At 71.4% G+C, this 114,002-nt stretch carries 107 protein-coding genes (1 of these 107 running past the window's edge); 22 read left to right on the forward strand and 85 right to left on the reverse strand.

What is annotated here, in order from left to right:
- Window positions 1-210, forward strand: partial view of a hypothetical protein gene (locus tag OG393_RS11755; RefSeq protein ID WP_327374615.1) — the final stretch only. The gene continues 501 nt to the left of window position 1, outside the view; only the last 210 of its 711 coding nucleotides appear in the window; its start codon lies beyond the left edge, outside the window; its stop codon occupies window positions 208-210.
- Between the two features lie 144 nt (window positions 211-354).
- Here OG393_RS11755 and OG393_RS11760 read toward each other — a convergent pair whose 3' ends face one another.
- Complete coding sequence (locus OG393_RS11760) at window positions 355-1,878, reverse strand: cell division protein PerM (protein WP_327374616.1); 1,524 nt, start codon at window positions 1,876-1,878, stop codon at window positions 355-357.
- Between the two features lie 128 nt (window positions 1,879-2,006).
- On the opposite strand from OG393_RS11760, the gene OG393_RS11765 reads away from it, so the two are divergent.
- Window positions 2,007-3,455 carry a helix-turn-helix domain-containing protein gene (locus OG393_RS11765; RefSeq protein ID WP_327374617.1) on the forward strand — a complete coding sequence of 483 codons (1,449 nt, stop codon included), beginning with the start codon at window positions 2,007-2,009 and terminating at the stop codon, window positions 3,453-3,455.
- A gap of 161 nt (window positions 3,456-3,616) precedes the next feature.
- On the opposite strand, the gene sucD is transcribed toward OG393_RS11765, so the two are convergent.
- The 5 genes from sucD to OG393_RS11790 form a co-directional block, all read right to left on the reverse strand.
- Window positions 3,617-4,501: a succinate--CoA ligase subunit alpha gene (gene sucD, locus OG393_RS11770; RefSeq protein WP_327374618.1), complete on the reverse strand. Its 885-nt coding sequence runs from the start codon at window positions 4,499-4,501 to the stop codon at window positions 3,617-3,619.
- Window positions 4,502-4,522: 21 nt separating this feature from the next.
- A complete protein-coding gene (gene sucC / locus OG393_RS11775; RefSeq protein ID WP_327374619.1) occupies window positions 4,523-5,701 on the reverse strand; it encodes an ADP-forming succinate--CoA ligase subunit beta in 1,179 nt (392 codons plus the stop codon).
- Window positions 5,702-6,164: 463 nt separating this feature from the next.
- The gene (locus tag OG393_RS11780) at window positions 6,165-7,346 is read right to left on the reverse strand and encodes a VWA domain-containing protein (RefSeq protein WP_327374620.1); all 1,182 of its coding nucleotides are present in this window, start codon (window positions 7,344-7,346) and stop codon (window positions 6,165-6,167) included.
- 37 nt (window positions 7,347-7,383) lie between these two features.
- A complete protein-coding gene (locus OG393_RS11785) occupies window positions 7,384-9,711 on the reverse strand; it encodes a DUF5682 family protein (protein ID WP_327374621.1) in 2,328 nt (775 codons plus the stop codon).
- On the reverse strand, window positions 9,708-10,868 hold the full coding sequence (locus OG393_RS11790; protein ID WP_327374622.1) for an ATP-binding protein: 1,161 nt from the start codon (window positions 10,866-10,868) through the stop codon (window positions 9,708-9,710). The genes OG393_RS11785 and OG393_RS11790 overlap by 4 nt, the downstream gene beginning before the upstream one ends.
- A gap of 143 nt (window positions 10,869-11,011) precedes the next feature.
- Between OG393_RS11790 and OG393_RS11795 the strand changes: the two genes are divergently transcribed.
- Both OG393_RS11795 and OG393_RS11800 read left to right on the forward strand, forming a co-directional pair.
- Window positions 11,012-12,343, forward strand: coding sequence for an SWIM zinc finger family protein (locus OG393_RS11795; RefSeq protein WP_327378396.1), 1,332 nt, complete (start codon window positions 11,012-11,014; stop codon window positions 12,341-12,343).
- Between the two features lie 64 nt (window positions 12,344-12,407).
- The gene (locus tag OG393_RS11800) at window positions 12,408-14,069 is read left to right on the forward strand and encodes a DUF5691 domain-containing protein (protein ID WP_327374623.1); all 1,662 of its coding nucleotides are present in this window, start codon (window positions 12,408-12,410) and stop codon (window positions 14,067-14,069) included.
- A gap of 181 nt (window positions 14,070-14,250) precedes the next feature.
- On the opposite strand, the gene OG393_RS11805 is transcribed toward OG393_RS11800, so the two are convergent.
- The gene (locus tag OG393_RS11805; RefSeq protein WP_327374624.1) at window positions 14,251-14,658 is read right to left on the reverse strand and encodes a cobalamin B12-binding domain-containing protein; all 408 of its coding nucleotides are present in this window, start codon (window positions 14,656-14,658) and stop codon (window positions 14,251-14,253) included.
- Window positions 14,659-14,961: 303 nt separating this feature from the next.
- Between OG393_RS11805 and OG393_RS11810 the strand changes: the two genes are divergently transcribed.
- Both OG393_RS11810 and OG393_RS11815 read left to right on the forward strand, forming a co-directional pair.
- Window positions 14,962-15,759, forward strand: coding sequence for an esterase/lipase family protein (locus OG393_RS11810; RefSeq protein WP_327374625.1), 798 nt, complete (start codon window positions 14,962-14,964; stop codon window positions 15,757-15,759).
- A 320-nt stretch (window positions 15,760-16,079) separates the two neighbouring features.
- Complete coding sequence (locus OG393_RS11815) at window positions 16,080-17,636, forward strand: M23 family metallopeptidase (protein ID WP_327374626.1); 1,557 nt, start codon at window positions 16,080-16,082, stop codon at window positions 17,634-17,636.
- Between the two features lie 156 nt (window positions 17,637-17,792).
- Here the strand turns inward: OG393_RS11815 and pcrA are convergent, their stop codons facing one another.
- Window positions 17,793-20,276 carry a DNA helicase PcrA gene (gene pcrA / locus OG393_RS11820; RefSeq protein ID WP_327374627.1) on the reverse strand — a complete coding sequence of 828 codons (2,484 nt, stop codon included), beginning with the start codon at window positions 20,274-20,276 and terminating at the stop codon, window positions 17,793-17,795.
- Between the two features lie 277 nt (window positions 20,277-20,553).
- Between pcrA and OG393_RS11825 the strand changes: the two genes are divergently transcribed.
- Window positions 20,554-21,705 (forward strand): C40 family peptidase, encoded by a 1,152-nt coding sequence (locus tag OG393_RS11825; RefSeq protein ID WP_327374628.1) that lies wholly within the window; start codon window positions 20,554-20,556, stop codon window positions 21,703-21,705.
- Between the two features lie 228 nt (window positions 21,706-21,933).
- Here the strand turns inward: OG393_RS11825 and OG393_RS11830 are convergent, their stop codons facing one another.
- Window positions 21,934-22,287 (reverse strand): hypothetical protein, encoded by a 354-nt coding sequence (locus tag OG393_RS11830; RefSeq protein ID WP_327374629.1) that lies wholly within the window; start codon window positions 22,285-22,287, stop codon window positions 21,934-21,936.
- A 346-nt stretch (window positions 22,288-22,633) separates the two neighbouring features.
- Here OG393_RS11830 and OG393_RS11835 point away from each other — a divergent pair, with 346 nt between their 5' ends.
- A complete protein-coding gene (locus OG393_RS11835) occupies window positions 22,634-23,707 on the forward strand; it encodes a C40 family peptidase (RefSeq protein WP_327374630.1) in 1,074 nt (357 codons plus the stop codon).
- 99 nt (window positions 23,708-23,806) lie between these two features.
- Entirely contained in the window at window positions 23,807-24,220 is a 414-nt protein-coding gene (locus OG393_RS11840; protein ID WP_327374631.1) for a DUF3291 domain-containing protein, read from the forward strand.
- 173 nt (window positions 24,221-24,393) lie between these two features.
- Here OG393_RS11840 and OG393_RS11845 read toward each other — a convergent pair whose 3' ends face one another.
- Both OG393_RS11845 and OG393_RS11850 read right to left on the reverse strand, forming a co-directional pair.
- Window positions 24,394-25,095 carry a response regulator transcription factor gene (locus OG393_RS11845; RefSeq protein ID WP_327374632.1) on the reverse strand — a complete coding sequence of 234 codons (702 nt, stop codon included), beginning with the start codon at window positions 25,093-25,095 and terminating at the stop codon, window positions 24,394-24,396.
- Window positions 25,092-26,360, reverse strand: a complete 1,269-nt coding sequence (locus tag OG393_RS11850) for a PspC domain-containing protein (protein WP_327374633.1) — start codon at window positions 26,358-26,360, stop codon at window positions 25,092-25,094. The genes OG393_RS11845 and OG393_RS11850 overlap by 4 nt, the downstream gene beginning before the upstream one ends.
- Window positions 26,361-26,516: 156 nt before the next feature.
- On the opposite strand from OG393_RS11850, the gene OG393_RS11855 reads away from it, so the two are divergent.
- Together OG393_RS11855 and OG393_RS11860 are read left to right on the forward strand one after the other, a co-directional pair.
- Window positions 26,517-27,866: a PspC domain-containing protein gene (locus OG393_RS11855; RefSeq protein ID WP_327374634.1), complete on the forward strand. Its 1,350-nt coding sequence runs from the start codon at window positions 26,517-26,519 to the stop codon at window positions 27,864-27,866.
- A complete protein-coding gene (locus OG393_RS11860) occupies window positions 27,853-28,113 on the forward strand; it encodes a hypothetical protein (protein ID WP_327374635.1) in 261 nt (86 codons plus the stop codon). The genes OG393_RS11855 and OG393_RS11860 overlap by 14 nt, the downstream gene beginning before the upstream one ends.
- Before the next feature lie 128 nt (window positions 28,114-28,241).
- On the opposite strand, the gene OG393_RS11865 is transcribed toward OG393_RS11860, so the two are convergent.
- From OG393_RS11865 to guaA, 4 genes are all read right to left on the reverse strand, one after another.
- Window positions 28,242-28,790 carry a DoxX family protein gene (locus OG393_RS11865; protein ID WP_327374636.1) on the reverse strand — a complete coding sequence of 183 codons (549 nt, stop codon included), beginning with the start codon at window positions 28,788-28,790 and terminating at the stop codon, window positions 28,242-28,244.
- A 108-nt stretch (window positions 28,791-28,898) separates the two neighbouring features.
- Entirely contained in the window at window positions 28,899-30,149 is a 1,251-nt protein-coding gene (locus OG393_RS11870; RefSeq protein WP_442817293.1) for a hypothetical protein, read from the reverse strand.
- Window positions 30,150-30,259: 110 nt separating this feature from the next.
- A complete protein-coding gene (locus OG393_RS11875; protein ID WP_327374637.1) occupies window positions 30,260-31,048 on the reverse strand; it encodes a class II aldolase/adducin family protein in 789 nt (262 codons plus the stop codon).
- A gap of 104 nt (window positions 31,049-31,152) precedes the next feature.
- Window positions 31,153-32,754 carry a glutamine-hydrolyzing GMP synthase gene (gene guaA, locus OG393_RS11880; RefSeq protein WP_327374638.1) on the reverse strand — a complete coding sequence of 534 codons (1,602 nt, stop codon included), beginning with the start codon at window positions 32,752-32,754 and terminating at the stop codon, window positions 31,153-31,155.
- Window positions 32,755-33,076: 322 nt separating this feature from the next.
- On the opposite strand from guaA, the gene OG393_RS11885 reads away from it, so the two are divergent.
- Entirely contained in the window at window positions 33,077-33,367 is a 291-nt protein-coding gene (locus OG393_RS11885; RefSeq protein WP_327374639.1) for a chorismate mutase, read from the forward strand.
- Window positions 33,368-34,018: 651 nt separating this feature from the next.
- Here OG393_RS11885 and OG393_RS11890 read toward each other — a convergent pair.
- From OG393_RS11890 to OG393_RS11915, 6 genes are all read right to left on the reverse strand, one after another.
- Entirely contained in the window at window positions 34,019-35,842 is a 1,824-nt protein-coding gene (locus OG393_RS11890; protein WP_327374640.1) for a GMC family oxidoreductase, read from the reverse strand.
- Window positions 35,843-35,924: 82 nt separating this feature from the next.
- Window positions 35,925-37,568 (reverse strand): succinic semialdehyde dehydrogenase, encoded by a 1,644-nt coding sequence (locus OG393_RS11895; protein WP_327374641.1) that lies wholly within the window; start codon window positions 37,566-37,568, stop codon window positions 35,925-35,927.
- Window positions 37,569-37,800: 232 nt separating this feature from the next.
- Window positions 37,801-39,444 (reverse strand): serine/threonine-protein kinase, encoded by a 1,644-nt coding sequence (locus tag OG393_RS11900; RefSeq protein ID WP_442817294.1) that lies wholly within the window; start codon window positions 39,442-39,444, stop codon window positions 37,801-37,803.
- A gap of 239 nt (window positions 39,445-39,683) precedes the next feature.
- Complete coding sequence (locus tag OG393_RS11905; protein ID WP_327374642.1) at window positions 39,684-42,560, reverse strand: serine/threonine protein kinase; 2,877 nt, start codon at window positions 42,558-42,560, stop codon at window positions 39,684-39,686.
- A gap of 154 nt (window positions 42,561-42,714) precedes the next feature.
- Entirely contained in the window at window positions 42,715-45,141 is a 2,427-nt protein-coding gene (locus tag OG393_RS11910; RefSeq protein ID WP_327374643.1) for a serine/threonine-protein kinase, read from the reverse strand.
- A 626-nt stretch (window positions 45,142-45,767) separates the two neighbouring features.
- Window positions 45,768-47,474, reverse strand: a complete 1,707-nt coding sequence (locus OG393_RS11915; RefSeq protein WP_327374644.1) for a glycerol-3-phosphate dehydrogenase/oxidase — start codon at window positions 47,472-47,474, stop codon at window positions 45,768-45,770.
- Window positions 47,475-47,698: 224 nt separating this feature from the next.
- Between OG393_RS11915 and OG393_RS11920 the strand changes: the two genes are divergently transcribed.
- Window positions 47,699-48,940, forward strand: a complete 1,242-nt coding sequence (locus OG393_RS11920; protein WP_327374645.1) for a nucleotide sugar dehydrogenase — start codon at window positions 47,699-47,701, stop codon at window positions 48,938-48,940.
- A 173-nt stretch (window positions 48,941-49,113) separates the two neighbouring features.
- On the opposite strand, the gene OG393_RS11925 is transcribed toward OG393_RS11920, so the two are convergent.
- From OG393_RS11925 to OG393_RS11940, 4 genes are all read right to left on the reverse strand, one after another.
- Window positions 49,114-50,238 carry a GuaB3 family IMP dehydrogenase-related protein gene (locus OG393_RS11925; protein ID WP_327374646.1) on the reverse strand — a complete coding sequence of 375 codons (1,125 nt, stop codon included), beginning with the start codon at window positions 50,236-50,238 and terminating at the stop codon, window positions 49,114-49,116.
- A gap of 106 nt (window positions 50,239-50,344) precedes the next feature.
- Window positions 50,345-51,847, reverse strand: coding sequence for an IMP dehydrogenase (gene guaB / locus OG393_RS11930; RefSeq protein ID WP_327374647.1), 1,503 nt, complete (start codon window positions 51,845-51,847; stop codon window positions 50,345-50,347).
- A 184-nt stretch (window positions 51,848-52,031) separates the two neighbouring features.
- A complete protein-coding gene (locus OG393_RS11935) occupies window positions 52,032-52,634 on the reverse strand; it encodes a sigma-70 family RNA polymerase sigma factor (RefSeq protein WP_327374648.1) in 603 nt (200 codons plus the stop codon).
- 657 nt (window positions 52,635-53,291) lie between these two features.
- Entirely contained in the window at window positions 53,292-53,903 is a 612-nt protein-coding gene (locus OG393_RS11940; RefSeq protein ID WP_003948568.1) for a response regulator transcription factor, read from the reverse strand.
- A 449-nt stretch (window positions 53,904-54,352) separates the two neighbouring features.
- Here OG393_RS11940 and OG393_RS11945 point away from each other — a divergent pair, with 449 nt between their 5' ends.
- Window positions 54,353-54,694: a WhiB family transcriptional regulator gene (locus OG393_RS11945; protein ID WP_327374649.1), complete on the forward strand. Its 342-nt coding sequence runs from the start codon at window positions 54,353-54,355 to the stop codon at window positions 54,692-54,694.
- A gap of 111 nt (window positions 54,695-54,805) precedes the next feature.
- Here the strand turns inward: OG393_RS11945 and OG393_RS11950 are convergent, their stop codons facing one another.
- Window positions 54,806-55,699 carry a LysR family transcriptional regulator gene (locus tag OG393_RS11950; RefSeq protein WP_327374650.1) on the reverse strand — a complete coding sequence of 298 codons (894 nt, stop codon included), beginning with the start codon at window positions 55,697-55,699 and terminating at the stop codon, window positions 54,806-54,808.
- Window positions 55,700-55,937: 238 nt separating this feature from the next.
- On the opposite strand from OG393_RS11950, the gene OG393_RS11955 reads away from it, so the two are divergent.
- From OG393_RS11955 to OG393_RS11965, 3 genes are all read left to right on the forward strand, one after another.
- On the forward strand, window positions 55,938-56,618 hold the full coding sequence (locus OG393_RS11955; RefSeq protein ID WP_327374651.1) for an MOSC domain-containing protein: 681 nt from the start codon (window positions 55,938-55,940) through the stop codon (window positions 56,616-56,618).
- 1,022 nt (window positions 56,619-57,640) lie between these two features.
- Window positions 57,641-58,414: an SDR family NAD(P)-dependent oxidoreductase gene (locus OG393_RS11960; RefSeq protein ID WP_327374652.1), complete on the forward strand. Its 774-nt coding sequence runs from the start codon at window positions 57,641-57,643 to the stop codon at window positions 58,412-58,414.
- A gap of 623 nt (window positions 58,415-59,037) precedes the next feature.
- A complete protein-coding gene (locus tag OG393_RS11965; RefSeq protein ID WP_327374653.1) occupies window positions 59,038-59,736 on the forward strand; it encodes an ester cyclase in 699 nt (232 codons plus the stop codon).
- A gap of 225 nt (window positions 59,737-59,961) precedes the next feature.
- Here OG393_RS11965 and groL read toward each other — a convergent pair whose 3' ends face one another.
- The 3 genes from groL to OG393_RS11980 all read right to left on the reverse strand — a co-directional run bounded on the left by groL (window position 59,962) and on the right by OG393_RS11980 (window position 63,625).
- Window positions 59,962-61,584 carry a chaperonin GroEL gene (gene groL, locus OG393_RS11970; RefSeq protein ID WP_327374654.1) on the reverse strand — a complete coding sequence of 541 codons (1,623 nt, stop codon included), beginning with the start codon at window positions 61,582-61,584 and terminating at the stop codon, window positions 59,962-59,964.
- A gap of 119 nt (window positions 61,585-61,703) precedes the next feature.
- On the reverse strand, window positions 61,704-62,012 hold the full coding sequence (gene groES, locus OG393_RS11975) for a co-chaperone GroES (RefSeq protein ID WP_010471835.1): 309 nt from the start codon (window positions 62,010-62,012) through the stop codon (window positions 61,704-61,706).
- Between the two features lie 680 nt (window positions 62,013-62,692).
- On the reverse strand, window positions 62,693-63,625 hold the full coding sequence (locus OG393_RS11980; protein ID WP_327374655.1) for a polysaccharide deacetylase family protein: 933 nt from the start codon (window positions 63,623-63,625) through the stop codon (window positions 62,693-62,695).
- Between the two features lie 127 nt (window positions 63,626-63,752).
- On the opposite strand from OG393_RS11980, the gene OG393_RS11985 reads away from it, so the two are divergent.
- Window positions 63,753-64,937 (forward strand): class I SAM-dependent methyltransferase, encoded by a 1,185-nt coding sequence (locus OG393_RS11985; protein WP_327374656.1) that lies wholly within the window; start codon window positions 63,753-63,755, stop codon window positions 64,935-64,937.
- A 351-nt stretch (window positions 64,938-65,288) separates the two neighbouring features.
- Here OG393_RS11985 and OG393_RS11990 read toward each other — a convergent pair whose 3' ends face one another.
- The 7 genes from OG393_RS11990 to tsaB all read right to left on the reverse strand — a co-directional run bounded on the left by OG393_RS11990 (window position 65,289) and on the right by tsaB (window position 70,731).
- Window positions 65,289-66,509 (reverse strand): RNA polymerase sigma factor, encoded by a 1,221-nt coding sequence (locus OG393_RS11990; protein ID WP_327378399.1) that lies wholly within the window; start codon window positions 66,507-66,509, stop codon window positions 65,289-65,291.
- 143 nt (window positions 66,510-66,652) lie between these two features.
- On the reverse strand, window positions 66,653-67,009 hold the full coding sequence (locus tag OG393_RS11995; protein WP_327374657.1) for a YciI family protein: 357 nt from the start codon (window positions 67,007-67,009) through the stop codon (window positions 66,653-66,655).
- Window positions 67,010-67,108: 99 nt separating this feature from the next.
- Complete coding sequence (locus OG393_RS12000) at window positions 67,109-67,999, reverse strand: polysaccharide deacetylase family protein (RefSeq protein WP_327374658.1); 891 nt, start codon at window positions 67,997-67,999, stop codon at window positions 67,109-67,111.
- Window positions 68,000-68,187: 188 nt separating this feature from the next.
- Window positions 68,188-68,436, reverse strand: coding sequence for a hypothetical protein (locus tag OG393_RS12005; protein ID WP_327378400.1), 249 nt, complete (start codon window positions 68,434-68,436; stop codon window positions 68,188-68,190).
- Window positions 68,437-68,450: 14 nt separating this feature from the next.
- The gene (gene tsaD / locus OG393_RS12010) at window positions 68,451-69,563 is read right to left on the reverse strand and encodes a tRNA (adenosine(37)-N6)-threonylcarbamoyltransferase complex transferase subunit TsaD (RefSeq protein WP_327374659.1); all 1,113 of its coding nucleotides are present in this window, start codon (window positions 69,561-69,563) and stop codon (window positions 68,451-68,453) included.
- Window positions 69,563-70,027 carry a ribosomal protein S18-alanine N-acetyltransferase gene (gene rimI / locus OG393_RS12015; RefSeq protein ID WP_327378401.1) on the reverse strand — a complete coding sequence of 155 codons (465 nt, stop codon included), beginning with the start codon at window positions 70,025-70,027 and terminating at the stop codon, window positions 69,563-69,565. The genes tsaD and rimI overlap by 1 nt, the downstream gene beginning before the upstream one ends.
- Window positions 70,028-70,077: 50 nt before the next feature.
- Entirely contained in the window at window positions 70,078-70,731 is a 654-nt protein-coding gene (gene tsaB, locus OG393_RS12020; protein ID WP_327374660.1) for a tRNA (adenosine(37)-N6)-threonylcarbamoyltransferase complex dimerization subunit type 1 TsaB, read from the reverse strand.
- Between the two features lie 324 nt (window positions 70,732-71,055).
- On the opposite strand from tsaB, the gene OG393_RS12025 reads away from it, so the two are divergent.
- A complete protein-coding gene (locus tag OG393_RS12025) occupies window positions 71,056-71,595 on the forward strand; it encodes a hypothetical protein (protein ID WP_327378402.1) in 540 nt (179 codons plus the stop codon).
- Window positions 71,596-71,745: 150 nt separating this feature from the next.
- Here the strand turns inward: OG393_RS12025 and OG393_RS12030 are convergent, their stop codons facing one another.
- The 8 genes from OG393_RS12030 to OG393_RS12065 form a co-directional block, all read right to left on the reverse strand.
- Entirely contained in the window at window positions 71,746-71,904 is a 159-nt protein-coding gene (locus OG393_RS12030) for a hypothetical protein (protein WP_327374661.1), read from the reverse strand.
- A 121-nt stretch (window positions 71,905-72,025) separates the two neighbouring features.
- Window positions 72,026-72,526 (reverse strand): tRNA (adenosine(37)-N6)-threonylcarbamoyltransferase complex ATPase subunit type 1 TsaE, encoded by a 501-nt coding sequence (gene tsaE, locus OG393_RS12035; protein WP_327374662.1) that lies wholly within the window; start codon window positions 72,524-72,526, stop codon window positions 72,026-72,028.
- Between the two features lie 10 nt (window positions 72,527-72,536).
- On the reverse strand, window positions 72,537-73,769 hold the full coding sequence (locus tag OG393_RS12040; protein WP_327374663.1) for an alpha/beta fold hydrolase: 1,233 nt from the start codon (window positions 73,767-73,769) through the stop codon (window positions 72,537-72,539).
- Window positions 73,770-73,896: 127 nt separating this feature from the next.
- Entirely contained in the window at window positions 73,897-75,087 is a 1,191-nt protein-coding gene (gene alr / locus OG393_RS12045; protein ID WP_327374664.1) for an alanine racemase, read from the reverse strand.
- A 193-nt stretch (window positions 75,088-75,280) separates the two neighbouring features.
- Entirely contained in the window at window positions 75,281-76,714 is a 1,434-nt protein-coding gene (locus tag OG393_RS12050; protein ID WP_327374665.1) for an NAD(P)H-hydrate dehydratase, read from the reverse strand.
- Window positions 76,715-76,806: 92 nt separating this feature from the next.
- A complete protein-coding gene (locus tag OG393_RS12055) occupies window positions 76,807-77,175 on the reverse strand; it encodes a holo-ACP synthase (RefSeq protein ID WP_327374666.1) in 369 nt (122 codons plus the stop codon).
- A 110-nt stretch (window positions 77,176-77,285) separates the two neighbouring features.
- The gene (gene glmS, locus OG393_RS12060; protein ID WP_327374667.1) at window positions 77,286-79,133 is read right to left on the reverse strand and encodes a glutamine--fructose-6-phosphate transaminase (isomerizing); all 1,848 of its coding nucleotides are present in this window, start codon (window positions 79,131-79,133) and stop codon (window positions 77,286-77,288) included.
- A 39-nt stretch (window positions 79,134-79,172) separates the two neighbouring features.
- A complete protein-coding gene (locus OG393_RS12065; protein WP_327374668.1) occupies window positions 79,173-79,919 on the reverse strand; it encodes a hypothetical protein in 747 nt (248 codons plus the stop codon).
- A 283-nt stretch (window positions 79,920-80,202) separates the two neighbouring features.
- On the opposite strand from OG393_RS12065, the gene coaA reads away from it, so the two are divergent.
- On the forward strand, window positions 80,203-81,204 hold the full coding sequence (gene coaA / locus OG393_RS12070; protein ID WP_327374669.1) for a type I pantothenate kinase: 1,002 nt from the start codon (window positions 80,203-80,205) through the stop codon (window positions 81,202-81,204).
- A 135-nt stretch (window positions 81,205-81,339) separates the two neighbouring features.
- Window positions 81,340-82,305: a DUF389 domain-containing protein gene (locus OG393_RS12075; RefSeq protein ID WP_327374670.1), complete on the forward strand. Its 966-nt coding sequence runs from the start codon at window positions 81,340-81,342 to the stop codon at window positions 82,303-82,305.
- A 102-nt stretch (window positions 82,306-82,407) separates the two neighbouring features.
- Here OG393_RS12075 and glmM read toward each other — a convergent pair whose 3' ends face one another.
- The 4 genes from glmM to OG393_RS12095 form a co-directional block, all read right to left on the reverse strand.
- A complete protein-coding gene (gene glmM, locus OG393_RS12080; protein ID WP_327374671.1) occupies window positions 82,408-83,766 on the reverse strand; it encodes a phosphoglucosamine mutase in 1,359 nt (452 codons plus the stop codon).
- Window positions 83,767-83,931: 165 nt separating this feature from the next.
- Window positions 83,932-84,459, reverse strand: coding sequence for a 30S ribosomal protein S9 (rpsI, locus tag OG393_RS12085; RefSeq protein WP_327374672.1), 528 nt, complete (start codon window positions 84,457-84,459; stop codon window positions 83,932-83,934).
- Window positions 84,460-84,501: 42 nt separating this feature from the next.
- Window positions 84,502-84,945 carry a 50S ribosomal protein L13 gene (gene rplM / locus OG393_RS12090; protein WP_327374673.1) on the reverse strand — a complete coding sequence of 148 codons (444 nt, stop codon included), beginning with the start codon at window positions 84,943-84,945 and terminating at the stop codon, window positions 84,502-84,504.
- A 328-nt stretch (window positions 84,946-85,273) separates the two neighbouring features.
- On the reverse strand, window positions 85,274-86,929 hold the full coding sequence (locus tag OG393_RS12095; protein ID WP_442817295.1) for an ATP-binding cassette domain-containing protein: 1,656 nt from the start codon (window positions 86,927-86,929) through the stop codon (window positions 85,274-85,276).
- 56 nt (window positions 86,930-86,985) lie between these two features.
- Here OG393_RS12095 and OG393_RS12100 point away from each other — a divergent pair, with 56 nt between their 5' ends.
- On the forward strand, window positions 86,986-87,876 hold the full coding sequence (locus tag OG393_RS12100; protein WP_327374675.1) for a hypothetical protein: 891 nt from the start codon (window positions 86,986-86,988) through the stop codon (window positions 87,874-87,876).
- Between the two features lie 140 nt (window positions 87,877-88,016).
- Here the strand turns inward: OG393_RS12100 and truA are convergent, their stop codons facing one another.
- The 37 genes from truA to rpsL all read right to left on the reverse strand — a co-directional run bounded on the left by truA (window position 88,017) and on the right by rpsL (window position 113,761).
- Window positions 88,017-88,874, reverse strand: coding sequence for a tRNA pseudouridine(38-40) synthase TruA (gene truA / locus OG393_RS12105; RefSeq protein WP_327374676.1), 858 nt, complete (start codon window positions 88,872-88,874; stop codon window positions 88,017-88,019).
- A 168-nt stretch (window positions 88,875-89,042) separates the two neighbouring features.
- Complete coding sequence (rplQ, locus tag OG393_RS12110; RefSeq protein ID WP_327374677.1) at window positions 89,043-89,537, reverse strand: 50S ribosomal protein L17; 495 nt, start codon at window positions 89,535-89,537, stop codon at window positions 89,043-89,045.
- A 211-nt stretch (window positions 89,538-89,748) separates the two neighbouring features.
- Complete coding sequence (locus OG393_RS12115; protein ID WP_003956430.1) at window positions 89,749-90,771, reverse strand: DNA-directed RNA polymerase subunit alpha; 1,023 nt, start codon at window positions 90,769-90,771, stop codon at window positions 89,749-89,751.
- Window positions 90,772-90,897: 126 nt separating this feature from the next.
- Window positions 90,898-91,302: a 30S ribosomal protein S11 gene (gene rpsK, locus OG393_RS12120; protein ID WP_003956432.1), complete on the reverse strand. Its 405-nt coding sequence runs from the start codon at window positions 91,300-91,302 to the stop codon at window positions 90,898-90,900.
- A gap of 66 nt (window positions 91,303-91,368) precedes the next feature.
- Window positions 91,369-91,749 carry a 30S ribosomal protein S13 gene (gene rpsM / locus OG393_RS12125; protein WP_146481856.1) on the reverse strand — a complete coding sequence of 127 codons (381 nt, stop codon included), beginning with the start codon at window positions 91,747-91,749 and terminating at the stop codon, window positions 91,369-91,371.
- A 187-nt stretch (window positions 91,750-91,936) separates the two neighbouring features.
- Window positions 91,937-92,050, reverse strand: coding sequence for a 50S ribosomal protein L36 (rpmJ, locus tag OG393_RS12130; protein WP_003956441.1), 114 nt, complete (start codon window positions 92,048-92,050; stop codon window positions 91,937-91,939).
- A gap of 62 nt (window positions 92,051-92,112) precedes the next feature.
- The gene (gene infA, locus OG393_RS12135) at window positions 92,113-92,334 is read right to left on the reverse strand and encodes a translation initiation factor IF-1 (protein ID WP_003956442.1); all 222 of its coding nucleotides are present in this window, start codon (window positions 92,332-92,334) and stop codon (window positions 92,113-92,115) included.
- 182 nt (window positions 92,335-92,516) lie between these two features.
- Window positions 92,517-93,353 (reverse strand): type I methionyl aminopeptidase, encoded by an 837-nt coding sequence (gene map / locus OG393_RS12140; protein WP_327374678.1) that lies wholly within the window; start codon window positions 93,351-93,353, stop codon window positions 92,517-92,519.
- Between the two features lie 107 nt (window positions 93,354-93,460).
- On the reverse strand, window positions 93,461-94,111 hold the full coding sequence (locus OG393_RS12145; protein WP_327374679.1) for an adenylate kinase: 651 nt from the start codon (window positions 94,109-94,111) through the stop codon (window positions 93,461-93,463).
- Window positions 94,111-95,430 (reverse strand): preprotein translocase subunit SecY, encoded by a 1,320-nt coding sequence (gene secY / locus OG393_RS12150; protein WP_327374680.1) that lies wholly within the window; start codon window positions 95,428-95,430, stop codon window positions 94,111-94,113. Before secY ends, OG393_RS12145 begins: the two co-directional genes overlap by 1 nt.
- A 212-nt stretch (window positions 95,431-95,642) precedes the next feature.
- Complete coding sequence (gene rplO, locus OG393_RS12155; RefSeq protein WP_128985125.1) at window positions 95,643-96,098, reverse strand: 50S ribosomal protein L15; 456 nt, start codon at window positions 96,096-96,098, stop codon at window positions 95,643-95,645.
- Window position 96,099: 1 nt separating this feature from the next.
- Window positions 96,100-96,282 (reverse strand): 50S ribosomal protein L30, encoded by a 183-nt coding sequence (gene rpmD, locus OG393_RS12160; protein WP_005313525.1) that lies wholly within the window; start codon window positions 96,280-96,282, stop codon window positions 96,100-96,102.
- Entirely contained in the window at window positions 96,282-96,887 is a 606-nt protein-coding gene (gene rpsE, locus OG393_RS12165; RefSeq protein WP_327374681.1) for a 30S ribosomal protein S5, read from the reverse strand. Before rpsE ends, rpmD begins: the two co-directional genes overlap by 1 nt.
- 45 nt (window positions 96,888-96,932) lie before the next feature.
- Window positions 96,933-97,316: a 50S ribosomal protein L18 gene (gene rplR, locus OG393_RS12170; protein WP_056651228.1), complete on the reverse strand. Its 384-nt coding sequence runs from the start codon at window positions 97,314-97,316 to the stop codon at window positions 96,933-96,935.
- A gap of 4 nt (window positions 97,317-97,320) precedes the next feature.
- Entirely contained in the window at window positions 97,321-97,860 is a 540-nt protein-coding gene (gene rplF, locus OG393_RS12175; protein WP_327374682.1) for a 50S ribosomal protein L6, read from the reverse strand.
- A gap of 21 nt (window positions 97,861-97,881) precedes the next feature.
- Window positions 97,882-98,280, reverse strand: coding sequence for a 30S ribosomal protein S8 (rpsH, locus tag OG393_RS12180; RefSeq protein ID WP_006347222.1), 399 nt, complete (start codon window positions 98,278-98,280; stop codon window positions 97,882-97,884).
- 208 nt (window positions 98,281-98,488) lie between these two features.
- Complete coding sequence (locus OG393_RS12185) at window positions 98,489-98,674, reverse strand: type Z 30S ribosomal protein S14 (protein WP_003948630.1); 186 nt, start codon at window positions 98,672-98,674, stop codon at window positions 98,489-98,491.
- Window positions 98,675-98,679: 5 nt separating this feature from the next.
- Window positions 98,680-99,237, reverse strand: coding sequence for a 50S ribosomal protein L5 (gene rplE / locus OG393_RS12190; protein ID WP_019888759.1), 558 nt, complete (start codon window positions 99,235-99,237; stop codon window positions 98,680-98,682).
- Complete coding sequence (rplX, locus tag OG393_RS12195; protein WP_137993932.1) at window positions 99,237-99,548, reverse strand: 50S ribosomal protein L24; 312 nt, start codon at window positions 99,546-99,548, stop codon at window positions 99,237-99,239. The genes rplE and rplX overlap by 1 nt, the downstream gene beginning before the upstream one ends.
- Before the next feature lie 2 nt (window positions 99,549-99,550).
- Complete coding sequence (gene rplN, locus OG393_RS12200) at window positions 99,551-99,919, reverse strand: 50S ribosomal protein L14 (RefSeq protein WP_003956455.1); 369 nt, start codon at window positions 99,917-99,919, stop codon at window positions 99,551-99,553.
- Window positions 99,920-100,016: 97 nt separating this feature from the next.
- Entirely contained in the window at window positions 100,017-100,298 is a 282-nt protein-coding gene (rpsQ, locus tag OG393_RS12205) for a 30S ribosomal protein S17 (protein WP_147980755.1), read from the reverse strand.
- Window positions 100,298-100,522, reverse strand: coding sequence for a 50S ribosomal protein L29 (rpmC, locus tag OG393_RS12210; RefSeq protein WP_017239580.1), 225 nt, complete (start codon window positions 100,520-100,522; stop codon window positions 100,298-100,300). The genes rpsQ and rpmC overlap by 1 nt, the downstream gene beginning before the upstream one ends.
- Window positions 100,522-100,941, reverse strand: a complete 420-nt coding sequence (rplP, locus tag OG393_RS12215) for a 50S ribosomal protein L16 (protein ID WP_015035580.1) — start codon at window positions 100,939-100,941, stop codon at window positions 100,522-100,524. Before rplP ends, rpmC begins: the two co-directional genes overlap by 1 nt.
- Window positions 100,942-100,946: 5 nt before the next feature.
- A complete protein-coding gene (gene rpsC, locus OG393_RS12220) occupies window positions 100,947-101,780 on the reverse strand; it encodes a 30S ribosomal protein S3 (RefSeq protein WP_327374683.1) in 834 nt (277 codons plus the stop codon).
- Entirely contained in the window at window positions 101,780-102,127 is a 348-nt protein-coding gene (rplV, locus tag OG393_RS12225) for a 50S ribosomal protein L22 (protein ID WP_058848120.1), read from the reverse strand. Before rplV ends, rpsC begins: the two co-directional genes overlap by 1 nt.
- A gap of 42 nt (window positions 102,128-102,169) precedes the next feature.
- Window positions 102,170-102,451 carry a 30S ribosomal protein S19 gene (gene rpsS / locus OG393_RS12230; RefSeq protein WP_215069815.1) on the reverse strand — a complete coding sequence of 94 codons (282 nt, stop codon included), beginning with the start codon at window positions 102,449-102,451 and terminating at the stop codon, window positions 102,170-102,172.
- 12 nt (window positions 102,452-102,463) lie between these two features.
- Window positions 102,464-103,300 (reverse strand): 50S ribosomal protein L2, encoded by an 837-nt coding sequence (gene rplB, locus OG393_RS12235; RefSeq protein ID WP_327374684.1) that lies wholly within the window; start codon window positions 103,298-103,300, stop codon window positions 102,464-102,466.
- A 40-nt stretch (window positions 103,301-103,340) separates the two neighbouring features.
- Window positions 103,341-103,664, reverse strand: coding sequence for a 50S ribosomal protein L23 (rplW, locus tag OG393_RS12240; protein ID WP_327374685.1), 324 nt, complete (start codon window positions 103,662-103,664; stop codon window positions 103,341-103,343).
- Window positions 103,664-104,314, reverse strand: coding sequence for a 50S ribosomal protein L4 (gene rplD / locus OG393_RS12245; protein ID WP_327374686.1), 651 nt, complete (start codon window positions 104,312-104,314; stop codon window positions 103,664-103,666). The genes rplW and rplD overlap by 1 nt, the downstream gene beginning before the upstream one ends.
- 7 nt (window positions 104,315-104,321) lie before the next feature.
- A complete protein-coding gene (gene rplC / locus OG393_RS12250) occupies window positions 104,322-104,966 on the reverse strand; it encodes a 50S ribosomal protein L3 (RefSeq protein WP_058942728.1) in 645 nt (214 codons plus the stop codon).
- 13 nt (window positions 104,967-104,979) lie between these two features.
- Window positions 104,980-105,288: a 30S ribosomal protein S10 gene (gene rpsJ, locus OG393_RS12255; protein WP_003948644.1), complete on the reverse strand. Its 309-nt coding sequence runs from the start codon at window positions 105,286-105,288 to the stop codon at window positions 104,980-104,982.
- Between the two features lie 533 nt (window positions 105,289-105,821).
- Window positions 105,822-106,310, reverse strand: coding sequence for a hypothetical protein (locus tag OG393_RS12260; RefSeq protein WP_327374687.1), 489 nt, complete (start codon window positions 106,308-106,310; stop codon window positions 105,822-105,824).
- A 207-nt stretch (window positions 106,311-106,517) separates the two neighbouring features.
- Window positions 106,518-109,163: an N-acetylmuramoyl-L-alanine amidase gene (locus OG393_RS12265; RefSeq protein ID WP_327374688.1), complete on the reverse strand. Its 2,646-nt coding sequence runs from the start codon at window positions 109,161-109,163 to the stop codon at window positions 106,518-106,520.
- A gap of 243 nt (window positions 109,164-109,406) precedes the next feature.
- Window positions 109,407-110,600 carry an elongation factor Tu gene (tuf, locus tag OG393_RS12270; RefSeq protein ID WP_327374689.1) on the reverse strand — a complete coding sequence of 398 codons (1,194 nt, stop codon included), beginning with the start codon at window positions 110,598-110,600 and terminating at the stop codon, window positions 109,407-109,409.
- A 148-nt stretch (window positions 110,601-110,748) separates the two neighbouring features.
- Window positions 110,749-112,878 carry an elongation factor G gene (gene fusA / locus OG393_RS12275; protein WP_327374690.1) on the reverse strand — a complete coding sequence of 710 codons (2,130 nt, stop codon included), beginning with the start codon at window positions 112,876-112,878 and terminating at the stop codon, window positions 110,749-110,751.
- 38 nt (window positions 112,879-112,916) lie between these two features.
- A complete protein-coding gene (gene rpsG / locus OG393_RS12280; protein WP_003966970.1) occupies window positions 112,917-113,387 on the reverse strand; it encodes a 30S ribosomal protein S7 in 471 nt (156 codons plus the stop codon).
- A gap of 2 nt (window positions 113,388-113,389) precedes the next feature.
- Entirely contained in the window at window positions 113,390-113,761 is a 372-nt protein-coding gene (gene rpsL / locus OG393_RS12285; RefSeq protein ID WP_003948652.1) for a 30S ribosomal protein S12, read from the reverse strand.
- Window positions 113,762-114,002 lie beyond the last annotated feature (241 nt).

Raw genomic sequence — 114,002 nt, forward strand, 5'->3', positions numbered from 1 at the left:
GTCGCGGCCCGCGCGCAGCGCACGGCGGCCGTCAGCGGACTGGTCGCGGGAGCCCTGGCCCTGCTGATCGTGGCCGGCAGCTTCACCATGCAGCTCGTCTACCGCGACTTCTACACCTGCGTCGACGACGCCCTGACCAAGTCCGGACAGCTGGCCTGCAACGACCTGCTGCCGAAGCAGCTCCAGGACGTCTTCGGGGTACGCGACTGACACCCGGCCCCGGGACGGCCCCCGCGGCGCCCGGCGCACCTCGCACGCGTCGTCTCGCGGCCCGCGGCCCTCGTCGCGGGGTGGGCGCGTCCTCGCTCCCGCGCCTCACCGGCCCAGGGCGCCGGGGGGAACGCCGGCGCGCCGTCAGCCGACGGAATCCGGTGGGGTCTGCGCGGACGGCTCCCCGCCCGGCCCCGGCAAAGGATCGGACGACGACGGGGCCGGGGGCGCGGACGGAGCCTGAGGCGCGGACGGGTCAGGGGACGGAGCCGGGGACGTGGGTCCGGGCAGGGGCGTCGGCTCCCAGGCCGCCGGAAGGAAGCCGTACGACTCGAACGCGGACTCGTCCTCGTCGTCGAGGAGCGGCTCGGGGTCCACGACCCGGTCGGCCTCGGGCACGGCCGCCGGGCCGAGGGGCGCGCCGCCCGCGCCGACCGGGGCCGACGCCCCGTCGGCCGCGGGACTCCTGTCACGCCGCGCCCAGGCCCGTACCCCGAGCGTCGTCGGCACCGCCACCACCGCGCACCACAGCACCGCCGCCGCGCCCGTCTGCCACCACACCGGGCCGAAGGCGGACAGCCTGCCCGTGCCGAGCGGTCCGCCCGCGAGCGCCGCGAGCAGGGCCAGCACCGCCCCGCAGGCCCAGGACGCGGCCAGCGCCGTCAGAGCCGCTTCGCGCGCCGCCCACCAGCGCGCGGACCGCCCCACCCGCCACCCCAGGAGGAGCGCCGCGGCCGGCGCGATCACGGCGGCGGCCCACTGCGGCCATGCCCCCGGCCCCTCGGTGGGCAGCGCGGCCAGCAGCGGGAAGGGCGGGACGGCCGCCCCGCCCGAGAGCCCCAGCGGGGTCGCCCAGATCCCGGGGCCGAGGGCGACTCCCGGCCCGAGCGCGTAGGACGCGGCCCAGACCGACGCGTTCGGCACCAGTGCCAGGGCCAGCAGCACCACCGACGCCCGTCCGGACCAGTCCCCCGCGAGCCGCGCGAAGGAGGTGTGCGCCGCGCCCGCGTGCCAGGCCAGCGAGACGGCGACCAGCAGCGCCCCGCCCACCAGGAGGGTCCCCGCGGCGAGCGCGGCCGAGCGCAGCGCCACAGCCGCGTGCTCCTGCTCCGGCAGCGGTCGCCCGCACGCCGTCCAGACGCCCAGACCCGCCGAGGCGGTGACCACCACGGGCAGCCACAGCGCCGCCGCAAGGGGGTCGGCGGGCAGCGGGCCGCTCGCCGAGGAGGCCACCACACCGGCGGCGACCAGCAGGTAGCCCCCGGTGACCGCGCCCACCGCACCGGCCGCGGTGAGCTTCGGCCGGCCCTCCTCCGCGTCGAAGGCGTCGCGGGCGGCCCGGTGGGCCAGCCAGCCCGGCAGCACCATGAGCAGCATCGGGGCCACCCCGAGCGGCGCGGGCACACCGGAGAGGGTGTCGGTGCGGACCAGATCCACCCCGTGGGCCAGCAGCCAGAGTCCCGCGGCCAGGTGCAGCGCCCCGCCGGGGCTGCCGTCGGGGTACGGGGAGGTGATCCACGCGGCGGTCACCACGACGGCCAGCGCGCCGAGCCCGAGGGCCGCCGCGGCCCCGCCGCGCACACACGCGTCCACCAGGGTGGCGTACCGCCCGCCCTTGACCAGCGGGTTCGGTGACAACGGCGGAGACTGCTCGGTCGGATGGCTCACGCGCCCATGCTGCCAACGACACGCGCTTTTCTCGCGTAACAGGCAAACCGCCGTTGTGTCGCTCAAGATACGTTTATGTACTTTTCCGCCCGGAGCAGCTCTGCGGGAGGTCGTCGCCGATGAGTCCGATGAGCCGGAGGGCCGCCGATCCCGCGACCCCGCTGCCCTCCCCCAAGGAGCGCCGCCGCCTGCGCGAGGCCAGGGCTCTCAGCGAGGAGCAGATCGCCGAGGCCATGGGCGTCACCCGGGCCACCGTGCGGTCCTGGGAGACCGGCCGCACCGATCCCCGGGGCCGGAAGCGGGAGGCGTACGCGAAGCTGCTCGGTGCCCACGAGGAGGCGCACGCGAGCGCGAGCACCGGTGGCGCCTCGGGCGGCCTCGGCGCGCACGCCCGGGACGAGGCGCGCGAGGAGGCCCACCCGCCCGGCGCGCGGGCCTTCGACACCGCGCCCGGCACGTCGCCCGCGCCCGGCCAGGAGGCCACCGGGGCGGAGCCGGCGCCGGAGCCCTCCGCCCGCCACGCGCCTGCCGGTCCCCAGCCCTCCACGGGACCCACCGCGAACACCCGGCCGCGGACGGCCGCCAAGCGCGCCGCCAGACCACCCGAGAACCCGGCTCCCGGCCCCACGCCCCTCCACACACCGCAGGAACGCCTGAAACCGGGCGGCTCGGGCACCGGGCCCCGGTCGACGGCGCACCCCACGGACACCCCCGCCGGTGCCGCGCCACAGCGGGCCGCGGAGGGCGAACGGGGCGAGGAGACCGCCGTCGAACCCTCACTCACCCCGGAAGGGGCCTTCGACGCGCTGTACGCGCACGCCGCTCCGGGACTCGTACACCAGACGTACCTCCTCACCGGCCGGCGCGGACTCTCCCGTGAGTCCGTCGAGCACGCCTTCCTGCTGGCCTGGCAGCGCTGGCCCGAGGTGGCGGTGGACCGCGACCCCGTGGGCTGGGTCCGGGCCGCGGCCTACGAGTACGCCCTCTCCCCCTGGCACCGGCTGCGCCGGGCCCACCGGCATCCCGACGGCGCGCCCACCGACGCCGCGCGCCGCGCGTTGCTGGCGGCCCTGCTGGAACTGCCGCCGCCGTACCGGCGCACCGTGCTGCTCTACGACGGCCTCGGCCTCGACCTGCCCGAGACGGCCGCCGAGACCGAGGCCAGCACGCCCGCCGCGGCGAACCGGCTGCTGCACGCCCGCACGGTCATCGGCGGTCACGTCCCCGAGCTGGCCCGCCCGGAGGAACTGCAGCGGCTCCTGGGACGAATGGTCGCCGAGGCTCCGGCGGCGACGCTCGCGGAACCCGCCGAGGTCCGCACGCACGGCGAGCGGCGCGGCCGGACGTGGACGCGGACGGCCCTCGGCGTGACGGCGGCCCTCATCGCCATGACCGCGTTCACGGCCGCCACAGCGCCCACGCAGTACCTCCCGGTGAACGCCCCCGGCCGAACGGTCGAAGGCGTCCCGGTCCGCAACGGCTCTCAGAAGCTCACCCCCGAGGACGAGGAGCTGCGGGTACAGCTCCGGAAGCTGCCCCACAACGGGCCGGAGCGACTGGTCCCCGATCCGCGCTGAGCCCGCGTGGCGCCCTCGCGTCCGGCCGAGCGGCAGGCCCGCGCCGAGACGGAGAAGCACCCGAGGCGGCGGGCCGCCAGACCGAGGCGGCCCGTACGTGAGAGGGCCCCGCCCCCGGTCTCCCGGGTGCGGGGCCCTCTCACGTACGGGTGATCCGGCGGTCAGCCCGCGAGGATCGCGCGCGCCAGCTTGGCCGTCTCCGTCGGCGTCTTGCCGACCTTGACGCCCGCGGCCTCCAGGGCCTCCTTCTTCGCCTGGGCGGTGCCGGAGGAGCCGGAGACGATGGCGCCGGCGTGGCCCATGGTCTTGCCCTCGGGCGCGGTGAAGCCCGCGACGTAGCCGACGACCGGCTTGGTGACGTTGGCCTTGATGAAGTCGGCCGCACGCTCCTCGGCGTCGCCGCCGATCTCACCGATCATGACGATCAGGTCGGTGTCGGGGTCGGCCTCGAACGCCGCGAGGGCGTCGATGTGCGTCGTACCGATGACCGGGTCGCCACCGATGCCGACGGCGGACGAGAAGCCGATGTCACGGAGCTCGTACATCATCTGGTACGTCAGCGTGCCGGACTTCGAGACCAGGCCGATGCGGCCCGGCTTCGTGATGTCGCCCGGGATGATGCCGGCGTTGGACTGGCCGGGGGTGATCAGACCCGGGCAGTTCGGGCCGATGATCCGGGTCTTGTTGCCCTTCGACTGCGCGTACGCCCAGAAGGCGGCGGAGTCGTGGACGGCGATGCCCTCGGTGATGACGACGGCGAGCGGGATCTCGGCGTCGATCGCCTCGACCACGGCGGCCTTGGCGAAGGCCGGCGGGACGAAGAGGACCGAGACGTTGGCGCCGGTCTCCTTCATCGCCTCGGCGACCGACCCGAAGACCGGGACCTCGGTGCCGTCGAAGTCGACGGACGTGCCGGCCTTGCGCGGGTTCACGCCGCCGACGATGTTGGTGCCGTCACCCAGCATGAGCTTGGTGTGCTTCATGCCCGTGGCACCCGTCATGCCCTGGACGATGACCTTGCTGTCCTTGTTGAGGAAGATAGCCATGGTGTGCTTGACCTCGTCCCTTTACTTCGCAGCCGCGAGCTCGGCGGCCTTGTCGGCCGCGCCGTCCATGGTGTCCACACGCTGCACGAGCGGGTGGTTCGCGTCCGACAGGATCTTGCGACCCAGCTCCGCGTTGTTGCCGTCGAGGCGCACGACCAGCGGCTTGGTGACCTCTTCGCCCTTGGAGGCGAGAAGCGCCAGGGCCTGGACGATGCCGTTGGCGACCTCGTCACAGGCGGTGATGCCACCGAAGACGTTGACGAAGACGGACTTGACGTCCGGGTCGCCCAGGATGATCTCCAGGCCGTTCGCCATGACCTCGGCGGACGCGCCGCCGCCGATGTCGAGGAAGTTGGCGGGTTTCACGCCACCGTGGTTCTCACCGGCGTACGCGACGACGTCCAGGGTCGACATGACCAGGCCGGCGCCGTTGCCGATGATGCCGACCTCGCCGTCGAGCTTGACGTAGTTGAGGTTCTTGGCCTTGGCGGCAGCCTCGAGCGGGTTGGCTGCGGCCTTGTCCTCGAGCGCCTCGTGCTCGGGCTGACGGAAGTCGGCGTTCTCGTCGAGAGACACCTTTCCGTCGAGGGCCAGGATGTCGCCGGAGACGACCTTGGCCAGCGGGTTGACCTCGACGAGGAGCGCGTCCTCGGCGACGAAGGTCTTCCAGAGGGTCACCAGGACCTCGGCGACCTTCTCGGCCACGTCGGCCGGGAACTGCGCCAGGGCCACGATCTCGCGGGCCTTCTCGATGTCGACCCCGGTGTTGGAGTCGACCGGCACCTTGGCCAGCTTCTCGGGGGTCGTCGCGGCGACCTCCTCGATGTCCATGCCACCGGCCACCGAGGCCATGGCCAGGAAGGTGCGGTTGGTGCGGTCGAGGAGGTAGGAGACGTAGTACTCCTCGACGATCTCCGGAGCGGTCTCCGCGATCATCACCTTGTGGACCGTGTGGCCCTTGATGTCCATCCCGAGGATGTCCGTCGCGCGGGCGACGGCCTCGTCCGGGGTGGCGGCCAGCTTCACGCCGCCGGCCTTGCCGCGGCCGCCGACCTTCACCTGCGCCTTGACGACCGACTTGCCGCCAAGACGCTCGGTGGCCTCGCGCGCCGCCTCAGGCGTGTCGATGACTTCACCGGCCAGCACCGGTACACCGTGCTTGGCGAAGAGGTCCCTCGCCTGGTACTCGAACAGGTCCACGCGCGTCCGTCCCTTTTCTGATGATCGCGGTTCGTTGTCTGCGTGGGCGTGCCGCGAAGGGCAACGTGACTGCGCTGTCACAAGGGAGGCGTACACGGTGTCCGTGGGCGCGGCATGTCCGTCTCGCAGGTTATCCCCGAGGGACCTGGGTCCCTAAATCGCAGATCACACCTGAGCGGTGATACGGGTCACAGGCCGTAGGGGGTACCGGGCGGTCCGTAGGGGGTGCGGAAGACCGCCCGGTACCTCGGTGGGCAGGCGGGAGACGGGGTCCGCGGGCTCACGGCGCGCCCGGCCGGGGGGTGAGGTGCGCGCGGGCGGCCCTGTGACATGGGCCTCAGTCGAGCGGGGCGCACCCGGCCGGGTGGCTTCCGGACGACGGATTCCGCACGGCGAAGCCCCGGGGATCGCGCCCTCCCGCCCCCGGGACCGGGCGCGGCCGACGGCCGGACCCGGGGCGGGGCTACGGGCGGGTCGCCGGGTCAGGGACCGGCAGCGGACGCTTCTCGATCGCCGCCGCCATGATCTCGGGAAAGAGGTCCGGGGTGCAGGCGAAGGCCGGGGCTCCGAGCGCGGCGAGGGCCGCCGCGTGCTCGCGGTCGTACGCCGGGACGCCCTCGTCGGAAAGCGCCAGCAAGGCGACGAACTGCACTCCGGACGCCTTCATGGCCGCCACCCGCTTCAGCATCTCGTCACGGATGCCCCCCTCGTAGAGGTCGCTGATGAGGACCACGACGGTCTCGGCGGGCCGGGTGATCCTCGACTGGCAGTAGGCGAGCGCGCGGTTGATGTCGGTGCCCCCGCCGAGCTGCGTGCCGAAGAGCACGTCGACGGGGTCCTCGAGCTGCTCGGTCAGGTCGACGACCGCCGTGTCGAAGACGACGAGCCGGGTGGAGATCGACCGCATCGAGGCGAGGACGGCGCCGAACACCGAGGCGTACACCACCGAGGCGGCCATCGAACCGGACTGGTCGACGCAGAGCACGACGTCCTTCTTCACCGACCGCGCCGCCCGGCCGTGTCCGATCAGCCGCTCGGGGACGACCGTGCGGTACTCGGGCAGGTAGTTCCTGAGGTTGGCGCGGATCGTGCGGTCCCAGTCGATGTCACGGTGCCGGGGACGACTGATCCGGGCCGAACGGTCGAGCGCGCCGGTGAGCGTGGCCCTGGTCCGGGTCGCCAGACGCTTCTCGATGTCGGCGACGACCTTGCCCACGACGGTCCGGGCCGTCTCCTTCGTCGTCTCGGGCATGGCCTTGCCGAGCGAGAGCAGGGTGCCCACGAGATGGACGTCCGCCTCGACGGCCTCCAGCATCTCCGGCTCCAGGAGCAGGGTGGACAGACCGAGCCGGTCGATCGCGTCGCGCTGCATGACCTGGACGACGGAACCGGGGAAGTACGTACGGATGTCACCGAGCCAGCGGGCCACGGAGGGCGCCGAGGCACCGAGTCCTGCCGAGCGTTCCCGCCCGGCGGGCCGGCCGTCGCCGCGTCCGTAGAGCGCGGTCAGGGCTCCGTCCATCGCCGCGTCGGCGCCCGCGAGGGAGCAGCCTGTGCCGTCGGCCGCGCCCCCTCCGAGGACCATGCGCCAGCGGCGCAGCCGCTCGTCGTGTGACGGATTCCCGTCGTGTCCGGTGCCGTTCATCGGTCCGCCCTCCCCCACCCGTCGTGTCCCGTAGCGTTCATCGGCCCGCCCCCTCCGGCTCCCCGTGTCCGAGGAGCAGTCGCAGGACCGGCAGGACCGCGTCGGCCCGCGCCTCGTCGAGTCCCTCGGCGAAGCCCGCCGTGCCGGCCCCCGCGCGGGCGGGCGTCCCGACAGACGGGCCCCGTGCGACCCGTTCGCCCAAGGTGCGGCGCACACCGGGCTCGTACGCCGAGAACGTCCGGCGCAGCAGGGGCAGGACGTCGGTGAACGCCCGCGGGGGCACCGCGGTCAGCCAGGTGTCGACCAGGCCGAGGAGACGCGCGTCGTGGACGAGGAGCATGCCGCCGCCGGAGGCGCCGCCGACGAAGCCCTCGATCCAGGAGGCGGCGTCGGCGGGCGGGGTCCCGGGCGAGAGCGCGCGGCTCATGAGCCGCGCGGTCGCGTCCTCGCCGAGCCGCCCGTCGTCGAGGAGGATGCGGGCCGCCCGTCCCCGTATCTCGCCGGGGACGCCGTCCCGGTCGGCGAGCCGGAGCAGCACTCCGCCCCAGCGCTCGACGAGTCCCGCGGCGTCGGGCAGCAGGCCGAGGGCGGTGTGGACGCCGTCGAGATGGCCGCGCATGGCGGTGGCGGCCTCCGTGTCCAGTCCGGCGCAGGCCGGCGGGAGGGCGACGCAGACCCGCTCGGCGATCCCGGCGGCGACCTCGCCGAGCGCTGCCGTGTCGGTGGCCCGCACGTCGCCGTAGCGCAGCGCGCGGGCGAGTGCGGGCAGGGCCTCGGCGAGGTGGCCGACGTCCGCGTCGAGTGCGGCCCGGTCCGCGAGCGCCGTCATGACGACGGGCAGCGCCTCGGAGAGTCCGGCGAGCAGGCACCGCTCGGCGAGGGAAGTGACCTCGGCGAGGGCTGTGGCCTCCAGTGCACGGCTCTCGGCCTTCGCCGTGGCGGCGCTGGCGAGGGTGGTGCCCCAGACGCCCGCCTCGGCGACCCGGACGTGCAGTTCGGGTTCCCAGCTCAGCCGCCAGGTCTCCCGGAAGGTGCCGGTGCTGCCCCGTCCGGCGACCGGCTCGCCCCAGGCGACGGAGAGCAGCCGCAGGCGGTGCAGCATCCGGCTGCGGGCCGCGTCGTTCTCCTTGCGCAGGTCCAGCTCCAGTTGCCGTTCCTGGGCCTCGGGCCTGAGGCGGAGGCCGCGCTGGAGCCGGGCCAGATCACGCTGGAGCGGCACGGCGGGGGCACCGGCGGGCACCTCGCCGAGGACGTCCCCGACGACGAGGCGGTCGTGCACGAGGTCGAGCGGGACGTCGGAGCCGTCGCACATGACGGCGCGTACGGCGTCGGTGGTCTCCCCGAGCCCGGCCAGCGGCCGGCCCCGCATCACCGCGAGGGTCTCGGCGAGACGCACGGCCTCGATGACATGGGCGGAGGAGACCATCCGGTCCTCCGCCCGCAGGAGGCCGGCGACCCTGGTCATCCAGCGTTCGACCGGCCGGTCCGGCGAGGCGAACAAGTGCCCGTACCAGCCGGGTGAGTCGATGCCGGCGCCGTAGCCGGAGCGACGGGCGAGCCGGCGGTGGGTCCAGGGGACCCAGGTGGTCTCCGTCCTCACCTTGGGCAGGCCCTTGAGCAAGGCCCGGTCGGCGGCGACGGTGGTCTTCCGGCCCACCGCGGGCACGTGCCAGGCACCGCAGACGACGGCCATGTCGTCACCGAACTCCTTGCGGGCGGCACGCAGTCGCAGCCGCATGTGCGCCTCTCGGACGAGGTCGCGCGGCCGGCCGCCGTCCCCGTAGGCGTCGCGCAGCGCGCCCATGGCCTCGGCCAGGGCCTCGAACGGGGCGATGGGGTCGGCGGTGCCGCGGAGTTCGACGGCGTCCTCCCACCAGCGCTCGGGGTCGTCGTACCCGGCGGCCCGCGCGAGTTCGGCGACCGGGTCGATCCGCTCCCCCTGGTCGGCCTCCTCCCCGTCGTCCCAGGTGGGGTCGGCGGCGAGGGTGTGCGCGGCGGGCAGGTCGATGAACCGCACCACGGCGCCCGCGTCCAGGGCCCACCGGATCGCCACCCACTCCGGGGAGAAACCGGCGAACGGCCAGAAGGCGGCCCGCCCGGGATCGTCCACGGCATGCGCGAGGAGCGCCACGGGTGGCCGCATGTCCTCGTCCCCGGCCAGGGCCACCAGCCCGTCCGCCTCGGGCGGTCCCTCGATCAGCACCGCCGCCGGCCGCACCGCCTCCAAGGCCGCCCGCACCGCCCGTGCCGATCCGGGCCCGTGGTGCCGCACTCCCAGGACGAGCGGCCCGGCGGCGCCCGGCGGCCGGGCAGCGGGTGCCGCCGCGGCCGGGGAGGCGGCCGGCGCCGCCCGAAGCGCCGTCATGCGCTCGCCTCGCGGCAGGCGCGGTAGAAGTCCTTCCAGCCGTCGCGCTCGCGGACGACCGTCTCCAGGTACTCCTGCCAGACGACACGGTCCGCCGCGGGGTCGCGGACGACCGCGCCGAGGATGCCGGCGGCGACGTCGGCGGGGCGCAGGACGCCGTCGCCGAAGTGGGCGGCGAGCGCGAGTCCGCCGGTGACGACGGAGATGGCCTCGGCCGTGGACAGTGTCCCCGAAGGGGACTTGAGCTTGGTCCGGCCGTCCGTGGTGACCCCGTCGCGCAGCTCGCGGAAGACGGTGACGACCCGGCGGATCTCCTCCACGCCCTCGGGAACCGCGGGAAGGTCGAGCGAGCGGCCGATCTGGTCGACACGGCGCGAGACGATGTCGACCTCGGCGTCCGGGGTGGCGGGCAGCGGCAGCACGACGGTGTTGAAGCGTCGGCGCAGCGCACTGGAGAGGTCGTTGACCCCGCGGTCGCGGTCGTTGGCGGTGGCGATCAGGTTGAAGCCGCGGACCGCCTGCGCCTCCTGTCCCAGCTCCGGTATCGGCAGGGTCTTCTCGGACAGGATCGTGATGAGCGTGTCCTGCACGTCGGCGGGGATGCGGGTCAGTTCCTCCACGCGAGCGGTCAGGCCCTGGGACATCGCCCGCATGACGGGGCCGGGCACGAGCGCGTCCCTGCTGGGGCCGTGGGCGAGCAGGCGCGCGTAGTTCCAGCCGTATCGGATGGCTTCCTCGGGGGTGCCCGCGGTGCCCTGGACCAGGAGGGTCGAGTCGCCGCTGACGGCGGCGGCGAGATGCTCGGAGACCCAGGTCTTGGCGGTGCCGGGCACTCCGAGCAGGAGCAGCGCGCGGTCGGTGGCGAGCGTGGTGACCGCGACCTCGACGATCCGGCGCGGCCCCACGTACTTGGGCGTGATCACCGTCCCGTCGGGGAGGGTGCCACCGAGGAGATAGGTGGCGACGGCCCAGGGCGACAGCTGCCAGCGCACGGGCCGCGGGCGGTCGTCGGCCGCTGCCAGCGCCTTGAGTTCGTCGGCGAAGGCGTGTTCCGCGTGCGGTCGCAGCGCCGCGGTCGCGGAGCCGCTCCCGGCCTCGGGAACGGTGGTGGTCTCGGCCTCGGTCACGGCGCTCGCGACGGTTTCGGGCACGGTCATGGATCCCCCTCCAGATCGTTCGACCTGATGTGTGATCCACCGTGCACCACGCCACTGACAATCCGTCGTCGTCGCAGCTCGGAAGGGTTCTCAAGGGCGTTGTCAGTGGCTCCGCCTACCTTCGGGGCATGGACACACAGGGGGTGCGCTGGACGGCGGATCAGGTGCTGGCTCTGGCTCCTGACGACGCCTCGCGCAGAGCGGGGAGCAAGCTCGGCACGGCCGGTCCGTGGTCCGGCACGGGCAGCGGCGACGGGGCCGTCTGGGGCCTGTGCCGCGGCAGCGGAAGCACGCCGTACCGGACGGTGGTCGACCTCACGGGCCCCGGCTACAGGTGCAGTTGCCCCAGCCGGAAGTTCCCGTGCAAGCACGCGCTGGGGCTGCTCCTGCTCTGGTCCGGGGGCGAACCGGCGGCCGGGAGCAGCGAGGTTCCCGGCTGGGCGGGGCAGTGGCTGGAGCAGCGGCGCGGGCGGGCCGCCGCGTCGAACGCCCGCGGAACGGCGGGCGGGCCGGACGCGCCGGCCGACCCCGAGGCCGCGCGTCGCCGCGCCGGCCGGCGGGCGGCCCGGATCACCGCGGGTACGGAGGAGCTGGAGCGGCGGCTCGCCGATGTGCTGCGCGGCGGACTCGCCGCGGCCGAGCGGTCCGGCTACGGACCGTGGGAGGAGACCGCGGCCCGCATGGTCGACGCCCAGGCACCCGGGCTGGCCCAACGAGTGCGAGAGTTGGGGTCGATCCCGGGATCCGGCCCCGGCTGGCCGGTGCGGCTCCTGGAGGAGTGCGCGCTGACCCATCTGCTGGACCGGGCCTGGCTGTCGGTCGACCGTCTGCCCGATCCGCTCGCGGCGACCGTCCGCACCCGGATCGGTCTGCCCGCACCCGCGGACGGGACCCCGGTGCGGGACCACTGGCTGGTCCTCGCCCAATACGACTCCTCCGAGGGCCGGCTGACGACCCGGCGGATCTGGCTGCACGGCAGGACGAGCGGGCGCACCGCCCTGCTCCTCTCCTTCGGAGCGGCGGGGCGGGCACCCGAACTGGCCCTGCCCGTCGGGGTGGTCATCGATGCCGCGGTCACCCCGCGGCCGGGCGCGGGCGCGCCGCGCGCCGATCTGGACACACGGTTCTCGGCGCCGGCCCCGCTCGACGCGCCGCCGCCCGGAGGCTCCGTCGGCGAGGCGCTCTCGGTCTACGGCTCCGCGTTGCGGGACGATCCCTGGCTGGAGTCCTGGCCGGTGACCCTCGCCGAGGTCGTGCCGATACCGACGGACCATGGCTGGCAGCTCGCGGACGCAGTCGGCGGCGAGTCGCTGCCGCTCAGCGGCCCGGCGCTCGCCCGCCCCGGGCTGTGGCGGCTGGCCGCCCTCTCCGGCGGGCGGCCCGTGACCGTCTTCGGCGAGTGCGGACATCGGGGATTCACCCCGCTCGCCGCCTGGTCCGCGGACGCCCCGGGCGAGACCGTCCCGTTGCACTGACGGGCCCTGCCACCGAGCCGGACGAGAGCCGGCCACGAACCCGACGAGAGCTTGGAGAACCGTGATGGACGCCTGGGAGGAGCTCGTCACCGCCGCACTGCTCGGAACCGATCGCAGACCCCCGGCGCCACCGGCGGGCGAGGACGGCCCCGGGGGCGGAGGCGGCACCCGCGCGGCGGCCGGTTCCGGGGCCGTCGTCGACGCGCCGGCCGCCCTGCTGGACGCCGCAGCGCTGCACACCGTGCGGCGCAGAGCGGGACTGCTGCCGGGACCGGCCGCGGCCTCGCCGGAACCCGCGCCGGCGGACGGGCGCCGGCCGCTGCCGGGACCGGCCCGCCGCCGGCTCGGCCTACTGCTCGCGGGCCGGTCCGCCCCCGCGCCGTCCGGGGGGCGGCGCGGGGTGACACCCGACCTCGCCGAGCTGCTCCCCCAGTGGCTCGCCGTCGCCAACGAGCACGGCTACAAGGCGCCCGCCTCCGCCCTGCCCGCCCTCCTCGACGCCGCCCGCGCCCGCACCGACCTGAGACCGCAGGCGCTCGCCTTCGCCGGACCGCGCGGGCTGTGGCTCGCCGGGCTCAACCCCGAGTGGAAGTTCGCGCTGCGCGCGGGCCGGGCGGGGGTGACACTGCCGGACGCCGGGGACGGTGAGGCCGTCCGGGGCCTCTGGGAGGAGGGGCTGTTCGCCGAGCGGATCGCGCTGCTCGCCGCCGTGCGGGCCGCGGACCCCGCCGCCGGGCTGGCGCTGCTGCGCTCGACGTGGACGACGGAACGGGCCGAGGACCGGTTGATGTTCCTGGACTCGCTGCGGGACGGGCTGTCCGGGGCGGACGAGGAGTTCCTGGAGGAGGCCCTGGGCGACCGCGGTCGCAACGTCCGCTCCACCGCCGCCGAGCTGCTGTCCGCGCTGCCCGCGTCGGCGCTCGCCGGGCGGATGGCGGGCCGGGCCGCGTCCTGTGTGAGTCTCGACCGTACGGAAGGAGCGGCGGCGATCGTCGTCGAGGCGCCGCACGAGTGTGACGCGGGCATGCTGCGGGACGGTGTGGCACCGGCTCCCCCGGCCGGCCGGGGGCAGCGGTCCTGGTGGCTGGGGCAGCTCGTCGAGGCGGCGCCGCTGTCCTGTTGGCCGGCCCGTTTCGGGGGGCGGGCGCCGGAGGAGATCCTGTCGTTGCCGGTCGCCGACGACTGGCGTGGGGAACTGCACGCGGCCTGGTGCAGGGCGGCCGTACGACAACGCGACGTGCCCTGGTCCCGGGCACTGCTGGGGCCGCCGGCGGCCCCGCCCGCGACCGGGCCGGGCACCTCGTCCCTGGCGGAACGGGCGAAGCTGCTGTCCATCCTGCCGGACGGGGAGCGGGCCGACTGGGTCGCTGGGTTCGTGGCGGCCCACGGACTGTCCGAGGCGTTCCAGCTGCTCGGGGTCTGCGCGGTGCCGTGGGCGGAGCCCCTGGGCGCCGCGGTGATCGACGCCCTGGACATCGCCCGGGACGCGGGCAGCTACCCGTGGAGCTTCAGCGGAGTGATGGGGCTGGCGGAGCGCTGCCTGTCACCCGAGGCGGGCGGGCAGCTGGAATCGCTCGCCGCACAGCCCGCCGCACCCGAGGAAGCGTCCCCGGGTGCGGGCGGCTACTGGTCGGAGGCGTTCCGGCGGCTGCTGTCGACGCTGCGGTTGCGCGCCTCGATGCACGCGGAGCTCGCCGGGCGGCCGTCCGGCGAGCCTGTCGGGTGACCTTCGTCCGAAAGGTGGACGCGGCATGGCGCGTGTGATTCCGACGCGCCGGGAAGTCCTCGCGGCGAAGCCACGGGGCACGGCGCGCCGAGACGGACAGAAGAGAGCGGAGGCGGACGGAAACGGACCGGACCGGCTGCCGCCGCCTCGCCGGCGGCGGGCCTGCCGGACCCGTCGGGTGTCAGGCCGCCACGCGGACGTTCGCGTTCACCCAGCTGACGATCGAGGCGGTCGTCGCGCCGGGCGTGAAGATCTCCGCCACGCCCTTCTCCTTGAGCGGCGGGATGTCCGCCTCGGGGATGATGCCACCGCCGAAGACCTTGATGTCCTCGGCGTCGCGCTCCCGCAGCAGCTCCAGGACCTTGACGAACAGCGTGTTGTGGGCGCCCGAGAGGATCGACAGCCCGATCGCGTCGGCGTCCTCCTGGATCGCGGTGTCCACGATCTGCTCGGGCGTCTGGTGAAGCCCGGTGTAGATGACCTCCATGCCGGCGTCGCGCAGTGCCCGCGCGATCACCTTGGCCCCGCGATCGTGGCCGTCGAGACCCGGCTTGGCCACCACCACGCGGATCGGACCGGTCACACCCATCACTGCCTCCACATGCGACCCCCGCGCGTCTGTGCCGGGGAGGTGAACGAACGTTATCGCCAGCATCCCGCAAGCGGCCGTTTCGCGGTGGGTAGCGAGGGGGAAATCACACGGTGGGACACGTTCGCGCTGCGCCGCCCCCCTTCCCGGGCCCCCTCCCGGGGTCCACCAGCCGCAGGACCGGGTCGTGCGCAAGGGAGCCGCCAAAGGGCCGCCTGGCGTCCGGGCCGTGAGCCGCACGGCCCGGGGCCCGGTGCACCGGCCCGCCGTGCGGCGCCCGCGCACCGTATCGGGAGGCCGCCGATGGAGCTCACCGGGCTGACCAGGCTCGCGAAAGTCACCACCACCCTGAAGGCCAATGCCCTGGAACTGGCGATCCTCACCGGTCACCTCCTCCTCTACCCCTCGGGCATCGTCGCCGAGCGGGCCTCGGTGCCGACGTCCGATCCCCTGGCCACGCCCGGCTCCCGGCGTCCCGTCGTCCTTCTGCACGGCTTCGTCGACAACCGCTCGGTCTTCGTCCTGCTCCGTCGCCACCTCGCCCGGCACGGCCGTCACACACTCGGGTCGCTCAACTACTCACCGCTCATGTGCGACCTGCGTACCGCCGCCGACCTGCTCGGCCGGCACGTGGAGGAGGTGTGCGACCGGACCGGCCACCGGGAGGTCGACGTCGTCGGGCACAGTCTGGGGGGACTGATCGCCCGCTACTACGTGCAGCGTCTGGGCGGTGACACACGGGTACGCACCCTGGTCACGCTCGGTACGCCGCACGCCGGCACCGGCGTCGCCCCGCTGGCGAGCGCCCACCCGTTGGTCCGCCAGATGCGGCCCGGCTCCGAGGTGCTCCGGGAGCTGGCCAGTCCGGCACCGGGCTGCCGGACCCGTTTCGTGAGCTTCTGGAGCGACCTCGACCAGGTCATGGTCCCGGTCGAGACCGCCCGCCTGGACCACTCCGACCTGACCGTGCACAACGTCCGGGTGAGTGGGATCGGCCATCTCGCGCTGCCGGTGCATCCGACCGTGGTCGCCGGCATTCGGCAGGCCCTGGACGCGGACGAGACGGAAGGCGCCGCGCCCGGGGCGGCCTCCGTGGCCTGACCTCCCGGGCCCGACACACCGGGAACCGGGCCCGACACACCGGCGGGACCGCCGCCGGTGTGCGACCGGCCCGCGAGGCATCTGCGTCTGACGGGTTGCCGGAACACACCATCCTTCGAACGTTTCTCGAACACAGGGCCAAGGCTCTCCCTGGGGACCACCGAAACACGGCCGATTGCCCGTTTCCTACGGGACCGGACCCCTCGGAAGATTGTCGCCCGCGCATACCGCCGGGTACAGTCGCGCCACTGCTTCACCCCGGGACGCCCCTGAGCGGGCCCACCCGGACTGGTCCTGCCGCCGAGGCGAGAGAGAAGTTGGTGAACGACCAGCACCCCCACGCCGGGTACGTCGGAGACGACGGCCACAGCATCGGCGGCTTCGCCACGGACCCGTTGTTCGGCGCCCTCCCGGGCGGATACGACGCCGGCCACAGCGGCCAGTACGACACCACGCAGTGGGGCAGCGGCGCGTACGACACCTACCCCGCGGACCAGCCGGTGACACCGCAGTACGCGGGCTACGACACCACGGGACAGTACGAGACCACCGGCCACTACGACACCACCGGCCAGTGGGACGCCACCGCGTGGAACGAGGCGCAGCAGACCGGCCAGTACCAGTCCGCCTCCTTCGCCTCGTACGACACCACCGGCCAGTGGACGACGCCGGGCTACGAGAGCGGTGCGTACGACGCCACGGCCTGGAACCAGGCGGCGCCGGAACACGGGCGCCAGGCCGCCGAGCCGGTCGTCCCGCAGCAGTACACACCCGACCACGAGTACGTCCCCGCAACCGGTGAGTACGCCCCGGGACAGGAGTACGCACCCGAACCGGCCGCCTATCTCCCCGAACAAGACGCGCACCACGAGCACATCGGGGACACGGCGTACGACGCGCAGGCCGATGAGCGGTTCCCGGAGCAGCACACGGACGAGCCGCTCGCGGAGCACACGGCCCGCTTCGAGGCCGCCGAGCAAGACGCGTACCCGTACGACTACGCCACCGGCACGTACGACGACGCGGTGGAACACGACGATCGGACGCAGCCCGGGGAACCGGACGACCGAATGCGCGTCGAGGCCCCCGTCGCCGCCAGGCCCGTGCGTCGTTCGTCCGGGGGGAGCCGCGGCCGTCGCCGTACGCCCGCGAAGCGTTCCGCCCTGCTGACCGTCGCCGTCCCGTCCGCCTGTGTCATGGGCGTCGCGGGGATCGCCGCGGCCTCCGTGGGCGGGCTCGCCGACGCGAGCCCCGGCACGAAGGACGACACGATGGCGCTCGCCGCCGCCGATCCGTCCTCGGTCAAACCGGTCGCCGCGAACAACGAGCTGGACACCCAGCTCCAGGCGCTCAGCGCCGACGCGCGCGACTTCGGCGACCGCGCCAGCCGCACACAGGAGCGCATCGACCTCCGGCTGCGCGAGGAGGCCGAGAAGAAGAAGCGGGAGGAGGAAGCGGCCCGCAAGGAGGCACTGCGCCCCAAGTTCCTGCTGCCGGTGAAACTGCACCAGCTCAGCGCCCGCTACGGACAGGCCGGCGTCAACTGGATGTCCCTGCACACCGGTATCGACTTCCCCGTCCAGTACGGAACCCCGGTGATGGCCGCGACCGACGGCACGGTCCGCACGCAGTGGAACAGCGCCTACGGCAACATGGCGATCGTGACCGCGGCGGACGGCACCGAGACCTGGTACTGCCACCTCAGCAGCACCAAGATCCGCTCCGGCAAGGTCAAGGCCGGTGACGTGATCGCGTACTCCGGCAACTCCGGCAACTCCACGGGCCCGCACCTCCACTTCGAGGTCCGCCCGAACGGAGGCACGCCGATCGACCCGCTGCCGTGGCTGCGCGGCCACGGTCTCGACCCGACCACCTGAGCGTCGGCCGGCGTCGGCACCACATGGACATGGGGAGGGCCCCGGCTTCGGCCGGGGCCCTCCCCATGTCCATGTGTCCGTGGGCGGACGGGCACACGAGCCGGAGGCCCGAGGAACGGGCCGGTCCGGGGAAGCGCTACGGGCGGGAACGTCAGGTCAGAGCTTCTCGACAGGTGCGTACCGCAGCAGGAGGCGCTTCGGCTTCTCGTCGCCGAAATCGATCGTCGCCTGCGCGTCCGAGCCCGCACCCGTCACCTGCACGACCGTGCCGAGGCCGAACTGGTCGTGCGTGACCCGGTCGCCGGGCTGGAGAGCGATCACCGGCTTGTCGCCGGCGCGGCGCGTGGCGAAACCGGAGGGGCCCGAGCGCGAGCGCGAGGAGGAGAGCGAGGAGGTGATGCCCGAGGTCGGCCCGGCCGGCTTGACCATGGGGCCGGTCCGCTTCCACTCCAGGTACGTCGGCGGGATCTCCTCCAGGAAACGGGAGGCCGGGTTGTAGGACGGCTGGCCCCAGGCGCTGCGCATCGAGGAACGCGTCAGGTACAGCCGCTCGCGGGCGCGGGTGATCCCCACGTACGCGAGGCGCCGCTCCTCCTCCAGCTCCTTGGTCTGGCCGAGCGCCCGCATGTGCGGGAAGACGCCGTCCTCCATGCCGGTCAGGAAGACCACCGGGAATTCGAGGCCCTTGGCGGTGTGCAGGGTCATCAGTGTGATGACGCCGGACCCCTCCTCGTCCTCGTCGGGGATCTGGTCGGAGTCGGCGACGAGCGCGACCTTCTCCAGGAACTCCGCCAGTGTCGCGGGCTCGTCACCCCGCTCCTGCTCGAACTCCAGTGCCACCGAGGCCAGTTCCTGGAGGTTCTCGATGCGGGTCTCGTCCTGCGGGTCGGTGGACGCCTGCAGCTCGGCGAGGTAGCCCGTGCGCTCCAGGACCGCTTCCAGGACAACGGCCGGACCGGCGCCGGAGTCCGCGATGGTGCGGAGCTCCTCCATGAGGGTGTTGAAACGCTTGACGGCGTTCGCGGAGCGTGCCGCCATGCCGTACGCCTCGTCGACCCGCTTGAGCGCCTGCGGGAAGGTGATCTTCTCACGCAGCGAAAGGGCGTCGATCATCGCCTCCGCACGCTCGCCGATACCGCGCTTGGGGACGTTGAGGATGCGGCGGAGCGGGACGTTGTCCTCGGGGTTGGCGAGGACCCGCAGGTAGGCCAGGACGTCCCGGACCTCCTTGCGCTCGTAGAAGCGCACGCCGCCGACGACCTTGTACGGCAGGCCGACCCGGATGAAGATCTCCTCGAAGACGCGGGACTGGGCGTTGGTCCGGTAGAAGACGGCCACGTCTCCGGCCTTCGCCTCGCCCGCGTCGGTGAGCCGGTCGATCTCGTCGGCGACGAACTGCGCCTCGTCGTGTTCGGTGTCGGCGACGTAGCCGGTGATCTGCGCACCGGCCCCCGCGTTCGTCCACAGGTTCTTGGGCCGCCGGCTCTCGTTGCGTTCGATGACGGCATTGGCGGCCGAGAGAATGGTCTGCGTGGAACGGTAGTTCTGCTCCAGCAGGATCGTGGTCGCGTCCGGGTAGTCCTCCTCGAACTGGAGGATGTTGCGGATGGTCGCCCCGCGGAAGGCGTAGATCGACTGGTCCGCGTCGCCGACGACGCACAGCTCGGCCGGCCCCAGGTCCTCGTAGCCGGTGCCGACCAGTTCGCGCACCAGTGTGTACTGGGCGTGGTTGGTGTCCTGGTACTCGTCGACGAGGACGTGGCGGAATCGGCGGCGGTAGTGCTCGGCGACGTCGGGGAACGCCTGGAGCAGGTGGACCGTCGTCATGATGATGTCGTCGAAGTCCAGCGCGTTGGCCTCGCGCAACCGGGCCTGGTACATCCGGTACGCCTCGGCCAGCGTCTTCTCGAAGCCGTCGGCGGCCTGGTCGGCGAACGTCTCCTCGTCGATCAGCTCGTTCTTGAGGTTCGAGATCTTGGCGCTGAACGACTTCGGCGGGAACTTCTTGGGATCGAGGTCCAGATCACGGCAGACCAGCGCCATCAGACGCTTGGAGTCGGCGGCGTCGTAGATCGAGAACGACGAGGTGAAGCCGAGCCTCTTCGACTCACGGCGGAGGATGCGGACGCACGCGCTGTGGAAGGTCATGACCCACATGGCGTTGGCGCGCGGCCCGACGAGCTGCTCGACACGCTCCTTCATCTCGCCGGCGGCCTTGTTGGTGAAGGTGATCGCCAGTATCTGGCCGGGGTGGACGTGCCGGCTGCCCAGCAGATGGGCGATGCGGTGGGTCAGCACCCGGGTCTTGCCGGACCCCGCGCCCGCGACGATGAGCAGCGGGGTGTCGGTGTGGACGACGGCGGCGCGCTGCTGCTCGTTCAACCCCTCCAGAAGCGCGGCGGGGTCCACGACCGGGCGCGGGGCACCGTCGCGGTAGTACGCGTCCCTGGCCGGGGCCGCGCCGGAGCCCTCCCCGGACCCCGTGGCTCCGGGAAGACCCCACTCGCCGAAGAGGTCGTGCGGAACCTCCTCCGCGGCCGGGGTGCCGCCGTGCTCGTGGTCCTCGGGCGGCGGCGGGTGCTCCTCCGGGGAGTGGTTCCGGAGGCTCGCCAGGAAGCTGTCGTCGAAAAGGCTGCTCATCGCCTCACGAGTCTAGGCCGCCGCACCGACAGCCCGCTCCCGCCTTCCGAAGTCACGGCCGGTTCATGGAGGGTCACCGTCCGGATCAGGTCACGGAAATGTATCGGACAAATAGAGCACCGGCCTTCCCAGTCGACCCGGCGGTTGGCTAGCGTGCTCGCCCAAGCAGCCCGTCCCCTCCGGCGGCGAATCGCGCCGAGCGGGCCGCCCACGCCGAACCCGGCCCTGCCCCAAGGCGGTTGCAGCCGGGCGTCCCCCTCGGCGGTCACGGAAGGAGATGCCGGTCTTGGCGTCCCATCGCAAGCCGCGCAGCACCCGCTCGCACTCCCCCGCCGTCGGGGTCACGACGGCCGCGGCCCTCGCCTCCGTCACCCTGCTGTCCACGCAGAGTGCGGAGGCCGCCCCCGCCGGTCCCTCGAAACCGACGGTGGAGGAGATCCAGAAGAAGGTCGACGATCTCTACCGGCAGGCCGGTACCGCGACGCAGGAGTACAACAGGACCAAGGAGGCGACCGACCGGCAGCGGCGGAAGGTCGACGGGATCCTGGACGACGTGGCCCGCCGGACGGACGCGATCAACGAGTCGCGCCGCGCCCTCGGCTCCTACGCGGCGGCGCAGTACCGGACGGGGGCGGTCGGCCCGACCGCGGCGCTGATCTTCGCGGACAGTCCGCAGTCGTACTTCGACCAGACCCACCTCATGGACCGGCTCTCCGAGCGGCAGCGCGGCGCCGTCCAGGACTACGAGAGCAAGCGGGCGGCGACGGCGAAGCAGCGGGCCGAGGCGACGAGGAGCCTGGAGAGCCTGACCGACTCGCAGGCGGCGCTGCGGACGAAGAAGCAGACCGTGCAGGACAAGCTGGCAGAGGCGCGTACGCTGCTGGCCCGGCTGACGGCCGAGGAGAAGGCCCGGCTCGCGGAGCTGGAGCGCGAACGGGAAGCCGAGGCGCGGCGCCTGGCGGAGGAGAAGGCCAAGGCGGAGGCGGCCGAGGCGGAACGCCATCGACAGGCGGAGGCGGCCGAGGCGGAACGCCCGGCGACGGGCACACCGCCGGCCGGCGACTCGGGCTCCGGGTACGCCGCCAAGGCGGAGCAGGCCCTCGCCTTCGCCCGGGACCAGATCGGCAAGCCGTACGTGTGGGGGGCGACCGGCCCCAGCTCGTACGACTGCTCGGGCCTCACCCAGGCGGCCTGGAAGGCGGCGGGGGTCGACCTGCCCCGGACGACCTGGGACCAGGTGGAGGTGGGCACCCGCGTCGCCACGGAGGACCTGCTCCCCGGCGACCTCGTCTTCTTCTACGACGACATCAGCCACGTCGGCCTGTACATCGGCGGCGGCCGGATGATCCACGCGCCGAAGCCGGGCACGAACGTGCGCGAGGAGTCGATCTACTACATGCCGATCTACGGGAGCGTACGACCGGCCTGACGTGGCGGGCTCCGAGCTGCCCCGGGCGGCCCGGACTGGCCTGCGGCGACCGGGCCCGGAACGGCCGCGCCCTACCCGTCGTGGGTGCGCCGGGACCGGCCGGCCGGGCACCGCACCCCGTGGAGGCCCGTGGTACCCCGCGCCTTCACCGTCGGGGGGGGCCGCCCTTCGCGGGGCGCCGGGCGGGAACCGTGGGGTCGCGAACCGTGGGGTCGCGGCGCGCGCCCGTCAGGTCCAGAGCGTCGCGATGAAGATGTTCGCGACGGTCAGGCCGCCGACGGCGGCGAAGACGCCCTTGTCGACCTTCTCCTCGTCCCGCTTCACGTAGACGAGGGCCAGGATCACGAGGAGCACGGCCAGCTTGACGCCGATCTTCACGTTGTCCACCGGCCGGTCGTCCGCCTGGTTGAGCCCGACCAGTGCGACACCGGTGACCAGCATGGTCAACGCGCCGTGCAGCATCGCGGGGCCGAAACGGGCCGTACCGGCGCCCATCGCCTTCGTCTGGGTCAGGAATCCGCCGAGCAGCGAGGCGATTCCGATGATGTGCAGGGCGACGAAGACATTGATGAGTACGTCCATGGGGCGGAGCCTAACCGGGCCATACCATCCGCCTCCGGCCGGGTCCACCTTGTCCAGGGCATCGGTCAGGCGCGCGCCGCAATGCGGCATCCACCCGGCATCCCACCCGCCCCGATCGATCCGGGAGCGCCAACTGACGTCAATATCGATCACCTGGACCCGCCTCCGTGACGCCCAGGTTTAGCGTCCTGCTCCAGGTGGCCGGCTCCCCACCACCGTCGGTCCGTCCGGCGGGAGCCGGCCGCCCCCGCCGGGAAATCCGGTGGTGGGCCGTCTCCCCTGTGCGGCCCGCCGCCGGGCCCGGACGGGCAACGCCCCCCACAGGGAGAGGATGTGACCCGCCCTCGTGGCAGCACACCGGAAGCCCCGGCAGTTCCCCCTCGGCGGCCAGGCGGTCAGGACCGCGGCCACGGTCGCCCTCGCCTCCGCCGCGACGGCCACGCTCTTCGAGGGCTCCGGGCATGCCGAGCCCTCGCTCACCCCGGCCCAGGTGAAGGCCAAGGTCGACCGGCTGTACCAGGAGGCCGAGGCGGCCACCGAGCAGTACAACGGCGCGAAGGAGAAGGCGGACCAGGCGCGCGGCACGCTCGACCGGTTGCGCGACGAGGCCGCCCGCCGCACCGAGCGGCTCAACGAGGCGCGCAACGGGCTCGGTTCGATCGCCACCGCGCAGTACCGTGCCGGCGGGCTGGACCCCGCCGTACAGCTCGCGCTGACCTCCGACCCCGCCCAGTACCTGGAACGGGCCGCACTGGCCGAGAAGGCCGGCGAGCGGCAGGCGGCGGCCGTGGCGTCCGTCCGTCGCGAGCTGACCGGCATCCGCCAGCTGCGCGCCGAGTCTACGGAGCGCCTGACGGAGCTTCAGGGCCACGAAGCCGACCTGCGACGGCGGAAGGCGGAGGTCCAGGGCAAGCTCGGCGAGGCCCGTTCACTGCTGGCCCGGCTCACCGCGGCGGAGCGGGCACGCTATGAGGCCGCGGGGGCGGGCCGGACGGGACAGTCCGGTACCGACGCGGCCGAGGTGCGGGCGGACCGGGGCTCCCTGCCGCGCGGACCGGTGACGGCGCCGGGCTCCCGTGCCACGCAAGCCATCGCGTTCGCCCGGGCGCAGATCGGCAAGCCGTACGTCTGGGGCGCGACCGGGCCTTCCGCATACGACTGTTCGGGGCTGACGCAGGCGTCCTGGCGAGCGGCCGGCGTCTCGCTGCCCCGCACCACGTACACGCAGATCAACGCGGGGCGGCGGGTCTCCCGATCCGAACTGACGCCGGGCGACCTGGTGTTCTTCTACTCGGGCATCACCCATGTCGGGCTGTACATCGGCGGCGGCCAGATGATCCACGCGCCACGGCCGGGCGCTCCGGTGCGGATCGCCCCGATCGACGAGATGCCCTTCGCGGGGGCGACGCGGGTGGCCTGACGCTCCCGCCTGGCGCGGTGGCCTTTCCCTCTTGACGCTCAGATAGCGCCACTATCTACTACGGGTAGTGCCACTATCTGATCGTGAGAGGATCGCGCGATGCCCACGCTGCCCTGGACCGTCCCGCAGCAGGCCCGACCAGGAGCACGGGCCCAGGTGATGGCCTCCCGCTTCGAAGTCCGCAGCCTGAAGGACGTGCCCCGCTTCTTCCTCGGCTCCCTCGCCGCCTGGCGCCAGGTGAAGAAGGCCCCCGGCGCACTCGGCGCCTCGCTGATCGCCCAGCCGCTGAAGCGGACGTTCTACACGCTCTCGGCCTGGGAGGACCGGGACGCGCTCTACGCCTACGCCCGCGCCGAGCCACACCGCTCGATCATGCGGGATCTCCGATCCACCATGCGCGACTCGACCTTCACCTTCTGGGAGGTGAAGGTCGAGCAGCTCCCCCTCGGCTGGGACGAGGCCCGGCGACGACTCGCCGTCGAGGCGTCCAAGAAGGCTGGTCAGGGCCGCTGAGCGGCGAAGGCCGCGGTACGGCCTTCGCCGACCCGCGCAGAGCCTGTCGTTTGGCTGCGCATCAGGAGCCGCGCCGGGCAACACCGCCATCAGGCCGTATCCGCCTCCCGGTCGCCGGCACAGGCAACGGGCCACGGTCAACAGGCCATGGTCAAGAGGCGCCCGGCAGGCTCTCAGACCAGGCGGCGGGCGGTCGCCCAGCGGGTCAGTTCGTGCCGGTTGGACAACTGGAGCTTGCGCAGCACCGCCGACACGTGCGACTCGACCGTCTTCACCGAGATGTAGAGCTGCTTCGCGATCTCCTTGTAGGCGTATCCGCGGGCGATCAGCCGGAGCACCTCCCGCTCGCGCTGGGTGAGCCGGTCCAGGTCCTCGTCCACCGGTGGGGCGTCGGTCGAGGCGAAGGCGTCCAGCACGAACCCCGCCAGCCGCGGCGAGAACACCGCGTCGCCGTCCTGGACACGGAAGACCGAGTCGACCAGGTCAGTCCCGGTGATCGTCTTGGTGACGTATCCGCGGGCACCGCCACGGATCACGCCGATGACGTCCTCGGCCGCGTCGGAGACCGACAGCGCGAGGAAGCGGACCGGCCGCTCGGCCGCGACCATCAGGTTCGCGCAGCGGCGCAGCACCTCGACTCCGCCCCCTCCCGGCAGGTGCACGTCGAGCAGCACGACCTCGGGGCGGGTCGCGTTGATCACCGCGACCGCCTGGTCGACGTCGGCGGCCTCACCGACCACCTCGACGCCGGTGACCTCGGTCCTGCCGATCTCTGCCTGGACCCCCGTACGGAACATCCGGTGGTCGTCTACGAGCACGACCCGTACCCGGCGCCCCGTGCCCTCCCGCGCCGTCGTCCCGGTCTCGTCACTCATGCGTCCGCCCTCTCCATCTCGAGCTCCACTTCGGTGCCTCCGCCCGGCACCGACCGCAGCCGGGCGGAGCCGCCGTTGCGCTGCATCCGCCCGATGATCGATTCTCGTACGCCCATCCGGTCGTCGGGCACCATGTCCAGGTCGAAGCCCGGCCCCCGGTCCCGGACGGAGACGAAGACCGTGCGACCCTCCACCTCGGCGTAGACCTGTACCGCCCCTCCCTCGCCACCGTACTTGGCGGCGTTGACCATCGCCTCACGCGCGGCCTGCATCTGCGCGCCCAGTTTCTCGTCGAGGGCGCAGTCCCCGACGACCACGACCTCCAGCGGCACGCCGTGCTTGTCCTCCACCTCGGCGGCGGCCTTCCTGACGGCCTCGGCGAGCGTCTCGGGCTCCTCGCCCTCGTCCTTGCCGGTCCCCTCCGGTCTGTACAGCCAGTTACGCAGCTCCCGCTCCTGGGCGCGGGCGAGACGGCGCACCTCTCCGGGGGACTCCGCGTTGCGCTGGATCAGGGTGAGGGTGTGCAGCACGGAATCGTGGACGTGGGCCGCCACCTCGGCACGCTCCTGGGCGCGGATGCGCATCGTCCGCTCCTCGGAGAGGTCCTGCGACATCCGGACCAGCCAGGGGCCGGCGAGCAGTGCGATGCCGGTGAGGACGGCGACCGCGGCGGTGAACGCCGTGCCGAGCTGGGCGGCCGACCCGCGCACCACCACGAAGGCGGCCAGCCCCAGCCCGACGAGGGCGACGCCCGCGAGACCGCGGGCGAGCTGGAGGTTCCGCCGCCGCCTGCCGGAATCGGTCCAGCTGGCTCTGCGGGCGTTGTCCGCCTGCCGCCAGACGAGTACGACGCCGACCCCGATCAGCAGCGCGGGCCAGACATAGCGGTCGGCCCTCGTGCCGAAATCGATGTTGCCGACGAACACGGCGGCCCCGATCGCCAGCGCGATCAGTGCGAAGACCTGGCCGCGGTCCGGCTTGCGCAGCCGGCGCCGGCCGTCGGGGGTCGTCTCGAAGACGGGGCGCGGCGCGGATCGGCCGCCGACTCCGAGCGGGACGACGATCCAGAAGACCGCGTACAGCAGGGCGCCGAGACCGTCCGCGAGGAGGAGCGTCGCGAACAGGGCGCGGACCCAGACGACGGGCAGACCGAGGTGTCCCGCGAGGCCGCGCGCGACACCACCGAGCCACCGTCCGTCGGCGCTCCGGTAGAGCTTGCGCACGGGCGGTTCGTCGGTTTCGGTGTCGTGGGCGACGGTCGGCATGCACCGATCGTCACACGTGCGCGCGGGCAGGAACATCAGGGGCGGCCCTGAGATCGCCCCCGAGAAGTCCTCGGGGTGCGGCGCCGCCCGAATATCAGGGTCGGCCCAGGGTCGCTCCCGGTGCCGCCGCACGTCACGGGACGTCACCATGGAGCCATGACGAGTTCGACGCCTTCCTCGCACGAGGTCACTCAGCCTGCGGAGGCCCCGTCCCTCGCGTCACTGCGGCGCTCGCAGCGGCACAAGGTCGTGGCCGGGGTCTGCGGCGGCCTCGGCCGGCATTTCGACCTCGACCCGGTGATCTTCCGGATCGTGATCGGGGTGCTGTCCGTGACCGGCGGCATCGGCCTGATCTTCTACGGCTTCGCGTGGCTGTGGATACCGCTCGCGGGAGACGAGGAGAACGAAGGCCGCAGGCTGCTGTCCGGCCGGGTCGACGGCGCCTCCCTCGCGGCCGTGCTGATGGCTCTGGCCGGCTGCGGCGTCTTCCTGTCGATGCTGAGGAACGGCGGGACGCTGGCGTTCGGGGTGATGCTGTCGATAGCGGTGTGCGGTGCGGCGGCCTGGTCGAGACAGCGACGTCAGACCGGCGGCGATGTGGAGGGCCGACGGGACGCGGCGGCGACCGCCGCGGCCTCCGAGGCGCCACCGGAGACGAAGGCGCCGCCGCTGGTGGAGTTCCCGTCCTGGTGGAAGGACCCGATCGTGAAGGACGGCTCGACCGGCAGGATCGCCATCGGCTATCTCTGGGGTCCGCACGGTGTCACGGAGAACGGAGAGTTCCCCGGTGGCGAGGTGCCGGTGCCCGGCAGCCAGTGGGGCCGGCGGAGCGAGGATCCCTGGCAAGGGCCGGCCATGGCACCGGCCCGCCCACGGACGCGCTCGATCGGGGGCCTGGTCTTCCTCCTGGCTCTGCTCGCGGGCGGTCTCGGGACGGGCCTGTCGTGGGAGACGCATCCGCTGGGCACGAGCCTCCAGATCGGTCTCGTCGCCGCGCTGGCGGTCTTCGGCCTGGGGTTGGTGCTCAGCAGCGTCGTCGGCCGGACCGGCTTCGGCACGATCTTCCTCACCATGGTCACGGCCGCGTTGCTCGCGGCGGCGGTCGCGCTGCCCGAGAGCATCTCCACGGACTGGGCCCGCACCACCTGGAGACCGACGGCCGTCACCGCCGTGCAGCCGCGGTACGAACTGGGCACCGGCGCCGGCACGCTCGACCTCTCGGGCCTCGCGGTCCCCACGGGCACGACGGTCACCACCGAGGCGGAGGTCGGAGCCGGGAAGCTGGAGGTGATCGTCCCGAAGAACGTGACGGTGACGCTGCGGGCGAAGGTCGGACTGGGCGATCTCCGGCTGCCCCAGCAGCCGCCGGGCGACATCGACATCGCACCGGACCGGGACGTGACCCGGACACTCGCCCCGCCGACGGGTACAGACCCGGCCGGCACCCTTGACCTCTCACTGGAGGTCGGACTCGGACAGGTGGAGGTCACCCGTGCTGCTTCATGAGTTCCGTCCCGGCCGGCTGATCGCCGGAGTGACCGCGCTCGCGCTCGCCGTCCTCTACGCGGGCGACGCGGCGGACGCCTGGGGCACTCCCTGGTACGCCGTGGTCCCCGTGCTCTGCGGAGGTCTGGGCGCCGCCGCCCTCGTCACGTGGGTCGCCTATCTGATACGCCGCCGCTCGGCCCGGAACGCGTCGGGCGAGAACACCGAGGCCCCGGCACGCACCAGTGGCGGCCAGGAGGTCGGATAGGCCGGGTCACCGGAGCGGAGGGCGTCACGGAAGGGGCGGGCGGGGTCGGACTCGGAACGCCCGGCCGAACTCCGCCGAAGCCGGAGAAACGCCGGGCGGGCGGCAATGGCTGGACGGGCGGACCCCGCTCAGTGGGAAGCCGCAGGCGAGGCGGTGGCCCTCCTCCTGTTCGCGATCAGCGCGTCCAGTGACCAGGAGGACGCCCCGGCCAGCACCAGCGGCAGCCAGGACATCAGATAGGCAAGGTCGTTCCCGTAGTAGTACGGGTCGGTCTGCCAGCTGACGGTGAGCCACAGGCTCAGCGAGATCAGCGCCCCGCCGAGGGCGGCCAGCCGGGCGAAGAGCCCCAGCAGCATCCCGATGCCGACGGCCACTTCGCCGAGGGCGATGGTGTACCCGAAGCCGACCGGGTTGTGCAGCGCCAGGTCGACCAGGGCGGGGATGGCGGCGGAGTCCCTTACGCCGCGCATCAGATCGCCGATGGACCCGGTGCCCGAGTCGGCGAGGAAGGCGGAGTCGGTGAGCTTGTCGATCCCGGCGTAGACGAAGGTGATCCCGAGGAAGAGGCGCAGCGGCAGCAAGGCGTACCGGGAGGCGGTCGCCTTCCATCGGGCCGGCCTGCCGCCCTCGTCGTCCGACGGGTCGTTCGCCCAGCTGGTGCCTCTGGTGTGTGCCATGGTCGGCCTGCCTCTCCGCGCCAAATGTCCGCGAGACCGATTGTCCCCGGACCCCCGTCTTGTGGATACGCGGGGAGAGCATCGGTGGTTCAGACGCGGGCGCCCTGATCAGTCGACCACGTGGATCGCGACGCGGTTGGTCTCCACCCCGGCGGCCGTCACCACCCACACCTCGACGGGGCCGGGTTCCACGTCGGCCGGGAGCGGGACGGTGAGGGCGGTGTCGGTCGGGTTGGAGAAGCCGCCGGGCACCGGGACCAGCGGCACATGGGCGTGGACGGCTCCGATCCGTACGACCAGCCGGGTCAGCGGGTCCGGGCCGCCTCCGCCGGGCGGGACGAAACCCAGGCCCCGGATCTCGATGTCGTCGCCGATGCGGATCGGGGCGTCCAGGTCGCCCGCCTCGCGGGACCGGACCACGGACAGGACGGTGGGACGGCCGCCCTCGGCGCACTTGGCGGCGAGGTACCAGGCTGCCGAGACGACGAGGAGGAGGACGAGCGTCCAGGGCGCGCCGGGCACCCAGTCGGGTCGGGTGCCGAGCCGGACACCGCACAGCACCAGGCCGGCGGCGGACACCAGGACGTACTGGACGTCGGCGAGGGCGGCCCGGCCGTCGTCGTCGCACCAGAGGTCGGCGGCGCGCGGCCGGACGGCCCGGAGCTTCTGGAGACGCCGCCCCACGATCCTGACACGGACGAGCGCCTGGGCGGCGACGGCGACGGCGGCCGTCAGGGCGAACACGACCAGCAGTCCGACGCCTCTCGCGAGGCCGGGGCCGGTCACGTCGCCACCCGTGACGGGACGCAGGGCGAGGAAGAGCAGTGCGTAGACGAGGAAAAGCAGCCATCCGGCCGCCACCGCGCGTGAGGTGGAGAGCCGGTTGTCGTCGCCGGTCAGCGGCGCGAGGAGTCCCCCGCGGGCCCGGTGGGCGTGCGCGGCGGCGGTGAGCGGGACTGCCAGGAGCAGTGCCGCGACGAGGCCGGCGGTACGCGGACCCGTCCATCCGGTGCCGGTCGCGGTGAGCGCCTGACCGAGCAGCAGGGCGAGGACGGCGCCCCCCAGAGCGCCGAAGGTGACGTGCCGCACGCGGCGGAAGGCCACCGCGTCCGCCGCGCGCCGGTGCCCGGCGACGGTCCGCGCGGACTGGGCCAGTTCGTCGGAGATCCACTGCCGGGAGGCGACCGGTGAGCAGGCGACGGCGGCGGGCACCCCCTGTCCGGCGGCGAGTTCGTCGCGCCGGGCGAGGAAGGCGGCGACCGCGCTCCGGTGTCCGGCTCGGCCGCCCTCGGCGCACCGCGCCTGGTCACCGCACGGTCTGGCCTCCTGCACCGCCACGGTGCCCTCCCTCTCGGTCAACTTGACGTTGATTCACGGGAATTGTGCCGCACCGGACGGGCCGCCGGAGCACTTCGGGCGCTCTGCGGGAGGGTGATCGAAATGTCATCACATTGACGGAAGGGCTTCTCCTACGAAAGGAGTTCGGGCTCCGCGCGGCTGATCCGGCGCCACAGGGGCTGGTAGTTGACCCAGGCGGCCAGGTCCGTGCCGATGTGTTCCCGGGTGGCGAGCGCCTCACGATGGCCGATGCGCACGACCTTGCCCGCGGTCCGGGCGGCGAGCTGCACCCGGGCGCAGCGTTCCATCGCGATGAACCACCAGGCCGCCGCGTCCACCGAGCCACCGACCGTCAGCAGTCCGTGGTTGCGCAGCACGATCGCCTTGTACGGGCCGAGGGCGGTGGCGATCCGACGTGCTTCCTCCGCGTCGGGGGTGACACCGGTATAGGCGTCGTAGAGGGCCTGGTCGCGGTAGAAGGCGCAGGCTTCCTGCGTGATCGGTTCGATCGGCTCGCCGAGCGCGGCGAGGGCCCGCCCGTAGACGGCGTGGCTGTGCGCGACGGCCACGACGTCGGGCCTGGACCGGTGGATCCCGGCGTGCACGGCGAACGCGGCCTGGTTGACGCGATGGCCGCCGTCAACGACCCTGCCGTCGCCGTCGACCAGGACCAGCCGGCTCGCGGTCAGCTCGGCGAAGGGAACGCCGAAGGGGTTCACCCAGAAACAGTCGGACAGTTCGGGGTCGCGCGCGGTGATGTGCCCCGAGACGCCCTCCTCGTATCCGAAGCCCGCGAAGAGGCGCAGTGCGCCCGCGAGCCTCCGCTTGCGGTGGGCGCGCTCCTCCTCGGGGCCCTCGTGCACGGGAGGCAGGGCGAACTGGAGCCGCTCGACGGGTACGGGGGCCGGTATCTCGCTCATGCGCGGGAAGGTAACGCCGTGCCCCGCAAGTGGCCAGACAGGTCACACGACGAAGCCGCCGCCCCGGCGTGCGGGGCGGCGGCTTCACCGGCGTCGGGGAGGGGTCACTCCCACTCGATGGTGCCCGGAGGCTTGCTCGTCACGTCGAGCACCACGCGGTTCACGTCGGCGACCTCGTTGGTGATGCGGGTCGAGATCCGCGCGAGCACGTCGTACGGCATGCGGGTCCAGTCCGCAGTCATGGCGTCCTCGGAGGAGACGGGGCGCAGGACGATCGGGTGGCCGTAGGTGCGGCCGTCGCCCTGGACTCCGACGGAGCGCACATCGGCGAGCAGGACCACCGGGCACTGCCAGATGTCCCGGTCGAGACCGGCGGCGGTCAGTTCCTCGCGGGCGATGGCGTCGGCCTCGCGCAGCAGGTCCAGACGTTCCCTGGTGACCTCTCCGACGATGCGGATGCCGAGGCCGGGACCGGGGAACGGCTGGCGCTGGACGATCTCGTCCGGCAGGCCGAGCTCCTGGCCGACCATCCGAACCTCGTCCTTGAACAGCTGTCGCAGCGGCTCGACGAGCTCGAACTCGAGGTCCTCGGGGAGGCCGCCCACGTTGTGGTGCGACTTGATGTTGGCGGTGCCGGCGCCCCCGCCGGACTCGACGATGTCCGGGTAGAGCGTGCCCTGGACGAGGAACGCGACGTCCTCGCCGTCGGCGGCACCCTCGGCGACGATCTCGGCCTGGGCCTGCTCGAAGACGCGGATGAACTCGCGGCCGATGATCTTCCGCTTCTCCTCGGGGTCGGAGACCCCGGCGAGCGCGGTGAGGAATCGCTCCTGCGCGTCGACGACCTTCAGCTGGACGCCGGTGGCGGCGACGAAGTCCTTCTCGACCTGCTCGGTCTCGTCCTTGCGCATCAGGCCGTGGTCGACGTACACGCAGGTCAGCTGCGAGCCGATGGCCTTCTGGACGAGCGCGGCGGCCACGGCGGAGTCGACGCCGCCGGACAGGCCGCAGATGGCGCGCTTGCCACCGACCTGCTCGCGGATGGCGGCGACCTGCTCGTCGATGACGTTGCCGGTGGTCCAGGTCGGCTCGATGCCGGCACCCCGGTAGAGGAAGTGCTCCAGGATCTGCTGACCGTGCGTCGAGTGCAGCACCTCGGGGTGGTACTGGACGCCGTACAGCTTCTTCTCGTCGTTCTCGAAGGCCGCGACCGGCACGACGTCGGTGGACGCGGTGACGGCGAAGCCCTCGGGGGCGGCGGAGCAGGCATCGCCGTGCGACATCCACACCGACTGCTCGGCCGGGGTGCCCTCGAAGAGGGTCGAGCCGGACTTGGAGACGTGCAGCGGGGTGCGGCCGTACTCGCGGGCGCCGGTGTTGTCGACGGTGCCGCCGAGGGTCGTCGCCATCAGCTGGAAGCCGTAGCACATGCCGAAGACCGGGACACCGGCCTCGAAGAGGGCGCGGTCCAGGCGCGGGGCGCCTTCCGCGTAGACGGAGGACGGGCCGCCGGAGAGGATGATCGCCTGGGGGTTCTTGGCCAGCATCTCGGCCACCGGCATGGTGGACGGGACGATCTCGCTGTATACCCGGGCCTCACGGACACGGCGGGCGATGAGCTGGGCGTACTGGGCGCCGAAGTCGACAACGAGGACTACGTCCGGGTTGGAGACGTCGGGCGCGGCAGCGGGAGTCGCTGAGGACACTACGGCGGCCTTCCGGCGGTAGGAGTTCCCCCGAGGGGGGTTATTTGTCGATTCTACCGGCGCGCCGGTAGCGCCTTTCGTCTCACCATCCGAACCCGGTTTGGCGGGCGCCACGGCAGGGGTCCCATACTGTGCCCATGCGCAAGCTCACGACGTTCGTCTTTACCTATGGCAACCGGCCCACCGGCTGCCATGGTCGTGCTGCTTGAGCAACTGACAAGCGACTTCCCAGGCGCCCCGGGCCGACAAGGCCCGGGGCGCCTGCCGTTTCCCGGGCCGAACCGCACCGGGGCTCCCCGGACGACACCACCAGGAGCCCATCGTGACCACCCTGTCCCAGACCGAGAAGACCGGCGCCCGCACCGACGAGGCGGCGGCCCTGATCGGCGGCGCCCGCGAGCGGATCGACACGCTCGACGACCGGATCATCGGTCTGATCCAGGAACGGATGGCCGTCTCGGCGGTCATCCAGGAGGCCCGGATCGGATCAGGCGGCCGCCGTGTGAACCTGACGCGCGAGATGGAGGTGCTCGGCCACTACCGGGACGCCCTGGGCAAGCCGGGCACGGCGCTCGCGATGACCGTGCTGGAGCTGTGCCGGGGCCGCGTCTGAGTGGGCCTCCGCATCTGCGTTCGGGCCCGGTCTCACCCGTACGGCGCGTGACCGTCTCCCCCGCCGCTTCGTTGGTCCCGTTGTCCGTGCCAGCCAGGGGCGGGCCCGAGAAAACCACGCGTGGCTTCGCTGGAGCGTGTGGCGTACCCCAGGTACGCCGTGGGACCTCGCTCCAGCGCGCGTGACCGGACGGCAGGGGACAGCAGCCCGGTCACCCAGAAAGGGCGGTCGGCGCCGGGGACGCCCGGGGCCGACCGCACCCGGTCCAGACGGGTGCGGTCTCCGCACCCGCCGAGCACGAGGCGAGACACCCCTCAGTCCCCCACCCACAGCCACCAGCCACGCGGCGCACCCCCCGGCGCCGCGTTCCCTCGGCACCGCGCCTGCCCTGACACCGGTGCCGGCACCCGGGCCCCGTGCCGCGACCGGAATCGCGGCACGGGGCCCCGTCGCGGCACCCTTCGTCCGGATAGCGGCATGTCCCCCGGACCTCCCGACCGGTCGAGTGACGCGGGTCACACAAGGATTCCGTCCGGTGGCTACAACCAACCCCCCTGGTCACAGGTCATCTATGCAGCACCACCCAGAAACTGGAGAGGCGCTGCACTCGGAGGGGGGTGCAGCGCCTCTTCCATGTTCCGGGGCCGGTGCCTACGGCTTCGGCGCCTCACCGGTCTCCCTCGGCGGGACGACCGGAATCCCGAGGAAGGGCAGCTTCAGCGCGCCGAAGGCGGCCGCCGGGACCGCCGGGTTCTTCGGAGCGACCGCCGCGAGCCTGACGTACGTCCCGCCCTGACGCGGGCGCGGGTCCTCCTCGCCCTTGTTCGGCCAGAAGGACATCGCCCGCTCCGCCTGGGCCGTGATCGTCAGCGAGGGGTTGACGCCGAGGTTGGCGGAGACCGCGGCTCCGTCGACGACGGAGATTCCCGGGTGACCGTAGAGCCGGTGGTACGGATCGATGACGCCCGTCTCGGCGTCCGCGCCGATCGGGCAGCCGCCGAGGAAGTGGGCGGTCAGCGGGGTGCCCATCAGCTCGCCGATGTTGGACCCGGCGAAGCCGTTGATCTCCTCGGCGAGCAGGGACGCGGCCCGGGTCGCCTCCGGGATCTGGTTCGGATTGGGCGCGCCATGGCCCTGGCGGGCGGTGAGCAGGCCCTTTCCGACGCCGCCGGGTTTGCGGTAGGTGGTCAGGGAGTTGTCCAGGGACTGCATGACCAGGCCGATGATGGTCCGCTCCGACCACCGGCGGTTGGACAGCGAGCGGACGGCGAGCGCGGGGTGCCTGACCAGCTCCAGGAGCCACCTGCGCACCCGGTGCGCGCCATAGGGCACCTGGAGGACGGTCATGCCGCCCATGGCGTTGGAGCCCTTCCCGTACCGCACCGGCTCGATGTGGGTGTTCTCGTCCGGGTGGATCGAGGACGTGATCGCGACACCGCGCGTGAAGTCGACCCGGGCCTGCCCGTGGCGTTTGCGGTAGCGCCGGTCGGTGGTCTGCGAACCGACCAGCGCCTCGGAGTTGGTCCGGGTCAGCTCGCCGAGGCGCGCCGGGATCCGGGGCAGCAGGCCGGTGTCCTTCATACGGTGCAGCAGGGTCTGCGTACCGTAGGTGCCGGCCGCGACGACGACCCGCCGGGCGGTGAACGTCCGGCCCTTCCCCTTCTTCCGGTCGTCGGTGGGGAGGGTCTTCACGGCGTAGCCGCCCCGCGCGTCCTCGGTGAGGGCGACGACCGAGGTCAGGGGGTGGACGACGGCGCCCGCCTGCTCCGCGAGGTAGAGGTAGTTCTCGTTGAGGGTGTTCTTGGCGCCGTGGCGGCAGCCCGTCATGCACTCGCCGCATTCGGTGCAGGCGCGGCGGGACGGCCCGGCGCCGCCGAAGTACGGATCGGCGACCTCGTCCCCCGGGCGGGCCCTCGTCCCGCCGTCGGCGTCGTCACCGTCGCCGAAATAGACGCCGACCGGCGCCATGTGGAAGGTGTCCCCGATACCCATGGCCTGCGCGGTCGCCTTCAGGTGCGCGTCCGAGGGGGTCATCGTCGGATTCAGCCGGACGCCCAGCATGCGTCGGGCCTGGTCGTAGTAGGGCGCGAGTTCGTCCTGCCAGTCGGTGATGTCCTTCCACTGAGGGTCGTCGAAGAAGGGAGCGGGCGGGACGTAGAGCGTGTTGGCGTAGTTGAGCGAGCCGCCGCCGACGCCCGCGCCGGCCAGCACCATGACGTTGCCCAGCAGGTGGATGCGCTGAATGCCGTAGAGGCCGAGGGCGGGGGCCCAGAGGAAGTTCTTCAGGTCCCAGGAGTTCTTCGGCAGGGTCGCGCGGGTGAAGCGGCGGCCGGCCTCCAGGACACCGACCCGGTAGCCCTTCTCGGTCAGGCGCAGGGCGGTGACCGAGCCCCCGAAGCCTGAGCCGACGACGATGACGTCGTAGTCGTACGAACCGTCCTCGTCCTGATTCTGGGCGGCGGGTACCACGGTCATGGCTCTCCTCGTACGGAAAGGGGCGTAACGGGCGGGTCGGCCGGGCGGGCGGGCGGCCGGTGATCGGTGGGCCGCCGGCCGGTCAGCGCAGGCGCAGGGCCTTCATCACCTTCAGGGAGGCGCTCATGAACGCCGCGTGTTTCTCGTCGTCCATCCCGAAGGAAGGAGCGAGCGGCACCAGCCTTTGCTGGGCGACGGTCTGCGCCTCGGTGAACTTGAGGATGCCCTCGGAGCCGTGGCGGCGGCCGAGGCCGGAGTCCTTCATGCCGCCCATCGGCGCCTGGACACTGCCGTACGCGGGGGCGTACCCCTCGTTGATGTTGACGGTCCCGGTGCGCAGCCGGGCGGCGAGGGCGTGACCGCGCTTCGCGTCCCTGGTCCAGACGGAGGCGTTGAGGCCGTAGGGGGTGCCGTTGGCCAGCGCGACGACCTCGTCCTCGTCGGTGAAGCGGTAGATCGAGACGACCGGCCCGAAGGTCTCCTCCGTGCAGACGGCCATCGGGGCCTCGACGCCGTCGAGGATGGTCGGCTCGTGGAAGAGCGGGCCGATATCGGGTCGGGCCACGCCGCCCGCGACGAGCCGGGCGCCCTTCTCCACGGCCTCCCGTACGTGGCGGGTGACGGTCTCGAGCTGGCGGTCGCTCACCAGGGAGCCCATGTCCGCGCCGTAGGAGAGCGAGTTGCCGAGCCGCATCGCCTTGGTCCGGGCGGCGAAGCGCTCCAGGAAGGCGTCGGCGACCGACGCGTGCACGTACAGCCGTTCGATAGAGATGCAGAGCTGGCCCGCGGAGGAGAAGCAGGCGCGTACGGCACCTGCGGCGGCCTTCTCGATGTCGGCGTCCGCGAGGACGATCATCGGGTTCTTTCCGCCGAGTTCGAGGGTGACGCCGACGAGCCGGGCCGCGGCGCCCTGGGCGACCTCCCGGCCGGTGCGGGTGGAGCCGGTGAAGGAGACGTAGTCGGCGTGCCTGACGACCTCGGGGCCGACCACGGGTCCCTCACCGAGCACGACCTGGAACACCTCGGCCGGCAGACCTGCCTCGATGAGCAGGTCGCGGGCCCACAGGGCGGTCAGCGCGGTCTCGGTGTCGGGCTTCATCACGACCGCGTTGCCCGCGACGAAGGCCGGCAGGGCGTCGCCGACGGAGAGCTCCAGCGGGTAGTTCCAGGGGGCGATCTGTCCGACGACCCCGCGCGGCTGGCGCAGCTCGGTGACCTTGGTCAGGGCCGGCACGACCCCGGTGTGGCGCTTGGGGCGCAGATAGGCGGGGGCCTTGCGACCGTAGTGACGGGCGCCGACGGCGACGGCCTGGACCTCCTCGTGGGCGTGCAGACGCGCTTTGCCGGTCTCCAGCTGGATGAGGTCGAGGACCTCCGCCTGACGCTGCAGGACCAGGTCGTGGAAGCGGAGCAGCACGGCCGCGCGGGCCCGGACCGGGGTAGCGGCCCAGGCGTCCTGGGCGGCGCGCGCCCGTGCGAAGGCATCGGCGACGTCCTCGGCGGTGGACTCGGGCAGCTCGGCCAGCCGCTCCCCGGTGAAGGGGGTGTGGTTCGCGGTGCGGCCGGAGCCGACGACCCCGCGGGTGAGCCGGGCGACCACCTCGGGCGTGACCACGTCGGCGGCGGTCCGCGCGCCGGCGGGCGAGGGCGCGAGCGGATTGGTACCGGTACCGGGGGCCGCCGCTGCGGGAGCGGCCGTGGCGGCGGGAGCCTTCGAGTCCGTCATGAGGGCGAGCGTAGGCCGCATTCCGGGCTTTGGGTACCCGTCGGTAACGTGTTTTCACCGGGTAAGCGTCATCACGCCAGCGATCACTGGCACATCAGCCCTGATCAGGGGCTTACGGCTACGGAGGAGACGCCCGGAGATTCCTCCGCTCGCACACGGGCGGTGCGGCGCACCCGGCCTACGCCGGGTGCCACCCGGGGTCGCCGACGCCGTGCGGACCCCCCTGCGACCGTCAGCCGCCCGGTGCCCGCCAGTGCTGGAGAACGATGTCGAACTGTTCGCGCGTGGTCCCCCAGCTCTCCTCGGGGGAGGACATGTACACGGCGTACTCGGTACCGTCGTCGGCGAAGTAGAGCTGATCGATCGCGTGCCGGGGACCGGGGAAGTTCTTCCTCTCCGTCCAGGTGAACTCCCACCGGCAGGACCGGACCTGATCACGGTAGGTGTTCTGGTGCAGCGTGACCTTCTCGTACTTCGGCAGGCGGGTGCTCACGGTCTTCTGCAGGTCCAGCGCGTGCATGTAGGGGTTCTCGAAGTCGGGCGTCTCGTCGACGCTGACCCGGATACGGTGCCGGCCGTTGTCCGGCGTGTAGTCGATCGAGTCGCCGTCCGTCTGCCGCTTCCAGCCGTCGGGGACGAGCAGGCTGAAGCCCGCCGGGTCCTCGACCCGGTGCCAGCCCGCCGGAATCCCACCCCCGGCGGTCTTCGTGGCGGCCGGCGAGGTCGTGTCACGGGTCGCGTCGCGGCCCGGGGACCCGCCGCCGGAATCGTTCATCGCCGCGAAGACGGCGCCGCCGGCGACCACGCCGGCGAGCACCGCCGCCAAGACCGCGGTGCGCCACCGACCACGGCCCTTCCCGGCATCGGGCGGAGCCGGGTACCCGGCCGGGGGCGGCAGCGGCGAGGGCGTCGGCGCGGGGTGCGCCGGCGCGGGCAGTTCGGTGGTGACGGAGGCCAACTCCTCCTGCGCCACCCGCTGGGTGGGTACGAAGGACTGCGCCTCAGCCGGAGCACGGCCCTCCATCGCGTCGAGCAGCATCCGCCCGGCCTCGTCGGCGCGGGGCCGGTGTTCCGGGTCCTTGCGCAGCAGCGCCGCGATGACCGGGGCCAGCGGCCCCGCCTTCTCCGGGTACGGCGGCTCCTCGGTCACCACGGCCTGCATGGTGCTGATCGGCGAACTGCGCCGGAAAGGGGAGCCGCCCTGCACGGCCGTGTACAGCGTCACACCGAGTGACCAGAGGTCGGAGGCCGGACCTGGGTCGCCGCCCCTCACCCGCTCGGGAGCCAGGTAGTCGATGGAGCCGACGAGTTCACCGGTGCGGGTGATCGTGGAGTCGCCCTCGATGGCCGCGATCCCGAAGTCGGTGAGCAGCACCTGGCCGTCACGGGCCAGCAGCACGTTGCCCGGTTTGACGTCCCGGTGCAGGACACCGGCCGCGTGCGCGGCGCGCAGTGCCCCAAGGACGTGCAGTCCGATCCTGGCCGCCTCGTGGGGCGTGATCGTGCCGGCTTCCTTCGTGGCGTCGGCGAGGGAGGGACCGTCGACATACTGCATCACGATCCAGGGCCGGTCGTCGTGCTCCAGCACGTCGTGCACGGTGACCACGCCGGGGTGGGTGATGCGCGCCGCGGCGCGGGCCTCCTTCTGCGTACGGGCGTGCAGAACCAGCCGGTCGGCCTCGGCGACGAACCGGCCCGCCGTCAACTCCTTGACCGCGACGGTCCGGTGCAGGACCTCGTCGTGGGCCCGCCACACCTTGCCCATGCCGCCGCGGCCGATGGTCTCACCCAGCCGGTAGCGCCCGGCGAGCACGAGCCCCGCCCTCGTGTCCGTTCCGGTCCCGGACTCCGCGTCTGCGCTCTGAGAATGTTCCACTTGCCCCCGCCCGTTTCTTCGGATGACAGGTTACGGAGAGAAATACGGACGACGGAACCTCGGAGCGCGCAAAGGAACAGCACTGTGACCGGGCAGACCTCGACCAGCTCTTTTCGGCCACTCTCAGGGGTGGTTCGACGACAGGCCGTGCGATCGCGGCGTGGGGAAGGCTAGTTCGAGACCGGCGCCGGTCCGGGCCGACGCCCCGGGATCGCGGCGCGGCGGGACGCACGGACGGATCAGCGGGTCGACCGGTACGCCTTCACCGCCTGGTCGTAGATCTCGGACACCTTGTCGCGCTCGCTCTCCGGTCCGATGACCTGGACGACGTGATAGCGACCGCCCTCGATCAGGGCGAGGTTGCGGACGAACACCTCGCGGCCGGTGCTGTCCTGCCAGGTGAACTGACCGACGGCCATGACCTGTCGGCCGACGTCGATCCGGCGCAGACCGGACGCGCTCGACCAGGAGGAGTCCCGCCAGGGCTGGAGCTCGCGCTCCCTGGTCCGCTGATAGACCATCGGGTCGGAACCGTGCGCCTCCACGGTGTCGCGGCCCGGCACGACGATGAGAGTGAAGTCGCCTCCGGTATAGCGGACTTGCCCGGCATCGTTGATGGGACTGCGCCGCCATCCCCTGGCCACGCCGACCTGGAACCCCTCGGGGTCCTCGCGCAGCGTGTACCCCGCGGCGAGATCGGCCTTCGGCGTGCCGGCCGGGGTCGTCCGCGAAGTGGTGGTCCCCGCCGAAGGGGTCGCGGATGCGGGCGTACCGGAGCGGGTGACGGGCGGCGGCGACGCACCGGTGCCGGGCTCCTGCGAAGCCCGGCCCGCGGGCTGCCCGCCGTCGGCACCCTGCCGCGGCATGAACATCAGGGCGTAGACCAGCGCACCCACGAGCAGCAGCAGGACGAGGAGCAGCGACTTGCGGCCGAGGGAGCGGGAACCGCGGGCCGTGCGGGGCCCACGGGGGTCGCGCGGGGTGTACTGCGGAAGCTCCTCGTGGAACGCCTCCTCCTGCCGGTACGCCCGAGGCTCCTCGTGCCCCCCGCCGTCGGGGCGCGCGCGGTACCGGCTCTGGTCCCGCCGTCCCGACTCCTCGGTGGGCATGTCCGGGCGGCGCTCGTCCTCGTGGCGGACCCGCCGGGACTCCCTGCCCTTCCGGTGCCGGTGCCGGCCACCGGCGGCTCCGCCCCGCCGCCTGCGGACGAGTTCGCCGCGGCGACGCACGATGGGCAGGCGCGCGGCGTCTTCGGACGGCAGCGGGACCGTGCCCGTGTCCGGCTCCGGAGCGGACCGGACCAGGGAACGCAGCCAGCCGCGCAGTTCCTCGAAATCCGGTCGCTCGGTGGGGTCCTGACGCAGCAGGGACTCGACCACGGGACGCAACGCGCCGCATTCCTCGGCGAAGGCCGGCGGCTCGGCGCAGACGAGCTGGACCAGTTCGGCGGCGTTGTCCTCGGGGTAGGGGGCATGGCCCTGCACGGCCCTGTAGAGCAGCGCGCCGAGCGCCCAGAGGTCGGTCGCTGGACCGATCGGCGGGGCGAGCCGCCAGTTCTCGTGGACCGGGCCGGCCTGTTCGGGCGCCCAGCGTTCGGTGACCGCGCCGACGACGGCGATCCGGGCCTGGCGGGCCCGCTCGCCGGCGAGCCGCGTCGTGGGCCCTCGGTACTCCGGGGCCGGACGGTCTTCTTCACCGGTCTCGTCCCGGGCGTCGCCCACGGCGGGCGCGGTCCTGGGCGAGGACGGGGCCGCGGACCGGTCCCCGGGCGGTAGTGCCGCGGCCGTGTAACCAGCCGGGAGGGCGGGGCGGCCGGAGCCCGGCAGGACCGGACCGCCGCCCGCGGAGAGGGGGCCGGCACCGTCCCGCGCGGCGTGCGGACCGTCGCTCCAGGTACCGGTGAGGAGGGCGTGCGGCGGGCCACCCTCGCTGGCGGGCCGGGAGGGGTACGGGTCGTCAGCGTCGTCGCCCTCGTCCTCGTCGTCCAGGCCCTGGGACCACCACCTCGGCTCGGGTCCGGTCCCCTGGGCGGGAACGGGCGACGGCAGGGGCACGTCGGAGACGGGCTCGACGGCGGCGGGGCCGGTGGGAGTCACGACCGGGGGAACGCCGGGGGTGGGCCGCCGCACGGGCAACGGTCCGGTCTCGCCGACGCGCGCCGCGGCGCGGGCGCCGGCCCGGTACGCGGCGATGGCCCCCGCTCGGGCCGCCCGCACGTCCGCGGCGGGAGCCGGCCCGACGGCTCCGGGCGATCCGGTGGCTCCCGGGATCGCCGCGGCCCCGGGATCGGCGGCCGGAGGGTCGGAGGGGCGACCGGTCTCGGCGAGGACGGCCGGGCGCCCGCCGGTACGACCACGGTCGCCGGGACCCGTCACGTCATGGCCCGGGTCGCCGTAACGCGCGTCGCCGCAGCCGGCCGGCGGCGCGTCGTGGCCGGGCTCCCCGGAGCCCGCGTCGGCGTAGACCGGCGCGTCGTAGTCCTCGTCGGCGTGGACCGGCGCGTCGTGGACCGGGGCGTCGTCGGGCGCCGGCACCGGGGCGTACCCGCAGAGCGCCTCCTCGGCCGCGCCCGCCGCGAGGCCGGTGAGAACCACACGGCCGTCGTCACAGACGAGCACGGTACGGGTCGTGATGTTCCGGTGCGTCCAGCCGTGCGCGTGCAGCGCGCGCAGGGCGGTGAGGACGTCGGAGCCGATCTCGGCTGCCCGGTAGGGACCGAGCGGGCGTTCGGCGAGGAGCGCGGCGAGCGGCCTGGCCGCCACCAGCTCACTCACGATCCACAGCGAACCGGCTTCGGCGAAGACGTCGAAGACCTGGTCGAGGCGCGGGTGGTCGGGGATCCACGCCGCGGCCTGAGCGGCCTCGACGGCCCGCCGTACCGCGGGGTCTGCAGGCCGCCGGGTCGCCGGGGCCCCGTCCCGGGGGGGAGTGAAGACCCGGCCGTCGTCGTCGAGGAACTCCGCGTCGACCACCTCGGGCAGGGGCACCTGACGGACCAGCACCTCCTGCGCGCTGTAGGTGTCGAAGGCGCGCGTCTGGACGAGTTCACACACGTCCGAGGGAGGCAACGGCAGACGGTAGCGGTCGGCGAGCACCCTTCCCGCGTAGTCCTCCACGACACCTCCCACCGAACGCGCTGTCCCCCGGGTCTCACCCCGCCCACGCGTTCCGGGGACGAAGCGAATCCGTCAATTTCGGTCCGATCCCTTGCAGTTGACGGCTCTCTTCGACTGCATACGGTTCGGGACCTCTCACGATACGTGCCGCCGGTCAGTCCTTGGGGCTGAACGTGGCGAACGCCGTCTCCCGCAGCGTCCTGCACGCGGGGGCGTCCCACTCGTCCGCCTCGCAGCTCACCATGATCGAGTAGCCGCGCCTCGCGTCCACCTTGAAGCCGCGGTTGAGTATCCGGACCGTGACGCCGCCCTGCCTGCGCTGGAACTCCCAGTCGGCGACCGTCGGATAGCCCTTGTACGAGACCGTCCTGATGCCGATGTGGCGGTAGCCGTTGCTGCTCGCGGCCACTCCGGCCATGGCCGCCCGCCAGGCACCGGCCGCGTCGTCCTTGGGGCTGCCGTTGTAGTCGACCTGGACGCGCGGGAAGCCGCCGTTCTGGCTGAATATCCCGCCGGAGTTCTGGCCGGCTATGCCGGTCATCCGGAAGGCCGCGGGCATGGCCATGGTGAAGTGGAACCGGTCGTTGGTCACCATGGCGTATCCGGAGGGCAGTTGCGCCCCGTCCGCACCCGCACCCGCGCCTTCGGCGCTCGGATCGCTCGACGGCGTACCGCCCTGGTCGCCTCCGCCGCCGGGCTGCTCTCCGCCCTGCTGACCGGGGTCGCCCGGCTCCTGTCCCTGGCCCTGTCCCCGGGCGTCGCCGCTGCCGTCTCCGGCCGTGGCTCCGGCGGAGGCCGTCGTGCCGCCCGCGTCCTTGCCGCCCTGCTTCGCCTCGTCTCCACCGCCACGCAGGGAGACCGCCAGGATCGTTCCGAGCAGGGCCAGCAGCACGACCGCGGCGATGATGATCAGGGTGCGCCGCGGCACGACGTCGGTGAGGGACGCCTTCGTGGGAGTCGGCCTATTCCCGCCCCGCGCGGTGCCGGGACCGGGGTGCCGCTCCGGCTTCGTCGTGACGGAGGCCGTGTTGCGCACCGACTTCAGCGCGCCGCGCATCCGTTCGGCGGCGGCCGCGGTCTCCTTCTGCTTCGGCCGGGACGGCGACTTCGCGGACCGTCCGTTCGCCGCGGCGGGCGGGAGCGGCGGCAGCGGAACGACCCGGGTGGCCTCCGGGGAGGGCTCCGGTTCGGCGGCCTTCACCGGGGCGTCGAGCACGGCGCGCAGGAGGGCCCGTGCACCGGCGTCGTCGAGCCGCTGGTCGGGGTCCTTGGCGAGCAGGCCGTAGATGACCTTCTCGAGCAGGGGTCCGGCGTTCCTCGGCGGCTCGACCGGCTCGGTCATCACGGCGGTGAGCGTGGCGATCGCGGAGCCCTTGTCGTAGGGCGGGCTGCCCTCGACGCTCGCGTACAGGAGTCCGCCGAGCGACCACATGTCGGCGGCCGGACCGGGCTTGTGACCCCGAGCCCGCTCGGGAGAGATGTACGAGGGCGCGCCGACGAGCATGCCGGTGGAGGTGATCGAGGGGTCTCCCTCGACCTGGGCGATGCCGAAGTCGGTGAGCACGACCCGTCCGTCCTCGGCGATCAGCACGTTGGACGGCTTCACGTCGCGGTGCAGAATGCCCTCGCGGTGCGCGGACCGCAGCACGTCGAGGACGGCCAGACCGACCTCGGCCGCGCGGTGCGGGGTGAGGGTGCCGTCCTCGCGTACGGCGTCGGCGAGGGACTTCCCCTCGATGAGTTCCATGACGATCCACGGCCGGTCGTCCTCGTCGACCACGTCGTAGACCGTCACCGCGCCGTTGTTGCGGATCCGGGCGATGGCCTTGGCCTCGCGCAGGGTCCGGGTGATGAGGCGTCGCTTCTCCTCCTCGTCGATGCTGTTGGGGAAGCGCAGCTCCTTGACGGCGACGGTGCGCCCCAACGTCTCGTCGACCGCCCGCCACACCGTGCCCATGCCGCCACGGCCGAGCACAGGACCGATGCGATAGCGCCCGGCGAGGAGGCTGCCCTCCGCGGTGGCCGCCGGACCGGACCGCTCCGGCTTGGCGGTACGGTCCGCGGTCTGACGCGTCCCCTGGCCGGAAGCGGCACCGGCCGCCGCGCCCTTCGCCGACCGTCCGGCACCGGAAGCGCCGGCTTCGGACGGCGCGTCGTCCGGCTCGCCGACGGGCGAGCCGGAACTCCGGCCGCCGACGGCCTCGTCCGCGGCCCCGTCGGCCCTGGGCTCCGCCGGCCGGACCGGGTCCGCTCCCGCGGCCGTCGTGCCGTCGGCCGTCGCCGCGTCCGTCACTCCGGAGTCCGGGCCCGACGCGGCGTCAGCCGGTGTGCCACCCGGCCGCCTCGGCGTCGGCACGTCCCGGGTCGCCGCCTGACCGGGCACCTTGTCCCGCCGGGTGTCCACGGGCTCTTCGGCCCCGGACGCACCGGTCGCGGCTTCGGCCCGGCCGTCGCCTTTCCCGTCCTCCCGCGCTGCGCGCGCGGCCGGAACCACATCCCGGTCGCCGTCGGTCCCGGCACCCACGCCGGCGTCCCGCCGAGGGTCCCGCGCCGTGTCTCGCGACTGCTCCGCCTCCGACATGCGTCCCCTCTGCGATCCCTGATCTTCGCCCGCGTCCGCCGCTTCCCGCACGATGCGGTAACCCGCCCTGGAAGAGAGCCCATTGTCTCTCACTCCGGGACCCCCGCTGTTTCGGGGTCCGCACTGTGAGAGGACGGCCGCGGAGTACGGCTTCTCCACCATGCCACCCGACGCCGGACCACCCCCTTCGGGTTCCCGGCCCGGCTGCACGGCCCGCCGGCCCCGAGGCCCCGCTCCCCGTCTGCCCGGAGATCGCCCGGCTACCCCGGCACCGTTCCGGCGAACGACCGGCGCCCGATCCGGCTCACCTACACCGACCCGTCCCCTCCCTTCCCTCGATCCTCATGGCGGTCCTCACGGCGGCCCTCCCGACGCCCCGTCAGAAAGGTCGGGACGAAGGAGCCGTCGGGAGGAACCGGTCGGTGTGGCCGGCCGACGGCGAGGCGCCGGCGACGACCGTGTCAGGACGCCGGCCGACGGCCCGCCGGGCGTGCTGGAGGACGAGGGGCGGCCGTGCGCCGCCGCGGCCAGGTACGCGGGCGGGCCTCACGGACACCGGCGCGTCGCAGGCCGCGGACGGCCGGGCGCCGGCGCGGAGGTGAACGGCCCGGCGAGCGGACCCGTTGTCAGATCGGCACGATGTCCGGTGCCCCCAACCTCGCCGCGTCGGCCGTCAGGTCGTCCGGCTGCCGCTGCGACTCCCGCTCGGCCTCCACCCGCTTCTCGTAGTGCTCCACCTCCTTGTCGATCTGCCGCGCGTCCCAGCCCAGGACGGGAGCCATGAGTTCCGCGCACTCCCGCGCGCTGCGCGTCCCGCGGTCGAAGGTCTCGATGGAGATACGGGTACGCCGGGTGAGGACGTCGTCGAGGTGCCGGGCCCCCTCGTGCGACGCGGCGTAGACGATCTCGGCCCGCAGGTAGTCGTCGGCCGCCGCCAGCGGCTCGCCGAGCCCGGGGTCGGCCGCGATCAGCTCCAGGACCTCCTCGGTCATCGACCCGTACCGGTTGAGCAGATGCTCGACCCGCACCACGTGAAGTCCGGTGCGCGCGGCCGTGCCGGCCCGCGCGTTCCACAGCGCCCGGTACCCCTCGGCGCCCAGGAGGGGGACGTCCTCGGTGACACAGGAGGCGACCCGCCGGTCGAGGCCGTGGACCGCCTCGTCGACGGCGTCCTTGGCCATCACCCGGTAGGTGGTGTACTTGCCGCCCGCCACGACGACCAGGCCCGGGGCCGGGTGCGCGACGGTGTGCTCGCGCGAGAGCTTGCTGGTGGCGTCCGACTCGCCGGCGAGCAGCGGCCTCAGGCCCGCGTACACGCCCTGGACGTCGTCCCTGCCGAGCGGCACGGACAGCACGCTGTTCACATGCTCCAGCAGGTAGTCGATGTCGGCACTGGACGCCGCGGGGTGGGCCTTGTCCAGGTCCCAGTCGGTGTCCGTGGTACCCACGATCCAGTGCCGTCCCCACGGGATCACGAACAGCACCGACTTCTCGGTCCGCAGGATCAGTCCGCTGTTCGAGTGAATCCGGTCCTTCGGCACCACCAGGTGGATGCCCTTCGACGCCCTCACATGGAACTGCCCCCTCTCCCCGATGAGCGCCTGCGTGTCGTCCGTCCACACACCCGTCGCGTTCACGATCTGCTGGGCGCGGATCTCGTACTCGCCCCCCGTCTCGACGTCCTGGACCCGGGCCCCGACCACCCTCTCCCCCTCGCGCAGGAAGCCGATGACCCGCGCGCGGCTGGCCGCCTTCGCCCCGTAACTCGCCGCGGTGCGCACGAGCGTGGCGACGAAGCGGGCGTCGTCCATCTGCGCGTCGTAGTACTGAAGCGCCCCGACCAGGGCGTCCTTCCTCAGACAGGGGGCGACCCGGAGGGCGCCCTTGCGGGAGAGGTGCCGGTGGACGGGCAGACCACGGCCGTGGCCCGACGAGACCGACATGGCGTCGTAGAGCGCCACGCCCGACCCGGCGTAGAACCGCTCCCAGCCCTTGTGCTGAAGGGGGTAGAGAAAGGGAACCGGCTTCACCAGGTGGGGGGCGAGCCGCTCGAGCAACAGCCCGCGCTCCTTGAGCGCCTCACGGACCAGCGCGAAGTCCAGCATCTCCAGATAGCGCAGCCCGCCGTGGACCAGCTTGCTCGACCGGCTGGAGGTGCCGGAGGCCCAGTCCCGGGCCTCGACCAGACCGGTCGACAGCCCTCTCGTGACCGCGTCGAGCGCGGTGCCGGCTCCGACCACGCCGGCTCCCACGACGAGTACGTCCAGCTCGCGCTCGGCCATCGCCGCGAGCGCCTCGGTGCGCTGGGCGGGTCCCAGATTCGCTGTCCTCACTGCTGCCTCCCGTCATCCCCCGTGTGGTCGGGCTCACAGACACGATTCTGACCCGGCACTCCGACTTCAGCCACCGCCTGTGGATAACACTCGGCGACCTTCGGCCCGACAATGCCGCATATCGGTCATATTTACGCCTAGTCTGACATTGCATTCGCCCCGTTCTGTCCACAGGGCTTGCGCACCTCGTCCCCTCCGGCTAATGGGAAGGACGGCCCACTCTCATGCCAGCTGATCTCGCCGTCATCGGCCTCGGCCACCTCGGACTGCCCCTCGCCCAGGCCGCCGTCGCCGCCGGCGTCGACACCATCGGCTACGACACCGACCCCCGTCCCGTCGCCGAACTCGCCGCGGGCCGACCGCCGGTCGACGGCTCCCTCACGGCTTCGGAGATCCGCCGGATGCTCTCGGGTGGCTTTCGCCCCACCACCAACCCCGCCGAACTCGGCCGGGTCCGCACCGCCGTCATCTGCGCACCGACCCCCCTCGGCCCGGACCGCGCCCCCGACCTGACCGCCGTCACGGACGCCGCCCGCGCCCTCGCCGCGCGGCTGCGTCCGCACACCACGGTCCTGCTGGAATCCTCCGTGCCCCCGGGAACCACGGAAGGCGTGCTCCGCGACCTCCTCGAAGAGGGGTCGGGCCTGCGCGCCGGCCGCGACTTCCATCTCGCCCACTCCCCCAGCCGCCTCGACCCCGGCAACCGCATCCGCGGATTCGCGGCCACCCCGAAGGTCATCGGCGGTCTCACCCCCGCCTGCACGGAGTCCGCCGCCGCCTTCTACGGCCGCCTCACCGACAAGGTGGTCCGCGCCCGGGGCCCGCGCGAGGCCGAGACCGTCAAAGTGCTGGAGACCAACTTCCGGCACGTCAACATCGCACTGGTCAACGAGATGGCCGTGCTCTGCCACGAGCTCGGCGTCGACCTGTGGGACGTCATCCGCTGCGCCGAGACGAAACCCTTCGGCTTCCACGCCTTCCGCCCCGGTCCGGGCGTCGGCGGCCACGGCACACCTGTCGACACCATCGGCTCACACCGCCCGCTCCGGATGGTGGAACTGGCGAACCAGGTCAACGAACGCATGCCGCAGTACGTCATCCAGCGCTGCGCGACCCTCCTCAACGAGCACGGCAAGTCGGCCCGCGGCGCGCGGGTACTCCTGTTGGGAATCACCTACAAGCCGGACCTCGCCGACCGGGAGGGCGCGCCGGCCGACGAGATCGCCCGCCGGCTGATGGACCTCGGCGCCGTGGTCAGCTACCACGATCCACACGTCCTGGACTGGCGCGTCCGCGACGCCCCCGTCCCCCGCGCGGACTCCCTCTACGAGGCCGCCGCCCACGCCGACCTGACCGTGCTGCTCCAGCACCACCGCACGTACGACCTGCAGGGACTGGCGGTCAAGGCGCAACTCCTGCTGGACACCCGGGGAGCCACCCCGGCGGGGGCCGCCCACCGTCTCTGAGCGATCCGCCCGCCGGCTCCGCCCCGTCCGCCCTCCGCCCGCTCCGAGCGGTGCCCGCCGGCAGGCAGAGCCCCTCGCAAAGGCGGCGCGACGGAAAGGGCCCCGCACCCGCGTGGAAGCAGCCGTGACGGCGTCCACTCGGGTGCGGGGCCGCCCCCGCGTACGAGACTGGGTCAGCGCTTGTGCTGGGAGTCCGCGACCGTCACCTCGACCCGCTGGAACTCCTTGAGCTCGCTGTAGCCCGTCGTCGCCATGGCCCGGCGCAGCGCTCCGAAGAAGTTCATCGAACCGTCCGGGATGTGCGAGGGGCCCGCGAGGATCTCCTCGGTGGTGCCGACGATGCCGAGGTCCACCAGCTTGCCGCGCGGCACGTCCTCGTGGACGGCCTCCATACCCCAGTGGTGGCCCTTGCCCGGCGCGTCCGTCGCACGGGCCAGCGGGGAGCCCATCATCACGGCGTCGGCACCGCAGGCGATCGCCTTCGGCAGGTCGCCGGACCAGCCCACGCCGCCGTCGGCGATGACGTGCACGTACCGGCCGCCGGACTCGTCCATGTAGTCGCGGCGGGCCGCGGCCACGTCGGCGACGGCGGTGGCCATCGGGACCTGGATGCCGAGCACGTTGCGCGTGGTGTGCGCCGCTCCGCCGCCGAAGCCGACCAGGACGCCCGCCGCGCCGGTGCGCATCAGGTGCAGGGCCGCGGTGTACGTGGCGCAGCCGCCGACGATGACCGGGACGTCGAGTTCGTAGATGAACTGCTTGAGGTTCAGCGGCTCCGCCGCGCCCGAGACGTGCTCGGCGGAGACGGTGGTGCCGCGGATGACGAAGATGTCCACACCGGCGTCGACGACGGCCTTGGAGAACTGCGCGGTGCGCTGCGGGGAGAGCGCGGCGGCGGTGACCACGCCGGAGTCGCGCACCTCCTTGATCCGCTGCCCGATCAGCTCTTCCTTGATCGGAGCGGCGTAGATCTCCTGCAGACGGCGGGTCGCGGTCTCCTCGTCCATCTCCGCGATCTCGTCGAGGAGCGGCTGCGGGTCCTCGTACCGGGTCCAGAGCCCCTCGAGGTTCAGGACGCCCAGTCCGCCCAGCTCGCCGATGCGGATGGCGGTCTGCGGCGAGACGACGGAATCCATGGGGGCGGCCAGGAAGGGGAGCTCGAAGCGGTAGGCGTCGATCTGCCAGGCGATCGAGACCTCCTTCGGGTCCCGGGTGCGCCGGCTCGGTACGACGGCGATGTCGTCGAACGCGTACGCCCTGCGGCCGCGCTTGCCGCGCCCGATCTCGATCTCAGTCACGATGTGTGGCCTTTCCCTCTACGTCTGCGCGTACCAGTATCCCCGACACAGGCGCGAGGGGCGGTTCCGGTCGCATGCCGGAACCGCCCCTCCGTATCGCGCTGTGTTACTTCCTGCTGTAGTTCGGCGCCTCGACCGTCATCTGGATGTCGTGCGGGTGACTCTCCTTGAGGCCCGCCGAGGTGATCCGGACGAAGCGGCCCTTGGTCTCCATCTCCTCGACGGTGGCGGCGCCCACGTAGCCCATGGTCTGGCGCAGACCGCCGACGAGCTGGTGCAGGACGTTGGCCAGCGGGCCGCGATAGGGGACCTGGCCCTCGATACCCTCGGGCACGAGCTTGTCGTCCGAGGCCACCTCGGCCTGGAAGTAGCGGTCCTTGGAGTAGGAACGGCCCTGCCCGCGGGACTGCATCGCACCGAGCGAGCCCATGCCGCGGTAGGACTTGAACTGCTTGCCGTTGATGAACTGCAGCTCGCCCGGGGACTCCTCGCACCCGGCGAGCAGACTGCCCAGCATGACCGTGTCGGCGCCGGCCGCGAGCGCCTTGCCGATGTCGCCGGAGTACTGCAGGCCGCCGTCGCCGATGACCGGGACACCGGCCGCACGGGCCGCGAGTGCCGCCTCGTAGATGGCGGTGACCTGCGGGACGCCGATACCGGCGACCACGCGGGTGGTGCAGATGGAGCCGGGGCCCACACCGACCTTGACGCCGTCGACACCGGCGTCGATGAGGGCCTGCGCACCGTCACGCGTCGCGATGTTGCCGCCGATGACGTCGACGCCGACGCTGGACTTGATCTTCGCCATCCAGTTCAGGGCATTGCTGTTATGGCCGTGGGACGTGTCGACGATCAGGAAGTCGACGCCCGCCTCGGCCAGGCCCTGCGCCCGCTCCAGCGCCTCGGGGCTGGCACCGACGGCCGCGCCGACGAGCAGGCGGCCTTCCGCGTCCTTGGCGGCGTGCGGGTACTTCTCGGCCTTGACGAAGTCCTTGACCGTGATGAGGCCCTTGAGGGTGCCCGCGTCGTCGACCAGCGGCAGCTTCTCGATCTTGTGTCGGCGCAGCAGCTCCATGGCGTCCACGCCGGAGATGCCGACCTTGCCGGTGACCAGCGGCATCGGGGTCATGACCTCGCGCACCTGGCGGCCGCGGTCCGACTCGAACGCCATGTCGCGGTTGGTGACGATACCCAGCAGCTTGCCCGCGGGGTCGGTCACCGGGACACCGCTGATGCGGAACTTGGCGCACAGCGCATCGGCCTCGGCCAGGGTCGCGTCCGGGTGGACGGTAATCGGATCGGTCACCATGCCCGACTCGGAGCGCTTCACGAGATCGACCTGGTTGACCTGGTCCTCGATCGACAGGTTCCGGTGCAGCACGCCCACGCCACCCTGCCGCGCCATGGCGATGGCCATGCGGGACTCGGTGACCTTGTCCATCGCCGCGGACAGCAGCGGAATGTTCACGCGGACGTTGCGGGAGATGCGGGACGAGGTGTCGACCGCGTTCGGGAGGACCTCGGACGCGCCCGGCAGCAGCAGCACGTCGTCGTAGGTCAGCCCGAGTGTCGCGAATTTCTCGGGCACTCCGTCGACGTTTGCAGTCATGACACCTTCCCCAAATGGCCTTGATCGGTGCGGATGTCCATGCTAACGGGCTCGGGCGGTGTCTCATTCCACGATCAAGATCACCAAGAAGCTTTGTACGTTCATACGTGTACGCGAGGGCCACCGGTCCACCACGTCCCGTACGCTCCGGACAGGCGGCCCCACACCCCGGAGGGCGGCGGGGCTACTGCTCGGCCAGGGCCCGCAGGCGGCTGAGCGCCCGGTGCTGGGCCACCCGTACCGCGCCGGGCGACATCCCCAGCATCTGCCCGGTCTCCTCGGCCGTGAGGCCGACGGCCACCCGCAGGACCAGCAGTTCGCGCTGATTCTCCGGCAGATTGGCGAGGAGCTTCTTGGCCCACTCGGCATCGTCGCTGAGCAGCGCCCGCTCCTCGGGTCCCAGTGAGTCGTCGGGCCGTTCCGGCATCTCGTCGGAGGGCACCGCCGTCGACCCCGGGTGCCGCATCGCGGCCCTCTGGAGGTCCGCGACCTTGTGCCCCGCGATGGCGAACACGAACGCCTCGAAGGGTCTGCCGGTGTCCTTGTAGCGCGGAAGCGCCATCAGGACGGCCACACAGACCTCCTGCGCGAGGTCCTCGACGAAGTGGCGGGCGTCACCGGGAAGCCGGTTCAGCCGGGTTCGGCAGTAGCGCAGGGCGAGGGGGTGAACGCGCGCCAGGAGATCATGGGTGGCCTGCGCGTCGCCTTCGACGGCGCGGCGGACGAGTGCGCCGATCTCCCCCTGCCCTACGGGCACGGGGGACCCCGTGGTCTCGTCGTCACGCATCGTTCCATGGTGCCTTGACGCCTCGGCGTCCGTGGCACCGCGTCCATAGTTGTGCACTGAAGCGTTATGAGCAGGCGCGCCGGCACTCATCTCCTGCGCCCTCCCCTCCCGCTCGATCGACTCGTCCCCGAGGAACTCCACACCTCAAGGATGCGTCATCCCGCGCGTTAGTGACACAAGCCGCCCCCGGACGGGGGGGCGAAGGCCGGTACGAACGGAGCCTTTCGGCTCCACCCCGCCCGCCGGGGCGGACGGGGACACGGCCGGCGCCCGCGACCAGGTCCCGCCCGCGGGACGGGGCCGAATGCCGCGTCGGGCGCCGTTCACCCCGTGGCGCCGGGCACACCCGGCCCGACGCGACCAGGGCGCGTTCCGAAAGTCCCGCCACGCCCTGCGGCACCCGGCGCCCCTTTCGGAGCACGGCCCAGTACCGCGTCGGGCGCTGTCCGCGCGACAGGGCTGAGGTGGCCTGGCTCGGCACTAGGGCGTGTTGCGGAAGTGGCTCCGTACGCCCGGAGGGCGGGGACTGCGGCGTCTGGTGCGTGCGACCGCAAGGCGGAGGATCGTCCTCGTACCGGGCGTACCCGGATGACTCCGACAACGCGGCGAGCGCGCGTGCCAGGCGTCACGGGCCTGGAGGGACTCCCGCGACACGTCCTAGCGGACCAGACCCCAGCGGAAGCCGAGCGCCACCGCGTGCGCCCGGTCGGACGCGCCGAGCTTCTTGAACAGCCGTCGCGCGTGCGTCTTGACGGTGTCCTCGGAGAGGAACAGCTCGCGCCCGATCTCCGCGTTGGACCGGCCGTGGCTCATGCCTTCGAGAACCTGGATCTCGCGGGCGGTGAGCGTGGGGGCCGCCCCCATCTCGGCGGAACGCAGCCGACGCGGGGCGAGCCGCCAGGTCGGGTCGGCGAGGGCCTGCGTGACCGTGGCCCGCAGCTCGGCGCGCGAGGCGTCCTTGTGCAGGTACCCGCGGGCACCGGCGGCGACCGCGAGCGCGACACCGTCCAGGTCCTCGGCGACAGTGAGCATGATGATGCGGGCGCCGGGGTCCGCGGAGAGCAGCCGGCGCACGGTCTCCACGCCGCCCAGACCGGGCATGCGTACGTCCATCAGAATCAGGTCCGAGCGGTCCGCGCCCCAACGGCGGAGGACTTCCTCACCGTTGGCCGCGGTCGTCACGCGCTCCACGCCGGGCACGGTCGCGACCGCGCGGCGAAGCGCCTCTCGGGCGAGCGGGGAGTCGTCGCAGACGAGGACGGATGTCATGGTCGCCCTCCGCAGCTGATGCGCGTCACCTAGAGCCTCCAGGGCTGGTACGTATCGTCACCTGTGCGGTTGACACGCTCGGACACTTGCCCGAGCGCTTGTTCCTTCAACCGCCTCCGCACTCTCAACGACGGTCACTCGAAAGAGTTACGGGCCGGACGAAGGCCCTCGGCACCCTGCGTGAGGGACCGAACGCGGAGGAGGGCCCCCAGCCCATCACATCCGACACCGGAAGCTATGCCCCATTTAGCGAGTTTTCTTCCCTTTTTGTGGTGTCTATGGCTAGATTCGCAATGAGTCATATTTACATCTACTTAGACAGTAGTTGTACGGTCGGGTCGAACCCACGAACGTGGGACGCGAGACCCGCGGGGGGTGAAGGGCCCCCGTAGATCAGCCATCAACCCGCCCACCTATCCGTTCGACACGGTTTCAAGGGGACAAGCGCAATGGCAGATTTCTCCCGCCTTCCCGGACCCAACGCCGATCTGTGGGACTGGCAGCTGCTCGCGGCCTGCCGCGGAGTCGACAGTTCCCTGTTCTTCCACCCCGAGGGAGAGCGCGGCGCGGCACGGAGTGCGCGTGAGAACTCGGCGAAAGAGGTCTGCATGCGGTGCCCGGTACGCGCTGAGTGCGCGGCACACGCACTGGCCGTACGCGAGCCCTACGGCGTATGGGGCGGCCTCACCGAGGACGAACGCGAGGAACTCATGGGGCGAGCCCGCAATCGCCTCATCACGACATCGTCAACAGCATCGGCAGCGCGTTCGGCGGGCGTGGGCCACGCCTGAAGGAACGTTTCTCCGGATGAACCGGAGGGCCGGGAACCGCACCCGCCCGGCCCGCGGCCGTGCCGCGCGCGGCCCGGGGGCGTGCGACACGGCCGGGGCAGGCGGGTGGCGCTAGGCCCGCCGTGCGGCGCGGGTCAGTTCGTCCAGGGTCGCCGCGACGGCAGGCACCCGCGCAAGATCGGGCAGGGTGAGCGCCACGATCTCCCGCTGCACGGCGGGCTCCACCGTCACCACCGTCGCACCCCTGGGACGCACGGACTCGATGGCCAGCGCGGGCATGACCGCCACCCCCAGCCCAGCGCCGACCAGGCCCACCACCGCGGGGTAGTCGTCCGTGGCGAAGTCGATACGCGGGGTGAAACCCGCCTTCTCGCACACGTCCACGAGCTGCCTGCGACAACGGGGGCAGCCGGCGATCCAGGACTCTTCGGCCAGCTCCGCGATGCCCACGGCCGCGTCACCCGCCAGACGGTGCCCGTCCGGCACCAGGCCCACCAGGCGGTCCGCGAGCAGCGGCCGGACGACGAGGTCCTCCCATTCGCCCGGACCCGCGCCGTAGCGGAACGCCAGAGCCACGTCACAGTCGCCCTCGCGCAGCATCTCGACCGAGCGTGGCGGTTCCGCCTCCACCAGGGAGACCCGCGTACCGGGATGCGCGGCGCGCAGGGCGGCGAGCGCGGTGGGCACGAGGGTCGAACTGCCACTGGGGAAGGAGACCAGGCGAACCCGGCCGGCCCGCAGCCCTGCGATGGCCGCCACCTCCTCCTCCGCGGCGGTCAGCCCCGCGAGGATGCCCGCGGCGTGCCGCACCAGGGCCTCACCGGCCTGGGTGAGCCGCATCTCGCGGCCGGTCCGGATCAGCAGCGGGGTCCCGGCCGAGCTCTCGAGGGCCTTCATCTGCTGGCTCACCGCGGGCTGGGTGCAGCCGAGTTCACGGGCGGCGGCGGAGAAGGAACCGGTCGCGGCGACGGCGCGCAGGACACGGAGGTGACGGGCCTCGATCATCCGCCGAGCATAAGGGATTCTTGGACTTGACGCCGTGAGCAACTTCATCACTTTGGGGAAGGTCGCCTCGGAAGGCTCTCCCGAGCGTCCTTCCCTGCCGCGCCGGAGCCGGCTGGCCGCGGCGCAGGGCACGGCGCGGACCGGAGCCGGCCGCGGCGGCGGAGGGGCCCGGAGACAGAGGGGCCCTGCGGGAGAATGGAGACGACAGGGACGGCGGGCGCGCCCTTAGGGTTCCGGCATGAAGCTGTTGAGTGTGAACGCCGGACGCGCCAGGGCCGTGGAGTACACCGACGCCCCCTCCGGGACGACGGGCATCGACAAGAGGCCGGTCGAGGGACCGGTACGGATCACCGCGCCGGTCCCCGGTGGCGACGGTGCGAGCGGGGTCGCCGGGGACACCGTGTGCGACCTCAGGTTCCACGGCGGCGAGGACCGCGCCGCGTACGCCTTCGCCCGTGAGGACCTGGACCGCTGGGAGCACGAACTGGGGCGCCCACTGGCCAACGGTTCCTTCGGGGAGAACCTCACGACCCTCGGGCTCGACGTGAACGGGGCACTGATCGGCGAACGCTGGCGCATCGGGCCGGAGGTGGTCGTCGAGGTGACCGGCGGCCGCATCCCCTGCCGCACCTTCGCGGGCTTCGTCGAAGAGCAGGGCTGGGTGCGCCGCTTCACCCGGTCGACGGCCGGGCCGGGTGCACTGCTGCGGGTGATCCGGCCGGGCGAGATCACCGGGGGCGACCCGGTGGAGGTCGTGCACCGGCCCGCGCACGACATCACCGTGGCCCTGCTGCACCGGGCCGCGACGACCGAACGAGCCCTGCTTCCCGACACGTTGGTGGCCGCCGAGTGGATGGAGTCGGGGCTGCTCGATCTCGCGCGCACCCACGCGGAGAAGTACGGCGCTCCCGGCGCGTGACCCGCCCCCGGGGCTCGGATCGGGGAGGCCCTTCGGGCACCGGCCGCACGGCCCGCTCCCGAGTCGACGACGGACGCGGCATCGCGTACGACCCCCACCACCTGCGCCGGTGTCCGGTCGAGTGCGGACGCGCGGGGCGCGGGGTGGCCCGCAGCACGAGAGCCCACGCCACGTCCCGCACACCGCGCCGCGTCCGCCGCGCGAGGCGGCGTCACACCAGCCGCCCCTGGGTCGTCGGCCGTTGGCCGGCCGACCTCGCCGGTCTCCGAGGGCGCGCCATCCCCCAGACGGGATCGGGGGCGGCTCGGGGGCGGCTCGGGGGCCGTCCCGGATGTGCGCGCCCCCTGCCGGGCGGGACGCTGGCGGCATGACTCGACTCACGCGTGTTCTCCTCGTCCTCACGTCGGCCGCCGTGGTTCCGGTCGCGGCGGCCGGCGCTCTCCTCGCCTGGCGAGCCACCGGCGCCGGGGCTCCGAGGCGCGGTTCGCCGGAGCCCCCGAACGCGTCGGCACTCCCTCCGCCAGGAACGCCGCCGACGACGCGCGCGGCCCCGGCGCGGCACCGCGGTCTCGGCCCCCGGTCGAGGGAACCGGCCTCGCCGGGGCGTCGGTTCCGGCTGGCACTCCCCGGGCACGCCGCCCGGGGGACGGCCCCGCACCACGTGGAGGAGACCGTCACCCGGGTCGCGCCGGTGTCCGGAGCGGCGTGTCCCGATGAGAACGGTCCGGCAGGGCACGTCCACCGGCGCGCCGCGCGGTCGCGCGTCCGGGAAGCGAACGGCGGACGGCCACCCACGCGGTGCGGCACCGCGGACACGGCCCGCGCCTCCCGAGGGCACCGTGGAGGGGCTGGCGGAGCGCTCCGGACGTCCGGCCCCTCCCGATACGCCGCACATGTACCACCGATATCCGGTGCGGCACGAGGACCGCTGTCGGACAAGGCAGTTCACGGTGGAGGAGGGGGACCGGGACCGGGTAAGGGCCGTACGCCGGGCGTCCACGCGGGGCACTAACGTGCCGCGTATGACGACTGCACTGATTACGGGCGCGACAGCGGGCATCGGCGCCGCCTTCGCGCGGAAGCTGGCGGCGGAGGGCCACGACGTGGTCCTCGTGGCCCGGGATGTGAAGAGACTGCGCGAGCAGGCGACCGAACTGCACGACAGGCACGGCGTGGAGGCAGAGGTACTGGCGGCGGACCTCTCCGAGGAGAAGGGCATCGCGGCGGTGGAGGCCCGGCTCTCCGACCCGCGACAGCCGGTGGACCTCCTCGTGAACAACGCGGGCTTCGGCAACAAGGGCCGCTTCCTGGAAGTATCCATGGCCGATGAGTTGAGGATGCTCACAGTGCACTGTGAGGCGGTCCTCCGACTGACGTCGGCGGCGGTGGGTTCGATGCGGCCCCGGGGCAGGGGCGGGGTCGTGAACGTGGCGTCGGTGGCCGCGTTCGTGCCGCGCGGAACCTACGGCGCGTCGAAGGCGTGGGTGGTCCAGTTCACCCAGGGTGCCGCTCGGGACCTGGCAGGCAGTGGGGTCCGTCTCATGGCGCTGTGCCCGGGCCTCGTGCGGACGGAGTTCCACGAGCGGGCGGGGATGGGGACCGAAGACATCCCGCGATGGATGTGGCTCGACGCGGACAAGCTGGTCGGCGCCGCCCTGGCGGATCTGGCCCGTGGGAAGACGCTGTCGATTCCCGACCCCCGCTACAAGGCCCTGATGGGCGTGGTGAAGCTGGCGCCCCGCGGGCTGCTCGGAGGACTGTCCTCCAAGGCGGGCCGCACGTACGGACCGAAGTGAGCTGATGGCGGAATTATCCGGGGCACTCCCCCTCACGAACCCCGACAGTGCGAGGCGATGTCGCCGACACATCGTCTCCGCACCAGTCCCCGCCGCCGTCGGCGGTCACGGTCCCGGCGGACAGGGCCGGGGAGCGGTCGGTACACACGGCCTCGACGAGCCCGTTCGGAGAATGGGCTCGTCGACTCGACAGGACCGCAAGCGCCCCCGCCCTGTGCCGTTCGGGGACGCGGGCTGAGGCGACGGCCACTCCCACGGACGGGCACGGGTGAACGCACTGGCGACGTCCACGACGCCCGGACAAACGCCCGGACAAACACTTTCCCCGCACCGGATCAACGCCCCGGCACCGGACCGGCATCCTCCCGAAGCGGACCGGCAGGACGCCCGCCTCCGCCCCACGGTCCCCGTGGTCGGTCGGCAGAGACCGCCGAACATTCTCGTACGGCGCCGTGGCCCCACCCCATGCGGCGCGCCCGACCTGGCCGACCGACCGACGGACACCCCGACCGACGGACCGGCCATGCGACGCGCCGGGAGGAGAACACCGCCCAGCCGGCTGGGCGGGCGACCGGGGGCCGGACGTCTAAAATGGAGGGGTCCCACCCGGTCCGGGAGGCGCCATGACCTTCGTACAGATCATCGACTGCAAAACGAGTCGGTTCGACGATATGAACCGGCTCATGGACAAGTGGGTCGAGCAGACCCGGGGGAAGCGCACCGCGACCCACAGTCTCATCGGCGCCGACCGCTCCGACGCCTCGCACTTCGTGGAGATCGTCGAATTCCCCTCCTACGACGTGGCGATGAGGAATTCACAGCTTCCCGAGACCGACCGGATCTTCCGCGAGATGGTCGCGCTCTGTGACGAGATGCCCACGTTCACGGATCTCGACGTCGTCAAGGACATCCAGCTCTACAAGGCGACCGCCCGCAGGCTGCTCGAGCTGGTCGGGGCCGAGGGTGAGCTCGCACCGCTCGACGAGGTCCTCGCCGAGGGATACCACGACCACGACCCCACCAATGTGCAGGACATCTCCGGGATGGACGCGATCCGCCGTGAACTGGAGATGTGGCGCGGCGGCTTCGACTTCGCCTTCGTCGTCGAGGACCAGATCGCCGAGGGCGACCGGGTCTGTACCCGCTGGACCTGGAACGCCACCCACACGGGGGACTTCATGGGAATCGAGGCCACCGGCCGTGAGGTCTCGATGACCGGCATGCTCATCCACCGTTTCCGCGAGGACGGCAAGATCGTGGAAGGCTGGTGGCAGTACGACCTGCTCGGCCTGATGGGGCAGCTCGGGGCCATCGAGTCCTGACGGAACCCAGACATCCGGGAGAGCCGGTGCGCCGGAACCCGAGAAGGGAACCGGCGATACCGGTGGGGCGTCGGCGAGGCCCGCCACGAAGCGGTGAGGCCGGTGCGAACGGGCGAGGCCCGGTGCCCCCGCGACGGGGGCACCGGGCCTCGCTGCGTGTCGGTCACCCCGAACGCGTCGTGCACGGCGGTGAGCCTCAGCGGCTCACCGCGTCGGTGAACGGCCTCAGTGGGAGTGGCCGTGGCCGTGACCCGCGTCGGCCGGCTCCTCTTCCTTCTTCTCCACCACGAGGGTCTCGGTGGTGAGCAGGAGGGAGGCGATCGAGGCGGCGTTCTCGAGCGCGGAACGCGTCACCTTCACCGGGTCGATGACGCCGGCCTTGACCAGGTCGCCGTACTCGCCGGTCGCGGCGTTGAAGCCCTGGCCCTTGTCGAGCTCCGCCACCTTCGCGGTGATGACGTAGCCCTCGAGCCCGGCGTTCTCGGCGATCCAGCGCAGCGGCTCGACCGCGGCGCGGCGGACGACCGCGACACCCGTGGCCTCGTCGCCGGACTTGTCGAGGTTGCCCTCGAGCACCTTGACGGCGTGGACCAGAGCGGAGCCACCACCGGAGACGATGCCCTCCTCGACCGCGGCGCGGGTCGCGGAGATGGCGTCCTCCAGACGGTGCTTCTTCTCCTTCAGCTCCACCTCGGTGGCGGCGCCGACCTTGATCACGCACACGCCGCCGGCCAGCTTCGCGAGGCGCTCCTGGAGCTTCTCGCGGTCCCAGTCGGAGTCCGTGCTCTCGATCTCGGCCTTGATCTGGTTGACGCGGCCCTGCACATCCTCGGAGTTGCCGCCACCGTCGACGACGGTGGTGTCGTCCTTGGTGATCGTCACACGGCGGGCGGTGCCCAGCACGTCCAGGCCGGCCTGGTCGAGCTTGAGGCCGACCTCCTCGGCGATGACGGTGGCACCGGTGAGGGTGGCCATGTCGCCGAGCATCGCCTTGCGGCGGTCGCCGAAGCCCGGGGCCTTGACGGCCACGGCGTTGAAGGTGCCACGGATCTTGTTGACGACCAGGGTCGACAGGGCCTCGCCCTCGACGTCCTCGGCGATGATCAGCAGCGGCTTGCTGGAGCCGGCCTGGATGACCTTCTCAAGGAGCGGCAGCAGGTCCTGGATCGAGGAGATCTTGCCCTGGTGGATCAGGATGTACGGGTCGTCGAGGACGGCCTCCATACGCTCCTGGTCGGTGACCATGTAGGGGGACAGGTAGCCCTTGTCGAAGGCCATGCCCTCGGTGAAGTCGAGCTCCAGACCGAAGGTGTTGGACTCCTCGACGGTGATGACACCGTCCTTGCCGACCTTGTCCATCGCCTCGGCGATGAGCTCGCCGACCTGCTGGTCCTGCGCGGAGAGCGCGGCCACGGCGGCGATGTCGGACTTGTCCTCGATCGGGCGCGCGGTCGCGAGCAGCTCGTCGGAGACGGCCTTGACGGCGGCGTCGATGCCCTTCTTCAGGGCGGCCGGGGAGGCGCCGGCGGCGACGTTGCGCAGACCCTCGCGGACCAGGGCCTGGGCGAGCACGGTGGCGGTGGTGGTGCCGTCACCCGCGATGTCGTTGGTCTTGGTCGCCACCTCCTTCACCAGCTGGGCGCCGAGGTTCTCGTACGGGTCCTCGATCTCGACCTCGCGGGCGATCGTGACACCGTCGTTGGTGATGGTGGGGGCGCCGAACTTCTTGTCGATGACGACGTTGCGGCCCTTGGGGCCGATCGTCACCTTGACCGTGTCGGCAAGCTTGTTGACGCCGCGCTCAAGGGCGCGACGGGCGTCCTCGTCGAACTTCAGGATCTTCGCCATGGGAGCGGTTCAGCCCTCTCGGAAATCGGGTGGAACGAACTGCGCCCCGGGGCGCCCGGAAGGGGCCTCGGGGCGCAGCTCAAAGCATCTGCTTCAGGTACTTCGGGTACTTCGGTGAACTACTTCTCGACGATCGCGAGCACGTCGCGAGCCGAGAGGACGAGGTACTCCTCGCCGCTGTACTTCACTTCGGTGCCGCCGTACTTGCTGTACAGCACGATGTCGCCGGTCTTGACGTCGAGCGGCAGACGCTCGCCGTTCTCGAAGCGGCCCGGGCCCACGGCCAGGACGACGCCCTCCTGGGGCTTCTCCTTGGCAGTGTCCGGAATGACCAGGCCAGAGGCGGTGGTCTGCTCGGCGTCGAGCGGCTGGACCACAATGCGGTCCTCGAGCGGCTTGATGGCAACCTTGGAGCTGGTGGTCGTCACGATCCGACCTCCCCCTTCGGAGATCTCACGGGGTTAACTGTCTGAGGTGGCGACCAGGTGGATCCGTCGTCGCGGGTGCCGGACCTGCCCGTCGCTGTGTTGGCACTCTCCAGTGGGGAGTGCCAGACCTGAGACTATGACTGCGATTAGCACTCGGTCAAGCGGAGTGCCAATTCAGTGCGGTGTGGCGATTCGGCCCCGCTCCGGGAAACGGTGTGCCGGACCATTTGGTTCCGACTGCGGAGGCGACTGCGGGGGCACGTGTGAGGACGCGGCCGGGGACCGCGGGACGGTCCGGGGGTGCGGCCAGGAACGCGCGACGCTGCGGAACATCCGGGCCGCCGTACCGGTGACGCTCGCCCCGTCCCCGTCCCCGACCCCGCCCCCGACCTTCCGGGCCGTGTGCGCGCGGACACCGGTGTTCCCGGGTACGACTCGCCCCACACCGGCCGCGTCCGGCTCCCGCACCACCGCCCCGGGCCCCCGGGGGACCTGCACCACCACCCTCCGCCCTCCCCACGGCGCCGGGTCCGGCGCCGGTGCCTGCCCGTGGGCCGGCATCACCCGCTCCGCCGCCCTCCGGCCCAGCCGCTCGATCGGGTCCACGCTCGACGCGCACCCCGACGTCGCCAGGAGCGCGCCGGCCAGCAGCAGCCCGGCCACCGGCCGACGCGCCCGGATCACACGTAGTCCTCGAGTCTCGCCACCGCGTACCCCTTGTCCGTGATCGTCTTCATCACGCGGCGGATCATGTCGGGCATGGTGCCCTTCCAGTCCCCCTTGCCACGGAAGTGGGTGAGCACGATGTCGCCGGGATGCAGGTCCCGGTCCCACTCGCGCCACTCCATGTGGTCCGGGAACGCCTCCGCGGCCCACAACGGGACCGCCTTGACCCCACAGGACTTGGCCGCCGTCAGCGTGTCCTGGTTGTAGTTGCCGTACGGCGGGCGGAAGAGTGGGGGCCGCTTGCCGAACTTCTTCTCGATGGTGTCCTGCATCCCGCAGATCTCCCGCTTCTGCTGCGCGTACGAGAGCCCGGGCAGGTAGCGGTGGTTGAGCGTGTGGTTGTGCAGGGCGACACCGGCCTTCTGCATCCCGGCGAAGTAGCCGTAGTCCTCCCTGACGAGGTAGTCGCTCAGGAAGGCGCTGTACGGGATGCCCAGCTCGCTCATCATCCGTACCAGGTCGGGGTCCTTCTCGGCCCCGTCGTCGATGGTCAGGAAGACGACCTTGTCCTTGGTCGGCACGGTCGTGAAGACCGGCGGCAGACCCTCGCCGTCGGTCTCGAAGCCCTTGCGGGTCGTGATCTTCGGCTTGGTCACCGGCGGCGCGGGCGCCTCCAGCGGCGGCTTGTCGAGCTTCCACTTCCTGGCCGCGAGGACCCGGGCCGCGCGCTGCTCACGAACCCGCTCCACGTACGCCTGAAGGGCGCCGGCCGCGCCCTCCGCTCGAGGTTGTCCGGCGGCGGGGCTCGCGGCGCCCTTGCGCGCCCCTTCCCCGTTCCCGCCCTCCGCCGCCCCGCCGGAGGGTGCCGCGCAGGCGGACGCGAGCGCCGCGACGAGCACCGTCGCGCCCACGGACCGCCGCACCAGGAGGGCGCGGTTCACCAGCATTCGTTCTTTTTGTCGTACTAGCTGCATGGCGCCGCATCCTGTCAGCGCCGAGCCCCTCGGACCTCCACGCCGTCGGCGCGCCGCGCGCACCGTCCCCCGGCCGGCCCACTCGACGGCAGGGGCCACAATGGGACGGGTGACCGACCTCTCCTCCTTCGCCACCCTGCTCTCCCCCGAAGGCCAGACGCTGCTCGCCGTGCTGCGCGACCACGACCCCGCCCAGGAGTTGGCGGTCGCCTCCCGGCTGCGGCGCGAGCACCCGGCCGATCTGGTCACGGCGGCCATCGGACAGGCACGGCTGCGGCAGCGCGCGGTGGCGAAGTTCGGTGCCGAGGACGCGTACCGGATGTACTTCACGCCCAACGGAGTCGAACAGTCGACCCGGGCCACGGTGGGGACGTACCGCGCGGGACGTCTCCGGGAGCTGGGCGTGCGCAGCGTCGCCGACCTGTGCGGCGGCATCGGCGGCGACGCGATCGCCTTCGCCCGTGCGGGCATCTCGGTCCTCGCCGTCGACCGCGACCCGCTGACCGCCGAAGCGGCCCGCGCCAACGCCGCCGCCCTCGGTCTCGACGGGCTGATCGAGGTCCGGTGCGCCGATGTGACGGAGATCGACACCACCCCCTACGACGCGGTCTTCGTGGACCCGGCGCGGCGGGGCGGACGCGGCCGGATCTTCGACCCGGAGGGCTATTCGCCTCCGCTCTCCTGGGCGACGGAGGCGGCCCGCAAGGCCCCGCACGCCGCGTTGAAGATCGCCCCGGGCGTGCCGCACGAGGCGGTGCCGCCGGAGGCGGAGGCCGAGTGGATCTCGGATGGCGGCGACGTGAAGGAGGCGGTGCTGTGGTTCGGCACCACTCCCGGCGCCCGTCGGGCCACGCTGCTGCCCGGTGGCGGGAGTCTGACCGGCCGCGGCCTTCCGAACCCCGCGGTCCGGCCGGTCGGCCGCTACCTCTACGAGCCCGACGGCGCCGTGATCCGCGCCCACCTGGTCGCCGAGGTCGCAGAGGATCTGGCGGGCGGTCTGGTCGACGAGACGATCGCCTACGTCACGGCGGACGAGCTGCGGCCGACCCCGTTCGCCGCCGCGTACGAGATCACCGACCGGCTCCCCTTCAACCTCAAGAAGGTCAAGGCCCTGCTGCGCGAACGGGAGGTCGGCACGCTGACCGTGAAGAAGCGCGGCTCGGCCGTCGAACCCGAGGAGATGCGCCGCAGGATCAAGCCCAAGGGCCCGAACGCGGCGACGCTGTTCCTCACCCGTGTCGCGGGTGCCCCGACGATGCTCATCGGACACCCCGCGGACCGCTGAGAGACTGTCGGGTGACCTTCGGCCGACAGGCGGGCGCCGTCTGGTGCGGGCGATCCCAAAGCGCCGGTAGCTCCGCTGCAGCGGAGCTACCAGGGCATCCCGGCAACGCCGACTGCGCGTGCCAGGGCGTGACCACCCGGTCAGATGCCACCCGACAGGCTCTGAGCCGGGCGACGGACCCGCGCGGGCGGCGGCACGGAGGCCGCGGTATCCGCGTCGGCGCCGCTATCTGTGCGGGGGCGGGGGCGGGGGCGGGTGCGGGCACGGGTGCGGGCACGGGTGCGGGCACGGGTGCGGGTGCGGGCGCTCAGGGTGAGTGCGGGCGCCGGGTCCGCACCGCCCCACACGCCCTCATACCCGCGGCGGCAGCGACCGCGCCCGTTCCCGCAGGAGGGCACGCTCCCGCTCGTTGCGGGTGAGGCCGGCCGCCCGCTCGAAATCGGCCCGCGCCTCCTCCGTCCGTCCCAGCCGGGCCAGCAGGTCACCCCGCACGCTCGGCAGCAGGTGGTAGCGGTCCAGGGCCGGTTCGCCGGTGAGACCGTCGACGATCGCGAGTCCGGCCTCCGGCCCCTCCGCCCGGGAGACGGCGACCGCGCGGTTCAGTTCGACCACCGGGGACGGCGCGACGGCCGCCAGCCGGCCGTACAACGCCGCGATGGTCCGCCAGTCCGTCTCCTCGTACGTCGCGGCCCGTGCGTGGCAGGCGGCGACGGCGGCCTGGAGGGCGTACGGCCCGTATCCCCCACCCTCGCCCGCCTGCCGCCCCGCGCGTTCCAGCGCCGCGAAGCCGCGGCGGATCAGCAGCCGGTTCCAGCGGGCACGGTCCTGGTCGGCGAGCAGGACCGGCTGCCCGCCGGGGCCGGTCCGGGCCGCCGCCCGCGATGCCTGGATCTCCAGCAGGGCCGCCAGCCCGTGCGCTTCCGCCTCCGCGGGCATGAGTCCGGCGAGCACCCGCGCCAGCCGCAGCGCGTCCTCGCACAGCGCGGGGCGGAGCAGGTCATCGCCCGCGGTGGCCGCATAGCCCTCGTTGAAGATCAGGTAGATGACCTCGAGGACGGAGTCGAGCCGGGCCGCTCGGTCCGCCCCGTAAGGCACTTCGAAGTCCACGCCCGCCTTCGCCAGGGTGCGCTTGGCCCGCACGATCCGCTGCGCGACCGTCGCCTCCGGGACGAGGAAGGCGCGGGCGATCTCGTCGGTGCGCAGACCGCCGACCAGCCGCAGGGTGAGCGCGGCCCGCGCCTCCGCGGAGAGCACGGGATGGCAGGCGGTGAAGACCAGCCGGAGCAGGTCGTCGTCGATGTCGCCCGGCCCGGAGGGTTCGGGGTCGTACGTCTCCTCCGACAGCTCGCGGCCCACCTCGGCGAGCTTGCGCGCGTACGTCTCACGGCGTCGCACGAGGTCGACGGCACGGTGCTTGGCGGTGGCCGTCAGCCAGGCTCCCGGCCGCTCCGGGACCCCTGACCGCGGCCACTGCTCCAGCGCGGCGACGAGCGCGTCCTGTGCGATCTCCTCGGCGATGCCGACGTCACGGACGATCCGCGCCGCGGCGGCGATGACGCGCGCCGACTCCATCCGGAAGACCGTCTCGACACTCTCGGCCGCGTGGTGTGCTGTCACGGCTCATATGACAGCACACCATCGGGACACGGACCGGCGCTCCTCTCGGACACGTCGCCTCGGCCGCCACGCCGCTCCGGGCGCGTCCGGCCGACGGGTCACATCTCCTCGATCTCACGCACCTCGCAGATGACCTTCCACTCGGGCGGGTGGACCTCCAGGAAGCGCTTCGACCATTCGATCGCCTCGGCCATGTCCCGGCACTGGGTGAGGGAGTAGCCGCCGATGACCTCCTTGGTCTCGGTGAACGGACCGTCGGTGTAACCGATCCGGCCGTCGGTCCAGGTGACCCGGGTGGCCTCGGAGGTGGGCTTGAGGCCGGCGGTCTCCAGCATCACCCCGGCCTTGGTGATCTCCTCGAACAGCGCACCCATCCGTGCCTCGAAGCCGGGGTCGGCGTCCTCCATCCGGAAGCTGCCCTCTTCGATGCGGATCATGGTCAGATAGCGGGGCATGACGTTCTCCTCGACGGTGCGGTGGCGGGGCCGTTTCCCCGCCTCTCACTCATACGTCGAACGGCCGGGTCCCGCTTCGACACCCGTGGCGGGAGAATCTCAGACGTAGTCCTCGAGCCGCGCGACGGTGAAGCCCTGCTCCTGGATGTGGCGCAGCAGGTTGGCGGTCATGCGTGTCATGCTCGTGCCCTTGAGCTCGGCCGGACCGCGGAAGTGGGCCAGGATGATGTCTCCGGGGCGGAGTCTCCGGTCGGCGTGCTGATAGCGCATGTTCTCGATCTGCATCGACTCACGCCACAGGACGATCGCGTCGACGCCGCAGGTCCCGGCCGCGGCGCGGGTGTCCTCGTTCCAGTTGCCGTAGGGCGGGCGGAAGAGCCGCGGGGTCGTCCCGTACCGCCGCGCCAGGCGGGTCTGTTGGCCGCAGATCTCGCGGCGCTGGGCCTCCCGGCCGAGGGTGCGCAGGTCGGGGTGGCTGAGGGTGTGGTTGGCGACGCCGTTGCCGAGAGCCGCGAGCGGGGTGAAATACCGATAGTCGTCCCGTATGGCCGCGTCGGTGAGGAACATCGTGACGGGCACACCGAGGTCCCTCATCATCGCCACGAATTCCGGGTCCTTCTCCGCCCCGTCGTCGAGGGTGATGAAGACGATCTTCTCCTCGGTCGGTATCTCGCTGATGACGGGTACAGGTGCGCCGGCGGCCCGGCGGACCGCTTTGACGGCGGGCGGGGCCGGCGGGGCGGGGAAGGGCTTCAGGCCCCATCTGCGGTACGCGGCGGCCGTCCGCGCCGCGGCGACGGAGGTGTCCGGGGCGACGGAGGAGGCGGGCGTGCCGGAGGCGTTCGGAGCCCTGTCGGCGGCGGACGGCGTCGCCGTGGGACCGCCGACGTCCGCTCTCGGCGGGGCGTCCGCGTCGGCGGGACGCGCGCACGCCGTCACCAGCAGGGCGACGACGGTCAGCACCGCCCACACCACGATCTTCCGGTCCACCCCTGCACACCCGTTCCGCACCCGAACACATGACCTCAGTCGTGTTGTCTGATGCCGGAACGGGCCCGGAGGTTGCCTCCGCGCCCGGCCCACCACCGCACGGCGCACGCCGCCGCACGGCGCGGCGACGGGCAGCAAGGAGGGGCCGCCTCAGAGCCTGCCGGGTGGCCTTCGACAGGCTCTCCGGGTCAGGCGTCGGAGGGCAGCGCCTCGAAGCGCCAGCGGTGCACCGGGCGGGTGATCAGATCCGCGGCCGGTTCCGGAAGTTCGGGCAGCTCCGCGTCGAAGGTGGCCACCTCCCACCAGGTGAGGACGAGGACCCGGTCCTGCGGCGCGCGGAAGATCTCCCGGCGCAACGGCTCGTACGGCAACTGCCGCGCCCGTGCCCACTCCAGGAGCTCGGCGCCGCGGCCCTGGACCGCGCGCGCCTCCCACATGAGCGTCACCGTCGTCACGAGTAGAGGTTCTCCTTGCTGATCTCGTGCACGTGGTCGTGGTCGTGGCCGTGGCCGTGGTGGCTGCCGGGCACGTGCGGGTCCGTCACGGGCAGCGAGGAGTCCGCCGACAGCTCCAGGTCGGAGGCCGGCCGGTTGCGCGCCACCATCTCCGCGCCCAGTGCCGCGACCATCGCGCCGTTGTCCGTGCACAGCCCGGGGCGCGGGACCCGGAGCCGGATACCGGCCCGCTCGCAGCGCTCCTCGGCCAGGGCACGGAGGCGCGAGTTGGCGGCCACGCCGCCCCCGATCATCAGGTGGTCGACGCCCTCGTCCTTGCAGGCGCGGACGGCCTTGCGGGTCAGGACGTCGACGACCGCCTCTTGGAAGGACGCCGCAACGTCCCGTACCGGCACCTCCTCGCCTGCCGCACGCCTGGCCTCGATCCAGCGGGCCACGGCCGTCTTGAGGCCGGAGAAGGAGAAGTCGTACGCAGGGTCCTTCGCGCCCGACAGGCCGCGCGGGAAGGCGATCGCCGCCGGGTCGCCCTCCCGGGCGAGCCGGTCGATGACCGGGCCGCCAGGGAAACCGAGTTCGAGCACGCGGGCGATCTTGTCGAATGCCTCGCCCGCCGCGTCGTCGATGGTGGCGCCCATCGGCCGGACGTCGGCCGTGATGTCGGGTGCGAGCAGCAGCGAGGAGTGCCCACCGGAGACCAGCAGGGCCATCGTCGGCTCGGGCAGCGGACCGTGCTCCAGCTGGTCGACGCAGATGTGCGAGGCCAGGTGGTTGACGCCGTACAGCGGCTTGCCCAGGGCATAGGCGTATGCCTTCGCCGCGGAGACGCCCACGAGCAGCGCGCCCGCCAGGCCGGGACCCGCGGTGACGGCGATGCCGTCGAGGTCCCGCGCGGAGATCCCGGCCTCCTTCAGGGCGCGCTCGATGGTCGGGACCATGGCCTCCAGGTGGGCGCGGGAGGCGATCTCGGGGACCACGCCGCCGAAGCGGGCGTGGGTGTCGACGCTCGACGCGATGGCGTCGGCGAGCAGGGTCGTGCCCCGGACGATGCCGACCCCGGTCTCGTCGCAGGAGGTCTCGATGCCGAGTACGAGCGGTTCGTCAGCAGCCATCAGTCAGTCGTCTCTGTTCCTTGAACGGTCAGTCGCATCACGAGCGCGTCCACATGGCCCGGCTGGTAGTAGCCGCGCCGGAAGCCGATGGGCTCGAAGCCGAAGCGCTCGTACAGCTTCTGGGCCCGGGTGTTGTCCACCCGTACCTCCAGCAGCACCTCCTCGCACTCGAAGGCGGTGGCGTGCTGGAGGAGGTCGGTGAGAAGGCGGGCTCCGAGCCCGGTGCCCCATTGCTCGCGGGCGACGGCGATCGTCTGGACGTCGCCGAGCCCGCCGGCGGCGGCCAGTCCGGCGTAGCCGACGAGCCGCCCGTCGGCCGGGTCCTCGGCGACCACGTAGCGGCGGGTGGCACGCGGACCGCGGGCGTGGGCGAGTTCGGACCAGAACATGCCCTCGGACCAGGCGTCCTCGGGGAACAGGTCGTGTTCGAGGCGAAGCACCGGCTCGATGTCCCACCAGCGCATCTCCCGCAGCACGGCGGCCGAGGCCGCGGGGAGTCCGTCGGTCCCGGCGGTCACTGGGGGGTGACCACCTTGTAGTTCTTCGGCACCTGCGCGTCGGGGCGACGCAGGTACAGGGGCAGCGGGTCGAGGAAGTCCGCGCCGGCGGCGAGCCGCTCCGCGGCCAGGGCGGCGAGCGCGGCGGCGGACTGGTGCTCGGGATCGCGGGCGTCGGGGAACGCCTCGGGGTACAGCCGGGCCCCCGCGCCGACCACGGGGAGGCCGGTGAGCTGTCCGGCGATCTCGGCGGGGCGGTCGACGGCCGCGTCACCGGCCCGGGTCCGGAAGTCCTCGTACCGGGCCCAGTAGACCTCCTTGCGGCGCGCGTCCGTCGCGACGGCGAAGGGCTCCTCGATCCCGGAGGCGTACGCGAGTCCGTCGAGGGTGCACAGCCCGTGGACGGGGACGCCGAGCACGGAGGCGAAGGTCGCGGCGGTGACCAGTCCGACCCGGAGCCCGGTGTAGGGGCCCGGTCCGACCCCGACGACGACACCGGTGACCGCGTCGAGCGCGAGCCCGGCCTCCTTGAGCACCCGGTCGACGGCGGGCAGCAGGAGCTCCCCGTGACGACGGGCGTCGATCTGCCGGGCCTCGGCGACGACGGAGTCCCCGTCGTGGAGGGCGACGGTGACGGCGGGCGTGGCGGTATCCATGGCGAGCAAGAGCACGCGAACAGCCTACGGCTCCCGGCGGGTCACGGCCGACGGGAGCCGTAGGCCCTCCGCCCCTCCGCTCCCGTCTTCTCGGCTCCCGCTCCCTCGGCGCCCCTGCCGGCGAACGGCCTCGTGCCCGTCCGGACACCGGGTGCGGGAGACGGGCCCGGCCGTCCCCGGTCCTCGCGGCCCGGACACGGCGGGGCGCACCGCACGGCGCCCCGCCGGACCGGGCCGCTACTGCTACCGTCACCACCGGATACGTACGAGGGGGTACTCCCGGGGCGACAGCCCCGAGGGAGAGAGGTGGGCACGGTGGCAAGGAGCAGCTCGGGATTCGTGGCCGGGCTCACCGCCGCGGCGGTCGCGGCGGTCACGTTCCTCGCCTATCAGGCGTCGGCGAACGTGCCCGCCGATCTGGCGGAGAAGCCGAGGACCCCGAGCTCCGCCCCCTCCGCCGACGCGACCGGTGGCCCCCACAAGCCGGTCAGGGACCCGCTCGCGGTTCCGGCCGACTCCGGCAGCGGGACGCGCGTGGTGTACGCGCTCGCCGAGAAGAGGGTCTGGCTGGTGAACGAGAAGGGCCAGGCCACGCACACGTTCTCGGTGATGCCCAGCACCGTCCACCCGGTACCGGGGACGTACTCCGTCTCCTCCCGTTCGGGCGCGGTGCGCGGCTCGGACGGCGTGCCGATCGAGCACGTGGTGCGGTTCACGACCGCCCAGGACGTCACCGTCGGCTTCAGCGCGGCCGTCGACAACTCGCTGCCGACGCCGGACCCGACGCGGAAGACGGGCGGCATCCGGATGAAGCGCGCGGACGGCGACGCCATGTGGACCTTCGCGTCCATCGGTGTGAAGGTCGTCGTCGTCGCCTGAGCTGAGAGCCTGTCGGGTGGCTTCGACCGGCAGGCGGACGCGGTCTGGTGCGTCCGGTTCGAAGGCGCCGGGGTACCGCTGTAGCGGAGCAACCGGGGCCCCGGTGCGGGCGCCGCGTCGGCGTTCTCCGTACCGTTTCCCCTCCCGGGCCTACGCGGCCTCGTCCCGCTCCCGTTCCCGTTCGCCGTCGCGTGCCTCAGCCTCGGGCTCGGCCCGGCGTGGCGGGGTCGAGACCGCGCTCGCCGCGACACAGGACGCGAGCAGCTCGCTCATCGGGATACGGTCCTCCGCGCGCTCTGGCGTCGCCATGCATGCCTCCCGTAGGTTAGGTACACCTAACCAGCTCGTGTATCCATGTGACCACGGCTTGGAGGACCCACGCAACATCTTCCCGACACCTTGTCGGAACATACGTGCGTTCGGCAGGGCGTCAGGCCAGGCGCAGGTCCTCGCCGGCCCAGCGGTCGCCGATCCCGCGCAGCACCACCGTGCGCCGGTCGTCCTCGGTGTCGCCCGCGACCCGGTGGATCAGCACGTGCAGGCGGTCGTCGGTCAGCTCCTCGACCTTGCCGTCGCCCCACTCCACGACCACCACGGAATCGGAGAGGGAGACGTCGAGGTCGAGGTCCTCCATCTCGTCCAGGCCGCCGCCGAGGCGGTACGCGTCGACGTGCACCAGGGCGGGACCGCCGGCCAGGGAGGGGTGCACGCGGGCGATGACGAACGTCGGCGAGGTGACCGCGCCGCGCACGCCGAGCCCCTCGCCCAGACCGCGGGTCAGGGTCGTCTTGCCGGCGCCGAGCTCGCCGGTGAGCATGACGAGGTCGCCGGGGCGTAGGAGGGCCGCGAGCCGACGGCCGATCTCCCGCATCCGCTCCGGCGAGTCGACGGCGAGGGTGGCCCCGGAGGACGGGTTGAGCGCTGCTTCCATACCGGCCAACTTAGCCGTTGCCCGGGCCTGTCCTCGTCGCCCCGGTCGCCGGCTCCCGCTTCGTCCCCGGGGCCGCCGTCCGCACTGTGCCGTCCTTCGCGGGCCCCGGCACGGCGCCGACCCTGACCAGCAGGTCGGCCAGCCGGTCGGTGACCGCCTCCGGATGCTCCAGCATCACGAGATGGCCCGCGTCCGGCACGATGACCAGTTCGCTGTCCGGCAGGAGGTCGGCGATGGTCTCGGTGTGCGAACTGGGCGTGACCAGGTCCCGGTCGCCGGCCAGCGCGAGGACCGGGACCTCGCGGAAGACCTGGAGGGCCGCCGCCTTGTCGTGTTCGGCGAAGGCCGGGTAGAACTCGGCGACCACGTCGATCGGGGTCGCCTCGATCATCCGCTCCGCGAACCGGGCGATCGCCGGGTCCACGTCCCTCGACGAGAAGGAGTACTTCTTGATCAGGCCGGCGAACAGGTCGGCCGTGGCCCTGCGGCCCCGTTCCACCAGTTCGGCCTGCGAACCGAGCGCTTTCAGCACACCCGGGAGCACGCGGCGGACCGCGTTGACGCCCGCTACCGGGAGCCCGTAGTTCACCTCGCCCAGCCGTCCGGTGGAGGTGCCCACGAAGGCCACCCCGACGACCCGTTCGCGGATGAGTTCGGGGTACTGCTCGGCCAGCGCCATGATCGTCATGCCGCCCATCGAGTGCCCGACCAGGACCAGCGGCCCCTCGGGGGCCGCCGCGTCCAGGACGGCCTTGAGGTCGCTGCCGAGCTGGTCGATCGAGACGGGCACCCTGTCCGGGCCGGACTGGGCGACGCCGCGATCCGAACGGCCGTGGCTGCGCTGATCCCAGTGGACGGTGCGGACCAGTCCGCGCAGCGCGGCCCGCTGGAAGTGCCAGGAGTCCTGGCTGAGGCAGTAGCCGTGGCTGAAGACGACGGTGACCGGCGCGGGGGTCTTGCGGCCGAAGAGCCGTCGGCGGCGGGGTGCCGGGGTGTCCGACTCGATCTCGTCGACCTCGTAGTGGAGGGCGGTCGAGTCGTCGGCGGGCGCCTTGCCGGAGACTCCGCGCAGGGCCCCGTAGGGGGCGGAGGCGTCCAGGGCGAGGCGGGCCTTCTGACGCATACCGCGGCCGACCGTGAGCCGTTCGATGGCGACGCCGGCCGCGGCGCCCGCGGCGAGGACGCCTACCGCGGCACCGGCGAACCCGGCGCGTCTCCAGTTGTCGGGCGGGGACTCGCTCACTTCCGCTCCCTGATTGCTCGGTGCTGTCGCTGCTCTCGCTCGGGTGGTGCCGGTGGTGCCGGTAGTGCGGGTCGCTCGGATGGTGCCGGTGACACGGGGTCGCCGGGGTACCGCGGGAGCCCGGCGTTCAGCGGGTCGGAGGGCGTGCGCCGTCCCGCTCGTGCGGCTCGTCCTCGTCGAGGTAGACGCGCGGGACGCGCGCGCCGATGCGGGTCACGATCTCGTACGCGATGGTGTCGGCCGCCACGGCCCAGTCCTGCGCCGTGGGCTCACCGCGGTCGCCGGGACCGAACAGCACCGCTTCCGCACCGGCCCGCACCGCGTCCCCGTCGAGGTCGACCACGAACTGGTCCATGGCGACGCGGCCCGCGACCCGGCGGACCCGGTCGCCGACGAGCACCGGGCCGCGTCCGGAGGCGTGCCGCGGAATGCCGTCCGCGTAGCCCAGCGGCACCAGGCCGAGCCGCGTCTCACGCTCGGTGACGTAGTGGTGGCCGTAGCTGACCCCGTGGCACGCCGGGACCTGCTTGACGAGCGCGAGGCTCGCCTTGAGGGACATCACGGGCCGCAGGCCGAAGTCCGCGGAGGTGCCGAGGTCGGCGCTGGGCGAGATGCCGTACGTCGCGATGCCCGGCCGGACGAGGTCGAAGTGGGTCTCGGGCAGGGTGAGGGTGGCGGGCGAATTGGCGAGGTGCCGGACCTCGGGCTCGGCACCGGCCTTCTCCGCGTGCTCCAGGAGCGTCCGGAAGACGTCCAGCTGCGCGCCGGTGGAGGGATGTCCGGGCTCGTCCGCGCAGGCGAGGTGCGACCAGAGGCCGGTGACCCGCACCAGCCCGTCGGCCTGCGCCCGCAGGGCCCGGTCGACGAGCAGGGGCCAGTCGGCCGGCTGGCAGCCGTTGCGCCCGAGGCCCGTGTCGGCCTTGAGGTGGACACGGGCGGTGCGCCCGGTGGCACGCGCCGCCTGGACGACCTCCTCCAGGGCCCACAGACCGCTGACGGACATGTCGAGGCCGGCCTCGATGCCTTCGGCCCACGGGTCGCCGGGGGTCCAGAGCCAGCACAGGATCGGCGGGTCCGTGATCCCGGCGGCGCGCAGGGCGAGCGCCTCGTGCGGGGTGGCGGTGCCGAGCCAGCCGGCTCCGGCGTCGAGGGCGGCGCGGGCGCAGCGGAGCGCGCCGTGTCCGTACGCGTCCGCCTTGACCACGGCCATCACCTGGGTGTGGGGAGCGACGCGGGCACGCAGCGTGCGGACGTTCGCACGCAGCGCACCGAGGTCGATCTCGGCGCGGGCGCGGCGGGGCGGCGGTGTCTCAGTCATCGCGCCCAGTCTCTCAGGTGTCGGGCGCGGGACCGCCGGTCCGCGCTGTCGGCCCCGTCACCCCGGGCTCGACGGCGGTCCGGCGGCCGGGCGGGCAGCACGGACGGGACAGGCACGTCGACCGGGCGGAAAGCGCCACCGGGTGCGGCGGGACACGCCCACCGCGGCAGCAAGCCGGTCGACGGCCGGCCGCCTACGCGATCACGTCGCGCCACGCGTCGGGCAGCGCGTCCGCCACGTCCGACGCCATGATCGGCGTGCCCCGCGCGGCGCGACGGCCCGCCAGACCGTGGAGGTAGGCCGCCGCGGAAGCGGCGTCCGGCGCCGAGAGCCCGGCGGCCAGCAGCGAACCGGCCAGGCCCGACAGGACGTCACCGCTGCCGGCCGTGGCCAGCCAGGGCGTACCCGTCGGATTGACCCGCACCGGACCGGCACCTCCGGGCGGCGCCACCAGGGTCGTGGAGCCCTTCAGGAGCACCGTCGCGCCGTGGCGTTCGGCCAGCTCCCGCACCGCCGCGAGCCGTCCGGCCTCCACCGTTTCCCGCGACACGCCCAGGAGTGCCGCCGCCTCGCCGGCGTGCGGGGTGAGCAGGGTCGGGGCGGTCCGTCCACGCACCGCGGACGGGGACAGGTCGCGCAGCCCGTCCGCGTCCACCAGCACCGGCACGTCCGAGGCCAGCACGTCCGCGACGCCCGGTCCGTCACCGAGCCCGGGACCGACCACCCACGCCTGGACGCGGCCCGCCCTCTCCGGCGGCCCGGCGTGCACCAGCGTCTCCGGGAAGCGCGCGAGCACCGCCTCCACCGCCGGACCGACGTACCGTACGGCTCCCGCGCCGCCCCGCAGCGCGCCCGCCACGGCGAGCACGGCCGCGCCGGGGTAGCGCGCCGACCCGGCGACCACCCCCACCACGCCCCGTCGGTACTTGTCGCTCTCGGCCACCGGCACCGGCAGCATCCGGGCCACGTCCTCGTGCTGCGGGGCCTGCAGTTCCGGCACGGACGGCAGGACGTCGCCGAGGCCGATGTCCACGAGCCGGACCGCTCCCGCGTACGCGCGCGCCGGGTCGACCAGCAGGCCCGGCTTGTACGTCCCGAAGGTCACCGTCGCGTCCGCCCGCAGCGCCTCCCCGGCGACCTCGCCCGTGTCGGCGTCCACCCCGCTGGGGAGGTCGACGGCCACCAGCACCGCGTCGGAGCCGCGGGCCGCGCGGGCCACCGGCAGGGCGTCGGGGCGCAGCCCTCCGCGCCCCCCGATGCCGGTGATGCCGTCCAGGACGAGGTCGGCGGTGACCAGCGGTTCGAAGGGATCGTCCGCGACCCGGCCGCCGGCCGCCCGCAGCGCCGCGAGTCCGCCCTCGTGGGCACGTGGACCGAGCAGGACGGCCGTGACACCCGCGCCGCGGCGCGCCAGCCGGGCCCCCGCGAACAGGGTGTCCCCGCCGTTGTCGCCGCCGCCGACGAGCAGGACGACCCTGGCCCCGTACACCCGGCCGCGCCCGAGGAGCGAGCAGCAGGCGGCGGCCAGGCCCGCCGCGGCCCGCCGCATCAGCGCGCCCTCCGGCAGTCGTGCCATCAGCTCGGCCTCGGCGGCCCGTACGGTCTCGACGCGGTAAGCGGTACGCATGGACAGGAGTCTGCCCCAGACCGGGCGCGGCCGGCGGGCCGACGCGGCGCAGCTCCGGGCGGGCCCGAGTACCGCCCCGGGCGCCGCCGGACTCAGCCTTCCGCGATCACCACCGCGGAGGCCACGCCCGCGTCATGGCTCAACGAGACGTGCCAGTGCTTCACGCCGAGTTCGGCGGCGCGCGCCGCCACCGTCCCGCGCACCCGCAGCCGCGGCTGCCCGCTGTCCTCCACGTACACCTCGGCGTCCGTCCAGTGCAGACCGGCCGGCGCGCCGAGCGCCTTCGCCAGCGCCTCCTTCGCCGCGAAGCGGACCGCGAGCGAGGCGGGCCCCCGCCGCTCCCCGCCGGGCAGCAGCATCTCCCGCTCCACGAAGAGGCGTCTCAGCAAGCCCGGCGTCCGTTCCAGCGACGCGGCGAAGCGGTCGATCTCCGCCACGTCGATCCCCACCCCGATGATCATTTCCTCAACCCCACGGTCCTCGCCCCACGGCCTTCACCACGTGTTCCTCCTCGCCCGACCCGCGCCCTGGTCCCGGAATCCGGACCGCGGGCCGGGTGTCCGCCCCACCCTCACTCCACCGTCACTGACTTCGCGAGGTTCCTCGGCTGGTCCACCTCGTTGCCGCGCGCCGTCGCCAGTTCGCAGGCGAAGACCTGGAGCGGGACGGTCGAGACCAGCGGCTGGAGGAGCGTGGGCGTCGCAGGGACGCGGATCAGGTGGTCCGCGTACGGGACGACGGCCTCGTCGCCCTCCTCGGCGATCACGATCGTGCGGGCGCCGCGCGCCCGGATCTCCTGGATGTTGGAGACCATCTTGTCGTGCAGCACGGACCGGCCCTTCGGCGAGGGCACGACCACGACGACCGGCAGGTCCTCCTCGATGAGCGCGATCGGCCCGTGCTTGAGCTCTCCCGCGGCGAAGCCCTCGGCGTGCATGTACGCCAGTTCCTTGAGCTTCAGCGCGCCCTCCAGGGCCACCGGGTAGCCCACGTGCCGGCCGAGGAAGAGCACCGTGTCCTTGTGGGCGAGCGAGCGGGCCAGCGCGCGCACCGGCTCCATCGTCTCCAGGACCCGCTCGACTCCCTCGGCACTGTGGGACAGCTCCTGGATCACGGCACGGATCTCGTCACCCCACTTCGTCCCGCGCACCTGGCCGAGGTACAGCGCGACGAGATAGCAGGCCACCAGTTGGGTGAGGAACGCCTTGGTGGACGCGACGGCGACCTCCGGCCCGGCGTGCGTGTAGAGCACGGCGTCCGACTCACGCGGGATCGTCGAACCGTTGGTGTTGCAGATGGCCAGCACCATCGCGCCCTGCTCACGCGCGTGCCGCAGCGCCATCAGGGTGTCCATGGTCTCCCCGGACTGCGAGATCGCCACGACCAGGGTGCGCGCGCCGAGGATCGGGTCGCGGTAGCGGAACTCGCTGGCCAGCTCCACCTCGCAGGGGATGCGGGTCCAGTGCTCGATCGCGTACTTCGCGATCAGGCCGGCGTGGAAGGCGGTGCCGCAGGCGACGATCACGACCTTGTCGGCTTCCCGCAGCACCGCGTCCGGGATGCGCAGCTCGTCGAGCCTGAGGCGTCCCCCGGCGTCGATCCGGCCGAGGAGGGTGTCGGCTACGGCCTTGGGCTGCTCGGCGATCTCCTTGAGCATGAAGTAGTCGTAGCCGCCCTTCTCGGCGGCCGAGGCGTCCCAGTCCACGTGATACGCCCGCACCTCGGCGGGTGCCCCGTCGAAGTCGGTGACGGTCACGCCCTCGCGGGACAGCCGCACCACCTGGTCCTGGCCGAGTTCGATGGCCGAGCGGGTGTGGGCGATGAACGCGGCAACGTCGGAGGCGAGGAAGAACTCGTCCTCGCCGACACCGGCCACCAGCGGCGAGTTGCGGCGCGCGCCGACGACCACGTCCGGCTCGTCGGCGTGCACCGCGACCAGGGTGAAGGCCCCGTCGAGGCGACGGCACACCAGCCGCATCGACTCGGCCAGGTCACCGCAGGAGGAGAACTCCTCCGCCAGCAGGTGGGCCACGACCTCCGTGTCCGTCTCCGAACGAAGAACGTGGCCGCGCTCCTCCAGTTCGGCGCGCAGCGACGCGAAGTTCTCGATGATGCCGTTGTGGACGACCGCGACGCGCCCCGCGTTGTCGAGATGCGGGTGCGCGTTCGCGTCCGTCGGCCCGCCGTGGGTGGCCCAGCGGGTGTGGCCGATGCCGGTGGAGCCGCTCGGCAACGGCCGGTCCACCAGCTCCTTCTCCAGGTTGACGAGCTTGCCCGCCTTCCTGGCCGCGGCGAGACCCCCGTCGGAGAGCACCGCGACACCTGCCGAGTCGTAGCCCCGGTATTCGAGCCTCTTCAGGCCCGCGATCACCACATCAAGCGCCGACTGCCCGCCGACGTATCCCACGATTCCGCACATGGCCGCAGCCTACGACCGAAGGCGGCCGGGGAGCCGGACTCAGCCCAGCTTCGTCGCCTGCGCGTCGATGACGGCCGTCGGCAGCTCCTTGGCGACGCCCGAGAGGCTGAGGGTGGAGAACGAGGCGAGCGTGTTGCCCTTGCGGAAGACGACCAGCTTGGTGGTGAAGGGCTCCCCCTCCAGGTCGCTGGTAACGGTCCAGGCCAGCGCCTCGTCACCGGCGGTCACGGACTCGGGGGCGAGCTTGGAGACCTTGGTGGCGGCGCCGCTCGCGGTGATCGAGAAGCCGGCGCCGCAGGCCGTGCCGGCGTCCTTGAGCGCGGTGAATGCCTTCTGGGCGCCCTCGCCGCCGTAGGAACCGAGCGTCACGGAGGTCACCGGCGCGCCGAGGGCCCCCATGATGTCCTCCGTCGAGGTGGCGGTGCCCTCGCGCGCCTCGATCGTCTTGCGGACGACGGAGGATCCGGGGTCACCGGGCGCCGCGGAGGACATGATCTCGGCGAGGGGCTCGCACGCGGGCTTGTCGGCGCCGACGTCCCCGGCGGTCACGATCTCGACGGGCTTGGGCTTCTGCACCTGGTAGCCCTTGAGGTCCGCCTGCTCGACGACCAGCTTCTCCAGCTCCGCGGCCGACAGCGCCTTGACGTCGGGCGCGGCGGCGGCCGAGGCCGGGGCCGGGTCCTCCCCCTTCGGCTTGCCGTCGCCGTCGCCGCCGCCGCAGGCGGTGAGCAGCAGGGCGAGCGAGGCGGCCGACGCCGCGGCGATGGTCTTCGTGGACATGCGCATGGAACGTGATCCTCTTGTTCTTCGCCGCCCGGCGGCGGCTTCCCCCCGCCCAGGCCCGTGCCCGCGCGGAAACTTCGCGATCACTGTAGACGCCCCCGCGGACACTTTCTTTACCGGCCCTTTACGAAAAGGGCACAATCGCAGGAACCACGAAAACCATCGGATCCGTCGCCGCTCATGCCATTCCGGACGCCGTCGCCCGGTGGTGGGGTCGGCCCCGGACCGCGCGCCACGTGACCGACCCCACCACCCACAGGCGCCCCGCACCCCCGACAATGGCGGTGTGATCACTTCGCCGCCACGAGGTCCGAACGCCAGAGGGAACGGCGGCAACCACCGCCGGGCCGAGGCCACGCCGTACGTCGATCTCACCCGGGACGAGTGGAGCGCCCTACGGGACAAGACCCCGCTGCCGTTGACCGCCGACGAGGTCGAGCGGCTGCGCGGTCTCGGCGACGTCATCGACCTCGACGAGGTCCGGGACGTCTACCTGCCGCTCTCCCGCCTGCTCAACCTGTACGTCCAGGCGACCAGCGGACTGCGCGGCGCCCTGAACACCTTCCTCGGAGAGCGGGGCGAACAGCGCGGCACACCCTTCGTGATAGGCGTCGCCGGCTCCGTCGCCGTCGGCAAGTCGACCGTGGCCCGGCTGCTGCAGGCACTGCTCGCCCGCTGGCCGGAGCACCCGAGGGTGGAGCTCGTCACGACCGACGGCTTCCTCTACCCCATGGAGGAGCTCAAGGCGCGCGGACTCATGTCCCGCAAGGGCTTCCCCGAGTCCTACGACCGGCGGGCGCTGACCCGGTTCGTCGCCGACATCAAGGCGGGGAAGGACGAGGTCAGCGCCCCGGTGTACTCCCACCTCATCTACGACATCGTCCCCGGCGAGCGTCTGGTGGTGCGCCGGCCCGACATCCTGATCGTCGAGGGCCTCAACGTCCTGCAGCCGGCCCTGCCCGGTCAGGACGGCCGGACCCGCGTGGGTCTCGCCGACTACTTCGACTTCTCGGTCTACGTGGACGCGCGGCCCGAGGACATCGAACTCTGGTACCTCAACCGCTTCCGCAGGCTGCGCGAGACCGCCTTCCAGAACCCCTTCTCGTACTTCCAGAAGTACACCCAGGTCTCCGAGGAGGAGGCCCTGGAGTACGCCCGCACGATGTGGCGGACCATCAACAAGGTGAACCTGCTGGAGAACGTGGCGCCGACGCGCGGCCGGGCGACCCTGGTCGTCCGCAAGGGGCCGGACCACAAGGTGCAGCGCCTCTCCCTGCGCAAGCTCTGACGTCCGCACCCCGCACGGCCTCTGACGTCGCGTCACCGAACGGATCACGTAGGGGACCGGACTCCCCCGGCTCACCGGTCCGGCGGGCGGCGCGAGGGGCCGGGCTCCGGTCGGCACGGCAGTAGGGTGCCGCCCATGCTGCATCTGCGGATGATCGTCCCGCCCGGACGGACGGACGCCGTCGTCACCCTGATCGGCGAGACCGTGGGCACCACGCACCTGGTGGTGCTCCCCGGCGCCGCCCTCGACCCGGCCGGGGACCTGGTGACCTGCGACGTGGCGCGGGAGGTCGGGGACGAACTCCTGCACGGGCTGTGCCGGCTCGGCCTCGAGGAGGACGGCTCGATCGCGGTCGAGAACATCGACCTCTCCCTCTCCCGGCGCGCCGACGCGGCGGAACGGGAGGCGCCCGGCGAGGCCGAGGACGCCGTGATCTGGGAGCAGTTGGCAGAGGCGACACAGGAGGAGTCCACCCTCACCATCACCTACACCGCGTTCATGATCTTGGCGACCATGATCGCCGCCTGTGGTGTGGTGCTCGACAACGCGATGCTGATCGTCGGCGCGATGGCCGTCGGCCCGGAGTTCGGACCGCTCACCGGCGTGTGCACGGGCGTGGTGCAGCGTTCCCCCCGGATGGCCGCACGGTCGCTCAGCGCGCTCGTCTTCGGCTTCGCCGTGGCCATCATGGCGACGACCCTGTTCAGCCTGGTGATGAACGAACTCGGCCTGTTCCAGGAGAGCATGCTGAACAGCCCCCGCCCCAACACCAGCTTCGTCTGGCAGCCCGACTCCTTCTCGTTCGTCGTGGCGTTGCTCGCGGGCGTGGCCGGTGTCCTCTCCCTGACCTCCGCCAAGTCCGGGGCGCTGGTGGGCGTGGCGATCTCGGTGACCACGGTCCCGGCCGCCGCCAACGCGGCGGTGGCGCTGAGCTACGGCGACCTGGGCCAGATGTGGGGCTCCACCGAGCAGTTGCTGGTGAACCTGGGGGGCATCATGTTCGCCGGCATCCTCACCCTGATGGGCTGGAAGCTGGTGTGGCACGCCCGGGAGGGGCGGATGACGCGGCGCCCGCAGAGCGCGCCGCGGGACGGCGGCTGAGCCGAGCGGCCGCCGGGTGGCCTTCGGCCGGGGCGACCGGACCGGGGCCGTGCCCGGCCGCTCGGCGAAGGGCCGGTCGGGCACGGCCCCGAGGGGCGTCGGTCAGCCGAGCGCGGACTTCACCGCGTCGGCGAGGCGGCCGGCCACCGCGCAGGCGTGCTCGATGTCGGCGGCCTCGACCATGACCCGGACCAGCGGCTCGGTACCCGAGGGGCGCAGCAGGACCCGTCCGGTGGCGCCCAGTTCGCGCTCCGCCTCCGAGACGGCCGCGGCCAGGTCCGCCGAGCTGGCGACCCGCGACTTGTCCACGTCCGGCACATTGATGAGCACCTGGGGCAGCCGGTCCATCACGGCGGCCAGTTCGGCGAGCGACCGGCCGGTGGCCGCGACCCGGGCGGCCAACATCAGGCCGGTCAGCGTTCCGTCGCCGGTGGTGGCGTGGTCGAGCACGATCACATGGCCGGACTGCTCGCCGCCGAGCGCGTAGCCGTGCTCCTTCATGGCCTCCAGGACGTAGCGGTCGCCGACCGCCGTCTCCACCAGCCGGAGGCCCTCGCGCTCCATCGCCAGTTTGAAGCCGAGGTTGGACATCACGGTGCCGACGACGGCGTCGCCGCGCAGCGTCCCCGCCTCCCGCATGGCGAGCGCGAGCACGGCGAGGATCTGGTCGCCGTCGACCTCCGCGCCGGCCGCGTCGACCGCGAGGCAGCGGTCCGCGTCCCCGTCGTGCGCGATGCCGAGGTCCGCGCCGTGTTCGACGACCGCGGCCTTCAGCAGTGCGAGGTGGGTGGAGCCGCAGCCGTCGTTGATGTTGAGGCCGTCCGGGCTGGCACCGATGGTGACGACCTCGGCACCGGCCCGGGAGAACGCCTCGGGGGACACCCGGGCCGCCGCGCCGTGCGCCTCGTCGAGGACGATCTTCAGCCCGTCGAGCCGGTTCGGCAGGACGGCGATGAGGTGGGCGACGTACTTGTCGAAGCCCTCGTCGTAGTCGCGGACCCGGCCGACGCCCGCGCCGGTGGGCCGCTCCCAGGGAGCACCGGTGCGGTGCTCGTCGTACACGGTCTCGATCCGGTCCTCGAGCTCGTCGGCGAGCTTGTGACCGCCGCGGGCGAAGAACTTCACCCCGTTGTCGGGCATGGCGTTGTGACTCGCGGAGAGCATCACACCGAGGTCGGCGCCGAGCACTCCGGTGAGGTAGGCCACGGCCGGCGTCGGCAGCACGCCGACCCGCAGGACGTCCACTCCCGCGCTCGCGAGGCCGGCCACCACGGCGGCCTCCAGGAACTCTCCCGACGCACGCGGGTCCCGCCCGACCACGGCGGTGGGCCGGTGGCCTTCAAAAGTTCCCGCCTCGGCGAGCACATGCGCCGCGGCGACCGACAGGCCGAGCGCCAGCTCCGCCGTCAGATCCGCGTTGGCAACACCACGCACGCCGTCCGTGCCGAAGAGTCGTCCCACAGCTGTCCTCCGAACTGCTTCGAAATTGCGATCCCCTGAGCGCCTGATGCCCTTTTTTACACGCATGTCGCTCAGAACGTGCCCAAGGTTATGAAAAGACGTACGCCCCGACAGCACAGACAGTGCCGCCGGGGCGTACGTACGAAAGCAGGCCGAGCAGGCGATTTAGCGCTTGCTGTACTGCGGGGCCTTGCGAGCCTTCTTGAGACCGGCCTTCTTGCGCTCGACCGCACGGTCGTCGCGGGAGAGGAAGCCGGCCTTCTTCAGCGCCGGGCGGTTGTTCTCGACATCCGCCTCGTTCAGCGCACGGGCCACACCGAGGCGCAGGGCCCCGGCCTGACCGGAGACTCCGCCACCCGAGATGCGGGCGACGACGTCGTAGCGGTTGTCCAGCTCGAGCACCTTGAAGGGCTCGTTGACTTCCTGCTGGTGCACCTTGTTCGGGAAGTAGTCCTCGAGGGTGCGCCCGTTGATCTTCCACTTGCCGGTGCCCGGAACGATCCGGACGCGGGCGATGGCGTTCTTGCGGCGACCCAGGCCGGCGGCCGGCTGCGGGTCACCGAAGCGGGACGCCAGGGACTCGGTGGTGTACTCGCCCTCGACGGGAACCTCGGACTCGAAGGTGGTGACCTCGGCGTAGGTCTCCTCGCCCTCGATGCCCTCGACGGGGGTCTCAACAGTGGTCTCGGCCACGATTCTCCTCAGATTTCTTTCGTTCTTAGGGGGTGGCCGGAACTACTGCGCGACCTGGGTGATCTCGAACGGGACCGGCTGCTGGGCAGCGTGCGGGTGGTTCTCGCCCGCGTAGACCTTCAGCTTCGAGAGCATCTGACGGCCCAGGGTGTTCTTGGGGATCATGCCCTTGATGGCCTTCTCGACGGCCTTCTCGGGGCTCTTGGCCAGAAGCTCGTCGTAGCGGACGGAGCGCAGACCACCCGGGAAGCCGGAGTGGCGGTAGGCCATCTTCTGGGTCTTCTTGTTGCCGGACAGGTGGACCTTGTCAGCGTTGATGATGATGACAAAGTCGCCCATGTCCATGTGGGGGGCGTAGATCGGCTTGTGCTTGCCCCGGAGGAGGTTCGCTGCCGTAGTCGCCAGACGGCCCAGGACGATGTCCTGCGCGTCGATGATGTGCCACTGGCGCGTGACATCGCCGGGCTTGGGGCTGTACGTACGCACGGTCGTAGCCTTCGCTTCTTCAGTGAGTGGTCCTGACAGGGCCTCCGGGACGATGCACGACAGCCTTGGCGGTACCGCGGGGACGCAACCCGTGTACATGCCGCTGGTCATCGGTCCGGTGGACCGGCGTAAGGGCCCCTCGCGTGAGAACGACCAAGCCAATACGCATAACAAACCTGAAGCCTACCCGGCCCGTCCCGCACGGGTCAAAACGGCCGCGGCCCACCGGACCCACCCGTCCGGAGGACACGAGGCCGGCACCGTGCCCGGCGCCGGGGTCCCGGCCCACGGCTCAGCGCCCGTCGGGTGGTCTTCGACCGACTGGCTCTCAGCGGGACCGCTCCACCCGGCGCTCGTCCCAGACCGGCTCCGTCGTCTCACGGACGACGCCGTCCGCGCCGAAGACCAGGTAGCGGTCGAAGGTCTTCGCGAACCAGCGGTCGTGGGTGACCGCGAGGACGGTGCCCTCGTAGGACTCCAGACCGTCCTGGAGCGCCTCCGCCGACTCCAGGTCCAGGTTGTCGGTCGGCTCGTCGAGGAGCAGCGCCGTCGTGCCGGAGAGCTCCAGGAGAAGGATCTGGAAGCGGGCCTGCTGGCCGCCGGAGAGCCGCTCGAAAGGCTGGTCGCCCTGCCCCTCCAGCTCGTAGCGCCGCAGGACCGACATCGCCCCGCCCCGGTCCTTCGCGTGCTCCGACCACAGGATGTCCACCAGCGAACGGCCGCGGAGTTCGGGGTGCGCGTGGGTCTGGGCGAAATGGCCCGGGACGACCCGCGCGCCGGTCTTCCACAGGCCCGTGTGCGCGACCGTCGGATCGCCCGCGAGGAGCCGGAGGAAATGCGACTTCCCGGAGCCGTTCGACCCGAGCACCGCCACCCGCTCACCGTAGAAGACCTCCAGCGAGAAGGGCTTCATCAGCCCGGTCAGCTCAAGGTTCTCGCAGGTCACGGCACGGACACCGGTACGTCCTCCGCGCAGCCGCATCCGGATGTCCTGCTCGCGCGGCGGCTCCGGTGGCGGTCCCGCCTCCTCGAACTTCCTCAGCCGGGTCTGGGCCGCCGCGTACCGGGACGCCATCTCGTGGCTCACCGCCGCGGCCTGCCGCAGGTTGACCACCAGCCTCTTCAGCTGCGCGTGCTTCTCCTCCCAGCGGCGCTTCAGCTCCTCGAAGCGCGCGAAGCGCTCCCGCCGCGCCGCGTGGAAGGTGCCGAAACCACCGCCGTGGACCCACACGTCCGAACCGGCGGGCCCCGGCTCGACCGCCACGATCTTCTGGGCGGCACGCGCCAGCAGCTCCCGGTCGTGCGAGATGAAGAGCACGGTCTTGCGCGTCTCCCGCAGCCGCTCCTCCAGCCATCGCTTGCCGGGGACGTCCAGATAGTTGTCGGGCTCGTCGAGGAGCAGCACCTCGTCGGTGCCGCGCAGCAGCGACTCCAGGACGAGCCGCTTCTGCTCGCCGCCGCTGAGCGTGCGCACCTCGCGGAACTGCGCCTTCTCGTAGGGGACGCCGAGCGCCGCCATCGTGCACATGTCCCAGACGGTCTCGGCCTCGTAGCCCTGCGCCTCGGCCCAGTCGCTGAGGGCCTGCGCGTACGCCATCTGCGCGGCCTCGTCGTCGACGGTCATGATCCGGTGCTCGGCCTCGTCGACCGCCCGCGCCGCTTGCCGGATGCGGGGCCGGGCCACGGAGACCAGCAGGTCCCGGACCGTACGCTCGTCGTTCCCCCGCGGCGCACCCGGCTCGGACGGCGCCTCCTGCGAGCCGATGAACTGGGGCATCACACCGAGTCCGCCGCCGACGGTGACGGTGCCGCCGTGCGGCTGCAGCTCACCGGAGATCATCCGGAGCAACGTGGTCTTCCCGGCGCCGTTGGCGCCGACCAGGGCGACCACCGCACCCTCGCCGACCCGGAAGGAGGCGTCGGCGAGCAGCACCCTCCCGTCCGGAAGGTAGTACTCCAGATGCGCGACCTCGACATGTCCCATGGGAGGCATTGTCGCCGCCGGTCGGGTGGTACCCCAACCGGTTTAGGATGCGCGGCATGAGCTTTGGGGGACCGCGGTGGCCGCAGCAGCCGCAGCCGGACGGACAGCAGGGTGACACCTGGCAGCAGCAGCCCGGCCCCTTCCCGGGGGCCCAGGCGTCAGCGACCCCCGACTGGGGAGCGCTCGCGGACGCCTCCGCCGCCCGGACCCGCCGCAAGCGCCTGCTGATGATCGGCGGCGGAACGCTGGCCACCCTCGCGGTCGGCGCGATCGTCGCCACGGCCGTGGTCGTCGGGGGCGGCGGAAGCGACCCCGAGGCGAACGGCCCGGCCGGCCCCACCGGCTCGGCCGCCCCGAGCGGCTCCCCCACGCCCGGCCCGGACTTCTCCTCGGTGGCCCCGCCACCCCCGCCCAACCCCAAGGACTTCATCGCCGACGAGAAGAAGGACAAGGCCCCGCTCAGCGCCGAGGGCCTCTTCCCGGGGAAGAAGCTCACGATGAGTGGGCGGGCGTACCGCAAGGGCGCCACCTCCTCCACGACCGACTGCGCGAGCGTCACGCAGGGCGCCCTGGGCACGGTGCTCCGGCGGAACGGCTGCGACCGGGTGATCCGGGCCACCTACGTGAAGGACGGGGTCGCCCTCACCGTCGGGGTCGCCGTCTTCTCCACCGAGGCGGAGGCCCTCAAGGCGAAGAACCAGGCCACGGGAGGCATCGCGCCGCTGGCCGGCGCCGGGGTGGGTGACTTCTGCCACGCCACGGTCTGCCTGCGCCGCTCCAACGCCATCGGCCGGTACGCGTACTTCACCCAGGCCGGCTTCACCGACGGCAGGAAGGTCGCGAGGAGCGACCAGGCGGTCTTCCAGGCCAGCGACGACCTGGGGACCTTCGCCTTCAACCAGATCTACGACCGCGGCAGGACCCAGGCCGCTGAACAAGCCGGGTGAGCCGGTGCCTGACGCGGCACCGGTGCCGCGTCGGACCGGAGGGAGGCCGCCCGGCACGCTGAGAGCCTGTCGGGTGGCCCACACCGGCAGCGTGCGTGCCAGGGCGTGGCCACCCGGCCAGAGACCCACCCGACAGGCTCTCAGCAGCAGCCGGCGTTCCCGGGGAGTGACCTCCGGTTCCTGGCCTCCAGGTTCCGGGCGGCCAGATGTTCGTCGGCCGGGTAGCCGACCTCTTCCAGGGTGAGGCCGTGCGGCCGCACGACGTGCACGGCGGAGTCGCGTACCCCGGCGGCCAGCACCTTGCCCGGCCAGTCGGCCGGCCGGTGCCCGTCGCCCACGAACAGCAGGGCGCCGACCAACGAGCGCACCATGTTGTGGCAGAAGGCGTCGGCCATCACGGTGGCTTCGAGCACGCCGTCGGGCCGACGCTCCCAGCGCAGCTCCCGCAGGGTGCGGATGGTGGTGGCCCCCTCGCGCTTCTTGCAGTACGCGGCGAAGTCGTGCTCGCCCACCAGACGCTCGGCGGCGACGTTCATGGCGTCCATGTCCAGGGCCCAGTCGTGCCACAGGACGTGGCCGCGCAGAAGCGGGTCGACGCCACCGGGGTTGTCGGTGACGCGATACGCGTAGCGGCGCCAGACGGCGGAGAAGCGGGCGTTGAAGCCGTCGGGCGCCTCGGCCAGGCGCCAGATCCGCACGTCGTGCGCGAGCCGCCCGGCGAGCCGGCGCAGCAGCTTGTCACGGTGGTCTTCCCACAGCTCCGCCGGCAGGTCGACGTGGGCGACCTGGCCGCGCGCGTGCACACCGGCGTCGGTGCGCCCGGCGACGGTCAGCTCGTAGGTCTCCTTGGACCGGGTCACCGTGCGCAGGGCGTCCTCGATGTCGCCCTGCACGGTCCGCTGCCCCTGGGCCTGCTTGGCCCAGCCGGAGAAGTCCCTGCCGTCGTAGGACAGGTCCATCCGGACGCGGACGAAACCGGGCTGCACGTCATCGCTCACGCGGAAAATCCTCTCAGAACCCTGTGCACACGGAAGCGGGCCCGCACCCCCAGGGGTACGGGCCCGCCCGCGAGAAAACGTCGGGACGCCCAGAGCCTGCCGACCGGCCTCCGGCCGGGCGGCGGGCTCTCAGGCCACCGGGTCGCCCGCCTGCGCGGACGAACCGGATCAGGCGTCCTTCGACTCCTCGGCCGGAGCCTCGGCGGTGTCCTCGGCCTTGGTGTCCTCGGCCTTGGTCTCCTCGGCCTCCTTGACCGCGCGCTTGGCGGCGGCCTCGGCCTCGGCGACGGTCGCCTTCTTGGCGATCTCGCCCTCGACGAGCTCGATCACGGCCATCGGGGCGTTGTCGCCACGACGGTTGCCGATCTTCGTGATGCGGGTGTAACCACCCGGGCGCTCGGCGTAACGCGGCGCGATCTCGGTGAAGAGGGTGTGGACGATGCCCTTGTCGGTGATCGTCTGCAGCACCAGGCGACGGTTGTGGATGTCGCCCTTCTTCGCCTTGGTGATCAGTCGCTCGGCGACCGGACGCAGGCGGCGGGCCTTGGCTTCGGTCGTGGTGATGCGGCCGTGCTCGAAGAGCGACTTCGCCAGGTTGGCGAGCAGCAGACGCTCGTGAGCGGCGCTGCCGCCGAAGCGGGCACCCTTGGTGGGACGCGGCATGGTGTTTCTCCTTGTGATCTGCACCGGCCGTGTGAGGTACCGGTGTCAGTGTCCGCGCGGGCGGTCTGCCCGACGGAGATCCGGGGGGAACCCGGAAAGCCCGGGGCCCGAGGGCTCCGGAAGTCGTCGTCCCCGACCGGTGGCCGGAGGGGTCGTCCGTCGCGCCGGGGGCCGGGACCCCGAAGGGCCCCGGTCCCCGGCGACGCGGCGACTAGTACTGCTCGGTCTCGACGAAGCCCGCGTCCGCGTCGTCGTCGGCGCCGAAGGCGTCGGCGGCGGCCGTCGGGTCGAATCCGGGCGGGCTGTCCTTGAGGGCCAGGCCCATGCCGGCCAGCTTCGCCTTGACCTCATCGATCGACTTCGCACCGAAGTTGCGGATGTCGAGCAGGTCGGCCTCGGAACGCGCCACGAGCTCACCCACGGAGTGGATGCCCTCACGCTTGAGGCAGTTGTACGAACGAACGGTGAGCTCGAGCTCCTCGATCGGCAGCGCGAGGTCGGCGGCGAGGGCGGCGTCCGTCGGGGACGGGCCCATGTCGATGCCCTCGGCGTCGATGTTGAGCTCGCGCGCCAGACCGAACAGCTCGACCAGCGTCTTGCCGGCGGACGCCATGGCGTCGCGCGGGCGCATGGCCTGCTTGGTCTCGACGTCGACGATCAGCTTGTCGAAGTCGGTGCGCTGCTCGACTCGGGTCGCCTCGACCTTGTAGGTGACCTTGAGCACCGGCGAGTAGATGGAGTCGACCGGGATACGGCCGATCTCCTGGCCCACCTGCTTGTTCTGGACGGCGGAGACGTAACCGCGGCCGCGCTCGACCGTCAGCTCCATCTCCAGCTTGCCCTTGCCGTTGAGCGTGGCGAGGACCAGGTCCGGGTTGTGCACCTCGACACCGGCCGGCGGGGCGATGTCGGCGGCGGTGACCAGGCCGGGGCCCTGCTTGCGCAGGTACATCACGACCGGCTCGTCGTGCTCGGAGGAGACGACCAGCTGCTTGATGTTCAGGATGAGGTCGGTGACGTCCTCCTTGACGCCCGGCACGGTGGTGAACTCGTGCAGGACACCGTCGATGCGGATGGACGTGACGGCCGCACCCGGGATCGAGGAGAGGAGCGTACGACGGAGGCTGTTGCCGAGCGTGTAGCCGAAGCCCGGCTCCAGCGGCTCGATGACGAACCGCGAGCGGTATTCGTCGACGACCTCTTCGGTCAGCGAGGGACGCTGAGCGATCAGCATGTTGTGAGTCCTTCAGTCATGGACACCCACTATTTGATGTCCTGAGGTACTGCTGGTACTGCAAGGGTACGGGCGGCACGCCCCCGAAGAGCCGTACCGCCCGAAGTCCGTGTCAAGCGGCGTGCGTCAGACGCGGCGGCGCTTGGGGGGACGGCAGCCGTTGTGCGGCGTGGGGGTGACGTCCTGGATCGAACCGACCTCGAGGCCCGTGGCCTGGAGGGAGCGGATCGCGGTCTCGCGGCCGGAGCCCGGACCCTTGACGAAGACGTCGACCTTGCGCATGCCGTGCTCCTGCGCGCGGCGGGCGGCCGACTCGGCGGCCATCTGCGCGGCGAAGGGGGTCGACTTGCGCGAGCCCTTGAAGCCGACGTGGCCGGCGGAGGCCCAGGAGATCACGTTGCCGGACGGGTCCGTGATCGAGACGATCGTGTTGTTGAACGTGCTCTTGATGTGCGCGTGGCCGTGAGCGACGTTCTTCTTTTCCTTGCGGCGCACCTTCTTGGCAGCGCCCTGACGACCCTTGGGGGGCATCTATATCTCCTACGGGAGGTGGTCGGTCCTACAGCGAAGACCGCGTGGTCAAGCGTCCGCTGAGGACTACTTCTTGCCCGGCTTCTTCTTGCCGGCGATGGCGCGACGCGGGCCCTTGCGGGTACGGGCGTTCGTGCTGGTGCGCTGACCGTGGACCGGAAGGCCACGACGGTGACGCAGACCCTGGTAGCAGCCGATCTCGACCTTGCGGCGGATGTCGGCCTGGATCTCACGGCGGAGGTCACCCTCGGTACGGAGGTTGGCGTCCACGTACTCGCGGATCTTGACCAGGTCCTCTTCGGCCAGGTCACGAACGCGGGTGTTCGGGTTCACGCCGGTGGAGGCGAGGATCTCCTTGGACCGGGTGCGCCCGATACCGAAGACGTAGGTGAGTGCGATCTCCACACGCTTTTCGCGCGGGATGTCGACACCGGAAACGCGTGCCATTCAATGGCTCCTGTGTGTTCGGGGGTCTTCCGCAAAGCCGCTCCCGACCGCCGTATGAGGTACGAATCGGGTCCCCGGCCCCCGCCGGAGGTGCCGCCGACCCTTGCGGGCTGGGCGGGCTCTGCGTATGTACGTATTACTCGCGTCGCACGAGGAACTGCTTCAGGTGCAGGTCGGTCGGCGTGCGTCAGCCCTGGCGCTGCTTGTGGCGCAGGTTGTCGCAGATGACCATGACCCGGCCGTGACGGCGGATCACCTTGCACTTGTCGCAGATCTTCTTGACGCTCGGCTTGACCTTCATGGGATGTGAGGTTCTCCGGGTCAGTGCCACCACCCGCGCCGGAGGCGGGGTGCGGGCAAGATCTACTTGTACCGGTAGACGATCCGGCCACGCGTCAGGTCATAGGGAGAGAGCTCCACCACGACCCGGTCGTCCGGAAGGATTCGGATGTAGTGCATCCGCATCTTGCCGGAGATGTGCGCGAGGACCTTGTGACCGTTCTGGAGCTCCACCTTGAACATGGCGTTCGGGAGGGACTCGATCACGGTGCCCTCGATTTCGATGGCACCTTGCTTCTTGGCCACGCTTCGCCTTTCGAATCGGCTACCTTGATCGACTCTCGCCACCGCGTGCGGACACACGGGTACACGAGAGCCGACGCATCAGTCTACGTCAGCCCCTTGGAAAAGACGAATCGAGGAGTGTTCCCACCTCGGAAGATCCTTACGCAAGGAGCCACGCCGTAGAAGTCCAGGGGTGAGACGGCTCAGGCGAGCGGGTCGGGCGCCGCGGTGACGCCCAGTTCCGCCAGCTTCGCCTTGCCGCCGTCGGGCGCGGTGAGGACCAGCGGACCGGCCTCCGTCAGGGCCACCGAGTGCTCCCAGTGGGAGGACCAGGTGCCGTCCGTGGTGATGACCGTCCAGTCGTCCGACAGCACCTCGGTCCGCGGGGTGCCCAGCGACACCATCGGCTCGATCGCCAGGCAGAAGCCGGGAACCAGCTTCGGCCCCTTGCCGCGCTTGCGGGACACGTAGTTGAGCAGGTGCGGGTCCATGTGCATCTCGGTGCCGATGCCGTGGCCGCCGTAGTCCTCGACGATGCCGTACTTGCCGCCACCCGGCTTCGGCTGGCGGCGGATGTAGGTCTCGATGGCGCGCGAGACGTCGACCAGGCGGTTGCCGTTCCTCATCGCGGCGATGCCCGCCCACATGGACTCCTCGGTCACCCGGGAGAGCTCGATCAGCTCCGGGGCGTGACCGGAGCCGACGAAGGCGGTGTAGGCCGCGTCGCCGTGCCAGCCGTCGATGATCGCGCCGCAGTCGATCGAGATGATGTCGCCGTCCTTGAGGACGGTCTTCTCGTCCGGGATGCCGTGGACGACGACCTCGTTCACCGAGGTGCAGATCGTCGCCGGGAAGCCTCCGTAGCCCAGGAAGTTCGACTTGGCACCGTGGTCGGCGATCACCTTGCGGGCGACCTCGTCGAGATCGCGGGTCGTCGCGCCGGGCACCGCGGCCTCGCGGGTAGCCGCGTGGATGGCCGCGACGACCAACCCCGCCTCGCGCATCTTCGCGATCTGCTCGGGGGTCTTGATCTGCACCATCGTCGCGGGAGCCTTTCCATACGAGTACACGGGGACGGAAACAACGATACGGCCGCGACGCCCCGAGGGGCACCGCGGCCGTATCCGTGCTGTCGTGCCGAGGCCGGTCAGCTCTTCTTGAGCGCGGCCATCGCGCGCGCCGTGACCTCGTCCACCTTGCCGAGCGCCGAGATCGTCACGACCAGGTTCTGCGCCCGGTAGTAGTCGATGATCGGCTCGGTCTGGGTGTGGTAGACCTCCAGGCGCCGGCGGACGGTCCCCTCGGAGTCGTCGTCGCGCTGGTAGAGCTCCCCGCCGCACAGGTCACAGACACCCTCCGCCTTCGCCGGGGAGTAGGTGACGTGGAAGACGTGCGCGCTTTCGTTGCGGCAGATGCGGCGACCCGCGATCCGCTTCACGACCTCGTCCTCGGGGACCTCGAGGTCCAGCACCGCGTCCAGCTGCATGTCCTCGGCCTTGAGGACCACATCCAGAGCCTCGGCCTGGGCCACGTTGCGCGGGAACCCGTCCAGCAGGAAGCCGTTGGCGGCGTCCGCCTGCTCCATGCGGTCCTTGGCCATCCCGATGGTGACCTCGTCCGGTACAAGGTCGCCGGCGTCCATGTACGCCTTGGCCTTGAGTCCCAACTCCGTGCCCTGACTGATGTTGGCGCGGAACAGGTCACCCGTGGAGATGTGCGGGATGTCCAGGTTCTTGGCAAGGAACGCGGCCTGCGTACCCTTGCCGGCCCCGGGCGGTCCGACGAGGACGATTCGCATCAGCGGAGGAACCCTTCGTAATTGCGCTGCTGGAGCTGGCTCTCGATCTGCTTCACGGTCTCCAGCCCCACACCCACGATGATGAGGATGCTCGTCCCACCGAAGGGGAAGTTGGCATTGGCGCCGCCGAAGCCTGCCAACGCCATCGTCGGCACAAGAGCGATCAGACCCAGATACAGCGAGCCCGGCCAAGTGATCCGGTTGAGCACGTAGCTCAGATACTCGGCAGTAGGTCGACCAGCCCGGATACCCGGGATGAAGCCACCATACTTCTTCATGTTGTCGGCGACTTCCTCGGGGTTGAACGAGATCGCCACGTAGAAGAAGGCGAAGAACACGATCAGGAGGAAGTAGGCGGCGATGTAGTACGGGTGGTCACCCTTGACGAAGTGGGCTTCGATCCAGGTTTTCCAGCCTGCGGTGGAGCTCGAGAACTGCGCGATCAAGGCTGGGATGTAGAGCAGCGACGAGGCGAAGATGACAGGAATCACACCTGCCTGGTTCACCTTGAGCGGGATGTATGTGGACGTTCCGCCGTAGGACCTGCGGCCGATCATCCGCTTCGCGTACTGCACGGGGATGCGCCGCTGGGCCTGCTCGACGAAGACGACGAGCCCGACCATCACGAAGCCGATCAGGATGACGGTCCCGAACTCGATCCAGCCCTTGGCGAGCTTGCCGCTCTCCTTGATGGCCCACAGGGCGCCCGGGAAGCCGGCGGCGATCGAGATGAACATCAGGATGGACATGCCGTTGCCGATGCCGCGGTCGGTGATGAGCTCACCGAGCCACATGACCACCGCGGTGCCCGCGGTCATCGTGATGACCATCGTGGCGGTGGTGAAGATGGACTGGTCGGGAACGACCTGGTTGGCGACCGTGCAGCCGCTGAACAGCGCGCCGGTGCGTGCCGTCGCGACCAGTCCGGTGCCCTGGAGGATGGCGAGGGCGATCGTCAGGTAGCGCGTGTACTGCGTGATCTTGGCCGTGCCGGACTGCCCCTCCTTCTTCAGGGCCTCCAGGCGCGGGATCACCACAGTCAGCAGCTGCAGGATGATGCTCGCCGTGATGTACGGCATGATGCCGAGCGCGAAGATGGTGATCTGCAGCAGCGCGCCGCCGCTGAACATGTTCACCAAGCCGAACAGCGAGTTGTTGCCCTGGCTGGCCTGATCCACACACTGCTGGACGGCTTTGTAGCTGACGCCGGGCACGGGGATGTGTGCCCCGAGCCGGTACAGCACGATGATGCCGAGTGTGAAGAGCAGCTTCTTGCGCAGGTCGGGCGTCTTGAACGCCCGGGCGAACGCGGTGAGCACGGTGCCTCCTGCGACCCCCGCGCTATGCGTCAGAGGTGACGGTCTTGAGGTTCGACGAGTAGATACGAGTCAGAAAAACCGCGCGGGCATACCGCACGGAGCCTAGACATGCACGCCACCTTACCGGCGACCATGCCCCCCTAGGAACGACCAACCGGGGATGCCCCTTTTGAGAGGCATCCCCGGTCGGATGTTCATGCCATCGAGTCGTCTCAGACGAGCTCGGTGACGGTGCCGCCGGCAGCGGCGATCTTCTCCTTGGCGGAGCCGGAGACGGCGTCGACCGTCACCTGCAGCGCCACGGAGACCTCGCCCTGGCCAAGGACCTTGACGAGCTGGTTCTTACGAACCGCACCCTTGGCGACCAGATCGGCCACCGTGACCTCGCCACCCTGCGGGTAGAGCGCGGCCAGCTTGTCCAGGTTCACGACCTGGTACTCGGTGCGGAACGGGTTCTTGAAGCCCTTGAGCTTCGGGAGACGCATGTGGAGGGGCATCTGCCCACCCTCGAAGCGCTCCGGAACCTGGTAACGGGCCTTGGTGCCCTTCGTACCACGACCGGCCGTCTTACCCTTCGACGCCTCACCACGACCCACACGGGTCTTGGCGGTCTTGGCGCCCGGGGCGGGACGGAGGTTGTGGACCTTGAGCGGGTTGTTCTCCGCCATGTCAGTCGACCTCCTCGACCGTCACGAGGTGGCGGACGGTGTGCACCATGCCGCGGAACTCGGGACGATCCTCCTTGACGACCACGTCGTTCAGGCGCTTGAGCCCGAGCGAACGCAGAGTGTCACGGTGGTTCTGCTTGCTGCCGATGTACGACTTCGTCTGCGTGATCTTGAGGCGGGCCATTACGCACCCGCTCCCGCACGCGCACGGAGCAGAGCCGCGGGGGCGACGTCCTCGAGGGGCAGACCGCGGCGGGCCGCGATCTCCTCGGGACGCTGCAGACCCCGCAGGGCCGCCACGGTCGCGTGCACGATGTTGATCGCGTTGTCGGAGCCGAGCGACTTCGACAGGATGTCGTGCACGCCCGCGCACTCGAGCACGGCTCGCACCGGGCCACCGGCGATCACACCGGTACCGGGGGAAGCAGGCTTGAGCAGAACGACGCCCGCGGCCTTCTCGCCCTGGATCGGGTGGGGGATGGTGCCCTGGATACGGGGGACCTTGAAGAAGTGCTTCTTGGCCTCCTCCACACCCTTGGCGATGGCGGCCGGCACCTCCTTGGCCTTGCCGTAGCCGACACCGACGGTGCCGTCACCGTCGCCCACCACGACCAGCGCGGTGAAGCTGAAGCGACGACCACCCTTCACAACCTTGGCGACGCGGTTGATCGCGACAACGCGCTCAACGTACGCGGTCTTCTCGGCGGCAGCGGCGCCACCGTCGCGACCCTTCCGGTCCCGCCGCTCGCCGCCACCGGCACCGCTTCCGCGGCGCTGGGGTCCAGCCATTGGATTACCTCTCTCTGTTACGTCCGTTAGTCCCGGAACCGGGGCTCAGAACTTCAGCCCGGCCTCGCGGGCGGCGTCAGCCAGAGCGGCAATGCGCCCGGCGTACCTGTTGCCACCACGGTCGAACACGACGGCCTCGACGCCGGCGGCCTTGGCGCGCTCGGCGACCAGGGAACCGACCTGCTTGGCCTGCGCGGACTTGTCACCCTCGCCGCCACGGATCGACGCGTCCAGGGTCGACGCCGACGCAAGGGTGTGGCCCTTGAGGTCGTCGATGACCTGAGCGGTGATACCGCGGTTGGAACGCGTCACGACGAGGCGCGGACGCTCCGCCGTACCCGACACGTTCTTGCGGATGCGGATGTGGCGGCGCTTCTTGGCAGCGCCCTTGTAGGCGTCGCCCTTGGCGATCTTCACACCGTATGCCATGGCTCTACTTACCAGCCTTTCCGACCTTGCGGCGGATGACCTCGCCCGCGTACTTCACGCCCTTGGCCTTGTACGGGTCGGGCTTGCGCAGCTTGCGGATGTTGGCGGCGACCTCGCCGACCTTCTGCTTGTCGATGCCCTCGACCGAGAACTTGGTCGGCGACTCGACCTTGAAGGAGATGCCCTCGGGCGCCTCCACCAGGATCGGGTGGCTGTAGCCGAGCTGGAACTCCAGGTTGGAGCCCTTCGCGGCCACGCGGTAACCGACACCGCTGATCTCGAGCGCCTTCGTGTACCCCTGGGTCACACCGGTGATCATGTTGGCCACCAGCGTGCGGGACAGGCCGTGCAGGGCCTTGTTCTGACGCTCGTCGTTCGGACGCGTGACGGACAGAACGCCGTCCTCGCCCTTAACGATCTCGATCGGCGCGGCGACGGTGTGGGTCAGGGAACCCTTGGAACCCTTGACCGTGACCGTGCGGCCCTCGATGGTGACGTCCACGCCGGCGGGAACCGTGATGGGGAGCTTGCCAATACGCGACATTAGCTATTCCTCCGTTCCCGGCTACCAGACGTAGGCGAGGACTTCCCCACCCACGCCCTTCTTCTGCGCCTGCTGGCCGGTCAGGAGGCCGTGGGACGTGGAGATGATCGCCACGCCCAGACCGCCGAGGACCTTCGGCAGGTTGGTGGACTTCGCGTAAACCCGGAGGCCCGGCTTCGAGATCCGCTTGATGCCCGCGATGGAGCGCTCACGGTTCGGACCGAACTTGAGCTCGAGAACGAGGTTCTTGCCGACCTCGGCGTCCTCGACCTTCCAGCCCGTGATGAAGCCCTCCTGCTGGAGGATTTCCGCGATGTGAGACTTGATCTTGCTGTGCGGCATCGTCACGGAGTCGTGGTACGCCGAGTTCGCGTTACGCAGACGCGTGAGCATGTCTGCGATCGGATCAGTCATGGTCATGAATTGGCCTTCGGCCTCTCTCGCCGGGGTTTCCTGTATGCGCCATCCCTCTCCCCACACAGGGGCGGGACGGGTGCGGCGCGGGGACCTACGGCGTAGTAAGTCGGTAGGGCGGCGGACGCCCAACCCTCCTAGCCTAAGCCATGGAGGGGTGGACACCCACCAACCCTTTACTTACCGAGAGACTCCGGTCATCCCAACGAAGGGATTACCAGGAGCTCTTGGTCACGCCCGGCAGCTCGCCACGGTGAGCCATCTCACGAAGGCACACGCGGCACAGGCCGAACTTGCGGTACACGGAGTGGGGACGACCACAGCGCTGGCAGCGCGTGTAGCCCCGCACGCCGAACTTGGGCTTGCGGGCAGCCTTCGCGATGAGAGCCTTCTTCGCCATCTCGCTTACGCCTCCTTGAACGGGAAGCCGAGGTGACGCAGAAGGGCACGGCCCTCGTCGTCGTTGGTCGCCGTGGTCACCACGGTGATGTCCATACCCCGGACACGGTCGATCTTGTCCTGGTCGATCTCGTGGAACATGACCTGCTCCGTGAGACCGAAGGTGTAGTTGCCACGCCCGTCGAACTGCTTGGGGGACAGACCACGGAAGTCGCGGATGCGCGGGAGCGCGAGCGACAGGGTGCGGTCCAGGAACTCCCACATGCGGTCGCCACGGAGCGTGACGTGGGCACCGATCGGCTGACCCTCGCGCAGCTTGAACTGCGCGATGGACTTGCGGGCCTTGGTGACGGCCGGCTTCTGACCGGTGATCGTGGTGAGGTCGCGGATGGCGCCCTCGATCAGCTTGGAGTCGCGGGCGGCGTCGCCCACACCCATGTTGACCACGATCTTGACGAGGCCGGGAACCTGCATGACGTTCTCGTAGGAGAACTCCTCACGCAGCTTGCCCGCGATCTCCTCGCGGTACTTCGTCTTGAGACGCGGAGTGGTGGTGGTAGCCATCAGATGTCCTCACCCGTCCGCTTGGCAACGCGGATCTTGTTGCCCTCGTCGTCGAAGCGGTAACCGACGCGCGTGACGACCTTCTTGCCGTCCTTCTCCACGACGAGCTGAACGTTGCTCACGTGGACAGGGGCCTCGGTCGTGACGATGCCACCGGCCTGCGAGGGGCCGGCCTTGGTGTGCTTCTTGACCCGGTTGACACCCTCGACCAGGACACGGTCCTCGCGGGGGAAGGCCGCGATGACCTTGCCCTGCTTGCCCTTGTCCTTGCCGGTGATGACCTGGACCAGGTCGCCCTTCTTGATCTTCATGCTTACAGCACCTCCGGCGCGAGCGAGATGATCTTCATGAACTTCTTCTCGCGCAGCTCACGGCCGACGGGGCCGAAGATACGGGTGCCACGAGGGTCGCCGTCGTTCTTGAGAATGACAGCGGCGTTCTCGTCGAAGCGGATGTACGAGCCGTCCTGGCGGCGGCGCTCCTTGACGGTGCGAACGATGACCGCCTTGACGACGTCACCCTTCTTCACGTTGCCACCGGGGATCGCGTCCTTGACGGTGGCGACGATGACGTCACCGATGCCCGCGTAGCGGCGACCGGAGCCACCGAGAACACGGATGCAAAGGATCTCCTTGGCACCAGTGTTGTCGGCGACACGCAGTCGCGACTCCTGCTGGATCACGTCTATCTCCTGATTGTCTGCCGGTTCCCGGCCGGGGCTTCAGCTGAAGCCCCGGCCGAGCCTGGCGGAACCGACCCGAGGAAAACCCCTCGGGTAATTACTTGGCCTTCTCGAGGATCTCGACGACGCGCCAGTGCTTCGAGGCGGACAGCTTGCGCGTCTCCATCAGGAGGACGCGGTCGCCGACGCCGGCAGCGTTCTGCTCGTCGTGAGCCTTGAGCTTGTTGGTACGGCGGATGACCTTGCCGTACAGCGCGTGCTTGACGCGGTCCTCGACAGCGACGACGACGGTCTTGTCCATCTTGTCGCTGACGACGAGGCCCTCACGGACCTTGCGGGCGTTGCGCTCGGTCTTCTCAGTCACGTTGTTCTCGCTCATCAGGCGTTCTCCACCGTCTCGATGCCCAGCTCGCGCTCGCGCATCAGGGTGTAGATCCGGGCGATGTCCTTACGGACGGACTTGAGCCGACCGTGGTTCTCGAGCTGGCCCGTCGCCGCCTGGAAGCGGAGGTTGAACAGCTCTTCCTTGGCCTCGCGGAGCTTGTTGAGAAGCTCCTCGTTGCCCAGCTCGCGCAGCTCGGACGCCTTGGTACCGGCCGACATCACAGCTCACCTGCCTCGCGCTTGACGATCTTGCACTTCATCGGCAGCTTGTGGGCCGCACGAGTCAGGGCCTCACGCGCGATCTTCTCGTTCGGGTAGGACAGCTCGAACATCACCCGACCGGGCTTGACGTTCGCGATCCACCACTCCGGCGAACCCTTACCGGAACCCATGCGGGTCTCGGCAGGCTTCTTCGTCAGCGGGCGGTCCGGGTAGATGTTGATCCAGACCTTGCCGCCACGCTTGATGTGGCGGGTCATCGCGATACGGGCCGCCTCGATCTGGCGGTTGGTCACGTACGCCGGAGTGAGGGCCTGGATGCCGTACTCGCCGAACGCAACCTGCGTACCACCCTTGGACATACCGCTGCGCTTCGGGTGGTGCTGCTTGCGGTGCTTGACCCTACGGGGGATCAGCATTTCGGTCAGGCCTCCGTTCCGGTGCTCTCAGCAGCCGGAGCGGCGGCGGAAGCCTCGGCCTTGGGGGCCTCGGCAGCCTGAGCCTGCTGCGGCTTGCGACCGCGACCGCCACGCTCGCCGCCCCGGCCACCGCGGCCGGCCGGGCGGTCAGCGCCGCCACGGGCCGGGCGGTTGCCGGCGCGGGCAGCAGCGTTCTCGGCGCGGACCTCGGCGATGTTCTTGACGTCGCCCTTGTAGATCCAGACCTTCACGCCGATGCGGCCGAAGGTCGTCTTGGCCTCGAAGAAGCCGTACTCGACGTTCGCGCGCAGCGTGTGCAGCGGCACACGACCCTCGCGGTAGAACTCCGAGCGGGACATCTCGGCACCGCCGAGACGACCACCACACTGGATCTTGATGCCCTTGGCGCCGGCCTTCATGGCGGACTGCATGCTCTTACGCATGGCCCGACGGAAGGAGACGCGGGAGGACAGCTGCTCAGCGACGGCCTGGGCCACGAGCTGAGCGTCGACCTCGGGGTTCTTGACCTCGAGGATGTTCAGCTGGACCTGCTTGCCGGTCAGCTTCTCGAGCTGGCCACGGATCTTGTCGGCCTCGGCGCCGCGGCGACCGATGACAATGCCCGGGCGAGCCGTGTGGATGTCCACGCGGACGCGGTCACGGGTGCGCTCGATCTCGACCTTCGAGATGCCCGCGCGCTCCATGCCGGACGTCAGCATCCGGCGGATGGCGACGTCTTCCTTGACGTAGTCCTTGTACAGCTTGTCGGCGTACCAACGCGACTTGAAGTCGGTGGTGATGCCGAGCCGGAACCCATGCGGGTTAACCTTCTGGCCCATTACCGGGTTCCTTCCTTGCTGCTGACGACCACGGTGATGTGGCTGGTCCGCTTACGGATCCGGTAGGCACGGCCCTGGGCACGCGGCCGGAACCGCTTCAGGGTCGGGCCCTCATCCACGTACGCCTCGCTGATGAACAGCGAAGAGGCGTCACTGTGGTCGTAGTTGTGCGCGGCGTTGGCGATGGCGCTGTCCAGCACCTTGCCGACCGGCACGCTCGCGGCCTGCGGGGCGAAACGCAGGACCGCCTGAGCCTCCGTGGCGTCCATGCCACGGATAAGGTCCACCACGCGGCGGGCCTTCATGGGCGTGACGCGGATGTACCGCGCCTGGGCCCTGGCTTCCATGGTTGTCCTTCCAGTGTCTGTCATGGTCATTCCACCCCGCTACTAGCGGCGCTTCGACTTCCGGTCGTCCTTCACGTGACCCCGGAAGGTGCGCGTCGGCGAGAACTCGCCGAGCTTGTGGCCGACCATCGACTCGGTGACAAACACCGGAATGTGGGTCTTGCCGTTGTGCACCGCGATCGTGTGGCCGAGCATGGCCGGGATGATCATCGAGCGACGGGACCAGGTCTTGATGACGTTCTTGGTGCCGGCTTCGTTCTGGACATCCACCTTCTTTACGAGGTGGTCGTCGACGAAGGGCCCCTTCTTGAGACTGCGCGGCATCTAAACCCGCTCCTAGCGCTTCTTGTTCGTCTTGCGGCGGCGGACGATGTACTTGTTGCTCGCCTTCTTGGGAGAACGCGTACGACCCTCCTTCTGACCCCACGGGGAGACCGGGTGGCGACCACCGGAGGTCTTGCCCTCACCACCACCGTGCGGGTGGTCGACCGGGTTCATCGCCACACCGCGAACGGTCGGGCGAACGCCCAGCCAGCGCTTACGGCCGGCCTTGCCCCAGTTGATGTTCGACTGCTCGGCGTTACCGACCTCGCCGATGGTGGCGCGGCAGCGGACGTCGACCAGACGGATCTCGCCGGACGGCATGCGCAGGTGGGCCATCTGGCCCTCCTTCGCGAGCAGCTGCACGGAGGCACCCGCGGAACGGGCGAACTTGGCGCCACCGCCGGGACGGAGCTCGATCGCGTGGATCGTGGTACCGACCGGGATGTTGCGGAGGGCCAGGTTGTTGCCGGGCTTGATGTCGGCGCCGGGGCCGTTCTCGACCCGGTCGCCCTGCGCGAGGCCGCGCGGGGCGATGATGTAGCGCTTCTCGCCGTCCACGTAGTGGAGCAGCGCGATACGCGCGGTGCGGTTGGGGTCGTACTCGATGTGAGCGACCTTGGCCGGCACGCCGTCCTTGTCGTGACGACGGAAGTCGATCACGCGGTAGGCGCGCTTGTGGCCACCGCCCTGGTGACGGACGGTCACACGACCGGTGTTGTTACGGCCACCCTTGCTGTGCAGAGGGCGGACCAGCGACTTCTCCGGCGTGGACCGCGTGATCTCGACAAAGTCGGCGACGCTGGAGCCACGACGGCCCGGGGTCGTCGGCTTGTACTTGCGGATACCCATTTCTCAGTCCTCGTCCGATTCCGGACGATCCAGACCGCCCTTAGGCGGTCGGACCGCCGAAGATGTCGATACGGTCGCCCTCGGCAAGGGTCACGATGGCGCGCTTGGTGTTGGCGCGCTTGCCGAAACCGGTGCGGGTGCGCTTGCGCTTGCCCTGGCGGTTGATCGTGTTGACCCCGGTGACCTTGACCGAGAAGACCGCCTCGACGGCCTGCTTGATCTGGGTCTTGTTGGAGCCGGGCGCGACGATGAACGTGTACTTGTTCTCGTCCAGCAGGGCGTAGCTCTTCTCGGAGACAACCGGCTTGACGAGGACGTCGCGCGGGTCCGTGAAGGTCTTGCTGGTGATCGTGGCCTCGGACATCAGGCCTCGCTCCCTTCGTTGTCATCGGCCTTGGGGCCAGACACGAAGGACTCGAGGGCGGCCTGGGTGAAGACCACGTCGTCGGATCGCATCACGTCGTACGTGTTGAGCTGGCCCGGCTCCAGGATGTGCACCTGGGGCAGGTTGCGGGCGGACAGCCACGCGGCCTCGTCGGTGCGCTCGGCGATCAGGAGCAGGTTCTTGCGCTCCGAGATCTTGCCGAGCAGCGTCTTGGCGGCCTTGGTGGAGACCTCGCCCTCGACCACGCCGGTGACGACGTGGATGCGGGAGTGGGTCGCCCGGTCCGACAGGGCACCGCGCAGGGCGGCGGCCTTCATCTTCTTCGGGGTCCGCTGGGAGTAGTCACGCGGCACGGGACCGTGCACGACGCCACCACCGGCGAACTGCGGGGCGCGGGTCGAACCCTGACGGGCGCGGCCGGTGCCCTTCTGGCGGTAGGGCTTCTTGCCACCACCGCGGACTTCGCCACGGGTCTTGGTCTTGTGCGTGCCCTGACGGGCCGCGGCCAGCTGCGCGACGACGACCTGGTGGATCAGCGGAATGCTGACCTTCGCGCCGAAGATCTCCGAGGGGAGCTCGACGGTACCGGCCTTGTCGCCTGCCGGCGAAAGGATGTCAATGGTGCTCATCGTTACCTCAGGCCCCCTTGGCCGCGGTACGGACCAGGACGAGGCCGCCGTTCGGACCGGGGACCGCGCCCTTGATGAGCAGCAGACCCTTCTCCGCGTCAACGGCGTGGACGGTCAGGTTCTGGGTGGTGACCCGCTCGTTGCCCATGCGGCCCGCCATGCGGAGGCCCTTGAACACACGGCCCGGGGTGGCGCAGCCACCGATGGAGCCGGGAGAGCGGTGCTTGCGCTGGGTGCCGTGACCGGCGCCGAGGCCCTTGAAGTTGTGACGCTTCATGACACCGGCGAAGCCCTTGCCCTTGCTCTTGCCGGTGACGTCGACCTTGACGCCCGACTCGAACACGGCAGCGGTGATCTCCTGGCCGAGCGTGTACTCGCTGGCGTCAGCGGTACGCAGCTCCACCAGGTGGCGGCGCGGGGTGACGTCGGCCTTGGCGAAGTGGCCCTTGAGGGGCTTGTTCACCTTGCGCGGGTCGATCTCGCCGAAGGCGATCTGGACCGACTCGTAGCCGTCGATGTCGTTGGTGCGGACCTGGGTGACGACGCACGGCCCGGCCTTGACGACGGTGACCGGGACGACCCGGTTGTTCTCGTCCCAGACCTGGGTCATGCCGAGCTTCTCGCCCAGGACGCCCTTAATGTTCTTTGCCATCTCGCGCGTCACCTCAGAGCTTGATCTCGATGTCGACGCCCGCCGGCAGGTCGAGACGCATGAGCGAGTCGACCGTCTTCGGCGTGGGGTCGAGGATGTCGATGAGGCGCTTGTGCGTGCGCATCTCGAAGTGCTCGCGCGAGTCCTTGTACTTGTGCGGCGACTTGATGACGCAGTACACGTTCTTCTCAGTGGGCAGCGGCACCGGGCCCGCGACCGACGCACCAGTGCGGGTCACCGTCTCGACGATCTTCTTCGCCGAGGAGTCGATGACCTCGTGGTCGTAGGCCTTGAGCCGGATGCGGATCTTCTGTCCCGCCATGGCTACTCAGTAGTCCTGTCTCTCGTAACGCTCTGGAACTCGGGGGCTCTCCTGTCCTCCACCTCCGACCCACGCGGTCGGGCGTGTCGCACTCCCTCTACGCAGAGATCCCTAAGGATCTCCCAACCAAGGGGGCGCGGTAGCAGAACCGCGAGCCGGGGGCAGAACACCCACCGAGTGCCTGGCCGGCACCCCGCTGACGCTTCCCAGAAGATTCCCGTACGTCCGACCCGAGGGGTCGACGAGTACTGTGGGACTCGCTTCCGGTCCTCCCGACGGGAGGCGCGCAGCATCGGCACTCAACCGAGCAACCCCGACAGTCTGCCATACGGGGGCATCCGGCCGCCAATCGGGGCGGAAGACTGTACCCCACGTCACGTCGGGGTACACGCGGGCCACCCGCTCCGCGGGAGCGCGGAACCGGCCCGTGCGAGAACACCGCCGGGGGGACGCCCCGCACGCCCGCCGCGCCCACCTGTTCCGCCGTCCGGCACTCGTCCCCGCCGTCCGCTCCCCCGCCCCCCGGGGACCGCTCAGACCCGCGCCACCGGGCGACAGTCCGCCTCGTCCTCACCGACCCTGGCCTGCGGCCGGCTGCGGTCGTACGGGTCCACGGCCTCGCCCGAGGGAAGCACCTCCCGGACGTCCTCGTCGAACTCAGGGTGCAGATAGCCGTCGGTACGCGAACAGGAGCTGTCGGCCGCCTCGAACAGGTACTCCGTAAGCCGGAGCTTCCCCGGCGTCACCTGCCATTCCGCCGGGTCCAGCACGTCCACGGCCAGGGTGCGGCGGACGATCGTCCGCACCACCTGGTCCGCCCCCGGCCGCGCCTTCACCAGGGGGTAGACGAAGGTGTAGTCGGCCGTCATCCGCACCGTGCCGGGCCGGTCGCCCTCGCCGAACGTCATCCGCCCCCGGGTCTTGACCACGTCGCCGACCAGCCGGACCTCGGCCGGATCGAAGCGGCTGAACCAGAACAGCGGATCGCGCTTCTCCGTCGGCTCGCGGAGCGCCTGGTCCATCCACCCGCGCAGGTCCCGCTGCCGGGGATCGATAGGTGGGCGGCGTGGTCATCTCGCGACGAGGGCGGCCGGGGTCGGGCCCGGCGCACCCGCCGGAAGCCGTCCCGCCGCCACCAGGGCTGAGGCAGGGCCGTGGCGCCCCGTGGAAACGGCGGAGGCCCGCCTCCCCTGACGGGGAGACGGGCCCGAACACGGCCTGGGATCAGATCACTTGATGAAGTATCCGGTGACGTCGGCCAGCAGGTCGACGGAACCGTTGTGGTTGTAGAAGCTCACCTTGCCGTCCGCGCCGACCGGGACGACCACCAGGTTCGGGATCGTCAGGCCGGCGGTGAAGTTGAGGTTCGACGCGCTCGGCCGGGTCGTACCGCCCGGGTACACCGACACGAAGCTGGTCGCCGTCGGGCCGGTCGCCGTCACGTTCAGGACGACGGCCGTCACGCCCGTGGCCGGGACGCCGTTGACACCGGTGACCTGCAGGTTCACCACGCCGCCCGCGCCGACCTTGGCCTTCGCGACGCCGAGGCCCGAGCGGGTGTCCATCATCCGCAGCGGACCGAGGTTGATGTGGGAGGCGCCCGCCGGGCCGGAGGAGAAGTACCCCGTCACGTCGGCCAGCAGGTCGACGGAACCGGCGCGGTTGTAGAAGCTGACCTTGCCGTTGGCGCCGACCGGGACGACCACCAGGTTCGGGATCGTCTGGCCCGTGGTGAAGTTGAGGTTCGACGCGCTCGGCCGGGTCGTACCGCCCGGGTACACCGACACGAAGCTGGTCGCCGTGGCGTTGGTGGCGGTCACGTTCAGGACGACGGCCGTGACGCCCGTGGCCGGGACGCCGTTGACACCGGTGACCTGCAGGTCGACGACGCCGGACGCGCCGACCTTGGCCTTCGGTACACCGGTGCCCTCACGGGTGTCCATCATCCGCAGCGGACCGAGGTTGGCGTGGGTCGAACCGCTGGTGTCCTTGACGTAGTAGCCCGTGATGTCGGCGAGCAGGTCGACGGAGCCGTTGCGGTTGTAGAAGCGGACCTTGCCGTCGATCACCGGGACGGTCACCAGGTTCGGGATCGTCTTGCCGGCGGTGAAGTTGAGGTTCGACGCGTCCGTGCGGGCGGTGCCGTTCGGGTAGACCGACACGAAGCTGGGCTCGGTCGGGTTCGTCGCCGTGACGTTCAGGACGACCGCGCCCACGCCGGTGGACGGGATGCCGTTGGCGCCGGTGACCTGGAGGACCACTTCCTTGCCGGCCCCGACCTTGGCCTTCGGCACACCGAGACCCGAACGGGTGTCCATCAGACGGGTGGGGGCGACGGGCTTGAAGGTCTTCGGACCCGGAACGGTCACGGCGACCGACGCGGAGGTCGTCACCTTGCCGGAGGTGTGGGTGGCCCGGACGGCCACGTTGTGCGCGCCGTAGCCGGTGACCGAGGTGGTGGCGCTGCGGGCGCCGGCGCCCGGAGACGCGACGACCTGGCCGTCCACGAGCAGCTCGAACTTGTGGATCAGGGAGTTCGCGGTGCTGGTGGACCAGTTGACCGTGACCGGACCGGGCGTCTCGTAGCCGGTGCCGGCCTTGGTCGCGCCGCCGGAGAGCGAGTCGACCTTCAGACCGGCGACGGTGCCGGTGGCGTAGGCCCGGATGGTGGGCAGCTGCGGGTACAGCATGTTGCCGGGGCACTGGGTGTTGAAGCCGTTGCGGTGCCCGGAGATCGCGTCGAAGCTGTAGGTGCTGTCCTTGGTGAAGGACTCACGGAAGAAGTTCGTCTGGGTGGCGCCCGCGGTCAGCGTGCTCTTGCCGCCGGGGTCGACGCCGTACTGGCCGAGCTTGTAGGCGGCCACCCGCGAGGCGGAGACCAGCGCGGCGTTGGACGCGGCCTGGTCCGTGTAGTCGCCGAGGAGCGCGACGCTGGTCGACTGGGAGTTCCAGCCGTAGGTGTGCGCTCCCTGCACGGGCTGGTCGATGCCGCCCTTGCGCCCCTCGAAGACGGTGCCGCACTTGTCGACGAGGAAGTTGTAGCCGATGTCGCGCCACTTCTCGATGTCGACGTGGTAGTCGAGAATGCTCCGGACGACGTTCTTCGAGGCCGAGCACTCGTACGCGGCGCTCGTGGTGTGGTGGACGAAGATCGCCTTGATCTCGCCGCCGCTGAGGTACTGGGCCGGCTCGGGGGTCTTCTCCTCGATCTCGGTCCCGCCCCACTGGGCGCGGGTGACGACGGGCGGCTGCGGAGCGGTCGACGCCGGACCGGGCACGCTCGGCGGCGTGGTCGGCGGGTCCTCGGCCGCGAAGGCGGCCGGCTCGGCGTTCAGTTCGCCCCTGTCCTTGGCCTGGGCGCCCACGCCGCCCGGGTCCACCATGTTGAGCTTGAGACCCGCGGGCAGCACGCCGGCCGCGGCTCCGTCGCTCACCCGGACCTCGGCGCCGTCGGACGCGCCGACCCACACCGGTTCGGTAGAGCCGGGGGCGCCGGGCCGGTCCCCGTCCATGCCGGCGGGGTGCGGCTCGAGCTCGATCCAGTCGGACCACTTGCCCGTCTCGGCGCTTCGGGTACGCGCCTCGATCGTGCCCTTGACCTTCTCCTCGGGGTTCGTCCAGGTGACGCCGAGGAGACCGAACGGCTCGGTGGCGCGTCGGGTCAGGGTGGCCTCCCCCTTGCCCTTGTCGGTCAGCGCCAGCTTGTGCACCTGGCTTCTGCCCTTGGCGCGATGCGCCGCCGAGGAGCTGTAGACCCCGGGCGTATCGGCCTTGGCGTCGTTCTTGTCGATCCCGGTCCCGGCACCGTTCGCCACGGCCTGGAAGCCCAGGACCGCGAGGACGCCCACCGCGGTCCCCAGCGCGGTACGACGCACCCGCGTCGCCTTCGTCGTCCGTCGTGCTCGACGTCCCGAACTCAAGTTGTCTCCCCCTTGATGGACATGACATAGCCAACCGTCCGCATGCTACTGGCAGCTACTGTCACGCCCACCACAGGGGGCACACCTGTCACATAAGTCCACCGGAACGGCCGAGGGCCCCCGACCCGCCGCGAACGGCGGGCCGGGGGCCCTCTCATGACGCTCCGTCAGAAGCGGCGCAGGTCAGACGATCGACAATTACTTGTTGATCTTGGTGACCTGGCCGGCGCCCACGGTCCGGCCACCCTCACGGATGGCGAACTTCAGGCCCTCCTCCATGGCGACGGGCTGGATCAGCTCGACGGTCATGGAGGTGTTGTCGCCCGGCATGACCATCTCGGTGCCCTCGGGGAGGGTCACGACGCCGGTCACGTCCGTGGTACGGAAGTAGAACTGCGGGCGGTAGTTGTTGAAGAAGGGGGTGTGACGGCCACCCTCGTCCTTCGACAGGATGTAGGCCTGGGCCTCGAACTCGGTGTGCGGCGTGACCGAACCGGGCTTGATGATGACCTGGCCGCGCTCGACGTCCTCGCGCTTGATGCCACGGAGGAGCAGACCGACGTTCTCACCGGCCTGGCCCTCGTCGAGCAGCTTGCGGAACATCTCGATGCCGGTGACCGTGGTGGTGGTCTTCTCCTGCTTGATACCGACGATGTCGACGGTCTCGTTGACCTTCAGGATACCGCGCTCGATACGACCGGTGACGACGGTGCCACGACCGGTGATCGTGAAGACGTCCTCGATCGGCATCAGGAACGGCTTGTCGACGTCACGCTCGGGCTGCGGGATCGCCTCGTCGACGGCGGCCATCAGGTTCAGGACCGACTGGCCCCACTCCTTGTCGCCCTCGAGCGCCTTGAGCGCCGAGACCTTGACGACCGGCAGGTCGTCGCCCGGGAACTCGTACTCGGAGAGGAGCTCACGCACCTCGAGCTCGACGAGCTCCAGGATCTCCTCGTCGTCCACCATGTCGGCCTTGTTCAGGGCGACGACGATGTACGGAACGCCGACCTGGCGGGCCAGGAGCACGTGCTCCTTGGTCTGCGGCATCGGGCCGTCGGTGGCGGCGACCACGAGGATGGCGCCGTCCATCTGCGCCGCACCCGTGATCATGTTCTTGATGTAGTCCGCGTGACCGGGGCAGTCGACGTGGGCGTAGTGACGCGACTCGGTCTGGTACTCGACGTGCGCGATGGAGATGGTGATACCGCGCTGGCGCTCCTCGGGAGCCTTGTCGATCTGGTCGAAGGCCGAGGCCTCGTTCAGGTCCGGGTACGCGTCGTGCAGCACCTTGGTAATGGCGGCCGTGAGGGTCGTCTTACCGTGGTCGATGTGACCGATGGTGCCGATGTTGACGTGCGGCTTAGTCCGCTCGAACTTCGCCTTCGCCACTGGGGTCCTCCTGGAGTGGTTCTGAACGCCTTGCTTCATCGGCGCCAGGTGATCTTTGCTGGGATGCCATCCGCCGGGGCCCGGTCCTCGGGTTTCGGGGCTGAGCCCCGGCGACTGGTGTCAAGCCTAAAGCGTGAACTCGGGAGAGCTACTCGCCCTTGGCCTTCGCGATGATCTCCTCGGCGACGTTCCGCGGAACCTCGGCGTAGGAGTCGAACTGCATCGAGTAGCTTGCGCGACCCGAGGTCTTGCTGCGGAGGTCTCCGACGTAGCCGAACATCTCCGAAAGGGGCACGAGGCCCTTCACGACGCGAGCGCCGCTGCGCTCCTCCATGGCCTGGATCTGACCACGGCGGGAGTTGATGTCGCCGATGACCTCACCCATGTAGTCCTCGGGCGTGACGACCTCGACGGCCATCATGGGCTCAAGGATGACAGGGGATGCCTTGCGCGCGGCCTCCTTGAAGGCCTGCGAACCGGCGATCTTGAACGCGAGCTCGGAGGAGTCGACCTCGTGGTAGGCACCGTCGAGAAGGATGACGCGGACGCCGGTCATCTCGTAGCCGGCCAGGATGCCGAACTGCATGGCCTCCTGCGCACCCGCGTCGACCGAAGGGATGTACTCCTTCGGGATGCGGCCACCGGTGACCTTGTTCACGAACTCGTACGAGGCGTCGCCGCCCTCGATGGGCTCGATCGCGATCTGCACCTTGGCGAACTGACCGGTACCACCGGTCTGCTTCTTGTGGGTGAAGTCCACGCGCTCGACGGCCTTGCGGATCGTCTCACGGTACGCGACCTGCGGCTTGCCGACGTTCGCCTCGACCTTGAACTCGCGACGCATGCGGTCGACGAGGATGTCGAGGTGAAGCTCGCCCATACCACCGATGATGGTCTGGCCGGTCTCCTCGTCCGAGTGAACCTGGAAGGAGGGGTCCTCCTCCGCGAGACGCTGGATGGCGACACCCAGCTTCTCCTGGTCACCCTTGGACTTGGGCTCGATGGCGACCTGGATCACCGGCGCCGGGAAGTCCATGGACTCCAGGATGACCGGGTTCTTGTCGTCGCACAGCGTCTCACCGGTGGTGGTCTGCTTGAGGCCCATGACGGCGACGATGTCGCCGGCGCCCACCGAGGCGATCTCCTCACGCTTGTTCGCGTGCATGCGGTAGATCTTGCCGATGCGCTCCTTCTTGCCCTTGACGGAGTTCAGCACCGCGGTGCCGGCCTCCAGGCGACCGGAGTAGATCCGGACGAAGGTGAGCTTGCCGAGGTGCGGGTCGCTCGCGATCTTGAACGCGAGGGCCGACAGCGGCTCCTCGTCGGTCGGCTTGCGCTTGACGACCAGCTCCGCGTCCTTGACGTCGTGGCCCTCGATGGCCTCGACGTCCAGGGGCGAGGGGAGGTAGCGCACGACGGCGTCGAGCAGGGGCTGGACGCCCTTGTTCTTGAACGCGGTGCCGCAGAAGACGGGGGTGATCGTCTTCTCGCCGCCACCCTTGCCGGAGGCGATGGTGATACGACGGATCGCGGCGTACAGCTGCTCCTCGGTGGGCTCCTCGCCCTCGAGGAAGAGCTCCATGATCTCTTCGTCGTTCTCGGCGACGGTCTCGACCAGCTTGCCGCGCCACTCTTCGGCGGTCTCGGTGTGCGTGGCCGGGATGTCGACGACGTCGTACATCTCGCCCTTGGTCGCTTCCGCGGACCAGACCAGGGCCTTCATGGTGACGAGGTCGACGACACCCTGGAAGTCGGCCTCGGCGCCGATCGGCAGCTGCATGACGATCGGGACGGCGCCGAGGCGGTCCACGATCATGTCGACACAGCGGTGGAACTCGGCACCGGTGCGGTCGAGCTTGTTGACGAAGCAGATACGCGGGACGCCGTAGCGGTCCGCCTGACGCCAGACGGTCTCGGACTGCGGCTCAACACCGGCGACACCGTCGAACACCGTGACGGCACCGTCGAGGACGCGGAGCGAACGCTCCACCTCGACCGTGAAGTCGACGTGCCCCGGGGTGTCGATGATGTTGATGGTGTGATCGACGTCCTCGAGCGGCCAGTGACAGGTCGTCGCGGCGGACGTGATCGTGATGCCGCGCTCCTGCTCCTGCTCCATCCAGTCCATCGTGGCAGCGCCGTCGTGGACCTCACCGATCTTGTAGCTCACACCGGTGTAGAACAGGATGCGCTCGGTGGTCGTCGTCTTGCCCGCGTCGATGTGGGCCATGATCCCGATGTTGCGGACCTTGGCCAGGTCAAGCGAAGTGGTGGCCATAAGGCTCAATCTTCTCTCGGTCTCGATGTGGGTAGCGACTACCAGCGGTAGTGCGCGAAGGCCTTGTTGGACTCGGCCATCTTGTGCGTGTCCTCGCGCTTCTTGACCGAAGCGCCGAGGCCGTTGGAGGCGTCGAGGAGCTCGTTCATGAGGCGCTCGGTCATGGTCTTCTCGCGACGGGCGCGGGAGTAGCCCACGAGCCAGCGGAGCGCGAGCGTGGAGGCGCGACCGGGCTTGACCTCGATCGGCACCTGGTAGGTGGCGCCACCGACACGGCGGGACTTGACCTCGAGGGACGGCTTCACGTTCTCGAGAGCGCGCTTCAGCGTGATGACCGGGTCGTTGCCGGTCTTCTCGCGGAGGCCCTCCATGGCGCCGTAGACGATGCGCTCGGCGGTGGAGCGCTTGCCGTCCAGCAGGATCTTGTTGATCAGCGAGGTGACAAGAGGAGAGCTGTAGACCGGGTCGATGATGACCGGGCGCTTCGGGGCGGGGCCCTTACGAGGCATTCTTACTTCTCCTTCTTGGCGCCGTAGCGGCTGCGAGCCTGCTTACGGTTCTTGACGCCCTGCGTGTCGAGGGAACCACGGATGATCTTGTAGCGAACACCCGGCAGGTCCTTCACACGGCCACCGCGCACGAGCACGATGGAGTGCTCCTGCAGGTTGTGGCCCTCACCCGGGATGTAGGCCGTGACCTCGATGCCCGAGGTCAGACGCACACGCGCGACCTTACGGAGGGCCGAGTTCGGCTTCTTCGGGGTGGTCGTGAACACACGCGTGCAGACGCCACGACGCTGAGGGGAACCCTCGAGTGCGGGCGTCTTGTTCTTCTCGACCTTGTCCTGCCGGCCCTTACGGACCAGCTGCTGGATCGTAGGCACTACTTCTCCGGTTTCTGTGTGCCGTCGGTGAAACTAACCTGGAACATTCGCCGACCCACGCGGTCGGGTGTGTCGAATACTGCGGACTCCCGCCGGGGCGGAAAGGGCGCAGATCGCGGTGGCCGTTCTCGGACTCGCCGTGCGGTTGAGGACACGCACACGAGCCCAGGCACACCCCAGGCACAAGGTCTGAGCGTACCTATCGCATGGACTCCGGTCAAAACAAATGCCCACGCGCACG

This window comes from Streptomyces sp. NBC_01216, assembly GCF_035994945.1.
Classification (GTDB): domain Bacteria; phylum Actinomycetota; class Actinomycetes; order Streptomycetales; family Streptomycetaceae; genus Streptomyces.

Coding starts and splice junctions, on each gene's coding strand:
- OG393_RS11810 (WP_327374625.1), top strand. CDS start 14,962: ATGGAGCTCACCGGGCTGACCAGGCTCGCGAAAGTCACCACCACCCTG.
- groL (WP_327374654.1), bottom strand. CDS start 61,584: ATGGCGAAGATCCTGAAGTTCGACGAGGACGCCCGTCGCGCCCTTGAG.
- OG393_RS11875 (WP_327374637.1), bottom strand. CDS start 31,048: ATGAGCGAGATACCGGCCCCCGTACCCGTCGAGCGGCTCCAGTTCGCC.
- OG393_RS12030 (WP_327374661.1), bottom strand. CDS start 71,904: ATGGCGACGCCAGAGCGCGCGGAGGACCGTATCCCGATGAGCGAGCTG.
- glmS (WP_327374667.1), bottom strand. CDS start 79,133: ATGTGCGGAATCGTGGGATACGTCGGCGGGCAGTCGGCGCTTGATGTG.
- OG393_RS11840 (WP_327374631.1), top strand. CDS start 23,807: ATGCCCACGCTGCCCTGGACCGTCCCGCAGCAGGCCCGACCAGGAGCA.
- OG393_RS12100 (WP_327374675.1), top strand. CDS start 86,986: ATGAGCTTTGGGGGACCGCGGTGGCCGCAGCAGCCGCAGCCGGACGGA.
- rplW (WP_327374685.1), bottom strand. CDS start 103,664: ATGTCCGAGGCCACGATCACCAGCAAGACCTTCACGGACCCGCGCGAC.
- rpmJ (WP_003956441.1), bottom strand. CDS start 92,050: ATGAAGGTCAAGCCGAGCGTCAAGAAGATCTGCGACAAGTGCAAGGTG.
- OG393_RS11910 (WP_327374643.1), bottom strand. CDS start 45,141: ATGTCGGAGGCGGAGCAGTCGCGAGACACGGCGCGGGACCCTCGGCGG.
- rpsS (WP_215069815.1), bottom strand. CDS start 102,451: ATGCCGCGCAGTCTCAAGAAGGGGCCCTTCGTCGACGACCACCTCGTA.
- rplP (WP_015035580.1), bottom strand. CDS start 100,941: ATGCTGATCCCCCGTAGGGTCAAGCACCGCAAGCAGCACCACCCGAAG.
- OG393_RS12185 (WP_003948630.1), bottom strand. CDS start 98,674: ATGGCGAAGAAGGCTCTCATCGCGAAGGCTGCCCGCAAGCCCAAGTTC.
- OG393_RS11920 (WP_327374645.1), top strand. CDS start 47,699: ATGCCAGCTGATCTCGCCGTCATCGGCCTCGGCCACCTCGGACTGCCC.
- rpsC (WP_327374683.1), bottom strand. CDS start 101,780: ATGGGCCAGAAGGTTAACCCGCATGGGTTCCGGCTCGGCATCACCACC.
- OG393_RS11960 (WP_327374652.1), top strand. CDS start 57,641: ATGACGACTGCACTGATTACGGGCGCGACAGCGGGCATCGGCGCCGCC.
- OG393_RS11830 (WP_327374629.1), bottom strand. CDS start 22,287: ATGGACGTACTCATCAATGTCTTCGTCGCCCTGCACATCATCGGAATC.
- fusA (WP_327374690.1), bottom strand. CDS start 112,878: ATGGCCACCACTTCGCTTGACCTGGCCAAGGTCCGCAACATCGGGATC.
- rpsH (WP_006347222.1), bottom strand. CDS start 98,280: ATGACCATGACTGATCCGATCGCAGACATGCTCACGCGTCTGCGTAAC.
- rpsM (WP_146481856.1), bottom strand. CDS start 91,749: ATGGCACGCGTTTCCGGTGTCGACATCCCGCGCGAAAAGCGTGTGGAG.
- rpmD (WP_005313525.1), bottom strand. CDS start 96,282: ATGGCCCGCCTCAAGATCACGCAGACGAAGTCGTACATCGGCAGCAAG.
- OG393_RS11785 (WP_327374621.1), bottom strand. CDS start 9,711: ATGACGGCGCTTCGGGCGGCGCCGGCCGCCTCCCCGGCCGCGGCGGCA.
- rplD (WP_327374686.1), bottom strand. CDS start 104,314: ATGAGCACCATTGACATCCTTTCGCCGGCAGGCGACAAGGCCGGTACC.
- OG393_RS12145 (WP_327374679.1), bottom strand. CDS start 94,111: ATGCGAATCGTCCTCGTCGGACCGCCCGGGGCCGGCAAGGGTACGCAG.
- rpsG (WP_003966970.1), bottom strand. CDS start 113,387: ATGCCTCGTAAGGGCCCCGCCCCGAAGCGCCCGGTCATCATCGACCCG.
- OG393_RS11965 (WP_327374653.1), top strand. CDS start 59,038: ATGACCTTCGTACAGATCATCGACTGCAAAACGAGTCGGTTCGACGAT.
- OG393_RS11765 (WP_327374617.1), top strand. CDS start 2,007: ATGAGCCGGAGGGCCGCCGATCCCGCGACCCCGCTGCCCTCCCCCAAG.
- OG393_RS12260 (WP_327374687.1), bottom strand. CDS start 106,310: ATGGACCAGGCGCTCCGCGAGCCGACGGAGAAGCGCGATCCGCTGTTC.
- rplX (WP_137993932.1), bottom strand. CDS start 99,548: ATGAAGATCAAGAAGGGCGACCTGGTCCAGGTCATCACCGGCAAGGAC.
- OG393_RS11990 (WP_327378399.1), bottom strand. CDS start 66,509: ATGGAGTCGGCGCGCGTCATCGCCGCCGCGGCGCGGATCGTCCGTGAC.
- OG393_RS11985 (WP_327374656.1), top strand. CDS start 63,753: ATGGGACGGGTGACCGACCTCTCCTCCTTCGCCACCCTGCTCTCCCCC.
- OG393_RS12115 (WP_003956430.1), bottom strand. CDS start 90,771: ATGCTGATCGCTCAGCGTCCCTCGCTGACCGAAGAGGTCGTCGACGAA.
- sucD (WP_327374618.1), bottom strand. CDS start 4,501: ATGGCTATCTTCCTCAACAAGGACAGCAAGGTCATCGTCCAGGGCATG.
- tsaD (WP_327374659.1), bottom strand. CDS start 69,563: ATGGCTGCTGACGAACCGCTCGTACTCGGCATCGAGACCTCCTGCGAC.
- OG393_RS11850 (WP_327374633.1), bottom strand. CDS start 26,360: ATGCCGACCGTCGCCCACGACACCGAAACCGACGAACCGCCCGTGCGC.
- rpsJ (WP_003948644.1), bottom strand. CDS start 105,288: ATGGCGGGACAGAAGATCCGCATCCGGCTCAAGGCCTACGACCACGAG.
- rplQ (WP_327374677.1), bottom strand. CDS start 89,537: ATGCCGCGTCCCACCAAGGGTGCCCGCTTCGGCGGCAGCGCCGCTCAC.
- rplO (WP_128985125.1), bottom strand. CDS start 96,098: ATGGCGGAGAACAACCCGCTCAAGGTCCACAACCTCCGTCCCGCCCCG.
- rplB (WP_327374684.1), bottom strand. CDS start 103,300: ATGGGTATCCGCAAGTACAAGCCGACGACCCCGGGCCGTCGTGGCTCC.
- rplV (WP_058848120.1), bottom strand. CDS start 102,127: ATGGAAGCCAGGGCCCAGGCGCGGTACATCCGCGTCACGCCCATGAAG.
- OG393_RS11950 (WP_327374650.1), bottom strand. CDS start 55,699: ATGATCGAGGCCCGTCACCTCCGTGTCCTGCGCGCCGTCGCCGCGACC.
- OG393_RS11825 (WP_327374628.1), top strand. CDS start 20,554: ATGCCGGTCTTGGCGTCCCATCGCAAGCCGCGCAGCACCCGCTCGCAC.
- OG393_RS11995 (WP_327374657.1), bottom strand. CDS start 67,009: ATGCCCCGCTATCTGACCATGATCCGCATCGAAGAGGGCAGCTTCCGG.
- OG393_RS11935 (WP_327374648.1), bottom strand. CDS start 52,634: ATGCGTGACGACGAGACCACGGGGTCCCCCGTGCCCGTAGGGCAGGGG.
- OG393_RS11955 (WP_327374651.1), top strand. CDS start 55,938: ATGAAGCTGTTGAGTGTGAACGCCGGACGCGCCAGGGCCGTGGAGTAC.
- pcrA (WP_327374627.1), bottom strand. CDS start 20,276: ATGAGCAGCCTTTTCGACGACAGCTTCCTGGCGAGCCTCCGGAACCAC.
- rpsQ (WP_147980755.1), bottom strand. CDS start 100,298: ATGAGCGAGAACAACGTGACTGAGAAGACCGAGCGCAACGCCCGCAAG.
- rplE (WP_019888759.1), bottom strand. CDS start 99,237: ATGGCTACCACCACCACTCCGCGTCTCAAGACGAAGTACCGCGAGGAG.
- OG393_RS11805 (WP_327374624.1), bottom strand. CDS start 14,658: ATGGGTGTGACCGGTCCGATCCGCGTGGTGGTGGCCAAGCCGGGTCTC.
- rimI (WP_327378401.1), bottom strand. CDS start 70,027: ATGCGCTGGTGGGACATCGAGCCGGTGCTTCGCCTCGAACACGACCTG.
- OG393_RS11855 (WP_327374634.1), top strand. CDS start 26,517: ATGACGAGTTCGACGCCTTCCTCGCACGAGGTCACTCAGCCTGCGGAG.
- OG393_RS11980 (WP_327374655.1), bottom strand. CDS start 63,625: ATGCTGGTGAACCGCGCCCTCCTGGTGCGGCGGTCCGTGGGCGCGACG.
- rpmC (WP_017239580.1), bottom strand. CDS start 100,522: ATGTCGGCCGGTACCAAGGCGTCCGAGCTGCGCGAGCTGGGCAACGAG.
- guaB (WP_327374647.1), bottom strand. CDS start 51,847: ATGACTGCAAACGTCGACGGAGTGCCCGAGAAATTCGCGACACTCGGG.
- OG393_RS11940 (WP_003948568.1), bottom strand. CDS start 53,903: ATGACATCCGTCCTCGTCTGCGACGACTCCCCGCTCGCCCGAGAGGCG.
- OG393_RS11780 (WP_327374620.1), bottom strand. CDS start 7,346: ATGAACGGCACCGGACACGACGGGAATCCGTCACACGACGAGCGGCTG.
- OG393_RS11800 (WP_327374623.1), top strand. CDS start 12,408: ATGGACGCCTGGGAGGAGCTCGTCACCGCCGCACTGCTCGGAACCGAT.
- OG393_RS11865 (WP_327374636.1), bottom strand. CDS start 28,790: ATGGCACACACCAGAGGCACCAGCTGGGCGAACGACCCGTCGGACGAC.
- OG393_RS12065 (WP_327374668.1), bottom strand. CDS start 79,919: ATGCGCATGTCCACGAAGACCATCGCCGCGGCGTCGGCCGCCTCGCTC.
- OG393_RS12095 (WP_442817295.1), bottom strand. CDS start 86,929: ATGGGACATGTCGAGGTCGCGCATCTGGAGTACTACCTTCCGGACGGG.
- rplF (WP_327374682.1), bottom strand. CDS start 97,860: ATGTCGCGTATTGGCAAGCTCCCCATCACGGTTCCCGCCGGCGTGGAC.
- map (WP_327374678.1), bottom strand. CDS start 93,353: ATGGTGCAGATCAAGACCCCCGAGCAGATCGCGAAGATGCGCGAGGCG.
- OG393_RS11790 (WP_327374622.1), bottom strand. CDS start 10,868: ATGACCGTGCCCGAAACCGTCGCGAGCGCCGTGACCGAGGCCGAGACC.
- rpsE (WP_327374681.1), bottom strand. CDS start 96,887: ATGGCTGGACCCCAGCGCCGCGGAAGCGGTGCCGGTGGCGGCGAGCGG.
- OG393_RS12055 (WP_327374666.1), bottom strand. CDS start 77,175: ATGATCATCGGGGTGGGGATCGACGTGGCGGAGATCGACCGCTTCGCC.
- OG393_RS12005 (WP_327378400.1), bottom strand. CDS start 68,436: ATGTGGGAGGCGCGCGCGGTCCAGGGCCGCGGCGCCGAGCTCCTGGAG.
- alr (WP_327374664.1), bottom strand. CDS start 75,087: ATGACTGAGACACCGCCGCCCCGCCGCGCCCGCGCCGAGATCGACCTC.
- OG393_RS11895 (WP_327374641.1), bottom strand. CDS start 37,568: ATGACGGACTCGAAGGCTCCCGCCGCCACGGCCGCTCCCGCAGCGGCG.
- tsaE (WP_327374662.1), bottom strand. CDS start 72,526: ATGGAAGCAGCGCTCAACCCGTCCTCCGGGGCCACCCTCGCCGTCGAC.
- rpsK (WP_003956432.1), bottom strand. CDS start 91,302: ATGCCCCCCAAGGGTCGTCAGGGCGCTGCCAAGAAGGTGCGCCGCAAG.
- OG393_RS11945 (WP_327374649.1), top strand. CDS start 54,353: ATGGCAGATTTCTCCCGCCTTCCCGGACCCAACGCCGATCTGTGGGAC.
- rplR (WP_056651228.1), bottom strand. CDS start 97,316: ATGGCATACGGTGTGAAGATCGCCAAGGGCGACGCCTACAAGGGCGCT.
- OG393_RS12075 (WP_327374670.1), top strand. CDS start 81,340: ATGCTGCATCTGCGGATGATCGTCCCGCCCGGACGGACGGACGCCGTC.
- OG393_RS11890 (WP_327374640.1), bottom strand. CDS start 35,842: ATGACCGTGGTACCCGCCGCCCAGAATCAGGACGAGGACGGTTCGTAC.
- OG393_RS11845 (WP_327374632.1), bottom strand. CDS start 25,095: ATGAGTGACGAGACCGGGACGACGGCGCGGGAGGGCACGGGGCGCCGG.
- OG393_RS12050 (WP_327374665.1), bottom strand. CDS start 76,714: ATGCGTACCGCTTACCGCGTCGAGACCGTACGGGCCGCCGAGGCCGAG.
- rplC (WP_058942728.1), bottom strand. CDS start 104,966: ATGGCAAAGAACATTAAGGGCGTCCTGGGCGAGAAGCTCGGCATGACC.